Origin of the sequence: Paraburkholderia sp. (genome assembly GCF_047605525.1) — a bacterium.
Classification (GTDB): domain Bacteria; phylum Pseudomonadota; class Gammaproteobacteria; order Burkholderiales; family Burkholderiaceae; genus Paraburkholderia.
In genome coordinates, this window is sequence record NZ_JASGFN010000025.1 from 1 (window position 1) to 110878 (window position 110878).

Below are 110878 nucleotides of genomic sequence, written 5' to 3' on the forward strand. Positions count from 1 at the left end.
CCGCGAAGGTGGCCGTACGGTCGGCGCTGGTGTCGTCGCCAAGATCATCGAGTAAAATCGAAGATTGCTGTAGCAGTATGCAATGCCCGGGTCCGGGCACTCGCTCTCTGCGGGCGCCCGGACCTACGCTCTTTTTCTAATTGGCGGTGCAACATCGCCTCGCTCTTTTCAAGGAATTCGTCATGCAAAACCAGAAAATCCGCATTCGCCTGAAGGCTTTCGACTATCGCCTGATCGATCAATCGGCGGCTGAAATCGTCGACACGGCAAAGCGGACTGGCGCAATCGTTCGCGGTCCGGTGCCCCTGCCGACCCGTATTCAACGCTTCGACATCCTGCGTTCGCCGCACGTCAACAAGACCTCGCGCGATCAGCTCGAAATCCGGACCCATCTGCGCCTGATGGACATCGTCGACCCGACGGACAAGACTGTCGACGCGCTGATGAAGCTCGATCTGCCGGCTGGCGTCGACGTTGAAATCAAGCTGCAATAAGGCTTCCAGCGCTTGCCCAGTAAGCTGGGCGGTGCTAAGTCATTGATTGCTTGCGGAAAACGAAAAGCCTCGCTATAATGCTAGGCTTTTCGCGTATTTGCGTAAAAAAGTCGGCGTGCTGCAGCATGATTTCATGCCCGAAACGGCGCCGGCATTTTGTAAATTAGCCCCGACCAATCGCAGTCGGGAATGGAGAAAACGATGAGCCTTGGACTCGTAGGTCGCAAGGTTGGCATGACCCGTATCTTCACGGCTGAAGGGGATTCGATTCCCGTTACCGTGCTGGACGTGTCCGACAACCGTGTGACGCAGATCAAGACTGTTGAAACCGACGGCTACACGGCCGTGCAGGTTGCTTTCGGTACGCGCCGTGCATCGCGTGTGACGAAGCCGTTGGCAGGTCATCTCGCCAAAGCTGGCGTTCAAGCCGGTGAAATCCTCAAAGAATTCAAGATCGATGCCGCCAAGGCTGCCGAGCTGTCGAGCGGCACCGTGGTCGGTCCCGAGCTGTTCGAAGTGGGCCAGAAGGTCGATGTGCGAGGCGTGTCGATCGGTAAGGGCTACGCCGGTACCATCAAGCGTTACAACTTCTCGTCCGGCCGTGCGTCGCACGGTAACTCGCGCTCGCACAATGTGCCGGGCTCGATCGGTATGGCGCAGGATCCGGGCCGCGTGTTCCCGGGTAAGCGCATGACCGGTCACATGGGTGACGAGAATGTAACCGTGCAAAACCTCGAAATCGCTCGTATCGACGCCGACCGCAAGTTGCTGCTGGTCAAGGGCGCCGTTCCGGGTGCGAAGGGTGGCAAGGTATTCGTTACGCCGGCCGTGAAGACGCGTGCCGTGAAAGGAGCGAAATAATGGAACTTAAGCTCCTGAATGCCAATGGTCAGGAAGGTGCAGGCGTTAGCGCGTCGGACGTCGTGTTCGGCCGCGATTACAACGAAGCCCTGATTCACCAGGTTGTGGTTGCGTACCAGGCGAATGCCCGTAGCGGCAACCGCGCGCAGAAGGATCGTGAGCAGGTCAAGCACACGACCAAGAAGCCGTGGCGCCAGAAGGGTACGGGCCGCGCTCGTGCCGGTATGTCGTCGAGCCCGCTGTGGCGCGGCGGTGGCCGTATCTTCCCGAATTCGCCAGAAGAGAACTTTTCGCACAAGGTCAACAAGAAGATGCATCGCGCAGGTCTCTGCTCGATCTTCTCGCAGCTGGCTCGCGAAGGCCGCATCTCGGTGGTCGACGAGCTGACGCTCGAAGCACCGAAAACGAAGCTGCTGGCCGAAAAATTCAAGGCGATGGGTCTCGACTCCGTGCTGGTGATTACCGATACGGTTGACGAAAACCTGTACCTCGCGTCGCGCAACCTCGCCCACGTGGCGGTTGTCGAGCCGCGTTACGCCGACCCGCTGTCGCTGATCTACTTCAGGAAGGTCCTGATCACGAAGGCTGCGGTCGCCCAGATCGAGGAGTTGCTGTCATGAGCGAGATTCGCAAGAACGATCATCGTTTGATGCAGGTCCTGCTCGCGCCGGTGGTCTCCGAAAAGGCGACGTTGGTTGCCGACAAGAACGAGCAGGTTGTGTTCGAAGTCGCGCCGGATGCCACGAAGCAGGAAGTGAAGGCCGCAGTCGAGCTGCTGTTCAAGGTGGAAGTCGATTCCGTCAACGTGCTGGTCGCGAAGGGTAAAGCCAAGCGCTTTGGCCGCTTCATGGGCAAGCGCAAGGACGTGAAGAAGGCGTACGTCTGCCTGAAGCCCGGCCAGGAAATCAACTTTGAAGCGGAGGCCAAGTAATCATGGCAATCGTGAAAGTTAAGCCGACTTCGCCGGGCCGCCGCGCGATGGTCAAGGTGGTCAACAAGAATCTGCACAAGGGCAAGCCGTTCGCAGCGCTGCTCGACACGCAGTCGTCGACGGCTGGCCGTAACAATAACGGTCACATCACCACGCGTCATAAGGGTGGTGGTCATAAGCATCACTATCGTATCGTCGATTTCCGTCGCACGAAGGATGGCATTCCGGCAAAGGTTGAGCGTCTCGAGTACGACCCGAACCGTAGCGCGAATATCGCGTTGGTTCTGTACGCAGACGGCGAGCGCCGCTACATCATCGCTCCGAAGGGTGTCACCGTCGGTCAGCAACTGATGTCGGGTTCGGAAGCGCCGATCCGCGCAGGCAACGCGCTGCCGATCCGCAACATTCCGGTCGGTACGACGATTCACTGCATCGAAATGCTGCCGGGCAAGGGTGCGCAAATGGCGCGCTCGGCTGGTACGTCGGCGATGCTGCTGGCTCGTGAAGGCGTCTACGCGCAGGTTCGCCTGCGTTCGGGCGAAATCCGCCGCGTGCACGTTGAATGCCGCGCGACGATCGGTGAAGTGGGCAACGAAGAGCACAGCCTCCGTCAAATCGGTAAGGCTGGTGCGAACCGCTGGCGCGGCATTCGCCCGACGGTGCGTGGCGTTGCAATGAACCCGGTCGACCACCCGCACGGTGGTGGCGAAGGCAAGACTGCGGCTGGCCGCGATCCGGTGAGCCCGTGGGGCACGCCGACGAAGGGCTATCGCACCCGCAGCAACAAGCGCACGACGAGCATGATCGTCCAGCGCCGTCACAAGCGTTAAGGAGTAGGCAATGGCACGTTCTATTAAGAAAGGTCCGTTCTGCGACGCCCATTTGCTGAAGAAGGTTGAGGCGGCTGCAGCATCGCGTGACAAGAAACCGATCAAGACCTGGTCGCGTCGCTCGACGATCCTGCCGGACTTCATCGGTCTGACGATCGCCGTTCACAACGGCCGTCAACACGTTCCGGTGTATGTCACGGAAAATATGGTCGGCCACAAGCTTGGCGAGTTCGCACTGACCCGTACGTTCAAGGGTCACGCGGCCGACAAGAAGGCCAAGAAATAAGGGGCAATCAAGATGGAAGTGAAAGCAATTCATCGCGGTGCCCGCATCTCGGCGCAGAAAACGCGCCTTGTGGCTGACCAGATCCGCGGTTTGCCGGTCGACAAGGCGCTGAACGTTCTGACGTTCTCACCGAAGAAGGCTGCGGGAATCGTGAAAAAGGTCGTGCTGTCGGCGATCGCGAATGCGGAGCACAACGAAGGCGCCGATATCGACGAGCTCAAGATCACGAGTATCTACGTCGACAAGGCAGCATCGCTGAAGCGTTTTACCGCGCGCGCCAAGGGCCGCGGTAACCGCATCGAGAAGCAATCCTGTCACATCACTGTGACGGTCGGGAATTAAGGGGTCATACGATGGGACAGAAAATTCATCCGACTGGCTTCCGTTTGGCCGTCAGCCGTAATTGGGCTTCGCGTTGGTACGCGAACAACAACAATTTCGCGGCGATGTTGCAGGAAGACATCGGTGTTCGTGAATACCTGAAGAAGAAGCTGAAAAACGCGTCCGTCGGCCGCGTCGTGATCGAGCGTCCTGCAAAGAACGCACGTATCACGATTTTCAGCTCGCGTCCGGGTGTCGTGATCGGCAAGAAGGGTGAAGACATTGAACTGCTGAAGTCCGAGCTGCAAAAGCGCATGGGCGTTCCGGTTCACGTCAACATCGAAGAAATCCGCAAGCCGGAAACCGACGCGCAACTGATCGCTGATTCGATCACGCAACAGCTCGAGCGCCGGATCATGTTCCGCCGCGCGATGAAGCGTGCGATGCAGAACGCGATGCGTCTGGGTGCTCAAGGCATCAAGATTATGAGCGCCGGCCGTCTGAACGGTATCGAAATCGCCCGTACGGAATGGTATCGCGAAGGTCGCGTGCCGCTTCACACGCTGCGCGCTGATATCGACTACGCAACGTCGGAAGCAAAGACGACGTACGGCATCATCGGCGTGAAGGTGTGGGTCTACAAGGGCGACACGCTCGGTCGCAACGACGCACCGGTGGTCGAAGAAGTTGCCGAAGAAAAGCGTCCGCGCCGCAACGCACGTCCGGGTGGCGATCGCCGTCCGCGTCGTGATGGTGAAGGTGGTGGCCCGGCAGGTGCACGCCGTGGCGCTCCTCGTCGTGCTGGCGGGGCCGGCGGCGACGGGAAGACTGGAGAATAACGATGCTGCAACCGAAACGCAGAAAGTATCGCAAAGAGCAGAAAGGTCGTAACACCGGCATTGCTACCCGCGGCAACGCGGTGTCGTTCGGTGAGTTCGGCCTGAAGGCTGTCGGTCGTGGCCGTCTGACCGCGCGCCAGATTGAGGCGGCGCGTCGTGCAATGACGCGTCACATCAAGCGCGGTGGCCGCATCTGGATCCGGATCTTCCCGGACAAGCCGATCTCGACCAAGCCGGCTGAAGTGCGTATGGGTAACGGTAAGGGTAACCCGGAGTACTACGTCGCTGAGATTCAACCGGGCAAGATGCTGTACGAAATGGACGGCGTAACCGAAGAACTGGCGCGCGAAGCGTTCCGTCTGGCTGCAGCGAAGCTGCCGCTGAAGACGACGTTTATCGTGCGTCAGCTCGGCGCCTAAGGAGTAAATGATGAAGGCTTCCGAACTTCACCAGAAAGATCAGGCCGCGCTCAACAAGGAGCTGTCGGACCTGTTGAAGGCGCAATTCGGCCTGCGCATGCAACTCGCGACCCAGCAGCTCACTAACACGAGCCAGCTGAAGAAGGTTCGTCGCGACATCGCACGTGTGCGGACCGTCCTGACTGAGAAGGCGAACCAGAAATGAACGATAGCGTAAAAACCTCGCTCAAGCGGACGCTGGTCGGCAAGGTCGTCAGCAACAAGATGGACAAGACGGTTACCGTGCTGGTCGAGCACCGCGTGAAGCACCCGATTTACGGCAAGTACGTTGTGCGCTCGAAGAAGTATCACGCGCACGACGATGCGAACACGTACAACGAGGGTGACCTCGTTGAAATCCAAGAAACTCGTCCGATTTCGAAGACGAAAGCTTGGGTCGTGGCTCGCCTGGTCGAGGCTGCTCGCGTCATCTAATGACGCAAAGTTGTTGAAGTTGCAGTAGATTTTGCTTGCAAGACCGGGGTTATTTGATATAATCTCGGTCTTCCCTCTTTATGGGAGCCCCGTCGCGGGCGAAGTTGGTGGGGGAAGCGGTGCAGGCGCCAGCCTGTTCCGAAGGATTCACCGGATTGCGATGGCGGGTTTCGTTTGCCGTCGCTGCTGTTCTAACCCAAGCAGCCGATCGGCTGACGGGACCAAGACTGACCGGGAAGCGCCATGGTGGTGTGACCGGATTAAGTTGGGAAAGATAAACCATGATCCAGACCGAAACTCGGCTTGAAGTGGCCGACAACACGGGTGCGCGTGAAGTCATGTGCATCAAGGTGCTCGGCGGCTCGAAGCGTCGTTATGCCAGCATTGGCGACATCATCAAGGTGACTGTCAAAGAGGCAACGCCGCGCGGGCGCGTGAAGAAAGGCGAAATCTACAACGCCGTGGTGGTTCGTACCGCCAAGGGCGTGCGCCGTCAGGACGGCTCGCTGATCAAGTTCGACGGCAACGCAGCAGTGTTGCTCAATACCAAGCTCGAACCGATCGGTACCCGTATTTTCGGGCCTGTCACGCGCGAGTTGCGTAGCGAACGATTCATGAAGATCGTTTCGCTGGCGCCTGAAGTGCTGTAAGGAGTCGCGATGAACAAGATTCGCAAGGGTGACGAAGTCATCGTCATCACCGGCAAAGATAAGGGCAAGCGTGGCGTAGTGCTGGCCGTTCACGGCGAGACCGTGACTGTCGAGGGCATCAACCTCGTCAAGAAGCACGTCAAGCCGAACCCGATGAAGGGTACGACGGGCGGCGTGGAAGCCAAGACGATGCCGCTGCAAATTTCGAACGTCGCATTGGTCGACGCGAATGGCAAGCCATCGCGTGTAGGTATCAAGGTCGAAGGGGACAAGAAGGTCCGTTTCCTGAAGACGACTGGTGCCGTGCTGAGCGCCTGACGCTGCGGAGTAAAAAATGGCTCGTTTGCAAGAGTTTTACAAAGAGAAAGTTGTACCCGGCCTCATCGAGAAGTTCGGTTACAAGTCCGTGATGGAAGTGCCGCGCATCACCAAGATCACCCTGAATATGGGGCTTGGCGAAGCCGTCGCCGACAAGAAGATCATCGAAAACGCCGTTGGCGATCTGACGAAGATCGCGGGTCAGAAACCGGTGATTACGAAGGCGCGCAAAGCAATCGCTGGCTTCAAGATCCGTCAGGGCTATCCGATCGGTGCAATGGTCACGTTGCGTGGCCAGGCCATGTACGAATTCCTCGACCGTTTCGTGACGGTTGCGCTCCCCCGTGTGCGCGACTTCCGTGGCGTGTCGGGTAAGGCATTCGACGGTCGCGGCAACTACAACATCGGTGTGAAAGAGCAGATCATTTTCCCCGAAATCGACTACGACAAGATCGACGCACTGCGTGGGCTGAACATCAGCATCACGACGACTGCGAAGACCGACGACGAAGCAAAGGCACTGCTCGCCAGCTTCAAGTTCCCGTTCAGAAACTGAGGTTACCGTGGCTAAACTGGCACTGATCGAACGTGAAAAGAAGCGTGCTCGCCTCGCCGCCAAGTACGCTCCCAAGCGTGCTGCACTGAAGGCAATCATTAGCGATACGAGCAAGTCGGAAGAAGAGCATTACGCAGCGCGTCTGGAATTGCAGCAACTTCCGCGCAACGCTAACCCGACCCGCAAGCGCAACCGTTGTGCAATTACCGGTCGTCCGCGCGGTACATTCCGTAAATTCGGGCTGGCGCGTAACAAGATTCGTGAAATCGCGTTCCGCGGCGAGATCCCTGGCCTGACCAAGGCGAGCTGGTAATAGGAGAAACGTAAATGAGCATGAGTGATCCTATCGCCGATATGCTGACTCGCATCCGCAATGCGCAGATGGTTGAGAAGGTTTCGGTGACTATGCCCTCGTCGAAAGTCAAGGTTGCGATCGCGCAGGTCCTGAAGGACGAAGGTTATATCGACGATTTCGCAGTGAAGTCCGAAGGTGCGAAGTCGGAATTGAATATCGTGTTGAAGTATTACGCTGGCCGTCCGGTTATCGAGCGCATCGAACGCGTCTCGAAGCCAGGTCTGCGTGTGTACCGCGGCCGTAACGACATCCCGGTGGTCATGAATGGCCTCGGCGTGGCAATCGTGTCGACGCCGAAGGGCGTGATGACCGACCGCAAGGCACGTGCAACGGGCGTTGGCGGCGAAGTCATCTGCTACGTCGCTTAAGGCCGAAAGGAGAGAAACATGTCTCGAGTAGGTAAGAGCCCGATCGCGTTGCAAGGCGCGGAAGTGGCCCTGAGCGGCAACAGCATTACGGTCAAGGGTCCGCTGGGCACGATTTCGCAGGCTGCCAACAGCCTCGTGAAGGTGGTTAACGACAACGGCACGCTGAAATTCGAGCCTGTCGACGAAAGCCGTGAAGCGAATGCTATGTCGGGCACGATGCGCGCACTGGTTGCGAACATGGTGCACGGCGTGACGAAAGGTTTCGAGCGCAAGCTGACGCTGGTTGGCGTTGGTTACCGCGCGCAGGCGCAAGGCGACAAGCTGAACCTGTCGCTGGGTTTCTCGCACCCTGTGGTGCACCAGATGCCGGCAGGCGTCAAGGCTGAAACCCCATCGCAAACCGAAATCGTGATCAAGGGGATCAACAAGCAACAAGTCGGTCAAGTCGCTGCAGAAGTGCGCGGCTACCGTCCGCCGGAGCCCTACAAGGGCAAGGGCGTGCGTTATGCCGACGAGGTTGTGATCCTCAAAGAAACGAAGAAGAAGTAAGGGTGCGCAATCATGGATAAGACTCAATCTCGCCTGCGCCGCGCTCGTCAGACGCGTATCAAGATCGCTGAGCTGCAGGTCGCGCGTCTCGCCGTGCATCGCACGAACACGCACATCTATGCGCAAGTGTTCTCGCCGTGCGGCACCAAGGTGCTCGCTAGCGCGTCGACGCTCGAAGCCGAAGTGCGTGCGCAATTGGCCGATCAGTCGGGCAAGGGCGGCAACGTTGCTGCTGCGACCCTGATCGGCAAGCGCATTGCAGAAAAGGCTAAGGCCGCCGGCATCGAATCCGTCGCCTTCGACCGTTCGGGTTTCCGTTACCACGGCCGCGTGAAAGCGTTGGCTGATGCGGCGCGCGAAGCCGGACTCAAGTTCTAAGGGAAGAATTCGTCATGGCAAAGATGCAAGCTAAAGTTCAGGCCGACGAACGCGACGACGGCCTTCGTGAAAAGATGATCGCGGTCAACCGCGTGACCAAGGTTGTGAAGGGTGGTCGTATTCTCGGCTTCGCTGCACTGACCGTGGTCGGCGACGGTGATGGCCGCGTCGGTATGGGCAAGGGCAAGGCGAAGGAAGTGCCGGTCGCTGTCCAGAAGGCAATGGAACAGGCTCGTCGCAACATGTTCAAGGTGTCGCTCAAGAACGGTACTCTGCAACACGAAGTGCACGGCAAGCACGGCGCGTCGACGGTTCTCCTCGCTCCTGCGAAGGACGGTACCGGCGTGATCGCTGGCGGCCCGATGCGTGCTGTGTTCGACGTGATGGGCGTGCAGAACGTCGTGGCCAAGAGCCACGGTTCGACGAACCCGTATAACCTCGTTCGTGCAACGCTCGACGGCCTGCGCAAGCAGTCCACGCCGGCCGACATCGCTGCGAAGCGTGGCAAGTCCGTCGAAGAAATTCTGGGCTAAAGGTGGACACCATGTCTGATAAAACTGTCAAGGTCCAGCTCGTCAAGAGCCTGATCGGCACCCGTGAATCGCACCGTGCAACGGTGCGTGGTCTGGGCCTGCGCCGACTCAACTCGGTTAGCGAGTTGCAGGACACGCCGGCTGTGCGCGGCATGATCAACAAGGTTTCGTACCTCGTTAAGGTCATCAGCTAAGCGGCTGACCAGGACTCAAGGAGTTGATAATGGAATTGAATAACCTGAAGCCGGCTGAAGGCGCGAAGCACGCAAAGCGTCGCGTCGGTCGCGGCATCGGCTCCGGCCTCGGCAAGACCGCTGGCCGTGGTCACAAGGGGCAGAAGTCGCGTTCGGGCGGCTTTCACAAGGTTGGCTTCGAAGGCGGTCAGATGCCGCTGCAACGCCGCCTGCCGAAGCGTGGCTTCACCTCGCTGACGAAGGAATTCGTCGGTGAAGTGCGTCTCTCGGATCTCGAGAAGCTGCCGGTCGACGAAATCGATCTGCTGGCTCTCAAGCAAGCCGGCCTGGTTGGCGAGCTGATCCGTAGCGCCAAGATCATCGCGACGGGCGAGCTCAAGCGCAAGGTCGTTGTGAAGGGTCTGGGTGCGACGAAGAGCGCGCGTGCTGCTATCGAAGCAGCCGGTGGCTCTTTTGCCGAGTAACGCGCAAGTTAATTTGCCGTCACTAGCATTTGCATCGGAGAAGGTACTTGGCTAACAGCCCGAGTCTCGCAAAACCCGGTCGCAGCGCGGCGAAATTTGGCGATCTGCGTCGGCGGGCAGTGTTCCTGCTGCTGGCGCTGGTCGTCTACCGTATCGGCGCGCATATTCCGGTGCCGGGTATCGACCCGGACCAACTGGCGAAGTTGTTCCAAAGCCAGTCGGGCGGCATCCTTGGTATGTTCAACATGTTCTCGGGTGGCGCACTTTCGCGGTTCACGATTTTCGCGCTGGGGATCATGCCGTACATTTCGGCGTCGATCATCATGCAGTTGCTGGCGATTGTCTCGCCGCAACTCGAAGCGTTGAAAAAGGAAGGGCAGGCAGGTCAGCGGAAGATTACGCAGTACACGCGGATTTTCACGGTTGTGCTGGCGACGTTCCAGGCGTTCGGTATCGCCGTCGCACTGGAAAATCAGCCGGGCCTCGTGATCGATCCGGGAATGGTGTTCCGGTTGACAACGGTCGTGACGCTGGTGACCGGCACGATGTTCCTGATGTGGCTGGGTGAGCAGATCACGGAGCGCGGGCTTGGTAACGGTATTTCGATCATCATTTTTGGCGGTATTGCGGCGGGTTTCCCCAACGCGATCGGTGGGCTCTTTGAACTGGTGCGAACTGGCTCGATGAGCATCATTTCGGCGATTATCGTCGTCGCGCTGATTGCTGCTGTGACCTATCTGGTGGTGTTCATCGAACGCGGCCAGCGCAAAATTCTCGTGAACTACGCGAAGCGGCAGGTTGGCAACAAGATTTACGGCGGCCAGTCTTCGCATTTGCCGCTGAAGCTGAACATGTCGGGCGTGATTCCGCCGATCTTCGCATCGTCGATCATTCTCTTCCCGGCAACCATCCTGAACTGGTTCAGTTCAGGTTCGCGTACCAGCTGGTTCGCAGACACGTTGCACAACGTGGCCGAAGCCCTGAAGCCCGGTCAGCCCGTGTACGTGTTGCTGTACGCGTTGGCGATCGTTTTCTTCTGCTTTTTTTACACTGCACTGGTGTTCAACAGCAGGGAAACGGCCGACAACCTGAAAAAGAGTGGCGCTTTCGTCCCTGGTATCCGCCCGGGCGATCAGACGGCTCGATATATCGACCGCATCCTCACGCGTCTGACGCTGGCCGGTGCGATCTACATCGTGTTCGTTTGCCTGCTGCCCGAATTTCTGGTGCTGCGCTGGAACGTGCCGTTTTATTTTGGTGGAACGTCGCTGCTGATCATTGTCGTCGTCACAATGGATTTCATGGCGCAGGTGCAGTCGTACGTTATGTCGCAACAGTATGAATCGCTGCTGAAGAAAGCTAATTTCAAAGGCGGCGGCGTCCCGATGCGTTGAAAGGACTTATGGCCAAAGACGATGTTATCCAGATGCAGGGCGAAGTAATCGAGAACCTGCCTAACGCTACCTTCAGGGTGAAGCTGGAAAACGGCCATGTCGTATTGGGACACATATCCGGCAAGATGCGGATGCACTACATCCGGATTCTGCCGGGCGACAAGGTGACGGTTGAATTGACGCCTTACGATCTGTCGCGTGCGCGGATCGTGTTCCGGGCGAAGTGATTTGAAAAAAGGGTAATATCATGAAAGTGATGGCATCGGTTAAGCGCATTTGCCGCAATTGCAAGATCATCAAGCGCAAAGGCGTTGTGCGCGTGATTTGCAGCTCTGATCCGCGCCACAAACAGCGTCAAGGCTGAACGCCGCGCTTTTGCTTGCGCTTTTTGTTTGAGGAAAAACAATGGCTCGTATCGCAGGGGTTAACATCCCGAATCACCAGCATACTGAAATTGGCCTGACGGCTATTTACGGTATCGGTCGCACGCGCTCGCGCGACATTTGCGTCGCCGCTGGTGTGGCATTTTCGAAGAAGGTCAAAGACCTGACTGACGCAGACCTCGAAAAGCTGCGTGAAGAAGTCGGCAAGTTCATCGTTGAAGGCGATCTGCGCCGTGAGACGACGATGAACATCAAGCGCCTGATGGATCTCGGCTGCTATCGTGGCGTGCGGCATCGTAAGGGTCTCCCCCTGCGCGGCCAGCGTACGCGTACGAATGCCCGTACGCGCAAGGGTCCGCGTCGTGCAGCGCAGTCGCTGAAGAAGTAAGCGGAACTGACAGTTACAGGAAAACGTAATGGCTAAGGCTTCGAACAACTCCGCGGCGCAACGCGTTCGCAAGAAGGTCAAGAAGAACGTCGCCGAGGGCGTGGTTCACGTTCATGCGTCGTTCAACAACACCATCATCACGATCACCGATCGTCAAGGCAACGCGCTTGCCTGGGCAACGTCGGGTGGTCAGGGCTTCAAGGGTTCGCGTAAGTCGACCCCGTTTGCAGCGCAGGTTGCAGCTGAATCGGCTGGCCGCGTGGCGATGGAATACGGCGTGAAGAACCTCGAAGTGCGGATCAAGGGCCCCGGTCCTGGCCGTGAATCGGCAGTGCGCGCGCTGCATGGTCTTGGCATCAAGATCACCGCGATCTCCGACGTGACGCCGGTCCCGCACAACGGTTGCCGTCCGCCTAAGCGTCGTCGTATCTAAGACGACGGTTTGCGAGTGCCTGTTGCCGCTTTGCGCGGCAGCAGGTTGCGTGCGTTATTGAATTGACTAAGTCCACCGTTCGACCCAAAGGGTTCGGACTAGCGCGAATAGCAGTATTCGCGTGATCAATCACAGAAGGAATTAACGTGGCACGTTATATCGGCCCTAAGGCCAAACTGTCGCGCCGTGAAGGCACCGACCTCTTCCTGAAGAGTGCACGTCGTTCGCTCGCTGACAAGTGCAAGCTTGACAGCAAACCCGGCCAGCATGGCCGTACCTCGGGTGCTCGTACGTCCGACTACGGCACGCAGCTGCGTGAAAAGCAAAAAGTGAAGCGTATCTACGGCGTGCTTGAGCGTCAGTTCCGCCGCTACTTCGCTGAAGCAGACCGTCTGAAGGGCAACACGGGTGAAAACCTGCTGCAACTGCTCGAGTCGCGTCTGGACAACGTTGTGTATCGCATGGGCTTCGGCTCGACGCGCGCCGAGGCACGTCAGCTCGTGAGCCACAAGGCGATTACGGTGAACGGCGTCGTGTCGAACATCCCGTCGATGCAAGTGAAAGCCGGCGACGTTGTTGCCGTGCGCGAGCAAAAGCGCAAGCAGGCTCGTATCGTCGAAGCGCTGTCGCTCGCCGAGCAAGGCGGCCTGCCGAGCTGGGTTGCTGTCGATGCGAAGAAGTTTGAAGGCACCTTCAAGCAGAAGCCGGAACGCAGCGACATCGCTGGCGACATCAATGAAAGCCTGATCGTCGAATTGTATTCGCGGTAATCGGATTAACGGCCGGGGCACCCCGATTGCGTTGTGCAAGGGGACGCCTCGGCTGTTTATTTTCAGGTTGTTACCGGTCAGCCTTATCGGTGTAACGAGCCGAGGGTATTGAAAAGGAAAACCTATGCAAACCAGTTTGTTGAAGCCCAAGATCATCGCAGTTGAATCGCTTGGTGAGAGCCACGCGAAAGTGGTCATGGAACCGTTCGAACGCGGTTATGGCCACACCTTGGGTAACGCGCTTCGGCGCGTGCTGCTGTCGTCGATGGTTGGTTATGCGCCGACCGAAGTGACGATCGCAGGCGTCGTGCATGAGTATTCGACGCTCGACGGTGTGCAAGAGGATGTGGTCAACCTGTTGTTGAACCTGAAGGGTGTCGTCTTCAAGTTGCATAACCGTGACGAAGTGACGGTTACGCTGCGCAAGGACGGCGAAGGTGTAGTTACCGCTGGCGATATCGAACTCGCACACGATTGCGAAGTCATCAATCCGGATCACGTGATTGCGCATCTGTCGAAGGGCGGCAAGCTCGACGTGCAGATCAAGATCGAAAAGGGTCGCGGCTATGTTCCGGGCAACGTGCGTCGTTACGGCGAAGAGTCGGCCAAGATCATCGGCCGTATCGTGCTGGACGCATCGTTTTCGCCGGTTCGTCGCGTGAGTTACGCGGTCGAAAGCGCTCGTGTTGAGCAGCGTACCGACCTCGACAAGCTCGTGATGAACATCGAAACCAACGGTGTGATTTCGCCGGAAGAAGCGATCCGTCAATCGGCGCGTATTCTGGTCGATCAGTTGTCGGTGTTCGCGGCGCTGGAAGGTACGGAAGCAGCGGCGGAAGCACCGTCGCGCGCACCGCAGATCGATCCGATCCTGCTGCGTCCGGTCGACGATCTCGAGCTGACGGTTCGTTCCGCGAACTGCCTGAAGGCCGAGAACATCTACTACATCGGCGATCTGATCCAGCGCACCGAAAACGAATTGCTGAAGACGCCGAATCTGGGCCGCAAGTCGCTGAACGAAATCAAGGAAGTTCTGGCATCGCGTGGTCTGACGCTCGGCATGAAGCTCGAAAACTGGCCGCCGGCTGGTCTCGACAAGTAATTTTCGGGTGTAAGCCGCCATCGTACAGGCGTGTTATGTACTGGCAAAGACGCGGATTTTCCTTTAAAATCCGCGTCTTGTCTTTTTTCACTACCGGCCCGTGCGTTCACTGTCTGCTGTCAAGCGAGCGCGATAGAAGAGCTGGACCAAAACTTTGAACTGAAGGAATTAACATGCGTCACCGTCATGGTCTGCGGAAACTGAACCGCACGAGCAGCCACCGTCTGGCAATGCTCCGTAACATGTCCAATTCGCTGATCGAGCACGAAGTCATCAAGACCACGCTGCCGAAGGCGAAAGAACTCCGTAAAGTCGTCGAGCCGCTGATCACGCTTGGCAAGAAGCCATCGCTGGCAAACCGTCGTCTGGCGTTCAACCGCCTGCGCGATCGTGACTCGGTCACGAAGCTGTTCGACGTGCTCGGCCCGCGCTACGCGAACCGTCCGGGCGGCTACCTGCGCGTGCTGAAGTTCGGCTTCCGCGTCGGCGACAACGCACCGATGGCATTGGTCGAACTGCTCGACCGTCCGGAAGTTGAAGAAACAGAAGTGCAAGAAGCTGAGTAAGCTTTCTTAGCTTCGAGAAAAAGCCAGGCACATTGCCTGGCTTTTTTGTTTCCGGAGCGGTTTCTTCAACAAGGACAGACGCGTGCGCATAGAGGCCAAATACCGCGGTCGCGCCGTACGCCTGTCTGCGGTCTGACAGGACCAGGTGATACGATATCGGCATCGGAATCGTGCGTCGCGGAGCTTTTTGTGACTGTGAATGTGACCTTGATGCTGACGACGGTGCCGGATGCAGCCGTCGCTCAGAAGCTCGCCGCAGATGCGCTGGCCGCACGGCTCTGTGCGTGTGTTACGCAGTTGGGCAGCGTGCAGTCGAGTTATCACTGGCAAGGCGGGATCGAAACCGCGCAGGAAATCCAGTTGCTGTTCAAGACCAGCAACGCTCGCGCGCTCGAACTTGAGCAATACATTCAGGCTCATCATCCCTACGACACGCCGGAAATCCTCTGCTGGCAAGCAACGGCGTCCGCCGCATATGGCCGGTGGATCACCGCTGAAACCCAACGTTCTCTCCATGTTTAACGGTCTCGACCGGCGTGCGCGCGCTGCGCTACGCACCGTATTCTTTCTGCTCGGCTGCGTGATGCTCGCGCAATTCGGCACGCTTGCGCGAGCCGCGGACGACTTCCTCGACCCCGCCGTTGCCTTTAAATTCAGCGCGACCGAAAGGCCGGGCGAAGTCGACGTCACGTACAAGATCGCGGACGGCTACTACATGTATCGCGAGCGCTTCGCGTTCGCGACGCGTAACGGCACGGCCACGATCGGTGAGCCGCAACTACCGGCCGGTCACGTGAAGTTCGATCAGACATTCAACAAGAATGTCGAGACGTATCGCAACGAGCTGACGATTCGCATCCCGGTCAAGCAGGCAGCGGGTCCATTCGATCTCGCGGTGACGTCGCAGGGCTGCGCCGACGCCGGTATCTGCTATCCACCGATGGAACGCGTGTATCACGTGAGCGGCGCCGCGTTGCAACCTGCCGGCAGCATGGCACCTTCAGCAACAGCACAACAATCCGCCGCGGACGACGAACCCTGGTACGAGCGCGCAACCAGCGCCGACTACGCGCAGTCGCTGCTGCAGCGTGGCGGTTTCTTCGCAATCGTTGGCCTTTATTTCGTCGCCGGCGCGATTTTGAGCCTGCTGCCGTGTTCGTATCCGATGATCCCGATCCTGTCGGCGATCATCATCGGTGAAGGCGCGCGGGTCACACGGGGGCGCGGTTTCGCGCTGTCGCTCGCATACGTGATCGGCATGGCGCTCGTGTACACGGTGCTTGGCGTCGCTGCGGCGCTCGTCGGGCAGAGTCTCGGCGCATGGCTACAAAATCCGTGGGTGCTCGGTGCGTTCGGTGTACTGCTGACGATTTTCGCGCTGCTGCTGATCGCAGGTGTCGACATCGAATTGCCGGCGCGTTGGCGCGATCGCATGTCGCGTGCGTCATCGGGGCGTTCCGGCGGCAAGTTCACGGCGGTCGCGGTAATGGGCGCGCTGTCGGCGCTGGTGGTCGGCGCCTGCATGACCGCGCCGCTTTTTGCGGTGCTCGCGTTTATCGCGCATACCGGCAACGCCGTGCTCGGCGGCGCGGCGCTGTTCTCGATGGGTATGGGGCTCGGCGTGCCGCTGCTGATCATCGGGCTCGGCGCCGGCACCTTACTGCCCCGCGCGGGAGCGTGGATGGACAGCGTGAAGGTGTTTTTCGGCGTTGTGCTGCTCGCCGCGGCGCTGTGGATCGTCTGGCCGGTGCTCGGCGCCGCCGCGACGATGCTGCTGAGCGCGCTCTGGCTGCTGCTCGCCGCGGCGGCGCTCGGCCTGTTCTCGGCACCGATTGCCGGCGGATCGGTATGGCGCCGGCTTGGCCGTGCGGTTGGCGTGGTCATGACCGTTTGGGCCGCGGCGTTGCTGGTCGGCCTCGCGGCGGGGTCGTCGGATCCGCTACGGCCGCTCGCGGTGCTGGCCGCGCGGGGCGGCCAGGCGGCGGTTGCGAATGCCGCCCGTGCGGCTGGAACGGCGCCACAGAATGATCTGACGTTCGTAGCGGTACGTTCGTCGGAACAGCTCGACCAGGCCGTCAAAACGGCCGCACAGCCCGCCATGCTCGATTTTTACGCAGACTGGTGCGTGAGCTGCAAGGAGATGGAAAAATTCACCTTCAGCGATCCGCGCGTCCAGGCGAAACTGAAACAGATGAACCTGCTGCGCGCCGATGTCACCGCGAACAATGCCGACGATCAGGCGCTGCTCAAGCGTTTCAATCTGTTCGGGCCGCCGGGCATCATTTTCTTCGATCAGGGCGGCAAGGAAGTGCTGCGGGTCGTTGGGTACGAGTCTGCGGATAAATTCCTGCGTACGCTGGACCGGGCGAGCGCGCCTGGGGTGTAGTCGAACGCGGCGCGGCGGAAGACGACGCGCTTTGCAGCCTCATCGCAGGAAGGCCTGCATACAAAACGGAGGCGAGACCCTAAGGTTCGCCCCCGTTTTTTCATCCCAACAGCCGGGCGCTAAACCGCGCGCCGGCTCACTTCTGCGAACGCAGAATCCGCGCGGCATCGAGCGCGAAATACGTCAGCACGCCGTCCGCGCCAGCCCGCTTGAATGCGAGCAGCGATTCCATCATGACCTTGTCGTGATCGAGCCAGCCGTTCTGCGCCGCAGCCTTCAGCATCGCGTATTCGCCGCTTACCTGGTACACGTAGGTCGGGAACTGGAACTCGTCCTTCACGCGTCGCACGATGTCCAGATATGGCATGCCCGGCTTGACCATCACCATATCCGCGCCTTCATCGATGTCCGCCTGGACTTCACGCAGCGCCTCGTTCGAATTCGCCGGATCCATCTGATAGGTCATCTTGTTGCTCTTGCCGAGGTTCGTCGCGGAGCCGACGGCATCGCGGAACGGACCATAGAACGCCGAAGCGTACTTCGCCGCATACGCCATGATGCGCGTGTGGATGTGGTTCTCGCTCTCGAGCATTTCGCGGATTGCGCCGATGCGACCGTCCATCATGTCCGACGGCGCGACGATATCGACGCCGGCCTCGGCCTGCGCACGCGCCTGTTCGACGAGGATTTCGACGGTTTCGTCGTTGATCACATAACCGGCTTCGTCGAGCACGCCGTCCTGGCCGTGGCTCGTGTACGGATCGAGCGCGACGTCGGTGAGCACGCCGAGATCGGGAAAGTGCTTTTTCAGCTCGCGGACAGCGCGCGGGATCAGCCCGGCGGGGTTGGCCGCTTCGCGGCCATCGGGCGTTTTCAGCGAAGGCTCGATCGCGGGAAACAGTGACAGTACCGGCACGCCCAACTCGACGCATTGTTCGGCGACGCCCATCAGCAGATCGACCGACACGCGCTCGACACCCGGCATCGACGGCACGGCCTGCCGCACATGGGTGCCTTCGACGATGAATACGGGGTAGATGAGATCGTTGGTGGTGAGGATGTTTTCCCGCATCATGCGACGCGAGAAGTCGTCACGCCGCATGCGGCGCGGACGGTTGTGCGGATAGAAGCTCATATCGAATCGAAGATCGTGGATGGGTGGAGTGGACAAACAGCGCCTGCTCCGCTCCCGGAAACTTTTCGAGACAATGGTATATCATACCGATCGAGCAAGGCGCCTGGCGCTGACCTCCCCGCTTCTCCTCCCTGAGCGGGTGCCTGTCGTTTTTTCGATTAGGCTGTTTGACCCGCCGTTCAAGCGGCGGGTTTTTTTATGGGCGGCCGGAAAAGCCGCTCGGCGCTCACCCGGCGGCTTGCGTTCAATCCGTTTCGGCCGCCGCCTTGGGGACCAGCCAGCCCTCGATCAACTCGTGCGCTTCGTCGAGTCCGGTGCGCTTGAGCGCCGAGAACAACTGCGCGCTCAGCTCGCCGCGATAGCCAGCGGCGTTATATTCGGCCAGTCCCTTCTGCGTGGCGCGCAACGCATTCGTGCTTTCCTGGCGCGTCAATTTGTCGCATTTGGTGAGCAGCGTGTGGATCGGCTTGCCGGTCGGCGCGAACCACTCGATCATGCGCCGGTCCAGTTCGGTCAGCGGGCGGCGCGAGTCCATCATCAGGATCATGCCGCGCAACTGCGAGCGCGATTGCAGATACGTGGACAGCAAGGCTTCCCAGTGAGCCTTGGCCGCACCCGGCACTTCGGCATAACCGTAGCCGGGCAGATCGACGAGATACGCGGTCGGGTCGTCGGCCTTGCCCACCGAAAAATAGTTGATGTGCTGCGTGCGCCCCGGCGTCTTGCTCGCGAACGCGAGGCGCTTCTGATTGCAGAGCACATTGATCGCGGTCGACTTGCCCGCGTTTGAACGTCCCGCGAAGGCGATTTCGGGTTGCGCGGTGGCCGGCAGGTCGCGCAGGTGATTGACAGTGGTGAAGAAACGGGATTCGTGGAGCAGGAAGGGCATAGTTGAGGCCAGATTGGGGACGCCGGAGAGCCCGGAGCGGGAACGGGGTCAAGCCCGACTGGCGTCTTAGCGATTAGCGAGTTATTGTACAATACGATGGTTTACTGAAAACCTGAGGGGCCGGCCCGGCGTGCCTTGGCGGCTCCTGGCGGTCAGTCGGTCGCCGTCGTCGTATTTTGCAAAACCTCTAAAATCCCACAAAGACGAGACAGGGTGTGCGAATGAATCGACTGTGCAAGACTCTGATGGTGCTTCATGTAACGGCAGGTCTTTCAGGTTTGGCAATTCAGGCACGAGCAGCAGAACCGGCAAAGCCGGACATCAATCGGGGGCAGGCAATCGCGGTGCAGGTATGCGCGTCATGTCACGGGGCGGACGGCAATAGTGCCGGCGGCGCGTATCCGAAGCTGGCGGGCCAGCATCCTGAATATCTCGTCAAGCAGCTCAGAGATTTCAAGACACAGCCCGGCGCCAAACAACCCGCGCGCAACAATGCGATCATGGCTGGCATGGCCGCCGCGCTTTCCGATCAGGACATGATCAACGTCGCGGCCTATTTCTCGACGCAGACGCCGAAGCCAGGCTATGCGCATAACAAGAACACCGTCGCGCTCGGTCAGCAGATCTATCGCGGCGGGGTTGCCGACCGGGGCGTGCCGGCCTGCGCAGGCTGCCACGGACCGACGGGGCAGGGCATCCCCGCGCAGTTCCCGCGGCTGTCGGGCCAGTGGGCGGAGTACTCGGTGGCGCAGTTGACCGCGTTTACACAAGGTCCGGGCGCTCGTAATAACAACGACGCGATGCATACGATAGCATCGCGTTTGTCGGACAACGAAATCAAGGCAGTTGCCGATTACATCGCGGGGCTGCGTTAAGCGGCCTGCATACGGAATGCAACCGGCCCGGCGAGGTCGGTGAAAAACAAGAAAAGGGTGAGGGCGTCGTGCCTACGACAGCTCTTCACCCTTTTTTGCTGTTCAGTCGGAGTTTGAATGAGCGTCACCACGTCGGGTCTGCAGTCGAAATCGGGTAATCGCGTCACGCGCAGCACCATCGAACTCTTGAGTTCGATGCGTTTCGCCATTGCGCTGCTGGTGATTCTGTCGATCGCCAGCATCATCGGCACCGTCCTCACGCAGGACGATCCGTATCCCAATTACGTCAATCAGTTCGGTCCGTTCTGGGCGGACATCTTCCGCGCGCTGAGCCTCTATACGGTGTACAGCTCGTGGTGGTTCATGCTGATTCTCGGTTTCCTGATGGTGTCGGTGTCGCTATGCGTGATCCGCAACGCGCCGAAGATGCTGGCCGACGTGAAGAGCTGGAAAGACAAGGTCCGCGAAGGCAGCCTGCGCGCGTTTCATCACAAGGGTGAATTCGCGGTGCACGGCACGCGCGCGCAGACCACGGCGGTGCTTGCGAAACTGTCGGCGAAGCTCGGCTACAAGTTCGTCACGCGCGAGTCCGAAGGCGCGACGCTGATCGCCGCGAAGCGCGGTGCGCTGACGAAGCTCGGCTACATCTCCGCGCACCTCGCGATCGTCGTGATCTGCCTGGGCGGTCTGCTCGACAGCAACCTGCCGATCAAGCTGCAGATGTGGCTGTTCGACAAGTCGCCGATCAACGCGAACACGGTGATCAACGACATTCCCCCCGAGCACCGTCTGTCGCAATCGAACCCGACGTTCCGCGGCTACGCGTGGGTGCCCGAAGGACAGCAGGTGTCGACCGCGATCCTGAATCAGCCCAACGGCTCGCTGATCCAGGACCTGCCGTTTTCGATCGAACTGAACAAGTTCATCGTCGATTACTATTCGACCGGCATGCCGAGGCTGTTCGCGAGCGACATCGTCGTGATCGACCACAAGACGGGCGCCCGCGTGCCGGGGCGCGTCGAGGTCAACAAGCCGTTCGAATACGACGGCGTGTCGATCTATCAGTCGAGCTTCCAGGACGGCGGCTCGCAGATGCAGATGACCGCGTACCCGATGTCCGGCCCCAGCGCGAAGCCCGCGCCGTTCGGCGGCACGATCGGCGGCAACGCGCCGTTGAGTTCGGCTACGCCGCTCGCCGACGGGAAAACTGTCGAATTTACCGATTTCCGCGCAATCAACGTCGAAAACATCTCGAACGGCAACGGCCAGAACGATGCGCGTGGCGTTGCCGCGCACCAGTCGCTGAAGGAGGTGTTCGACGAGCGCCTCGGCTCCGGCGCGAAGACCTCGAAACCGCTCGACCTGCACAACGTCGGCCCGTCGGTGCAGTACAAGATTCGCGGCAAGGACGGCCAGGCGCGCGAGTACAACAACTACATGCTGCCGGTCGATGTAAACGGCGAGAAGATGTTCCTTGCCGGCATGCGCCTGAATCCCGACGATCCGTTCCGCTATCTGCGTATCCCCGCCGACAGCGGCGGCACGGTCAAGGAGTGGATGCACCTGCGCGCGACGCTCGAAGACCCGGCAATGCGTGCCACGGCAGCTCGTCAGTTCGCGCAGCGCTCGGTGCCGGGCTCGAATCCCGAGTTGCAGCAACATCTCGAGGAAAGCGCGTCGCGGGTGCTGACCCTTTTTGCGGGCGCAGACAGCAGCATGAAGATGCCGAATGGCGAAACGCCCGGCGGCTTCCAGGCGGTCGCCGGTTTTATCGACCGCTCGGTGCCGAAGGACGAGCAGGAAAAGGCCGCCGGCCTGCTGCTGCGCATGCTGGAAGGCGTGACCTGGGATCTGTGGCAACTGTCGCGCCAGCAGCTTGGCGAGCCTACCGCGCCGGCCAATGCGGACACCAGCCGCTTCATCCAGAGTTCGCTCAATGCGATTTCCGACAGCTTTCTGTATGGATCGCCGGTCTATTTGCAGCTTGACTCCTTCAGGCAGGTGCAAGCTTCGGTATTTCAGTTGACGCGCGCGCCGGGCAAAAAAGTCGTGTATCTTGGCAGCCTGCTTCTCGTTTTAGGCATCTTCTCGATGTTCTACGTTCGTGAACGGCGTCTGTGGTTCTGGCTCAAGGATACCGACCACGGCACGCACATCGTGATGGCGATGTCGAGCGCGCGCAAGACGCTCGACTTCGAAAAGGAGTTCGTCCAGACGCGCGACGCCGTGAGCGCCGCGCTCGGCGCGAAACTCATCGAAGCAGCCGACGCCGCGTCCATCCGGGCCGGCGCGCCGTCCGCAAGCTCACAGGATTCGACCCGGTAAGATCATGGACTTGACTCAGGTTTCTTCTTCCTCTTCGTCCGCTCCGCGCGCCGACAAGGCATTCGCGGGCGGCATGCCCGAACTCTCGCAATACGACGAGCGGCCATTCCTGAAACGGCTCGGCATCGTCGACTGGCTATTCGCTCTCGCGCTCGTCGGGGGCGCCGGGTTTGCGCTGTCGCGCTATCACCCGTTCATGAACTATTACGACAAGCTCGTGCTGGTGTGCGCGGTACCGGCTTTCGTCGTGCTCGGCTGGCGCTGGAAGCCGGTGCGGCCGCTGATGTTGGGCATCGCCGCGCTGTCGCTGCTGGCCATCCAGATCTATCACGGCGATCTGAGTCGCGCCGACAACGCGTTTTTCCTCAAATATTTCCTGTCGAGCCAGTCCGCGATCCTGTGGATGAGCGCGCTGTTCGTGTTCGCGACGGTGTTCTACTGGATCGCGCTGTTGTCGCGCTCGCCGACCGGCGCCGCGATCGGCTCGAAAATGACGTGGGCCGCGGTACTGATGGGCTTCGTCGGCATGATGGTGCGCTGGTACGAGTCGTACCTGATCGGCGCGGACGTCGGCCATATTCCGATTTCGAATCTGTATGAAGTGTTCGTGCTGTTCAGCCTGATCACCGCGCTGTTCTATCTGTACTACGAGCAGCACTACAACACCCGCGCGCTCGGCGCGTTCGTGCTGCTGGTGATCAGCGCGGCCGTCGGCTTCCTGATGTGGTACTCGGTCGCGCGCGACGCGCAGCAGATCCAGCCGCTCGTGCCGGCGCTGCAAAGCTGGTGGATGAAGATCCACGTGCCGGCGAACTTCATCGGCTATGGCAGCTTCGCGCTGTCGGCGATGGTCGGTGTCGCGTATCTGGCGAAAGAGCGCGGCGTGCTGGCGGACCGTCTGCCCGCGCTCGAAGTGCTCGACGACCTGATGTACAAGTCGATCGCGGTCGGTTTCGCGTTCTTCACGATCGCGACGATTCTCGGCGCGCTGTGGGCCGCGGAAGCGTGGGGTGGCTACTGGAGCTGGGACCCGAAGGAAACGTGGGCGCTGATCGTATGGCTCAACTACGCGGCCTGGCTGCACATGCGTCTGATGAAGGGCCTGCGTGGCGCGGTGGCGGCGTGGTGGGCGCTGACCGGCCTGCTGGTCACGACCTTCGCGTTCCTCGGCGTGAACATGTTCCTGTCGGGCTTGCATAGCTACGGCAAGCTGTAAGATCCGCTGCGCTGAACCGACCAACAACCGCCGGGTGCCCTGCACCGGCGGTTTTTTTATGGCTGACGGAATATTCGTCGCATCCATGGTGTTCGTTAGCTGTGTACCCGTGGATGACTGGCGCCCCGGAACGAGCGATCATCAAGATGGGCCCGCGCGACACCCAGACCGGCGGCCCGGCAAGGAGCAGCACGATGTGGATCAAGCGAAGCGACAGAATTCAACTGACCGGCGATGACATCGCACGCGGCGAAATCACGCCGCAGCGGGTCTTCGAGAACCGGCGGCGCATCCTGCAGGCGGCCGGCGCGATGGCGCTCGGCAGCCTCCTCGGCGTGAACGGCGAGGCGCTTGCCGCGTACACGTCGCCGGACCCGAAGGCGCGGAAGCTCGCGGCGAAAACCAACGCGAAGTTCGTCGCGCTGGACAAGATCACGCCGTACAAGGACATCACGACCTACAACAACTTCTACGAGTTCGGCACCGACAAATCCGACCCCGCGCAGAACGCGGGCACGTTGCGGCCGCGTCCGTGGAAAGTGAGCGTCGAGGGCGAGATCAAGAATCCGAAGGTGTACGACATCGACGAACTGCTGAAGCTCGCGCCGCTCGAGGAACGCGTATACCGGCTGCGCTGCGTCGAAGGATGGTCGATGGTGATTCCGTGGATCGGTGTATCGCTTTCCGAGCTGATCCGGCGCGCGGAGCCGACCGGCAACGCAAAGTACGTGCAGTTCATCACGCTCGCCGATCCGTCGCAGATGCCCGGACTGTCGACGCCCGTGCTCGACTGGCCGTATTCCGAAGGCCTGCGGATGGACGAAGCGATGCATCCGCTGACACTGCTGACGATGGGCCTCTATGGCCAGGTGCTGCCGAACCAGAACGGCGCGCCGGTGCGCGTCGTGGTGCCGTGGAAGTACGGTTTCAAGAGCGCGAAGTCGCTCGTGAAAATCCGCTTCGTCGAGAAGCAGCCGCCGACCAGTTGGAACACCTACGCGGCGAACGAATACGGCTTCTATTCGAACGTGAATCCGAACGTCGATCATCCGCGCTGGAGCCAGGCGACCGAGCGGCGCATCGGCGAGGACGGCTTTTTCACGCCGAAGCGCAAGACGCTGATGTTCAACGGCTACGGCGATCAGGTCGCGTCGCTCTATCAGGGCATGGACCTGAAAAAGAACTTTTGAGGCGTGACGATGGCTTCCGATACGCAATCCGCGACCCCACGCGCGCGCCCGCTCGCGCGTGCATCGTCGGCGACGGCGCAGCGGCCCGCGGGCGGCGCGCGCTGGCTCGTGCCGGCGAAAGTCGCGGTATTCGTCGCGGCGCTCTATCCGCTCGCGCGCATCGTGCTGTTCGGCGTGACCGACCGGCTCGGCGCGAATCCGATCGAGTTCATCACGCGCTCGACGGGCCTGTGGACGCTCGTGTTCCTGTGCATCACGCTCGCCGTGACGCCGCTGCGCCGCCTCACCGGCATCGCCGCATTCGTGCGTTTCCGGCGCATGCTCGGGCTCTACACGTTCTTTTACGCGGCACTGCATTTCACCACTTACCTGTGGTTCGACAAATGGTTCGATCTCGCGGCGATTCTGAAGGACATCGGCAAGCGGCCGTTCATTACCGTGGGCTTCGCGGCGTTCGTGCTGCTGATCGCGCTCGCCGTCACGTCGCCGCGCGCGATAGTGCGCAAGCTCGGACGCCGCTGGCAGACGCTGCATCGAACGATCTATGCGATCGGCGCGCTCGCGATCCTGCACTTCTGGTGGATGAATGCGGGCAAGCACGATCTGCTGCTGCCGAAGATTTACGGCGCGATCATGATCGCGCTGCTGGGGTGGCGGGTGATCGCGTGGTTGCGTGAACGGGGCGCGAAGGCGCGTCGACGATGATGGCGAACGCCGCCCGGTTCACGGTGCTTCAATAGCAAAAAGGCGATGCCGCATGGCATCGCCTTTTTTGTGCCGCAGCGTCAGAGGGTGTGACGGTGGGCGTTTGACGTTTACGCCGGCAGAACCGTTTCACCCGCAAACAGTTGTTGCACCTCTTCACGCGCGCGAACCACATACGCTTGTGTACCATCCACCATCACCTCGGCCGCGCGCGGCCGGGTGTTGTAGTTCGAGCTCATCACGAAGCCATACGCGCCGGCCGAGCGGATCGCGAGCAGATCGCCGGGTTCGACCGCGAGCAGCCGTTCGCGGCCGAGCCAGTCGCCGCTTTCGCAGACTGGGCCGACCACGTCGTACACGTGCGCGGGCACGTCGCGCTTCACGACCGGCTCGATCGCGTGATACGCCTCGTACATTGCGGGGCGCGCGAGATCGGTCATCGCCGCGTCGACGATCGCGAAGTTCTTTTCCGCGCCCGGCTTCAGGAACTCGAGACGCGTGAGCAACACGCCCGCGTTGCCGACCAGCGAACGGCCCGGCTCGAAATACACTTCGCGATGGCCGTGCCCGCGTGCTTCGATGCGGTCGAGCACGGTGCGCACGAACTCGCCGATTTCCGGCGGCGTTTCGTCGTCGTAGGTGATGCCGAGACCGCCGCCGACATCGACGTGGCGAATCGTCATGCCGTCCTGCTCGATCTGCTCGACCAGCTCCAGCACCTTGTCGATCGCATCGAGATAGGGGGCGACTTCGGTGATCTGCGAGCCGATATGGCAGTCGATGCCGACCACTTCGAGATTCTCCATCGCCGCGGCCGCCTGATACGTCGCGCGCGCGTCTTCGAAAGCGACGCCGAACTTGTTCGACTTGAGCCCGGTGGAAATGTACGGATGCGTCTTTGCGTCGACGTCGGGGTTCACGCGCAGCGACACCGGTGCCTTCTTGCCCATTTCGCCCGCCACCGCATTGAGGCGATCGAGTTCGGGAATCGATTCGACGTTGAAGCATTTGACGCCGGCCGCGAGCGCGTCGCGCATTTCGTTCACATGCTTGCCGACGCCCGAAAACACGGTGTTTTCCGCTTTGCCGCCCGCCGCGAGCACGCGCGCGAGTTCGCCGCCCGACACGATGTCGAAGCCCGCGCCCAGACGTGCGAACACGTTCAGCACCGCGAGATTGCTGTTGGCCTTCACGGCCACGTGCACGCTCGCGCGACGGCCGGCGCAGGCGCCCGCGTAGGCATTCCAGGCCGCGGTGAGCGCGGCGCGCGAATAGACGTACAGCGGCGTGCCGAACTGCTCGGCGAGGGAAACGGCGGACACGCCTTCGACGTGCAATACGCCGTCGACGTAGTCAAATGCGGATCGAGTCATGCGAAAGTCTTATTGAACGGAAGGGACAGCAGAGGCGGGCAGCGGCACGGCGGGAGCGGAAGCCGCCGAAGCGGGCGGCGTGGCGAGCTGCTCTTCGGGCGCGAGCGTGAGCGGCGTGCCCGAGGTGTCCGGAATCGTGCTCGTGTCGGTAGCCGGTTGCGTTTGATCCGGCGGCGTTTGCGTACGATGGGCCGGCGGGGCAGGCAGCGGTGGCACAGTAGGCAGATAGAGCGAGCCGCGTTGACCGCAACCGGCGAGCGCGCAACCTGCGAAAATGGCTAAAACCGCTACAATCGCGCGGCCGGGCGCCGCCGCGCGCATCCGAGTTACGACTCGCATGACTGTCCCTGAATGAATAATCGATGGAGTTTAGCATGTCCGATAGTGATTACCTGACCCGTGCGGAAGCCGTACTGGCCGCCATCGAGAGCGCGCTCGACGACACCGGCGCCGACATCGAGCTCGAGCGCAGCGGCAACGTTCTGACGCTCGAATTCGAGAACCGCACGAAGATCATCGTCAACCTTCAGCCGCCGATGAGCGAGATCTGGATCGCGGCGAAGGCGGGCGGTTTTCACTTCCGTTTCGTCGATGGCGAATGGCGCGATACGCGCAGCGGCGCGGAGTTTTTTGCGGCGCTGTCGCAATATGCGAGCGAGCAGGCTGGCGAGCCGGTGCGGATTACCGCGCAGTAAGCGACAGCGCGGCAAGCGCGCAAACCGCAGTCTCAAAAACAGAACCGCCGCGTATCGAACGCGGCGGTTTTGCATTTCTGGCGAGACCTCGACGCGGACTCAGTGTCCGCGGAACAGATTCATGATGTCCTGCTTCTCCTGCTCGCCGACCTGTTCCGGCGCGGCCGAAGCGGCGCTCGCCGCGGCCGCGGCGTCGAGCGTCGCCTGACTCACGCCGACCGTCGCGACGAAGCCGTGCCCCGGCGTGAAGTCCTCGAGATACAGCTCCGAGCCCAGCTCGACCACGCCGTCGGGCATCGGCATCCTGTATTCGGGCACGCCCTTCAGCGCGCGTCCCATGTACTCGATCCACACCGGTAGCGCGAGGCCGCCGCCGGTTTCCTTGTCGCCGAGACTGCGCGGGTTGTCGTAGCCGATCCATGCGATCGCGGTGAGCGTGTGCTGATAGCCGGCGAACCACGCGTCGCGCGAGTCGTTGGTCGTGCCGGTCTTGCCGGCGAGATCGGTGCGCTTGAGCGAGTTGGACTTCGCGCCCGTGCCGCGTTGCGCGACGCTTTGCAGCAGGCTGTTCATGATGTACGCGTTGCGCGGTTCGATCGCGTACGGCGCGCTTTGCCCGGCCACGAGCGGCTGCGCATGCGTGACGACGACGCCGCGCTGATCGGTGACTTCGGCGATCAGATACGGGTTGATCCGGTAGCCGCCGTTTGCGAACACCGAGAACGCGCCGGCCATCTGCAGCGGCGTGACGAGACCGGCACCGAGCGCCATCGGCAGATAGGCGGGGTGTCGCTCCGCGTCGAAGCCGAAGCGCGTGATGTACTGCTGCGCGTACTTCGGGCCGATCTGGTTCAGGATACGGATCGACACGAGGTTCTTCGACTTCTGCAGCGCGGTGCGCATCGTCATCGGACCGTCGAAGCCGCCGCCGTAGTTCTTCGGCTCCCACGCCTGGCCGCCGGTTTCGGCGGCGCTGAAAAAGAGCGGCGCGTCGTTGATGATCGTGGCTGGCCCCAGCCCCTTTTCGAGCGACGCCGAATAGATGAACGGCTTGAAGCTCGAGCCCGGCTGGCGCCACGCCTGGGTCACGTGGTTGAACTTGTTCTTGTTGAAATCGAAGCCGCCGACCAGCGCGCGGATTGCGCCGTCCTGTGGGACCACCGAGATAAACGCGCCTTCCACCTGCGGCAGTTGCGTGATCGACCAGTCGCCGTCGCCGTTCTTCACGAGGCGGACGATCGCGCCCGGCCGGATGCGCTGATTCGGCTGCGCGCGCGCGCTCAGCGCGGACTGCGCATAGCGCAGGCCATCGCCCTGAATGGTCGCGACGTTGCCGTCGATGAACGTCGCCTGCACCTGCTTCGGGCTGGCCGCCGTCACGACGGCCGCGATGATCTCGCCGTTGTCCGGATGCTCGAGCAGCGCGTCGTCGATTGCCTGTTCGCGCTCCTGCGCGTCGGACGGCAGATCGATGAACGCCTCCGGCCCGCGGTAGCCGTGCCGGCGCTCGTAGTCCATCAGCCCCTTGCGCAGCGCGTGATAGGCGACGTCCTGATCGGCCGAATCGATCGTGGTCACGACGTTCAGGCCGAGCGTGTAAGCCTCTTCGCGATACTGCGCGTACATCATCTGCCGCACCATTTCGGCGACGTATTCCGCGTGCACGCTGTACTCCTTGCCGAGGCCCTTGACGACGAGCGGCTGACTGCGCGCGTCGTCGTACTGTTCCTGGGTGATGTAGTGCAGCTCGTACATGCGCTGCAGGATGTACTCCTGCCGCACTTTCGCGCGCTTCGGATTGACGACCGGGTTATACGCGGACGGCGCCTTCGGCAGACCGGCGAGCATCGCCGATTCGGCGAGCGTCAGATCCTTCAGGTCCTTGCCGAAATACACGCGCGCCGCGCTCGCGAAACCGTACGCGCGCTGACCGAGATAGATCTGATTCATGTACACCTCGAGAATCTGATCCTTCGTCAGCTTTGACTCGATCTTGTACGCGAGCAGCATCTCGTAAATCTTGCGCGTGTAGGTCTTCTCGCTCGACAGGAAGAAGTTGCGCGCGACCTGCATCGTGATCGTGCTCGCGCCTTGCGTGGCGTGGCCGTTGGTCAGCGCGACGAAGCCGGCGCGCGCGATGCCGGTGAGGTCGACGCCGCCGTGGTCGTAGAAGCGCGCGTCCTCGATCGCGAGGATTGCTTTCTTCAGGCTGTCGGGCACGTCCTGGATGTGCACGATGTCGCGCCGTTCCTCGCCGAATTCGCCGATCAGCACGTGGTCGGCCGTGTAGATGCGCAGCGGCACCTTGGGGCGATAGTCGGTCAGCGCATCGAGCGAGGGCAGGTTCGGCGTCGCGACCACGAGCGCATAGCCGACGAGCAGCGCCACGCACACGACGCCCGCCACGATCAATCCAGCAAAGCCGAGGATGAGTTTCTGCCACAACGGGCGTTTGCGCTTTTTCGGCGCGGGCGGCGGGGACGTAGGAGACGTGGATTGCATAGGGATACCGGAAAAGCAGTCCCGCGATTATAGCCGCCTCGCCTCCCGGCTTTCGACCTGCTTACGGCCGGCGCATGCGCGACGCGAGGCGGACACGCGCGCGGGAATCGCATCCCGCGGCAATGACCTCACTGTAGTCCGTTTGATGTCGCGCGGGGCGCTTTAGCGTCGACGTTGGCCATTTGGCTGAGTGTCGCGCGGCGCCGTGTCTCTCCACAATGATCCCTCGTTACTCGCGTTCGAATGGTTCGTCGCGTGAGGCAGAGGGAGGGCGTATGGCATTGGGAAATTCGTGGCTTCAGGCAGTGCAATCGGGCGGACAGCGTTTCGCCGCCGGGATCGACATCGGTTCGCAAAACGTGAGGCTGGTCGTGCTGAGTCAGCGTTCGCGCGCATGCGGTGCGCTGCATCTCGAATACATGAGCACGGTGCCGCTTGCCGCCGGCGCCATGGCGGGCACCGACATCGCTGACCGGCAGGTGGTCGCGCGTGCATTGCGCGATGCGTTCTCCGGTCTGCCGCGCGTGTGTACCGCGCATGCGCTGCAATGCGCGATGGCGGTGCCCGCGTCGGCCACGCTGACGACGACGGTGCCGCTCGCGCGGCTCGCCGCGCAGAGCCATTGCGAGCAGGAGGATGGCGGCCCCGCGCTCGCCGGACTCGCGCCGGCTGTGATGGGCGAAGCGGAGCGGATTGCCGGGCTCGAACGCCATGCGCTCGCGGTCGACTGGTTCGTCGACGAGCGCTCCGCGCCGGTACCCGCGGTGACGATCGCCACGACCGCCCGTCGGCACCTCGAAGCGCGCATCGAATGCGCGGCGAGCGCGGGTATTTCGTTGACCGCGATCGACGGCGAGCCGCATGCGGCGCTGCGCGCGATGCGCTACGCGGCGAGCCATGAATTCGATCCGAACGAGCCGTACGCGGCGGTGTGGATCGGCACGGACGGCGTGTACGGCTGGCGCATCGCCGACGGCGTGATCGACGGCGACATGCACTATCCGGCGCCCGAGCATGCCGATCTCGCGGACGCACTGCGCGATCTGGTCCACGGCCCGGAGTTCGACTGCGCGCTGGTCGGCGGCGAAATCGATCTGCTCGACGGCGTGGGTTTTTCGCTCGCGGATATCGGCGACGTGCTGGGCTGCTCGGTGCTGCCGTTCGAGTGCGCGCTGCTCGGCAAACGCGTGCGGCCGTTCGACGACGAACTGCTGCACGAGCCGGCCGGCGCGGTTGCGTTCGGCCTCGCGCTGCGCGGGGTGATCGAATGATGCGCGGCCTTTCGTTTTCATTGGGGCGGGCGGCGGGCTCGCCGGTGAGTGACAAGCGCGTTGCCATGCCGTGGCTCGGCGGCTTCAATCTGCTGCCTTACCGGCAACGCAATGCGCGGCTCGCGCGGCGGCGCTGTCTGCGCGACTGGGCCGTGGCGGCGTGCGTGGGCGCTGCCGCCGTGCTCGCGCTCGCCGGCTGGCAGGCATTCGAAAAGACGCGGCTCGATGCGCGGCGCGCGTCGGCCGAACAGGCATTCACGCAACTCGGCGCGCCGCTCGCGGAGCACACGAAGCTGCTGCGCGCGCGGGATGAAGCGCGGGCAAACGCGGCGCGCGCAACGAGCCTGTCGGAGCCGCTTGCGCATCTGCTCGATCTGCTCGAAGCGCTGAGCTTCGAACCGGGCGATGGCGTCGTGTTGCGGCAATTGCGCCAGCGCGAATACGAGACCGAGTTGCTCGCCACGTCGCGCAGCCATATCGCTTCGGCCGAGTGGCTCAAGCGGCTCAGCGCGGTTCACGGCGTGACGGGCGCGGAAGTGCGCGATCTGCATCGGCCGGCGATGCGCGGCGGCCACGCGGATAAAGCGGTGAGCGCTCCCGTCGAGTTCAACGCGCGCCTGCGCTGGGGTGATCCGCCGCCCAAACCCGTTCGCCTCACCGGGCCCACGACAGCGCGCATGGCGAAGCCCGAACCATCGGAGGGTACGAAATGAATACGACCTTTTTTGAGGCGGGCGGCGCGATGCCTGTATCCGCCGGTCTTTCGCAGTGGATAAAGCGCGCGCGTCTGCCGCTCGATGCATGGAGCCGGCGTCGTCGCCGGCTGGTTGCGGCGCTGATTGCCACACTGGTGTTTGGCCTTGGCGCGCATGGCTGGATCGCCGCCGATCTGTGCGGGCTGGAAGCGAGCCGCGCGGCGTTGACGGCCAGCGCACAGCGTATCGAGGAAGCGCGGCGGACGCTCACGCAATTGCCGTCATTGCGCCGCACAGCCGCCGCGATGCCGGCCGTGCATTCGGCTGTCGCGTCGTGGAGTTCCGCCGACGACGTGCGCGGCGTCTCCGAACTGGCCGCTCAGAACGGCGTCGCATTGCTCGCGGTCGAGCCCGGTCCGACGAGCGGCGAGGGCAGCGAGCGCATGCGTTCCTTGCAGCTCACCGCGCACACGGATTTCGTTCACCTGATGGCATTCTTTCACGGGCTTTCGCAATTGCCGGTGCTGATGGTTCCCGTCGATGTGACCGTCAAGCAGGACGGCGCGGCGCTGTCGATGAGCGCGACGCTGCGCGTGTTCGATGCGCTGCGCCCGGCGTCTCGGGCCGAGACCGCGCATGCGTATGACGACGCAAGCCTCGATGAGGACGACGAGGAGATCGTGTTCTTCGATCCGTTTTCGCAGCCGAGGATGTCCGCGGACGGCGAGCCAGCCGACGCAGCGGAACTGCGGCTGGTCGGCTTGCTGCGCGATCGTACGCGCGGGCTCGCGTTGCTCGACACGCCGGAAGGCGCAACCACGGTCGCGGCCGGAGAGCAACTGGGCGCCGAGCGGGTCACCCAACTCGACGAGCTCGGCATCACGCTCGCGAACGGCGGCACGACGCGCACGCTGACGTTGACGGAGGCCTCATGATGAGCTGGATGAAGCGATGGAGCGTGGCGGCATCACGTGTGACGCGCTATGCCGGTTCTGCTGTCGGCCTGTGTTTCGGCTTCTGTGTCAGCGTTACGCTCGGCGTCGGCATCGCGCAGGCTTCGATGCCGCCGCTGCGGCCGCCGTTGCCGGCCTACATGCCGGCGGAGGATCGGATCGCGCTTGCCGATGCCGCGTACGAAACGGCACCGCTGCCGCGCGAGGGCCTCGGCGGCGTGCCGAACCCGTTTCGCTACGAATCGGCACGAGACGCGCCACAAGACCTCGCGCAAAACGAAATGCAGGACGCGGATGCTGCCCAAACGGCTTCGTCGTCAGACACTGCGCCCGACACCGCCACGGACGATGCCGCCGCCGGCGTCACACCACCGCCGCAACAACTCGCTGCGCCGCCCCGAGACGACACCGCCAGTGCGAACACGCTCGAAGGACCGCCTGTCCCGCTGCCACCACCTGTACGCCTGAGCGGCGCGCGGCCAGGCGCCGACGTCGCCGATGCCGGCTCCGCGGCCGACGACAAGCCGATCTCATTGAACTTCCAGCATGCCGAACTGAGCGCGGTGCTCAGGTCGTTCGCCGAGTTCACCGGGCTCAACATCGTCGCGAGCGACAAGGTGCGCGGCGCCGTGTCACTGCGGCTCGACAAGGTGCCCTGGCGCACCGCGTTCGACACGCTGCTCGACGTCAACAACCTGTCGATGGAGCGCCACGGCAACGTGATCTGGGTCGCCCCGGCCGCGGAACTGGCCGCGCGCGAGCGGCAGCGCTTCGCCGCGCACGCGCGCGCCGCGGACCTCGAACCGCTCGCGAGCCGCACGATCCAGCTTCACTATGCGCACGCCGAGGACGTGCGGCGCCTGCTCACCGGTTCCGGCACCCAGCGCGTGCTGTCCAAACGCGGTGCGGCAACCGCCGATCCGCGCACCAACCTGCTGTTCGTGACCGATCTCGCGGGGCGTCTCGAGCAGATCGCGGCGCTGATCGCCGCCGTCGACCGGCCGACCCGCCAGGTGCTGATCGAGGCGCGCATCGTCGAAGGCGAGTATGGTTTTTCGCGCAATCTCGGCGTGCGGCTCTCGCTTGCGGGCACGAGCCCCGACGGCACGGGCAGGGGGCTCAACGGCGGCACGGACGGCACCGTCTACGATCTGTCGGCCCGTCCGATCTCGGGTTTCGAGGCCGCGACCGCCGGCCTCACGCTGTTCGCGGCCCACGCGACGCGGCTCCTGAATATCGAGCTTTCCGCGCTCGAGGCCGAGGGGCATGGGAAAATCGTCTCGAGTCCGCGGGTCGTCACCGCGGACCGGATGAAGGCGGTCGTCGAGCAGGGCAGCGAGCTGCCGTATCAGGCCAAGGTGGGGCAGGGCGTATCCGGCGTGCAGTTTCGCCGCGCGACGCTCAAACTGGAGGTCGAACCGCAGATCATGCCGGACGGCCGCGTGGTGCTGGATCTCGACGTTGCGAAAGACAGCGTCGGCGAGCAGACCGACGCCGGCCCCGCGATCAACACCAAGCACGTGCAAACGCGCGTCGAGGTCGAGGATGGTGGTACGGTGTCGATCGGCGGAATTTACGCGGCCGACGACCGGGACGACGTGGAGCGGGTGCCATTCCTCGGCAAAATACCGGTGCTGGGCGCGCTGTTCCGCAACCGGGCCCATCGCGACCAGCGCAGCGAACTGGCGATTTTCATCACGCCGCGCGTCGTGCAGGAAATCGCGCGGGAAAATTAGGGCACGCTGCCGGCGCCGTCCGCCGGCGGCGGCGCGCAGGCTCGACAAGGCAGCCGCTTTGCCAGTAAGCTGCGGCACGAACTACACCGGATTAGCCAGAGGACACCGTTGCAAGCGCGGGACGCACACGCCAATGTATTTTTCGTAGGGCTCATGGGGGCAGGGAAAACCACTGTGGGCCGGGCGGTTGCGCGCCGTCTCGAGCGCCCGTTCTTCGATTCCGACCATGAAATCGAGGCACGCACGGGCGCGCGTATTCCGGTGATCTTCGAGCTCGAAGGCGAGGCGGGCTTTCGCGACCGCGAGGCCAACATGATCGCCGAGCTGACCGGCCGCGACAGTATCGTGCTCGCGACCGGCGGTGGCGCGGTGCTGCGGGCGGAAAACCGCGAAGCGCTGAAAAGCCGCGGCCTCGTCATCTATCTGCGCGCCAATCCGCACGACCTGTGGCTGCGCACCCGGCGCGACAAGAATCGCCCGCTCCTGCAGACGGAAGACCCCAGGGCGCGTCTCGAAGCGCTCTATGAAGTGCGCGACCCGCTCTATCGGGAATGCGCGCATTTCGTGATTGAAACCGGCCGACCTTCGGTCAACGGACTCGTCAACATGGTTCTGATGCAGCTCGAGATGGCCGGCGTCGCCAAACATCCTGCGTCATAATGGACCGTATGATTACCGTCAACGTTGAACTGGGCGAGCGTGCCTATCCCATCCATATCGGTGCCGGCCTGATCGGCCGGACCGAGCTGTTCGCGCCGCACATCGCCGGCAACTCGGTCACCATCGTCACCAATACCACTGTCGATCCGCTGTACGGCGACACGCTGCGCGCGGCGCTCGCGCCGCTGAACCGGCAGGTGTCCACGGTCGTCCTGCCGGACGGCGAGGCGTACAAGAATCTCGAAACACTGAACCTGATCTTCGACGCGCTGCTCGGTTCGCGCGCGGATCGCAAGACCACGCTGATCGCGCTTGGCGGCGGCGTGATCGGCGATATGACCGGTTTTGCCGCAGCCTGCTACATGCGTGGCGTGCCGTTCATCCAGGTGCCGACCACGCTGCTGTCGCAGGTGGATTCGTCGGTCGGCGGCAAGACCGGCATCAATCACCCGCTCGGCAAGAACATGATCGGCGCGTTTTATCAGCCGCAGGCGGTGATTGCCGACATCGGCGCGCTGCGCACGCTGCCCGGGCGCGAACTGGCGGCGGGCGTCGCCGAGGTCATCAAGACCGGCGCGATCGCCGACGCCGGTTTTTTCAACTGGATCGAAGCCAATGTCGAAGCGCTGAATCGCTGCGATCCGGCGGCGCTTGCCGAGGCGGTCAAGCGTTCGTGCGAGATCAAGGCGTCGGTGGTCGCGCAGGACGAGCGCGAAGGCGGACTGCGCGCGATCCTCAACTTTGGCCACACGTTCGGTCACGCGATCGAAGCCGGGCTCGGCTATGGCGAGTGGCTGCACGGCGAGGCGGTCGGCTGCGGGATGGTGATGGCGGCGGATCTGTCCGTGCGCCTCGGCCATCTCGACGAAGCGTCGCGCAAGCGTCTCGTCGACGTGATCGTCGCCGCGCATCTGCCGACCCGCGCGCCCGCGCTCGGCGCTGACCGTTACGTCGAACTGATGCAGGTCGACAAGAAAGCAGAAGCCGGCGCGATCAAATTCATTCTGCTGAAGCGTTTCGGTGAGACGCTGATCACCCGGGCGCCCGACGCCGAGGTGCATGCGACGCTGGCCGCCGCCGTCTAGATATGTCCCGGCGTTGCAGCCACGCGTCGCGCATCCGCGTCGGGAGCGCCACCCATGTTTCGGAGAACCCGGTGACTGACAGGCGCAGCGACGACCTCGAGCATGACCCGGCGGCGCGCAAAGCCGCCGCGACCAGCGACGTGAGCGCCACCACCACTCGCGCGGAAGCCGGCGACACCCTGGCCGTCGCGGCGCCGACCCAGCAGGCGCTCGAAGCGCATCTCGCGCCGTACGCCGCGCATTCGAGCCACTCGCGCGGGCGCCGTTACCCGGAAGCCGCGCCGAGCGCGCGCACCGAGTTTCAGCGCGACCGCGACCGTATCGTCCACTCCACCGCATTCCGCCGGCTCGAGTACAAGACCCAGGTGTTCGTGAATCACGAGGGCGACCTGTTTCGCACGCGCCTCACTCACAGCCTCGAAGTCGCGCAGATCGCGCGTTCGGTCGCGCGCAATCTGCGCGTCAACGAAGACCTCGTCGAAGCGATTTCGCTGGCCCACGATCTCGGTCATACGCCATTTGGCCACGCCGGTCAGGATGCGCTGAACGAATGCATGCGCGAGCATGGCGGCTTCGAGCACAATCTGCAGAGCCTCGCGGTCGTCGACGAACTGGAAGAGCACTACGGCGCGTTCAATGGCCTGAATCTCTGCTTCGAAACGCGCGAGGGCATCCTCAAACATTGTTCGCGCGAAAACGCCCGGCGGCTCGGCGCGCTCGGCGAACGCTTTCTCGAAGGGCGGCAGCCGTCGCTCGAAGCGCAGATCGCGAACGTCGCCGACGAAATCGCGTACAACAATCACGACGTCGACGACGGCTTGCGCTCCGGGCTGCTGACGATCGAACAGCTTGCCGAAGTCGAACTCTGGCAGACGCACTACGAGGCGGCGCGTGGAGATTTCCCGCGGATCGAAGGGCGCAGGCTGATTCACGAGACGGTGCGGCGCATCATCAATACGCTGATCGTCGATCTGATCGAGACGACGCGGCTCAATCTGGTCCGCCATGCGCCGGCGTCGCTCGACGACGTGCGCGCGGCGCCGCCGCTCGTCGCGCACAGCGACACGGTCGCCGCGCAGGCCGCGGCGCTCAAGCGCTTTCTGTTCAGGAACCTGTACCGCCACTATCGGGTGATGCGCATGGCCAACAAGGCGCGGCGCGTCGTGGTCGGCCTTTTCGACGCGTTCACCGACGACCCGCGACTTCTTCCGCCAGGCTACCAGTCGGCCGATGCGGCGCAGCAGCCGCGCCTGATCGCGCATTACATCGCGGGCATGACGGATCGCTATGCGGTGAAGGAATACCAGCGGCTGTTCGTGATCGACGATAACTAGAGGGCCGGTTTACATAGGGCGCGCGCGTGCGTTACCAAACCCCCCGGACCCGCTTCAGTCCATCCGCGCTCACGGCAACGCCCTTCCTCGCTTCAGCGCAACCCGCCGGTGCAACTCAGCGCGAGCGCGACGCAAACAACGCACCCGCGATCAGCGCGAGTCCGCCGACGATCGCAATCGTCTGCCACGGGTTTTCATGCACGTAGTGATCGGCATCCGAGATCGCGACGCCGGCGCGTTCGCGCATCGCGTCGCGCGTGTCGTTCAGGCGCGAGCGCGCCGAGTCCAGCTGTTTGCGCAGTCTGCCGCGCAATTCGACGGCGTCGGCATGGGTGCCGTCCGCCAGCGTCGATTCGAGTTCCGACAGCAGCGTGCGCAGTTCAACCGCGATATCTTCGGCGGCATGGCGGCTGTGGCGAGCGATGCGCCGCGCGCGGCGGCTCGCGCTGGTCCAGGATTCGCCGAGGGCGTCTCTCGTATTCGGAAGTGCTGTCATGGTCGCTCCGTCGATGAGTTTGAAAGAGCCCGCGCAAGGTCGCGATCGCGGTATCACGTCGCGGCGCGGGAAACGCCATCAGAACGCAACTTCAGTGCCAAACCGGCGCATCTCACGGCGCACGGGCTGTACGCGCGGCGGCGCGAGGAGGATCCACCTATCGTCAGCAGATATTGCACGCGGCGGACCTGAATCTGCGTCAAATTTACAAACACCCGCGCGCGCCGTGCCGCAGCCCGCGCAAATGAAAACGCCGTCATCCGATCGATAACGGCGTTTGCCCAGGCCGCCAAAATTCGACTAACCTAACTCAACAGCCCCTAATAAATCGCGAAGCGTTAGAAGCGGTAACCGATGCTGACGTAGGTGACGATCGGGTTCAGCCTGATCTTGGTTTGCGACTGCACGGTCAGCGTGCCGACCGGCGTGGTCGCGGCAGAGGTCAGTTTGGCGGTGGTGCTGAGCGGCAGATACGAAATCGACGCGCCGGCGAACCAGTGCTGGTTGAACGCGTACGTGAAGCCCGCATTAAACACGGGTTCCCACGAACTATCCGTCGATACGCTGGTCGGACCATGCAATACGTTTGCTTCGAATCCGGTGTTGGTGATCTCTTCGCCCGTGAACCAGATGCGGCTCACGCCGAGACCGAGATACGGCCGGAACGAAGACGTCGGAGCATTGAAGTAGTACTTGAACAGCAGAGTCGGGCTCCACTGTTTAGCCTGGCCCAGCTTGCCGAACTGTTCGAGGCTGCCCGAACCGTACAGGTCGAAAGAAGGCGGCACGCCAATAACGAATTCGGTGGCGATGTGATCGGTAATGAAGTAGCCGGCGGTGAACCCGATTGTGTCGGCCGAACTCAGCGAGGCGCCGGTGTTGGGCTCGGTGATGTTGGTCGGGCTGCCCCCAATGCTGGTCACGGTCAACGGGTCGCTGCTCGATTGAGGCGCCAGATGGAACCAGCCCGTCGTGACGTAGAAACTGCCGGCCGATTGCGCATGTGCTGCCGTGCTCATGCAGGCTAGCACCGCCATCCCCGTTATGGCCTGTTTTAATTTCATATGTGCTCCTCCAAAAAAGGCCCGCTCATTATGACGACAACGTTTGAAACAAACCATACGCGGCGGTTAGAGTTTTCTCCCTAAGCGCCGCGCGGTTTCTGGCTTTGCCGCGTCGCGCCGAACCTCGCGCGCATGCGGCTCTTCGGACCTTCGGGTATATACCAACGCGACTATTGGATACTCCAGCATGGCACGGCTTGCACGTCTTTATGTCCCCGACCAGCCGCAGCACGTCATCCTCCGCGGGCTCGATCAGCAGCCCGCCTTCGTCGACGACCAGGACTACGAGCTTTTCATCGACTGTCTGAAGGCGGCTTCGCGGGACCATCACCTTTCGATTCACGCATACGCACTGATGCCGGGCGCCGTGCAACTGCTCGTCACGCCTACCGAGGAGTCGAGTCTGCCCAAGGCGATGCAGGCCGTCGGCCGGCGTTACGTCGCGCATTTCAACCGGCGCTATGCGCGCCGCGGCACCTTGTGGGAAGGCCGCTACCGGGCCACGGTGATCGAGGGCGAGCGTTACTTCCTGCTCGCGAGCCGCGTCGTCGAGATGTGCCCGGTGCGCGCGCAGCTTGTCAACGCGCCGGAGGATTACCGGTGGTCGAGCTACCGGCATCACATCGGTCTCACCCTCGACAGCCTGATTACCGACCATCCGCTCTACTGGTCGCTCGGCAATACGCCGTTCGAGCGGCAGCGCGCGTACCGCGAACTGTGCGAGCAGCCACTCGACGAGCGCGAGGCAAGCCAGCTCCAGCAGGCCACGCTGAAGGGCTGGGTGCTCGGCAGCGACACCTACCGCGAGTGGGCGGCACGGGCCGCGAACCGGCGCGTTTCGCCGTTGCCCCGTGGCCGGCCGCGCAAGGTGCGCGAGACGCCGCATACCCAATAGAGCAGTGCTCAAGCGGCAATAAAGCGTTTGGCATCAAGGGGCTGCATGAAAACGGCATTTCATATGCCGTTTTCTTTTGCCCCATTTTGATGTGGAACCATTAAAAACAAGTCGCAATGCACCAACATGATAATCGGGGATCGATCATCATGTTTTATTTGCTATTCCATTGATTCGTCGCGTATATTCCGATTTCCGACGCGTCCTGGCGCGCGCAGTCCTGCTGCAGGAAGAGCGTCGTCGTGGTTGCCATGCGCACTGCGGCAAAAGAAAAAACGGTTTAACGGCCTGTCCGGCCCCTCACAGACGGTGTCCCCATGAACGACCACCAGCAACCGATTCACCCGGTTCCCGCCGCCCAAGGTCTGTACGACCCGCTCAACGAGCATGACGCCTGCGGCGTCGGCTTCGTCGCCCACATCAAGGGCCAGAAGAGCCACGAGATCATCGAGCAGGGCCTGAAGATTCTCGAAAATCTCGATCACCGGGGCGCCGTCGGCGCCGATCCGCTGATGGGCGACGGCGCGGGCATCCTGATCCAGATTCCGGACGGCTTCTATCGCGAGGAAATGGCCAAGCAGGGCGTGACGCTGCCGCCGGCCGGCGAATACGGTGTCGGCATGATCTTCCTGCCGAAGGAGCACGCGTCGCGCATCGCCTGCGAGCAGGAGCTCGAACGCACGGTGAAGGCCGAAGGCCAGGTCGTGCTCGGCTGGCGCGACGTGCCGGTCGACCACACGATGCCGATTTCGCCCACGGTGAAGGCGAGCGAGCCGCTGATCCGCCAGATCTTCATCGGCCGCGGCAAGGACATCATGGTGACCGACGCGCTCGAACGGAAGCTGTACATCATCCGCAAGACCGCGAGCCACCGCATCCAGGCGCTCAAGCTCAAGCACGGCAAGGAATACTTCGTGCCCTCGTGCTCGGCGCGCACGGTGGTCTACAAGGGTCTGCTGCTGGCGGGCCAGGTCGGCGTGTACTACCGCGACCTGCAGGACGAGCGCGTCGTCTCGGCGCTCGCGCTCGTGCACCAGCGCTTCTCGACCAACACCTTCCCGGCGTGGGAACTGGCTCACCCGTACCGGATGATCGCCCACAACGGCGAAATCAACACGGTGAAGGGCAACGTCAACTGGCTGAACGCGCGTACCGGCGCAATCGCGTCGCACGTGCTCGGCGACGATCTGCCGAAGCTGTGGCCGCTCATCTATCCGGGCCAATCGGATACGGCATCGTTCGACAACTGTCTCGAACTGCTGGTGATGGCCGGCTATCCGCTCGTCCACGCGATGATGATGATGATCCCGGAAGCGTGGGAACAGCACACGCTGATGGACGAGAACCGCCGCGCGTTCTACGAATACCACGCCGCGATGATGGAGCCGTGGGACGGTCCCGCCGCAATCGCATTCACCGACGGCCGCCAGATCGGCGCGACGCTCGACCGTAACGGTCTGCGTCCGGCGCGCTACATCGTCACCGACGACGACCTGGTCATCATGGCGTCGGAAGCGGGCACGCTGCCTATTCCCGAATCGAAGATCGTCAAGAAGTGGCGTCTGCAGCCGGGCAAGATGTTCCTGATCGACATGGAGCACGGCCGCATCATCGACGACAAGGAACTGAAGGACAACCTCGCGAACGCGAAGCCGTACAAGAGCTGGATCGACGCCGTGCGCATCAAGCTCGACGAAATCGAGCCGAAGGCCGAAGACATCGCGACGGAGCGCCGCGAAGCCGCCGCATTGCTGGATCGCCAGCAGGCATTCGGCTACACCCAGGAAGACCTCAAGTTCCTGATGGCACCGATGGCGCAAGCCGGCGAGGAAGCGGTCGGCTCGATGGGCAACGACTCGCCGCTCGCGGTCATGTCCAACAAGAACAAGACGCTCTACCACTACTTCAAGCAGTTGTTCGCGCAGGTCACGAACCCGCCGATCGACCCGATCCGCGAAAACATGGTGATGTCGCTCGTGTCGTTCATCGGCCCGAAGCCGAACCTGCTCGACACCAACAACATCAACCCGCCGATGCGTCTCGAAGTGTCGCAGCCGGTGCTCGACTTCAAGGACATCGCGAAGATCCGCGCGATCGATCAGTACACCGGCGGCAAGTTCAGCTCGTACGAGCTGAACATCTGCTATCCGGTCGCCTGGGGCAAGGAAGGCATCGAAGCGCGTCTCGCGTCGCTGTGCGCGGAAGCCGTCGACGCGGTCAAGTCCGGCTACAACATGCTGATCGTGTCGGACCGCAAGACCGACCGCGACAACGTCGCGATTCCGGCGCTGCTCGCCACCGCCGCGATCCATACGCACCTCGTGCAGCAGGGGCTGCGCACGAGCACGGGCCTCGTCGTCGAAACCGGTTCGGCGCGTGAAACGCACCACTTCGCGCTGCTCGCGGGCTATGGCGCGGAAGCCGTGCACCCGTACCTCGCGATGGAAACGCTCGCGCAGCTCGCGGCCGGCCTGAAGGGCGACCTGTCGCCGGAGAAGGCGGTCTACAACTTCACGAAGGCAGTCGGCAAGGGCCTGCAGAAGGTCATGTCGAAGATGGGCATTTCGACCTACATGTCGTACACCGGCGCGCAGATTTTCGAAGCGGTCGGTCTCGCCGAAGACCTCGTGTCGAAGTACTTCCACGGCACGTCGTCGAAGGTGGGCGGCATTGGTCTGTTCGACGTCGCGGAAGAAGCGATCCGTCTGCACCGCGACGCGTTCGGCGACAACCCGATTCTCGCGAACATGCTCGACGCGGGCGGCGAGTACGCATTCCGCGTGCGCGGCGAAGAGCACATGTGGACGCCGGATGCGATCGCCAAGCTGCAGCACTCGGCGCGCAGCAACTCGTACCAGACGTACAAGGAATACGCGCATCTGATCAACGATCAGACCAAGCGCCACATGACCTTCCGCGGCCTGTTCGAATTCAAGTTCGATCCGACCAAGGCGATCCCGCTCGACGAAGTCGAGCCGGCGAAGGACATCGTCAAGCGTTTCGCGACCGGCGCGATGTCGATGGGCTCGATCAGCACCGAAGCGCACGCCACGCTCGCCGTCGCGATGAACCGCATCGGCGGCAAGTCGAACACCGGTGAAGGCGGCGAAGACGCGAACCGCTACCGCAACGAGTTGCGCGGCATTCCGATCAGGAACGGCGACACGATGAAGTCCGTGATCGGCGACGAAGTGGTCGTCGACATTCCGCTGAAGGAAGGCGATTCGCTGCGCTCGCGCATCAAGCAGGTCGCGTCGGGCCGCTTCGGCGTGACGGCGGAATACCTCGCGTCGGCCGACCAGATCCAGATCAAGATGGCGCAGGGCGCGAAGCCGGGCGAAGGCGGCCAGTTGCCGGGCCACAAGGTGTCGGACTACATCGGCAAGCTGCGTTACTCGGTGCCGGGCGTCGGTCTGATTTCGCCGCCGCCGCACCACGACATCTACTCGATCGAAGACCTGGCGCAACTGATTCACGACCTGAAGAACGTGAATGCGTCGTCGAGCATCTCGGTGAAGCTGGTGTCGGAGTCGGGCGTCGGCACGGTCGCCGCGGGTGTCGCGAAGGCGAAGGCCGATCACGTCGTGATCGCCGGTCATGACGGCGGCACGGGCGCTTCGCCGCTGTCGTCGATCAAGCATGCGGGTACGCCGTGGGAACTGGGCCTCGCCGAAACGCAGCAGACGCTGGTGTTGAACCAGTTGCGCGGCCGCATCCGCGTGCAGGCCGACGGCCAGATGAAGACCGGCCGCGACGTCGTGATCGGCGCGCTGCTCGGCGCGGACGAATTCGGCTTCGCGACGGCGCCGCTCGTCGTCGAAGGCTGCATCATGATGCGCAAGTGTCATCTGAACACCTGCCCGGTCGGCGTCGCGACGCAAGACCCGGTGCTGCGCGCGAAGTTCAAGGGCCAGCCGGAACACGTCGTGAACTTCTTCTTCTTCATCGCTGAAGAAGCACGCGAAATCATGGCGCAACTCGGTATCCGCAAGTTCGACGACCTGATCGGCCACGCGGAACTGCTCGACATGAAGAAGGGCATCGAGCACTGGAAGGCGAAGGGTCTCGACTTCTCGCGCGTGTTCTATCAGCCGCAAGTGCCGGCCGAAGTCGCGCGCAAGCACGTCGACGTGCAGGATCACGGCCTCGACCGCGCACTCGACCACACGCTGATCGAGAAAGCGAAGGCCGCGATCGAGAAGGGCGAGCACGTGTCGTTCATCCAGCCGGTGCGCAACGTGAACCGCACGGTCGGCGCGATGCTGTCGGGCACGATCGCGAAGAAGTACGGCCACGACGGCCTCGCCGACGACTCGATCCATATCCAGCTGAAGGGCACAGCGGGTCAGAGCTTCGGCGCGTTCCTCGCGAAGGGCATCACGCTCGATCTGGTCGGCGACGGCAACGACTACGTCGGCAAGGGCCTGTCGGGCGGCCGCATCATCATCCGTCCGACCAACGATTTCCGTGGCAAGTCCGAAGAGAACATCATCTGCGGCAACACGGTGATGTACGGCGCGATCGAAGGCGAAGCGTTCTTCCGCGGCGTCGCGGGCGAGCGTTTCTGCGTGCGTAACTCGGGCGCGACGGCGGTTGTCGAAGGCACGGGCGACCACGGCTGCGAATACATGACGGGCGGCACGGTGGTCGTGCTCGGCGAGACGGGCCGCAATTTCGCGGCCGGCATGTCGGGCGGCGTCGCATACGTGTTCGATCCGGACGGCACCTTCGCGAGCAAGTGCAACAAGTCGATGGTCGCGCTCGACCCGGTCCTGCAACAGGCCGAACAGGAGCGCACGGTCGACCAGGGACTGTGGCACTACGCGACGACCGACGAGGCGCTGCTCAAGGGGCTCATCGAGCGTCACTTCCAGTTCACCGGTTCGCCGCGCGCCAAGGCGCTGCTCGAAAACTGGGACGCGTCGCGCCGTCAGTTCGTGAAGGTGTTCCCGACCGAATACAAGCGTGCGCTCGGCGAACTCGCCGCGAAGAAGGCGAACAAGGAAGTGCTCGCCGCCTGACGGATCACCAGAGTCATATTTAGCCGCACCCGCTGCCGCCCGACTGTTGAAGTCCGGCTGGCGGCGGGGCCAGATTACCCCTAGATACAGATAGAGAAGAGAACCACATGGGCAAGGCAACCGGTTTTCTCGAGTTCGAGCGCCGCCACGAGGCGTATGAAGCTCCGCTCACGCGTGTGAAGCACTACAAGGAATTCGTCGCCGCGCTGAGCGACGACGAAGCGAAGATCCAGGGCGCACGTTGCATGGACTGCGGCATTCCGTTCTGCAACAACGGCTGCCCGGTGAACAACATCATTCCGGACTTCAACGACCTGGTGTTCCATCAGGACTGGAAGAACGCGATCGAGGTTCTGCATTCGACCAACAACTTCCCCGAGTTCACGGGCCGCATCTGCCCGGCGCCGTGCGAAGCGGCCTGCACGCTCGGCATCAACAACGACCCGGTCGGCATCAAGTCGATCGAGCACGCGATCATCGACAAGGCCTGGACCGAAGGCTGGGTCGAGCCGCAGACGCCGAAGCACAAGACCGGCAAGAAGGTCGCCGTGGTCGGCTCCGGCCCCGCGGGTCTCGCCGCCGCGCAGCAGCTCGCGCGCGCCGGTCATGACGTGACCGTGTTCGAGAAGAACGACCGCATCGGCGGCCTGCTGCGTTACGGCATCCCCGACTTCAAGCTCGAAAAGTGGCAGATCGACCGCCGCATGCGCCAGATGGAAGCCGAAGGCGTGACGTTCCGCACCAACGTGTTCGTCGGCAAGGCGGACTCGCTGCCGGCGCACATCGGCAGCACCGCGAAGGAAACCATCACGCCGGCCGAGCTGAACGAACAGTTCGACGCGGTCGTGATCGCCGGCGGTTCGGAAACGCCGCGCGATCTGCCGGTACCGGGCCGCGAGTTCGAAGGCGTGTACTACGCGATGGAATTCCTGCCGCAGCAGAACAGGGTCAACGCCGGCGACAAGGTGCCGAACCAACTGACCGCGAAGGGCAAGCACGTCGTCGTGATCGGCGGTGGCGATACCGGTTCGGACTGCGTGGGCACGTCGAACCGTCACGGCGCGAAGAGCGTCACGCAGTTCGAGCTGCTGCCGCAGCCGCCGGAGGAAGAGAACAAGCCGCTCGTGTGGCCGTACTGGCCGATCAAGCTGCGCACGTCGTCGTCGCACGAGGAAGGCTGCGAGCGCGATTGGGCGGTCGCGACCAAGCGCCTCGAAGGCAGGAACGGCAAGGTCGAGAAGCTGGTCGCCGCACGCGTCGAATGGAAGGACGGCAAGATGGTCGAAGTGCCGGACTCGGAATTCGAAATGAAGGCCGATCTCGTGCTGCTCGCGATGGGCTTCACGCAGCCGGTCTCGCCGGTGCTCGAAGCGTTCGGCGTCGACAAGGACGCGCGCGGCAACGTGCGCGCGTCGACCGAGGGCGACAAGGCGTACTACACGTCGGTGGACAAGGTGTTCACGGCGGGCGACATGCGCCGCGGCCAGTCGCTCGTGGTGTGGGCGATCCGCGAAGGCCGGCAGTGCGCGCGTTCGGTCGATGCGTTCCTGATGGGGCATTCGGAACTGCCGCGTTAAGCGTCTCCGGCCGGCTCGCGCCGGCCACAGGGTTTGCGGGAAAAGGTGGAGACGACAAGGTGCCCGATGCAGGCACCTGTAGCGGTAAAGCGAAGCAGTAGAAAAAGAAAACCGGGCTCGCCTGAAAAGGGGAGTCCGGTTTTTTTATGCACGCCACGTTCGTGGGGCGTTATTTTCGGTAGCGCGCAAGCGTCAATCCATCGAGATCGATCTCCGGCTTGCGCTGCGTGATCAGATCCGCGACCACGCGCCCCGAGCCCATCGACATCGCCCAGCCCGTCGAGCCATGCCCGAGGTTCAGCCATAGGTTGTCGACGTTGCACGGACCGAGCAGCGGCGCGCCGTCGGGTGTCATCGGCCGGCGGCCCACCCAGAAATGCGCGGAGGCCGGATTGGCCGCGTGCGGAAACCAGTCGCGCAGCACCGTGAGCAAGGTTTGCAACGCCTGCTCGCGCAGGGTCGTTTGCCGATTGCCGAGTTCGGCCGTGCCCGCGATACGCAGGTTGTTGCCGAAGCGCGTGATGGCCGTCTTCAGTGATTCGTCCATCAGCGCGGCGCGCGGCGCCTTTTCTTCGTCGATCACAGGCAACGTCGCCGAATAACCCTTGACCGGATAGAGCGGCACCTTTACGCCTAGCGGCGCGAGCAGCGCCGCGCTATCGACGCCGAGCGCGACCACCACCGCATCGGCGCGCAACGTCTGCGTGCCGCGTTCGCTTTGAATATGCGCGCCGCGCACCGTCGCACCCTCTATATCGAGCGACGTAACGCGGGTGTCGAAGCGAAAATGCACGCCGTTGCGCTCGCAGATCGCCCGCAGCTCGCGAGTGAAGCGCGCGCAATCGCCCGCTTCGTCGTCGGGCAGATAGAGGCCGGAAAACGGCGCCTGCCGCGCCCAGCGCAGACCCGGCTCGATCTCCGTGCACTGCGTCGCGCTGATTTCCCGATGCGCGATGCCGGCATCGCGCAGCACCGCGAGCGCCGGCTGCGCGAGCTCGACGTCGTACTCGCTGCGAAACAGTTGCAGATACCCCTGGCTGCGCCCGTAATCGAACGGATGACGGCCGCGGAATTCGTGCAGGCACGCGCGGCTGTAGTACGCGATGCGCTGCATCCGCTGCTTGTTGACGCGAAAGCGCTCGAGCTCGCATTCGCGCAGCCAGCGCGCGATCCAGCGCCATTGAGCCGGATCGAGCGTCGGCCGGAAGATCAGCGGCGAGGCGGGCTTGAACAGGTATTTGAGAATCTTCGCCGGCATGCCGGGCGCGGCCCACGGCGTCACGTAACCCGGCGCGATCACGCCGGCATTGCCGAAACTCGTCGAGAGCGCGACGTCGGGTTCGCGCTCGATCACCGTCACTTCGCAGCCTTGCTGACACAGATAAAAAGCAGTGGCGACGCCGATCACGCCGCCGCCGAGAACGATCGTTTTCATGGGTATGTACTGCGGTTTCAGGCGATGTCGGGCGATTTCAGGCGGCGGGGCTCGTCGCCCCGAGCACCTTGCCCTTCGTCTCCGGCAGGCACAGCGCGGCGACGATCACGAGCAGATAGCCCGAGCCCGCGACGATGCCCATGGCCTTCACGAGCGTCATCGTCTGCGCGAGCGTGCCGACCATAATCGGAAAGAACGAGCCGACGCCGCGCCCGAGGTTGTAGCAGAAGCCTTGCCCCGAGCCGCGGATCTCGTTCGGATACAGCTCCGACAGATACGCGCCGACGCCGGCGAAAATGCCCTGCACGACGATGCCGAGCGGAAAGCCGAGCGCGAGCATCATCGTGTCGGTGATCGGCAGCATCGTGTAGACCATGCCGAGCACGAACGAGCCGATCGCGAACAGCACGAACGACGCGCGCCGGCCGATCCTGTCGCACAGGATCGCGCCGACGATATAGCCGGTGAACGAGCCGACGATCAGCACGATCAGATAGCCGCTGGTGTCGAACACCGACAGATGGCGCACGGTTTTCAGATAGGTGGGCAGCCACGTCGTGATCGCGTAGTAGCCGCCGAGCATGCCGCTGCACAGCGCGCTGCCGAGCAGCGTGGTCTTCAGATGCGCGGCCGAGAAGATCTGCATGAAGTGCGACGTGTTGAAGCCGGTCTCGCGCGCGCGGCGCGTCGCGAGGAAGATTTCCGGATCGCTCACGTTGCGGCGGATGTAGATGATCCACGCGGCGGGCAGCAGCCCGAGCCAGAAGCACGCGCGCCACGCGTATTGCTCCGGCAGCAGCGCGAAGGCCGCCCAGTAGATGATCGCCGCGGCCGCCCAGCCGAACGACCAGCTACTCTGCACGGTGCCGACCGCCTTCGCGCGATGCTGCGGCGAGCGGATCGTCTCGGCCATCATGATCGTCACGACCGACCATTCACCGCCGAAGCCGATGCCTTGCAGCGTGCGCGTCGCGAGCAGTTGCCAGAACGACTGCGTGAAGCCCGACAGAAACGTGAAGATCGCGAACGTGGCGATCGTCCATTGCAGCACGCGGATACGTCCGTAGCGATCGGCGAGGATGCCGGCGAGCCAGCCGCCGATCGCCGACGAGATCAGCGAACTGGTGGCGATCATCCCCGCTTCGCTTTTGCTCATGCCCCACGCCGCGATCAGCGTCGGGATGAGGAACGAATAGATCATGAAGTCGAACGCGTCGATCGCGTAACCGCCGAAGCCGGCGTAAAGGGTGCGGCGCTCGCGCGGAGTCAGCTCGGTGAACCATTGGAGAGAAGCCATGTTTTGTTGTGGTCTCGAGGTCTTTTTCGCTTGTGGAGGGCTGGATGGTAGGGTTTTTGTATTCTACGGGCATGTGGCGCCGCGCGGTCGGTTGGAAGGCAAAATGGCGTCGATGCGGTAATAATCGCCAGGTCCGGCCGGCGTACTCGCGCCCGCATTTGCCGCGGCCTGAATGTCGATAACCGACCCTCTTTTCTCTTACCAACTACTACGATGTAACGCAAAAGTTATCGGCGAACCGTTAAACTGCGTCTGCAGCCCGGCTGCCCCGAATCCTTCCCAACCCTGTCATACCTGTCGTCCCTGCCGCCCCTGATGCCCGTCACCGCGAAAGACCGTTCGCCTTTCCGCCTTCCTGCGAGCACGACCGTGCAGGCAGGTCCCAGCGCGCCGGGTGAATCTTCTCCGTCGCGGCGGCGCTTCCTGAAGAGTTCCGCGGGCGCGATGCTGGCCGCCGGCTTCGGCAGCGCGTTGCTGTCCGCGTGCGGCGGCAGTCTCGACGCGGACGAGGCGGATACGCCGCGCCTCGCGTCGGTCAGCAATTTTCGCGATCTCGCGGGAACGGGCACCGGTTATCTGACCGTCGACGGCAAGCAGATGCGCCGCGGCGCGTTCTATCGCGCGAACGCGTTGACGCTGAGCAGCGCGGATAAGGCGTCGCTCGACAAGCTCGGCATCGCGGCGGTCTACGATCTGCGCACGCCCGGCGAAATCGCGCGCACCGCCGATGTGCTGCCGGCCGGCGCGTCGGCGCGCACGCTCAATGTGCTGGGCGCGGACGATTTCGTCATCCCCACGCTCGATACGGCCGCGGACGCCGTCGCCTTCATGGAGGCGCAGGCGCGCGCCTACGTGACGGGCGGTGCGCAACGGGATGCGTATGGCGCGTTGCTGGCCGCGCTCGCCAATGGCGAGGGCGCGCAGCTATTCCATTCGAACGCGGGGAAGGATCGCGCGGGCTGGGTTGCGGCGCTGCTGCTGAGCATCGCCAACGTGCCGCTCGACGTGATCATGCAGGACTATCTGCTGAGCAATACCTACCTCGCGCGATCGATCGCTGCGCAAACGGGCACGCTGCGCGCGCAGGACGGCGCCGCCGTCGCGACCGCCGAGGCGCCGTTGCTGAACGTCGATGAAAATTATCTGCAGGCGGGCTTCGATCAGGTGCAGGCGAGCTACGGCACGATGGCGAGCTATCTGACGCAGGGCCTCGGCCTTTCGCAGGCGACGGTCGATACGCTGCGCAATCGTCTCGTGCATTGAGATGCTTCGTTGCCGCCGCTGCGTTACGCGTGAAGCCGCGCAAAAAAAAGTCCGCCCCAGGGGTGCGGGCGGACGGAGAAGGGCGGCATCGAGGTTGCCGGAGACGACTATAAGGCCGGCGCCGGCGCAACAGTCCTTCCGGTAAGGGCGCGTAAGCGCGGCCCCTGGCTTGCACGCGTTGGCCCTCGTCTTCCCCTTCACCCGGGTCATTACGCCCCCACGGTCCCCAGCGGCAATTCGATCCGCACTTCGAGCCCGCCTTGCGCGTGATTGCGCACGTGACAGCGTCCGCCGCGATCGTGCGCAAGCCGTGCGACGATCGCGAGGCCGAGCCCGCAATGACCTTCACCGCCGCGCGCGGCGTCGAGCCGCACGAACGGCTTCATCGCGGCGGCAATGCGGTCGTCGGGAATGCCGGGGCCGTGGTCGCGCACGCTGATCGTCCAGTGACGGTCGTCGCGCTCGGTCGTGATTTCCACCGGCGGCATGCCGTGTTCGAGCGCGTTGTCGACGAGGTTCGTCACGAGCCGGTCGAGCAGCGTGCACGGCAGCGTGAACGACGGCCCGGCGCGCAGATCGAGCGCGAAGAGCGGCGCTTCGGCGGATTCGGCGTGATCGCCCGACGAAAACTGCTCGCGCAGGAAATCGTCGACTTCGACCGGCGGCCCGGCGTCGGCGGACTGGCCGGCGAATTCGAGGAACTGCTGGACGATGTTCGTCATCGAATCGACGTCGCGAATCAGGCCGGCGCGTTCGTTTTCGTCCACCAGCACGCTCGCGCGCAGCTTCAGCCGCGTGAGCGGCGCCTTCAGATCGTGCGCGACGCCGGCGAGCATCACCGCCTGGTCATCGCCGGCTTCGTTCAGGCGCCGCATCATGTCGTTGAACGAGCCGATCAGATCGCGCAGCTCGCGCGGGCCCTGCACCGGTACCGGCTCCGGCCGTCCGCCCGAGCCGAACGCGCGCGACGCGTCGGCGACGCGCGACAACGGCCGCTGCATTTGCCAGACCGCGAACAGCGACAGAATCAGCGCGGCGAGCAGCATCGACACCGCTTCGACGAGGAAGCGCGGCGGTGGCGGCACATCGACCGGCACGACGACCCAGTTCGACTTGCCCGGAAACAGCACCCAGAGTTGTGGCGGGCGCAGATCGTCGAAAGCGATCTGCGTGCCGCCCGGCAGGTTTTCCCGCAACTGCCGGCTCAGCTCGACGAGCAGATGCTCGGTGGGCGCATGCAGGTGCACGGTGGCCGGCATGTTCCAGGTGGGCACGAGATGCACGCGCATCGCCGGCGCGAGCGCAGCGCCCTTGATCGGCTCGCCGTTGATCGCCTGCAGCACGAGCAGAATGCCGCGCGCGAAGCCATCGATTTCATGGCGCGGCGGCTGCATCGTCACCAGCACGAACCAGCTTGCCTGAATCGCGAACAGCACCGCCGCCGACAGCAACGCCATTCTGCCGAACAGCGTGTTCAGCGGATTTTTCATGCGGCGGGGGGGGCCTCTTCGTCGAAGGGCTCGCCGTTGGCATCGGGCACGAACACGTAGCCCTTGCCGCGCACCGTTTGCACGTAGCACGGATTGGACGGGTCGTCCTCGATCACGCGGCGCAGGCGCCAGATCGGCACGTCGAGGCTGCGATCGCGGAACGCGAGGTTGTCGCGATGCACGAGGTCGTGAATCAGCACGCGCGACAGCACTTTGTACGGGTTGTTGACGAAGATCTTCAGCAGCGCGAATTCGCTGTCGCGCAGCGGCAGCTTGGCGTCGTCGCGGGTCAGCGAGCGGGTCGCGAAGTCGAGCTCGAACGGGCCGAAGCGGTAGCGCTTGCGTGCTTCGGGCGCGCTCGTGGTGGACGGGCCGCGCCGGCGCAGCACGGTCTGGATGCGCGCGAGCAGCTCGCGCGGATCGAACGGCTTGGTCAGGTAGTCGTCCGCGCCGAGCGATAGTCCGACGATGCGGTCGGCCACCGTGCCGCGCGCGGTGACGAAGATCACCGGAATGTCGTCGCCGGCGGCGCGCAGCGCGGTGAGCGCGCGCAGGCCGTCGGTGTTCGGCATCATGATGTCGAGCACGACGACCGACGGCCGCTCGCGTTCGAGGCGGCGCTGCAGATGCGTGCCGTCGTGCAATACGGATGCATCGAAGCCGTTCGACTGCAGAAACTTGCAGAGCAGATCGCGTACGACCGGATCGTCGTCGACGATAAGGACCTGTGGATTCATGGCGAAATTCTAGATTGGCGTACTGAGCGCGCGACCGGGCGTTTCCTTACCAACGCTTACGGTACGGCGCGCTTGCTGGCTGGCGCGCGACGCATGTCAGCGCAGGGTTAGCGCTTACTTTAGCACCGCTCTATCCGGCTGCCGCGGGCAGTCGCGCCGCAGCCGGGATCAGGGCGGCGGGAGTCCGCGTTCGAGCGAGCCGATCTCGCCGTCCGGCACGAATACATAGCCGCGTCCCCACACCGTCTGCACGTAGCGCGGCTCCGACGGATCCACCTCGATCAGCCGGCGCAAGCGCCAGATCGATACGTCGAGGCTGCGATTGCGATGCGCTTCGCTGTTGCCGTGCAGTTTTTCCAGCAACTGCGCGCGCGTGAGCACGGTCATCGCGTGCGTGACGAACACCTTCAGCATCGCGAATTCGCTCGACCGCAGCGCGATGCGCGTGCCGTCGCGATGCAGCTCGCGGGCGGGGAAATTCACTTCGAAGTGGCCGAAACGATAGGGCGCGCGCTGCTCCGGCGCCGCTGGCGCGGTTGTGCCGCGACGGCGCAGCACGGTGCGAATTCGCGCGACCAGTTCGCTCGGCTCGAATGGCTTGCCGAGATAATCGTCGGCGCCGAGTTCGAGACCGATCACGCGGTCGATCGGTTCGGCGCGTGCGGTCAGCAGGATCACCGGAATGTCGTCGCCCGCGACGCGCAACGCGCGCAGCGCGCTGATGCCGTCGAGCTCCGGCATCATGATGTCGAGCACGACGAGCGCGGGACGCTCCTCCTGCAATCGGCGCTGCAGCGCCACGCCGTTTTCGAGCGCGGCGACCTTGAAGCCGCGTTCGCGCAGATAGGCACTGACGAGTTCACGTACGACGGGATCGTCGTCGACGATCAGGATGGTCTGGTTCATCCGGGCCATCTTAATGACGCGTGCGCGACGCGCAAAGCGTGCACCGCTTTCGAATCCTTTCCGCTGTAAGACAACGCAAGTTACTCGCGGGCCCGGTTTGCCCGCGTCGCCGGTGCTGGCGAACGCTTCCCGTGCGGGTCCGGATGTGTGCGCCGGCTTAACCGAGCGTCAAGCCGCCATCGACGTGAATCACCTGGCCGGTGATGTGACGCGCTTCGTCGGAGAGCAGAAACGCGATGAGCGCGGCGACGTCCGCGGGTTCGGCGACGTGACCGAGCGGCGTCGCTTCGGCGGCGTGCGTCCAGACCGCCGCGTTGTCGGCATGGGGGCCGCGATCCTTGCGCGTATAACCGGGCGCCACGCAATTGACGGTCACGCCGAGCGGCGCGAGTTCCGCGGCCGCCGTTCTGGCGAGCGACTCGAGCGCCGCTTTCGCGGCCGCCGTCGCCGCAAACGGCGTATCCGCGCGATAGCGGTGCGCGACGAACGAACTCAATGCGATCACGCGACCGCGCTTCGACGTTTCGAGCGCGGGCATCGCCCGTCGCACGAGCGCGGCGAACGCGGCCGGCATCGCGGCGAAGGCCGTGCTGAGCGTGTCGGAGTCGAGTGCGGTGAGCGTTTGACGCTGCGCGTGTCCCGCGTTGGCGACCAGTTGATCGAGTGCGCCGAAGCTCGCAAGCGTGTGATGGATCAGATGCTCGGCCGCGCCGCGCTCGGCGAGGTCGCCGAATACCGTGGCGCAGCGTGCGCCGCTCGCCGTGCAGTCGGCGGCAACCTGTACGAGCCGCTGGCGGGAAGCGTCGTCGGCGCCGCGCGCGTGCAGCATCAAGGTGGTGTGCGGCGCGGCGATGCGCCGGGCGAGCGCGGCGCCGATGCCGGAGCCGGCGCCGGTGATCAGCACGACGCGTGCGGTGGCGGCGGGGTGCGGGCCGCCGTTCGCGTCGTTTGCCGGGCTCGCGTCGCCGGTGCTCATCGTGTCACTCATGCCGCCACCGCTTCACGCGAGCGCTCGACGTCGAGCGTTTCGTCATGGAACGCCGCGAGCGAATCGCGATGCGCGACGCTGACGATCGCGGCCTTCGGCAGCCGCTCCGTGAGCAGGCGATAGAGCCGCGCCTCGTTTTCCATGTCGAGCGCGCTGGTCGCTTCGTCGAGGAACAGATAATCCGGTTTGTGCAGCAGCACGCGCGCGGCGGCGAAGCGCTGCTGTTCGCCCGGCGACAGCACGCGGGTCCAGTGCCCCGATTCGTGCAGACGGTCGGCGTATTCCGACAGATGACAGGTGACGAGCGCGTCCGCGCATTCTTCGTCGGTGTAGGTGTCGGCCGCCGACGGATACGCGAGCGCCGCCTTCAGCGTGCCGATCGGCATGTAGCTGACCTGCGGGATGAACATCATGCGCGCGTTGACCGGCGCGTCGATCGAGCCGTCGCCGAACGGCCACAGGCCCGCCAGCGCGCGCATCAGCGTGCTCTTGCCGGCGCCGGACGGACCGCGCACGAGCCACCGCGAGCCCGGCCGGATCGCGATATCGCGGATGCGCGACAGCGGATTGCCGTTCGGCAGCGCGAGCTTGAGGCTGTCGGTGGAGAGCTGGTTCGCGTCGACGAAATGCAGGTTGATGCCGCCGTGCTCGGTCGCCGGCGACACCGATTCCTTCAGGCGCGGCGCGTGCATGATGCGTTTGAATTCGCGCAACCGGTTCACGGTCGCGCGCCACTCGACGAGGCTCGTATAACTGTTGATGAACCACGAGAACGAATCGCTGACGGTGCCGAACGCGCTCGAGATCTGCATCAGCACGCCGAACGTGAAGGCGCCGGCGAAGTAGCGGGGCGCGGCGACCACGATCGGGAAGATGATCGCGATCTGGCCGTAGAAGCTCAGCACGAAGGTGAGGCGCTTCGTGTACTTCATCACCTGCCACCAGTTGTCGCGGATGCGGCCGAACAGCGTGCGCGCGTTCGTCTTCTCGGTCTCCATGCCGTTGTAGAAAGCGATCTGCTCGGCGTTCTCACGCAGACGGATCAGGCCGAAACGGAAATCCGCCTCGACTTTCTGCGCCTGATAGTTGATCGACACGAGCGGATGGCCGACCTTCTGCGTGATCAGCGAGCCGACCACCGCATAGAGCGCCGCGGCCCACACCATATAGCCGGGGATGTGCAGCGGCATGCCGCCGAGCGAGAGGGTCAGCGCGCCCGCGAGCGACCACAGGATCGTGATGAACGACACCAGCGTGACGACGGTGGACAGCAGATCGAGCGTCAGCGACAGCGTGGTGGTCGCGAACGATTGCAGGTCGTCGCTGATCCGCTGGTCGGGGTTGTCGGCGAGGCGGTCGCGCTCGATGCGGTAGAACGCGCCGTCCTTGAGCCATTCGTTCAGGTAGCGGGTGGTCAGCCACTGGCGCCAGCGGAAGCCGAGCATCTGGCGCAGGTAGCGCCCATACACGGCAAGGATGATGAAGCCGAACGCGAGCCCGGAGAAGATCATCAGCAGATGCGGGAAGTCGCGGACGTTCTTGGCCTGCAATGCGTTGTAGAAGTCGGCGCTCCAGCGGTTCAGGCGCACGTTGATCCAGACGACGAGCAGGTTCATCACGATGATCGCGATGAGCAGCCCCCATGCGACGAAGCGTTCCTCGGAAACCCAGTAAGGCTTGATCAGGCTCCAGGCGGAGACTTTTTCGTCGGGCGGCAGCCCGGGGCTGGCGGATGTATGTGGTGTCATGAGCGTCCTGATGAAGTGCTGGCCCGAAGGGCTGAGCCGGCGAGCCGGTCCGTTCGGGTCGACCTGCGTCGGGCTGTGGTGTCGGGCGCCGCCGCTGTCGCGAAGCCGCGCGGCGGCGGATGCGGTATCCGCCTGGCCGTCGTGCCCGCCGGACGGGCATTCGGGGATCCAGGCGCGCGCCGATTCTGGCGTGATGCCCTTAAGCGAGAATTAATTTTCACCGCCCGCGCCAGGCCCTGATGTTGCATCGACGTTGCCTCGATAGTGTTGCGGTGTTTGCCGCGGTACCGCCGTCGCGCAGGGTGGCCGCGCGCCGTTCCCATTGCGCCGCATCGTCCTTTTGCGCCACCCGGTCACGGCATTGTGCCAGAGCGGCGCGCGCGCCCGCGTCGGGATCGCGAAAGAAGGCGCGGATCAGAGGCGTGCCTGCCTATGTACTGCGCGGGGGCGCTGGTTTGCGGCCGCCGCGCCTTTTATGGTCTAATGACCTTTCGACGAAACAGGGGTGCTTCGCACACTGCCGGCGTGATTTCGATCCGCGGCGGCGAGGCTGAGAGAGACCCTTCGCACCCGATCCGGGTAATACCGGCGCGGGAAGTTTCCGGAAGCAGACCGTCTTCCATCCCCCGCCGGGCGGCGAGCGCACATGAGGTGCGCGCGCATGGCCCGGCCGGCTTCACCCGCCGGTTTCGTCCTGGGTACGTGCGTTTTTGGGCCGTACGGAAAGGACTCGATGACCGCCTATTCTTCATATATGTATTTTTCTCGTCGCCACGCCGCCTCTGGCGCGTCGTGCCGCTTTGGCTTTGCCTGCCGCCCTGCAACGGAGCGCGCGCGATGAGCCATTCTTCCCGACCCGATTTCGCCGTGCTCGGCGGCGGCCTGTGCGGCCGGCTGGTCGCGTGGCGGCTTGCTGGCGACGGACATCGCGTGGCGCTCTACGAGCGCGGCGATGCCGCCGGTTCGCAGGCCGCCGCGTGGGTCGCCGCGGCGATGCTCGCGCCGCTCGCCGAAGCCGCGAGCGCTGAGCTGCTGATCACGCGGCTCGGCGCGAGTTCGCTCGAAAGCTGGCCGCGTGTGCTTGCCGAATTGCCGGAGGCGGTGTTTTTCCAGCGCAACGGCACGCTCGTCGTCTGGCATCACGCCGACCGCACTGAAGCGCCGCTGTTCGAGCGTCGTGTGCGCTCGAACGCGCCAGCCGAACTGCTCGACGGCGGCTTCGTCGCGCTTGCGGGCGCGCAGGTGGGTGACGCCGAGCCCGCGCTCGCCGGCCGCTTCAACCAGGGCTGGCTGCTGCCGCGCGAAGGCCAGCTCGACAATCGCCAGGTATTGAGCGCGCTCGCCGCGGGTCTCGCCGAACGCGGCGTCGACACGCACTGGAACACCCCCATCGACGATGCGTCGCTGCCCGAAGCCGGCATCACGATCGATTGCCGCGGGCTCGGCGCGAAGCCGGTGCTGCCGACGCTGCGCGGCATCCGCGGCGAGGTCGCGCGCGTGCATGCGCCGGGGCTGCATCTGAGCCGCCCGGTGCGGCTGCTGCATCCGCGCTATCCGCTCTATATCGCGCCGAAGCAGAACGGCCTCTACGTGATCGGCGCGACCGAGGTGGAAGGCGAGGATATGTCGCCGGTCAGCGTGCGCTCGGCGCTCGAGTTGCTGAGCGCGGCGTTCTCGGTGCATCCGGGCTTCGGCGAGGCACGCATCCTCGAGCTGAATTCGCAGTGCCGCCCGACCTTGCCCGATCACCGTCCCGCGCTGCTGTGGGACGGCGCGCGCACGCTGCGGGTGAACGGCCTGTATCGGCACGGCTATATGATCGCGCCGGAAGTCGCCGACGAAGCCGTGCGCTTCGCGGGCGCGCTGCTCGACGGCCGCGTTGGCGACGCCGATGCATTCGCCTGCTGGCGGCGCGACGCACGCTGGAGCGAGCTTTTCCAGCAGGATTTCGCGCGGGAGCCGGCCTGAGCGTCGCGCGTCGTCGTCTAGCGCGCCACGCTGCTTCCGCCATCGATTGAACCGTATTCGAGCACCATGAACATTCATATCAATCAGAAGCCGTTGTCGCTGCCCGAAGGCGCGACTGTCGCCGATGCGCTCGCCGCCTATGGCGCGCGTCCGCCTTTCGCGGTCGCGCTGAACGGCGACTTCGTCGCCCGCGCCCAGCATGCGGCGCGCGCGCTGCAGCCGGGCGACCGCCTCGACGTCGTGCAACCCGTGGCGGGCGGCTGAGCGCGCGCGCCGGCTTGTCGCCCACCCGTCGCCGAAAACCATTGCCGCGGCTCCATTGCGGCAAACCAGGATGATGCAAATGACTTCTCAACAGACCGCCGACGCGCTCACGCTGTACGGTCAAACCTTCGCGAGCCGCGTGCTGCTCGGCACGTCGCGCTACCCGTCGCTGCAGTCGCTGTCCGATTCGATCGACGCGGCGCGGCCCGGCATGGTGACCGTCGCGCTGCGCCGCCAGATGAACGACGGCAACGCCGAAGCCGGCTTCTTCGATCTGCTCAAGCGCCACGGCGTGCCGCTGCTGCCGAACACGGCCGGTTGCCTGAGCGTCAGCGAAGTGGTAACGACCGCGCACATGGCGCGCGAGATCTTCGAGACCGACTGGGTCAAGCTCGAACTGATCGGCGACGACTACACGCTGCAACCCGACCCGGTCGGCCTGATCGAGGCTGCCGCGCGGCTCGTCAAGGACGGCTTCAAGGTGCTGCCGTATTGCACCGAAGATCTGGTGATCGGCCGCCGCCTGCTCGACGTCGGCTGCGAGGCGCTGATGCCGTGGGGCGCGCCGATCGGCACCGGCAAGGGCGTGATCAATCCGTACGGGCTGCGTGTGCTGCGCGAGCGGCTGCCGGACGTGCCGCTGATCGTCGACGCCGGGCTCGGCGTGCCGTCGCATGCGGCGCAGGTGATGGAGTGGGGCTTCGACGGCGTGCTGCTGAACACGGCGGTGTCCCAGGCGACGCACCCCGACGCGATGGCGCGCGCATTTGCGCTCGGCGTCGAGGCCGGTCGCGAGGCCTATCTCGCGGGACCGATGGCGGAGCGCGAAAGCGCGCACGCGAGCACGCCGGTGGTCGGCATGCCGTTCTGGCACCAGGATGGGAGCGTCGCATGACACAGTATCTGACGTTGAAGGATCGCGACCTGTTCTGGCCGCCGGCCGACGAACTCACCGAGGCCGCGGAACGCATTCGCGCGCGCCTCGGCGACTGGCCGCCGACCCACGCGCCATGGCGCATCTGCCTGACCGCGCCGGATGAACCGAACGGCGGCGACCTGATCGTGGTCGCCGACGCACAGCGGCACGGCGAGCAGATGGCGCGCTGGCTGACGCACGGCGCGGGCGTGATCGAAGCCGCGCAGAATCGCGCGACGCTGCATCTGGGCGGCGAGAAATACCCGCTGGAAGGCCATCTCGCGGAAGACTGGATTGCCGCGCTGGCCGCGTTCCTCGACTGCGGCTTCGATCCGCACGACGCGCTCGTGCTCGCGCTCGCGTGGCGCGACGGCGACGAAACCCGCGCCGCCGACGCGTTCCCCTCCGACCTCGCGCGCTTCCCTCGTCCCGTCGGCCTGCCGGCCGCGCCGGCGCGGGCATTCCCGCGCTGCCCGGCGCGCCTCGGCCTGTATCCGGTGCTGCCGAGCGCGGACTGGGTCGAGCGGGTGGTAGGCTTCGGCGTGAAGACGGTGCAGTTGCGCCGCAAGTCGGCCGAACCCGCCGACGGGTTGAAGCGCGAAATCGCCCGCTGCGTGGAGGCCGGCCGCGCGCACAATGCGCAGGTGTTCATCAACGACCACTGGCGGGCGGCGATCGAAGCAGGCGCCTACGGCGTGCACCTCGGCCAGGAGGACGTGCATACGGCGGACCTCGCGGCGCTGGCTGACGCGGGCATCCGGCTCGGTCTGTCGACGCACGGTTTCTATGAAATGCTGAAGGCGCTGCATTTCCGGCCGAGTTACGTTGCACTGGGCGCGGTGTTTCCGACCACGACCAAGGTGATGCCGACCGCGCCGCAGGGCCTGAAGCGTCTCGCGCGCTACGTGCGGCTGCTCGACGGCGTCGTGCCGCTCGTCGCGATCGGCGGGATCGATCTGCAGGTGCTGCCCGACGTGCTCGCGACGGGCGTCGGCGGCGCGGCCGTGGTGCGGGCGGTGACCGAAGCGGCCGATCCGGCTGCCGCGGTTTCTGCATTGCAACAAGCGTTTACGCAATAATCGTCAGGCTTCTTCAAGGAACAGGGCACCTCACGGCAGCTTTTGCATGATGGCCCTATAATTCGGCCTTCCGTGTAAAAGGATTGTCAGTTTGGTGCCTTCCTCCACCGAGACCTTACTTGAGCTGCGCGACGTCGACTTCGGTTACGGCGACCGGCTCGTTCTGTCGAATCTGAATCTGCGCTTCCGTCGCGGTCAGGTCGTCGCGGTCATGGGCGGCTCGGGTTGCGGCAAGACCACGGTGCTGCGCCTGATCGGCGGCCTCGTGCGCGCGCAGCGCGGCCAGGTTCTGTTCCATGGGCAGGACATCGGCGTGCAGGCGCGCGAAAGTCTCTACGCGCTGCGCCGCAAGATGGGCATGCTGTTCCAGTTCGGCGCGCTCTTCACCGATATGTCGGTGTTCGAAAACGTCGCCTTCTCGCTGCGCGAGCACACCGATCTCCCCGAAGAACTGCTGCGCGACCTCGTGCTGATGAAGCTCAACGCGGTCGGTCTGCGCGGCGCGCGCGATCTGCTGCCGTCGGAGATTTCGGGCGGCATGGCGCGGCGCGTGGCGCTCGCGCGCGCGATCGCGCTCGACCCGGAACTGATGATGTACGACGAGCCGTTCGCCGGTCTCGATCCGATTTCTCTCGGCATCACCGCCAATCTGATCCGCACGCTGAACCAGGCGCTCGGCGCGACGTCGATTCTCGTCACGCACGACGTGCCGGAGTCGTTCGCCATCGCGGACTACGTCTACTTCCTCGCCAACGGCGGAGTGCTCGCCGAGGGCACGCCGGACGAGCTGCGCGCGTCGACCGATCCGACCGTGCGGCAGTTCATCGACGGCGCGCCGGACGGCCCGTTCAGATTCCATTACCCGACCCAAACGCCGCTCGCCGCGGACTTCGGCATCGGTGGAGGCCAGTCATGATCAGCGCGATCGGTCGTTCGGTGATCAGCGGGCTCGGCATGGCCGGCTATGCCACGCGTTTTTTTCTCCGGCTGGTGCTCGAGTTTTTCCCGCTGCTGCGCCGTCCGCGTCTTGTCACGAAGCAGATCCACTTCGTCGGTAATTATTCGCTCGTGATCATCGCGGTGTCGGGGCTGTTCGTCGGTTTCGTGCTCGGTCTGCAAGGCTATTACACGCTGAATCGCTACGGCTCCGAGCAGGCACTCGGGCTGCTGGTCGCGCTGTCGCTGGTGCGCGAGCTCGGCCCGGTGGTCACGGCGCTGCTGTTCGCGGGCCGCGCGGGCACGTCGCTCACCGCCGAGATTGGCCTCATGAAGGCGGGCGAGCAACTCACCGCAATGGAAATGATGGCGGTCGATCCGGTCAAAGTCGTGGTCGCGCCGCGCCTGTGGGCGGGCATTATCTCGATGCCGATTCTCGCCGCGATTTTCAGCGCGGTCGGTGTTCTGGGCGGTTACGTGGTGGGCGTGCTGCTGATCGGCGTCGACGCCGGCGCGTTCTGGTCGCAAATGCAGGGCGGCGTCGACGTGTGGCGCGATATCGGCGCCGGGGTCATCAAGAGCGTGGTGTTCGGCCTCGCGGTGACCTTCGTCGCGCTGTTTCAGGGCTACGAGGCGAAGCCGACGCCGGAAGGCGTGTCGCGCGCGACGACCCGCACGGTCGTGTACGCGTCGCTCGCGGTGCTCGGCCTCGATTTCCTGCTGACCGCACTGATGTTCAGCTAAGACCGCGCGGCGTGCCGGCTGCCGGCGGCGCACGATGCGCCGCGCGCGGCGGGAAGTGACGGCGGCGCGGCGGATTCACTTTGGGATGACGATGAAAAAGAATGCTCTCGACTTCTGGGTCGGCCTGTTCGTGGTGCTGGGTTTCGTGGCGCTGCTGTTTCTTGCGCTGAAGGCCGGCAACATGAGCTCGCTGTCGTTTCAGGCGACTTATCCGGTCAAGCTCAAGTTCGACAACATCGGCGGGCTGAAGCCGCGCGCGCCGGTGAAGAGCGCGGGCGTGACGGTCGGCCGGGTCGCCTCGATCGGCTTCGACAGCAACGCGTACCAGGCGCTCGTGACGATCGATATCGACAAGCAGTACCAGTTTCCGAAAGATACGTCGGCGAAGATCCTGACCTCGGGCCTGCTCGGCGAGCAATACATCGGGCTCGAACCGGGCGGTGACACGGAAATGCTGAAGGCGGGCGATACGATCACGATGACGCAATCGGCAATCGTGCTGGAAAACCTGATCGGTCAGTTCCTGTATAGCAAGGCCGCGGATTCCGGCGCGGCGAAGCCCGCGGCGTCGACACCGGCGCCGGCACCCGCGCCGGCGCCGGGTGCGCCCGCCGCCGGTGCCGCGAGCCAATAAGGAGAACAAGAATGCAGACCACACTGCGGACCTCGCGCATCGGCGCGCGCGTCTTCCGGTTCGGCAAGGTCGCGATGGCGGCGGCGCTGCTCGCCGGTTGCGCGACGGTGAAAACGCCGACCAAAGGCGATCCGTTCGAAGGCTTCAACCGCACGATCTTCACCGTCAACGACAAGATCGACCAGTATGCGCTGAAGCCGGTCGCGAAGGGCTACGTCTGGGTCACGCCGCAGCCGGTACGCGACAGCGTGACGAACTTCTTCTCGAACATCGGCGACGTCTACATCGCCGCGAACAACCTGCTGCAACTGCGCATCGCCGACGGCGTATCGGACATCATGCGGATCGTGATGAATACGGTATTCGGCGTCGGCGGCCTGTTCGACGTCGCGACGCTCGCCAGGCTGCCCAAGCACGAGAACGATCTCGGCCTGACGCTCGGCCACTACGGCGTGCCGCCGGGACCGTATCTCGTGCTGCCGCTGTTCGGGCCGAGCACGGTGCGCGACGCGGTCGGCTCGATCGGCAACTACTACGTGAACCCGATCAGCTACATCGATCCGCCGGGCTTGAGCTGGGCGCTGTATGGGCTGAACATCGTCAACACGCGCGCGAACCTGCTGGGCGCAAGCGACGTGCTGGAAGGCGCTGCGCTCGACAAGTACTCGTTCGTGCGCAACGCGTATCTGCAGCGACGTCAGTATCTGCTGTCGGATAACCGGCGCCGGCCGCAGGAATTGCCGAGCTACGACGAGGAAGCGCCGCTGCCGAAGTACGACGAAGACACCGGCGCAGGCGCGGCCGCGGCGCCGGCCGGCGCCGTGACCGGCGCGGCGGGCACGCAGGGTGCTGCGACGAAGGCGGCGCCGGCTTCCGGCGCGGCCGTCGCCAGTCCGCCGCAAGGCACCCAGGCCACCGCGCCCGAAGCCGCGTCCGGCAGCGCCGAAACGCCGCCCATCGACCTGAACGGCGGTCCTGAAACGACGCAGATTCCGGCCGGCCAACTGATACCGCCCACGCATTTCAACTTTCCATCCTTCAAATTGCGTTGAACGTGCAGCCGTAACAGATCGATACGACTCTCGCAGTTTGCGCATGGATTGCCGTCGAACTCGCGTGGTAATGTCGGTCAAACCGTTGCACTATTTTTGAGGCAAGGCTCAATATGAAAAAATTCTTCCTGATTCCACTGTTTGCCGCGTTGTTCTCGTTCGTCAGTGTGGGCGCGTCGGCACAAAGCGTCGACACCAGCTCGCCGGACGCGATGATCAAGACCGTCACCCAGCAGGTGATCGACGCGATACGCAGCGACAAGTCGATCCAGCAGGGCGACATCTCGCACATCACGCGTCTCGTCAACGAAAAGATCCTGCCGTACACCGATTTCCGCCGCACCACGCAACTTGCGATGGGCCGCAACTGGCGTAGTGCCACGCCCGAGCAGCAGAACGAAGTGGTCGAGCAGTTCAAGATGCTGCTGATCCGTACGTATTCGGGCGCGCTCGCGCAGGTTCGCGACCAGCAGATCCAGTACAAGCCGTTCCGCATGAGCCCGGACGACACCGACACGGTGGTGCGCTCGGTCGTGATGAACAACGGCCAGCCGATCGAACTCGATTACCGTCTGTACAAGACGCCGCAGGGCTGGCGCGTGTATGACATCAACGTGCTCGGCGCATGGCTGATCCAGGCGTATCAGCAACAGTTCAACGAACAGATCCAGCAGAAGGGCGTGGACGGGCTGATCCAGTTCCTCACGCAGCGTAACCAGCAGCTCGCCGCGGGCAAGCAGTCGTGAGCGAAGTGCTGAACCCGGTCGCGAGCCGTTTCGAAAGCGGCGCGACGCTGACCCACGCGAGCGCGAAAGCCGCGCTCGCGGCAGGTCTGCAACGCATCGCGGCGGGCGCGGGCGGCGTCGATTGCGCGCCGCTCACGCAGTTCGATTCGTCCGCGCTCGCGGTGCTGCTCGCGTGGGTGCGGGCCGCCGCCGCGCGCGGCGTCACGTTTGAAATCGTCAATCTGCCGGCTGGTCTCGCCAGCCTCGCGCAAGCCTACGGCGTCGATACCCTTCTGCCCACGCGTGGAGTTGCGTCGGCGCGACATTGACGCTCCCCAGGCGTCGTCTCCCATCCTTCCGGCCAGGCCGGGGGTGCCAGTTTTTGCCCTATAATCAAACGTTTTTTGGGGCTCTGAATTGGCCCCTAATCGGCCTCAAATCCGTTTCTTCCAGCATTTGCTCGCCCCCACAAAGCTCTATTGGGGCTACTTCAGGTGCCGCGACGCGCGCGGCCCATAGTCATGTCAGCCATAGAAATTCGTAACGTCAAGAAGCGCTACAAGGACTTGCAGGCGCTCAAGGGCGTCAGCCTCACGGTCGAAGAAGGCGAGTTCTTCGGACTGCTCGGTCCGAACGGTGCGGGCAAAACGACGCTCATCAGCATTCTGGCCGGCCTCACGCGCGCCGACGAAGGCAGCATCGCGGTGCGCGGTCACGACGTCGTCGGCGATTTTCGCAACGCGCGCCGCGCGCTTGGCGTGGTGCCGCAGGAACTCGTGTTCGATCCGTTTTTCACCGTGCGCGAAACCTTGCGCATCCAGTCGGGCTACTACGGTCTGCGCAACAACGACGCGTGGATCGACGAGATCATGGCCAATCTCGATCTCACCGACAAAGCCGACGCCAACATGCGCGCGCTGTCGGGCGGCATGAAGCGCCGCGTGCTGGTCGCGCAGGCGCTGGTGCACCGGCCGCCCGTGATCGTGCTCGACGAGCCGACCGCCGGGGTCGACGTCGAGCTGCGCCAAACGCTGTGGAAATTCATCTCCCGCCTCAATCGCGAAGGTCACACGATCGTGCTGACCACCCACTATCTCGAAGAAGCCGAATCGCTGTGCGACCGCATCGCGATGCTGCGCCGTGGCGAGGTGGTCGCGCTCGATCGCACCAGCACGCTGCTGCAGCGCTTTGCCGGCATGCAGCTGTTCGTGCGCTTCGCGCAGGGCGTGTTGCCCGCCGAGCTGCGTCCGCTCGAGGCGGAAAGCGGCGCGGGCAACGGTAACGGCCGCCAGCATCTGCTGCGTCTGACGAGCTACGACGACGTCGAGCGCATCCTCGCGCAATGCCGCGCGGCCGGTTGCACATTCGAAGAAATCGAGGTCCGCAAGGCCGACCTCGAAGACGTATTCGTTCAGGTGATGAACGGTCCGGAAGTGATCGAGGGGCTCGCATGAGCGGTTACAGTGGATTTAACACGCTGTTTTACAAAGAACTGCTGCGTTTCTGGAAGGTAGCGTTCCAGACCGTGCTCGCGCCGGTCATTACCGCACTGCTGTATCTGACGATCTTCGGCCATGCGTTGCGTGGCCACGTGCAGGTCTATCCGGGTGTCGAGTACACGAGCTTCCTGATCCCGGGTCTCGTGATGATGAGCGTGTTGCAGAACGCGTTCGCGAACAGTTCGTCCTCGCTGATCCAGTCGAAGATCACCGGCAACCTCGTGTTCGTGCTGCTGCCGCCGCTGTCGCACTACGAGATGTTCGCCGCCTATGTGCTCGCGGCGCTCGCGCGCGGTCTATGTGTCGGCTTCGGCGTGTTCATCGTGACGATCTGGTTCGTGCCGCTCAGCTTCAGCGCGCCGTTCTACATCATCCTGTTCGCGCTTTTCGGCGCGGCGATTCTCGGCACGCTCGGTCTGATCGCCGGTATCTGGGCCGAGAAGTTCGACCAGCTCGCCGCGTTCCAGAACTTCCTGATCATGCCGCTCACGTTCCTCTCGGGCGTGTTCTATTCGACGCATACACTGCCGCCGGGGTGGCGCGAAGTGTCGCGGCTCAATCCGTTTTTCTACATGATCGACGGCTTTCGCTATGGCTTTTTCGGCGTGTCGGACATCGACCCGCTCGTGAGCCTCGCGATCGTCGCCGGTTTCTTCGTGGTGCTGGCGGCGGTGGCGATGCGCATGCTCGCTACTGGCTACAAGCTGCGCCACTGACGAGGAGCTTCTCTCATGCTACCGACTCCCGAACAGGTCAGGCAGTACATCGCGGCTGGGCTCGCGTGCGAGCATCTCGAAGTCGAAGGCGACGGTCAGCATTTCTTTGCGACGATCGTCTCGCCGAACTTCGAGGGCAAGCGCCTGATCCAGCGACATCAACTCGTGTACGCGGCGCTCGGCGACCGCATGCGCGAAGAAATCCACGCGCTCAGCATGAAGACGCTGACGCCCGCCGAATGGCAGAACGCGTAACTCTGGAAATTTAGTGCGAATTACTCAGGAAGGGCGCGACGCCGCGAGCGGCGCGCCGAACACAGACAAAGCAGGTCCGGGCGCGACCCCGGCCGATCAGGAACCGACAGGCATGGATAAACTCATCATTGAAGGTGGCTACCCGCTCTCCGGTGAAGTGGTCGTCTCGGGTGCGAAGAACGCGGCATTGCCGATCCTGTGCGCGGGTCTCTTGAGCGCCGAGCCGGTGCATCTGGAGAACGTGCCCGATCTGCAGGACGTGCGCACGATGCTCAAGCTGCTCGGCCAGATGGGCGTGCGCATCGAGGCAGGCGAAGGGCGCGTGGCGCTCGACGCGTCGAAGGTCGACAACCTCGTCGCGCCGTACGAGATGGTGAAGACCATGCGCGCGTCGATCCTCGTGCTCGGCCCGCTCGTCGCGCGCTTCGGTCATGCGCGCGTGTCGCTGCCGGGCGGCTGCGCGATCGGCGCGCGACCGGTCGATCAGCACATCAAGGGCCTGCAGGCGATGGGCGCCGAAATCACGATCGAGCACGGCTTCATCGAAGCGCGCGCGAAGCGTCTGAAGGGCGCGCGCATCGTCACCGACATGATTACCGTGACCGGCACCGAGAACCTGCTGATGGCCGCGGTGCTGGCCGACGGCGAGACGGTCATCGAGAACGCCGCGCGCGAGCCGGAAGTCGTCGACCTCGCGCATCTGCTCGTCGCGATGGGCGCGCAAATCGACGGCATCGGCACCGACCGCCTCCTGATCCAGGGCGTCGACAGGCTGCACGGCGCGAAGCACGCGGTGATCCCGGACCGCATCGAAGCGGGCACGTTCCTGTGCGCGGTCGCGGCCGCCGGCGGCGACGTCACGCTGCGCAAGATGCGTCCGTTGCTGCTCGAAGCCGTGACCGAAAAGCTGCGCGAAGCGGGCGTGACGGTCGAGGAGGGTGACGACTGGATGCGCGTGCGCATGGACAGGCGTCCGAGCGCGGTGACGTTCCGCACCTCCGAATACCCGGCGTTTCCGACCGACATGCAGGCGCAGTTCATGGCGCTGAACGCGATCGCGGAGGGTACGTCGCAGGTCGTCGAGACAATCTTCGAAAACCGCTTCATGCACGTGCAGGAGCTGAACCGTCTCGGCGCGAGCATCACGATCGACGGCAATACCGCGCTCGTGAACGGCGTCGGCAAGCTGTCCGGCGCGATGGTCATGGCCACCGATCTGCGCGCGTCCGCGAGTCTCGTGATCGCCGCGCTGCGCGCCGAGGGCGAGACGCTGATCGACCGCATCTATCACCTCGACCGCGGCTACGACCGCATGGAAGCGAAGCTCAACGCGATCGGCGCGAAAGTGCGCCGTGTCGCCGGGAGCGACGCATGAGCTCGATGCCGCAAACGTCGTCGGCGCCGGCGGTGAGCGCGCCGCTCACGCTCGCGTTGTCGAAAGGGCGTATCTTCGAGGAAACGCTGCCGCTGCTCGCGGCGGCCGGCATCGAAGTCGCGGAAGACCCGGAAACGTCGCGCAAGCTGATCCTGCCGACCACGGATCCGAACCTGCGCGTGATCATCGTGCGCGCGACCGACGTGCCGACCTACGTCGAGTACGGCGCGGCCGATTTCGGCGTGGCCGGCAAGGACGTGCTGCTCGAGCATGGCGGCAGCGGCCTGTATCAGCCGGTCGATCTGGAGATTGCGCGCTGCCGCATGTCGGTCGCGGTGGCAGCGGGTTTCGATTATGCGAACGCGGTGCGCCAGGGCGCCCGCCTGCGCGTCGCGACCAAGTATGTTGAGACCGCGCGCGAGCATTTTGCCGCCAAGGGCGTGCACGTCGATCTGATCAAGCTGTACGGTTCGATGGAACTGGCGCCGCTGGTCGGCCTCGCCGACGCGATCGTCGATCTGGTGAGCTCGGGCAATACCTTGCGCGCCAACAATCTCGTCGAGGTGGAGGAGATCATGCAGATTTCGTCGCGCCTCGTTGTGAACCAGGCGGCGCTGAAACTGAAGCGCGCCGCATTGCGGCCGATTCTCGACGCGTTTGCCAATGCGTCGTCGAAAGCCGGCGCTCCGGCGGCCTGACTGACGATGGCACTCCGATCACGCCGCGACTGAGCGCCTTACCGAAACGGATACCTGTATGTCTATCAAGATTCGCAAACTCGATTCCACCGCTTCCGACTTCCACAAGTCGCTGCACGCGGTGCTCGCGTTCGAGGCGAGCGAAGACGAAGCCATCGAGCGCTCGGTCGCGCAGATTCTGAACGACGTGAAGGCGCGCGGCGACGAGGCGGTGCTCGAGTACACGAACCGCTTCGATCGCCTCGATGCCCGGCGCGTCGCCGAGCTCGAGCTGCCGATGTCGGAGCTCGAGGCGGCGCTCGAAAGTCTCGAGCCGAAGCGGCGCGCGTCGCTCGAAGCGGCGGCGGCGCGGGTGCGCGGCTATCACGAGAAGCAGAAGATCGAGTGCGGCAGCCATAGCTGGCAGTACACCGAGGCCGACGGCACGGTGCTCGGCCAGAAGGTCACGCCGCTCGATCGCGCGGGTATCTACGTGCCGGGCGGCAAGGCGGCGTATCCGTCGTCGGTGCTGATGAACGCGATTCCGGCGCGGGTGGCCGGCGTGCGCGAGATCGTCATGGTCGTGCCGACGCCGGACGGCGTGAAGAATCCGCTCGTGCTGGCCGCGGCGCTGCTCGGCGGGGTGGACCGCGTGTTCACGATCGGCGGCGCGCAGGCAGTGGGCGCGCTCGCGTACGGCACGCAGAGCGTGCCCGCGGTCGACAAGATCTGCGGCCCCGGCAACGCGTACGTCGCGTCGGCCAAGCGCCGCGTGTTCGGCACGGTCGGCATCGACATGATTGCCGGACCGTCGGAAATCCTCGTGCTGTGCGACGGCACGACCGATCCGCGCTGGGTCGCGATGGACCTGTTCTCGCAGGCCGAGCACGATGAGCTCGCGCAGTCGATCCTGCTGTGCCCGGACGACGCGTTCATCGCGCGCGTGCGGGAAGCGATCGACGAACTGCTGCCGGCGATGCCGCGCCACGACGTGATCCGCACGTCGCTCGAGAATCGCGGCGCGCTCATCAAGGTGCGCGACATGGCCGAAGCCTGCGCGATCGTCAACGACATCGCGCCGGAGCACCTCGAAATCTCGGCGCTCGAACCGCATCAGTGGGCGCAGCTGATCCGCCATGCCGGCGCGATCTTCCTTGGCCGCTACACGAGCGAGAGCCTCGGCGACTATTGCGCGGGCCCGAACCACGTGCTGCCTACGTCGCGTACCGCGCGGTTTTCGTCGCCGCTCGGCGTCTATGATTTCTTCAAGCGCTCGAGCCTGATCGAAGTCAGCGCGGAAGGCGCGCAGACGCTCGGCGAGATCGCCGCCGAACTCGCGTATGGCGAAGGCCTGCAAGCGCATGCGCGCAGCGCCGAATACCGGATGCGGCAGAACAACAACGAACGCGGCTGAGGCGTACCACTGACAGCGGCGGCGAAGCCGGGCCGGAAGGTGGCGGATGCAGCAGGGCAGGCGGGCGTCGGCCCGGCTCTGGCGATTCCCGTACGTTTCCGATGAACCGGCCGTTTCCCCCGCTTTTCCCACTTTCGCCCGTTCGAGCGACAGATCGCGCCCAGCCGCCCGTTTAATAACGACAACAGAGACCAACCAGCGCGGCCACACGCCGCCGACACCAGGCCAGCGTTTCGCCGCGGGCCGGCCCACGAACCTATGACGACACCTCAAGACATCATTCGCCGCGACGTGCTCGCAATGACGAGCTATCCGGTTCCGGACGCCACGGGCTTCATCAAGCTCGACGCGATGGAAAACCCGTTTCCGCTGCCGCCGGAACTCGCCGCGCATCTCGGCGAGCGTCTGGCCGGCGTCGCGCTGAACCGCTATCCGGCGCCCCGTCCGGAGGCGCTGATCGAGCGGATCCGGCACGTGATGGGCGTGCCGGCCGGCTGCGACGTGCTGCTCGGCAACGGCTCGGATGAAATCATCAGCATCATGTCGGTCGCCTGCGCGAAGCCGGGTGCGAAGGTGCTCGCGCCGGTGCCGGGTTTCGTCATGTATCAGATGTCCGCGAAGCTCGCGAATCTCGAATTCGTCGGCGTGCCGCTCGCGGCCGACTTCACGCTCGACACCGAGGCGATGCTCGCGGCGATCGCCGAACACGAGCCGGCGATCGTCTATCTCGCGTATCCGAACAATCCGACCGGCACGCTGTTCGACGATGCCGACATCGAGCGCATCATCGCCGCGGCGGACAGGAGCCTCGTCGTGATCGACGAGGCGTATCAGCCGTTCGCGCAGAAGAGCTGGCTGCCGCGCGCCGACCAGTTCGACAACGTCGTCGTGATGCGCACGGTGTCGAAGCTGGGCCTTGCCGGCATCCGCCTCGGTTATCTGGTCGGCAAACCCGCGTGGCTCACCGAGTTCGACAAGGTGCGCCCGCCGTACAACACCAACGTGCTCACGCAGGCCGCCGCCGATTTCCTGCTCGACCACGTCGGCGTGCTCGACGCACAGGCCGCGCAATTGCGCGACGAGCGCGCGAAACTCGCGCAGGCGGTGGCCGTGCTGCCGGGCGCCGAAGTGTTCCCGAGCGCCGGCAACTTCCTGCTGGTGCGGGTGCCCGATGCGTCCGTACTGTTCGAAACCCTGCTGACCGCGCGGGTTCTGATCAAAAACGTGAGTAAAATGCATCCATTGCTGGCCAATTGCGTGCGTTTGACCGTCGGTTCCCCGGAAGAAAACGCCCAGTTGCTCGCCGGGCTGAAACTGGTGCTGCGCTGATTCGCAGCACCGATCCGGAACACCCGGCGGCCCGCCGTTTCTCCCCCCACTTACCAGCGCTTTCTAGCGAGATTCGAGGAATTACCATGCGCCTTGCGGAAGTCGTTCGCAACACCAGCGAAACGCAGATCCGTGTGAAGATCAACCTGGACGGCACCGGTCAGCAGAAGCTGGCCACCGGCGTGCCGTTCCTGGACCACATGCTCGACCAGATCGCCCGCCACGGGCTGTTCGACCTCGAGATCGAAGCGCATGGCGACCTGCATATCGACGACCACCATACGGTGGAAGATACCGGCATCACGCTCGGCCAGGCCGTCGCGAAGGCGATCGGCGATCGCAAGGGCATCCGCCGCTACGGTCATTCCTACGTGCCGCTCGACGAAGCGCTGTCGCGCGTCGTGATCGATTTTTCCGGCCGTCCGGGCCTCGAATTCCATGTGCCGTTCACGCGCGCGCGCATCGGCACGTTCGACGTCGACCTGTCGATCGAATTCTTCCGCGGCTTCGTGAACCATGCCGGCGTGACGCTGCATATCGACAATCTGCGCGGTATCAACGCCCATCATCAGCTCGAAACGGTGTTCAAGGCGTTCGGGCGCGCGCTGCGCATGGCCGTCGAACTCGACGAGCGCGCGGCCGGACAGATTCCGTCGACCAAGGGTAGCCTTTAACAGGCTTTTAACCAGCCTCTAATCGTCTTTCATCGCCTCTAGCGTCTTCACGCCATTCACCTTCGGCAACTCATCGGGCAGCACCGCGCGGGCCGGCAACCGTCGTTCGACGCCGCGCGCCGGCATCGATGGATCGGAGGCATGGCGGCCAAACCTGAAATGAAAACTTCGATAGCGATTGTGGATTACGGAATGGGCAACCTGCGTTCGGTCGCCCAGGCTTTGCGCAAGGCCGCGCCGGAAGCGGACGTGGCGATCGTCGACCGGCCGGAAGCGATCCGCGCGGCCGATCGCGTCGTGCTGCCCGGCCAGGGCGCGATGCCCGACTGCATGCGCAGTCTTGGTGCATCCGGCTTGCAGGAAGCGGTCGTCGAGGCGTCGCGCGGCAAGCCGCTGATGGGCGTGTGCGTCGGCGAGCAGATGCTGTTCGACTGGAGCGCCGAGGGTGGCACGCCGGGTCTGGGTCTGTTGCCCGGCAAGGTGGTGCGCTTCGAGCTCGAAGGCCAGGTGCAGGACGACGGCTCGCGCTTCAAGGTCCCGCAGATGGGCTGGAACCGCGTGCGTCAGGTAGAGCCGCATCCGCTGTGGGACGGCGTCGCCGACAATGCGTTCTTCTACTTCGTGCACAGCTATTACGTGGTGCCGGACAACCCCGCGCATACGTCGGGCGAAACGGTCTACGGCGTGACCTTTACCTCGGCGGTAGCGCGGGATAACATCTTCGCCACCCAATTCCACCCTGAAAAGAGCGCCGAGGCGGGTTTGCGCGTGTATCGCAACTTCGTGCACTGGAACCCGTGAACGCTTTTCTTCATTCCGTTGCCGCGCGCCACGAGCGCGGCGCCAAGGTTTCGCGTCGGACCGGCATCCCGCTGGAGCGCCGAAAGAGTTGTACTAAACTAGCGAAACGGCGTTGCGGCGGGCTGGCTGACCAGCCGCCGCCGCCGACCTTCAACCCACCCCCAGACACCACCCGATTGCTATGCTGCTGATTCCCGCCATCGACCTGAAAGATGGTCAGTGTGTACGCCTCAAACAGGGCGATATGGACCAGGCGACGATTTTCTCCGAGGAACCGGCGGCAATGGCCCGACATTGGGTCGACCGCGGCGCGCGGCGCTTGCATCTCGTCGATCTGAATGGCGCGTTCGCCGGCAAGCCGAAGAATGGCGATGCAATCCGGGCGATCATCGATGAAGTGGGCGGCGAGATTCCCGTGCAACTGGGCGGCGGCATCCGCGACCTGAACACGATCGAGCGCTATCTCGACGACGGCCTGTCCTACGTGATCATCGGCACGGCCGCGGTAAAGAATCCCGGCTTTCTGCAGGACGCCTGCACCGCGTTCGGCGGCCACATCATCGTCGGCCTCGACGCGAAAGACGGCAAGGTCGCGACCGACGGCTGGAGCAAGCTGACCGGTCACGAAGTGGCCGACCTCGCGCGCAAGTTCGAGGACTACGGCTGCGAATCGATCATCTACACCGACATCGGCCGCGACGGCATGCTGCAAGGCATCAACATCGAAGCGACGGTGCGCCTCGCGCGCGCGGTGAAGATTCCGGTGATCGCGAGCGGCGGTCTGTCGAATCTCGCGGACATCGAGTCGTTGTGCGAAGTCGAAGACGAGGGGATCGAAGGCGTGATCTGCGGCCGCGCAATCTATTCGGGCGACCTCGACTTCGCGGCGGCGCAAACGCTCGCGGACCGGCTGCGCGAATCGGACGACGCCTGACCGGCGTTATCCGCGCAACGGTTCATGTGCCGCGCGCGTCGCATACGAAATTTCCGGGATCTTGCCGGCGCCCGGCCGGAACTCCTTTCGCGGCGCGACGCGGCTGACACGCCTTGTCGCGCCGGCACCGTGCCGCAAGCCCCCGGGCGAGCGGCCTCATCAGCGGTATTGGCAGAATTGCAAGATCATGGCTCTAGCTAAACGCATCATTCCCTGTCTCGACGTCACCGCCGGCCGCGTGGTCAAGGGCGTCAACTTCGTCGAGTTGCGCGACGCGGGCGACCCGGTCGAAATCGCGCGCCGGTACGACGATCAGGGCGCCGACGAACTCACCTTCCTCGACATCACCGCGACTTCGGATCAGCGCGACCTGATCCTGCCGATCATCGAAGCGGTCGCCTCGCAGGTGTTCATTCCGCTGACGGTCGGCGGCGGCGTGCGCGCGGTCGAAGACGTGCGGCGCCTGCTCAATGCGGGCGCGGACAAGATCAGCATGAACTCGTCGGCGGTCGCGAACCCGCAGCTCGTGAAGGACGCTACCGGCAAATACGGTTCGCAGTGCATCGTCGTCGCGATCGACGCGAAGCGCGTGTCGGCGGACGGTGAAACGCCGCGTTGGGAAGTGTTCACGCATGGCGGCCGCAAGGCGACCGGGCTCGATGCGGTCGAATGGGCGCGCAGGATGGCCGAACTCGGCGCGGGCGAAATTTTGCTGACCAGCATGGACCGCGACGGCACCAAAAGCGGTTTCGATATCGCATTGACGCGCGCGGTCTCGGACGCGGTGCCGGTGCCGGTGATCGCGTCGGGCGGCGTCGGTAGCCTGCAGCATCTGGCCGACGGCATCAAAAGCGGCCACGCGGACGCGGTGCTTGCCGCGAGCATTTTCCACTACGGCGAACACACGGTCGGCGAGGCCAAGCGCTTCATGGCCGATCAGGGCATTTCGGTGAGGTTGTGACGTGACGAATCCCTCGGCAGTGAACTGGCTCGACAAGGTCAAATGGGACGCGAACGGCCTCGTGCCGGTGATCGCGCAGGAAGCGTCGACGAACGACGTGCTGATGTTCGCGTGGATGAACCGCGAAGCGTTGGCGAAGACCGTCGAAACCGGCCGCGCGGTGTACTTCTCGCGCTCGCGCCAGCGCCTGTGGTTCAAGGGCGAGGAGTCCGGCCACGTGCAGCACGTGCATGAAGTGCGGCTCGACTGCGACGAAGACGTCGTGCTGCTGAAGGTGGAGCAGGTGTCGGGCATCGCATGCCACACCGGCCGCCACTCGTGCTTTTTCCAGAAATTCGAAGGCTCGGTGGACGACGGCGACTGGCAGGCCGTCGATCCCGTGCTGAAAGACCCCGAACACATCTACAAATGACGCAATCCACGCAAAACGAAGCTTCGTCCGCCTCTACGTCCGACACGCTGCTGCGTCTCGCGGCGATCATCGACAGCCGCAAGGGCGGCGATCCGGACATCTCGTACGTGTCGCGCCTGTTCCACAAGGGCGACGACGCGGTGCTGAAAAAGATCGGCGAGGAAGCCACCGAAGTCGTGCTGGCCGCGAAGGACGCGCGCCACGGCGGCGCGCCGAAGGCGCTGGTCGGCGAGGTCGCGGACCTGTGGTTTCACTGCCTCGTGATGCTGTCGCATTTCGATCTGAGCCCGGCCGACGTGATCGCCGAACTCGAGCGCCGGGAAGGCCTGTCGGGCATCGAGGAAAAGGCGCTGCGCAAGAGCCGCGAGCGCGAGCAGAACGGCGACTGAGCGTCACCTGGGCGATAACTGAGCGCGGCAAACGGGCGGTTGCGCTTGAAGTCGTGAACGCCGGCGCCCATATTGCGGTAAATGCACCCTCGGGAGGACGCAAGCATGGAACAGTCGCAAGGAAGCTATCCGCCGCCGGTCTACCGCAACGCGATGGAGCCTGAACGCGAGCGCAGCCTGCGCACGCTCACGCACGTGCTGTACGGGCTCTATGCGGTCCACTGGCTGACGGGCGGGCTGACCATTCTGATCGCGATCATCATCAACTACGTGAAGCGGGCGGACGTGGCCGGCACACCGTACGAAGCGCATTTCGAATGGCAGATCCGCACGTTCTGGATGGGGCTCGTCGGCTACGCGATCGGCGCCCTGCTGCTGCTCGTGCTGATCGGCATTCCGGTGTTGTGGGCCGTCAGCATCTGGATGTTGTACCGTATTATCAAAGGCTGGCTCTATCTGTACGATAACAAGCCGTTCGCGAATCCGCGCGGCTGGGTCTGAGCGCCGTCCGGCCCGTTTTATCGGGCCGGTTTTCAGGTAAGACCTCGTCGCTTCGCGCTTCAGTCCTACCGCGTCAGGAATACGATGAGTCACGATCCGAGCTGTCTTTTCTGCAAGATCGCCGCAGGCGAAATCCCGTCGACCAAAGTCCACGAAGACGACGAGTTCGTCGCCTTTCGCGACATCCGTCCGGCGGCCGAAACCCATGTGCTGGTGATCCCGCGCAAGCACATCGCAACACTGTCGAACTGCACCGAAAGCGACGCGCCTCTGCTTGGTAGAATGCTCGTCTTGACCGCGCGTCTGGCCGACCAGCTCGGGGTTGCGTACACCGGCGGCGAAACGGGTTTTCGCACGGTCATTAATACCGGTCCGGGCGGAGGGCAGGAGGTGTATCACCTGCACGCGCACATTCTCGCGGGGCCGCGTCCCTGGCAACGCATGGGCTGAGCGGCGAGGTCGAGGACAATGGCGCAGCCGTTGTTTTTGCCGCATCTGTAATAACGTCGACGCGGTCGTGAGGCCACAATGAATGCCATCGATTGGCGGTGGGGCATCGGAAGCAAGGCAGGCCGGCGTGCGGTAACGTAGGGATGTAGGGAGACAAAGCGGGGAATGAAGCAGGAGATCAGGCGCCCGCGCTTCAGGTTATGCCGCAAGGCGCACGAAATTTTCCGCATCGCGATACGGTGTCGGAGTTAAGGAGAGTAGTCATGGGTTCGTTGAGCATTTGGCATTGGTTGATCGTGTTGTTGATCGTGGCGCTCGTGTTCGGCACGAAGAAACTGCGCAACATCGGCACCGATCTGGGCGGCGCGGTGAAGGGTTTCAAGGAAGGCATGAAGGAAGCGGAATCGCCGGCGGCGGATACGCAGCAGCAGCGCGAACTGCCGCGCAACGGCGCGGTGGACGTCGAGGCGAAGGAAAAGACGCCGCACTCGAGCGATTACCGCTAAGCCGCGGCGTTCACGCCGCTTCCGCATTACTGACGGACATTCCACTTCATGCTGGACCTCGGTCTAACCAAGATGGCGCTGATCGGCGTCGTCGCACTGGTCGTCCTCGGGCCTGAGCGCCTGCCGCGTGTCGCTCGCACGGCCGGCGCGCTGTTCGGCCGCGCGCAGCGGTACATCAACGACGTGAAGGCCGAGGTCACGCGCGAAATCGAGCTCGACGAACTGCGGCGCATGAAGACCGAGTTCGAGAAGGCCGCGAGCAATGTCGAAAGCGCGGTTCAGGACAATCTGCGCAAGCATGAGAACGAGCTGAACGAAGCGTGGAACAGCGGTACGTCGGTGTCGCCGAGCATCGCCGGCGGCGCGCTCGAAGACGCTGGCGGCGGCACCACGGGCGCCACGTCGTGGCCGGTGAGTACGCCGGCGGCCGCGCCCAAACGCAAGAACTGGCGCGTCAGGCAGAGCGCCACGCCCACCTGGTACAAGCGTGCAAGCATGCGCCGCACGCGCGTGCAGTCGGGCGCCGCGCGCGTCGCGCGGCATACGCCCGCCAGCCTGCGTCGTCCGACGCGGTTCTTCTGATGATCAGAACGACAATCTCTAACCGAGGGCCGGTGTGAGCGACCCCCAGCAATCCCAGAACGAAGGCGCCGAAGAGACCTTCATTTCCCACCTCGTCGAATTGCGTGACCGCATCATCCGGGCGGGCCTCGCGGTTATCGTCGTGTTCATCGGGCTCGTGTACTGGGCGCCGGACATCTTCCGACTGCTCGCGCGTCCGCTGATGATGAATCTGCCGAAGGACGGCAAGATGATCGTCACCGACGTCACCGGCTCGTTCTTCGTGCCGATGAAGGTGACGATGCTGGTCGCGTTCGTGATCGCGCTGCCGGTCGTGCTGTATCAGATCTGGGCGTTCGTCGCGCCCGGGCTGTACCAGCACGAGAAGAAACTGATCGCGCCGCTGGTGGCGAGCAGCTACACGCTGTTCCTGTGCGGGATGGCGTTCGCGTACTTCGTCGTGTTCCCGACCATCTTCCGCGTGATGGCGCACTACAACGCGCCGCTCGGCGCGGAAATGACGACAGATATCGACAATTACCTGAGCTTCGTGCTGACGATGTTCATCGCATTCGGCGTGACGTTCGAGGTGCCGATCGTCGTCGTTCTGCTGGTCCGCATGAACATCCTTACGCTGAAGAAGCTCAAGGAGATCCGTCCGTATGTGATCGTCGGCGCGTTCGTGGTGTCGGCCGTCGTGACGCCGCCGGACGTGTTTTCGCAACTGATCCTCGCGGTTCCGCTGATTGTGCTGTACGAAGCCGGCATCATCGCGGCGCGGGTGTTCGTCGGCAAGCAGGCGGCGGTAGCCGAGGATGCGAGTCCGCCGTCGAGTTGAGTTCGTGTGAGCTGAAATGACAAGGGCAGTTCGTTCGGAACTGCCTTTTTTTATTCGCGGACGGTCTCTTTAAGCCTTCAGCCGCCTTCATCGTCCGGCTGATCGCTGCCGCCGTTGTCGTCGTCCGGCTGCTTCGGCGGCGGCGGGCGCTTACCGATCATCACGTCGAGATCAATCTGACGGCCCTTGCGTACCAGATGCACCTTCGCCGACGTACCCGGCTTGATCTGCGCGATTACATTCAGAAGACGCGTGGTGTCGGTGATCTCCTGGCCGTTGACGCTGACCAGGATGTCGCCGGGCTTGATGCCCGCGCGGTCGGCCGGGCCGCTCTTCAGCACCCCGGCGACGATTGCGCCCGATTTCTGATCGAGCCCGAACGACTCGGCTATTTCCGGCGTCACATCCTGCGGCTCGACGCCGATCCAGCCGCGCGTGACCGAGCCGGTCGTGATGATGCTCTCGAGCACGCTGCGCGCGGTCGACACGGGAATCGCGAAGCCGATGCCGAGCGAGCCGCCCGAGCGCGAGTAGATCGCGGTGTTGATGCCGAGCAGGTTGCCGTTCACGTCGACCAGCGCACCGCCGGAGTTGCCGGGATTGATTGCCGCGTCGGTCTGGATGAAGTTTTCGAACGTGTTGATGCCGAGGTGATTGCGCCCGAGCGCGCTGACGATGCCCATCGTCACCGTCTGGCCGACGCCGAACGGATTGCCGATTGCGAGCACGACGTCGCCCACATGCGTCTGCTCCATGCGGCCGAGCGTGATGGTGGGCAGATTGGGCAGATTGATCTTGAGTACGGCCAGATCGGTTTCGGGGTCGATGCCGATCACCTTTGCACTGGTGGTGCGGCCGTCGGCGAGCGCGACTTCGATCTGGTCGGCACCGTCCACGACGTGCTGGTTCGTTAGAATGTAACCTTCCGAACTCACTATCACGCCTGAACCCAGGTTCGAGGCGGGCTGCTCCTGCTGCTTGCGATTGTTCCTGTCGCCGAAGAAGTAGCGGAACAACGGGTCTTTCGCACGCGGGTCGGGAGGCAGTGAGCCATCCTTGCTGGAGAATACGTTGACGACCGCGGGCATGGCCTTTTGCGCCGCATCCGCATAGGACGCCTCGGCATGGCCATTGCCGATGCCCGGCGCCACTTCCCGCAGCGCCACGATCGGTTCGGCGAGCTGCCTGCCGAACTGCCCTTGACGCTGGAGCCACTGCGGTTTGAGAGTCGCGATGATGAACATCAGCGCCAACAGCACGGTCACCGCTTGGGCAAATAACAGCCAAAAGCGTCTAAGCATCTGAAGACTAGAGGTATATATGGATCGGATTGAACTTGAATTGTACTTGAACAACCTTCTTGAAATCGCCCGGTTCAAGGACTACTGCCCCAATGGATTGCAGGTGGAAGGGCGCCGCCGGATCAACAAGCTCGCGACCGGCGTGACCGCGTCGGTGGCCTTTCTGGAGGCCGCGCTCGACTGGGGCGCGGACGCGGTGCTGGTCCACCACGGCTACTTCTGGCGCAACGAGGCGCCGCAGATCACCGGCCGCAAACACGCGCGCCTGAAGCTGCTGCTCGCGAACGACCTGAACCTGTTCGCCTACCATCTGCCGCTCGACGATCATCCCGAGTTCGGCAACAACGCGCAGATCGGCGAGAAGATGGGCTGGATCAGCGACGCGCGTTTCGGCGACAACGATCTCGGCTGGCTCGCCACGTTGCCGATGCCGATCACGCTGTCGCACCTCACCGCGGAAATCGAGCAGACGCTCGGGCGCGCGCCGCTCGTGTTCGGCGATCCGGATCGCGAACTGCGCCGCATCGGCTGGTGCACGGGTGCCGCGCAAGGCATGTTCGACGCGGCGATCAACGCGAGTGTCGACGTCTACGTGACCGGCGAAGTGTCGGAGTCGGTGATGCACACGGCGGCCGAGAGCGGGGTCGCGTTTCTCGCGGCGGGCCACCACGCGACCGAGCGCTTCGGCGTACAGGCGGTGGGTAAGCACCTGTCCGAATCGTTCGATATCGAGCATCTCTTTATCGATATCCCCAATCCTGTTTAAGTGCGAATTGCATTAACGAAGAAAAAGGCACGAATAGCGCAGAAGGCGCTTAAAAGGAGGTGCGAAAAAGTTTGCGATCGGTACGGAGAAACCCTGAGTTATCAAGGGGTTCGCACGGTTTTTGGCAATCGGCCCTTGTAAATGGCGACTCCATTCGCGCAAACTAGCGGCGGTAGAACCGACGTGAAGGAAAAATCCAACTCAGAAGTGGGGCGTGTGATGCGAGACAAGGAAGATGAACGCGTCGATGGCAGCCGCCGTAACTGGCTGGTAGCGACGACCGTAGCAGGCGGCGTAGGAGGTGTTGCCGTCGTCGTACCCTTTGTTAGTTCGTTTGCACCATCCGAGAAGGCCAAGGCTGCGGGTGCCCCGGTCGAAGTCGATATCAGTAGTCTCAAGCCCGGCGACATGATGACCGTCGCCTGGCGCGGCAAGCCGGTGTGGGTCATCAACCGCACGGACCGGATGCTCGCCGATGTCCAGAAAGCGGACAACATGGTGGCGGATCCCCACACGAAGAATCCGTTCTCGATGCCGTTGCCCGATTACTGCAACAACGAATTCCGTTCACGCGCCGAGAACAAGCATCTTCTGGTCGCGGTCGCCGTTTGCACGCATCTGGGCTGCACGCCGACGCCGCGCTTTCAGGAAGGTCCGCAAGCCAATCTTCCCGACGACTGGCCCGGCGGCTTTCTGTGTCCTTGCCACGGCTCGACCTACGACATGGCCGGCCGCGTCTTCAAGAACAAACCCGCCCCGCAAAACCTCGACATCCCACGCTTCATGTTCACGTCGCCGACGGCCCTCGTGATCGGGAAGGACGAGAAAGGAGAAGCGTAATGGCGAGCGAACACGAAGTAGAGACGACCGGGCTGGCTGGCTGGATCGATCAGCGCTTCCCGATGACTTCCACCTGGAAGAAGCACGTTTCCGAGTACTACGCGCCGAAGAACTTCAACTTCTGGTACTTCTTCGGTTCGCTTGCCCTGCTGGTGCTGGTCAACCAGATCGTCACCGGCATCTTCCTCACGATGAACTACAAGCCCGACGCGACGCTCGCGTTCTCGTCGGTCGAGTACATCATGCGCGAGGTGCCGTGGGGCTGGCTGATCCGCTACATGCACTCCACGGGCGCGTCGATGTTCTTCGTCGTCGTGTATCTGCACATGTTCCGCGGGCTCATGTACGGCTCGTACCGCAAGCCGCGCGAACTGGTGTGGATCTTCGGCTGCCTGATCTTCCTGTGCCTGATGGCCGAGGCGTTCTTCGGCTACCTGCTACCGTGGGGCCAGATGTCGTTCTGGGGCGCGCAGGTGATCGTGAACCTGTTCTCGGCGATTCCGTTCATCGGACCGGACCTGTCGCTGTGGATTCGCGGCGACTATGTCGTGTCGGACGTCACGCTGAACCGCTTCTTCGCGTTTCACGTGATCGCGATTCCGCTGGTGCTGGTCGGCCTCGTGATCGCGCACCTGGTGGCGCTGCACGAAGTAGGGTCGAACAACCCGGACGGCATCGAGATCAAGGCGAAGAAGGGACCGGACGGCGTGCCGCTCGACGGCATTCCGTTCCACCCGTATTACTCGGTGCACGACTTCATGGGCGTGACGATCTTCCTGCTGATCTTCGCGGCGATCATCTTTTTCGCGCCGGAAATGGGCGGGTACTTCCTTGAAGCGAACAACTTCATTCCCGCGAATCCGCTGCAAACGCCGCCGGAAATTGCGCCGGTGTGGTACTTCACCGCGTTTTATGCGATGCTGCGCGCAACCACCGATCCGTTCAAGATCGTACTGATGATCGTGATCGCGCTGCTCGGGGTGCTCGCGCTGATACGCGCGCGCGGCAAGTGGCGGCTCGGTCTGCCGTTGCTCGCGGTGCTCGTGATCGTCGCGATGGCCTTCACCGAATCGAAGTTCTGGGGCGTCGTGGTGATGGGCAGCGCGGTGATTTCGCTGTTCTTCCTGCCGTGGCTCGACCGCTCGCCGGTCAGGTCGATTCGCTACCGGCCGTTGTTCCACAAGGTGTTCTACGGCATCTTCGTGCTCGCGTTCCTGACGCTCGGCTTCCTCGGCACGAAACCGCCGTCGCCGGCCTCGACGCTGATCGCGCAGGTCTGCGCGCTGATCTACTTCGCGTTTTTCCTCGGCATGCCGTTCTGGACGCGGCTTGGCAAGTTCAAGCAGCCGCCGGAACGGGTGCGGTTCAAGCCTCACTAATCGCGAGCCAGGAGAACACGAAGATGAAAAAACTGCTTTCGACGTGCGCGCTGGTCGGCGCGACGGTGCTCGCGCTGCTGGCCGCGCCGGTCCATGCGGACGAGAATTTCCCGCTCGACCGCGCGCCCGATAACACGAACAATTTCGCTTCCTTGCAGCGCGGCGCGCAATTGTTTGTAAACTACTGCCTGAATTGCCACAGCGCGAACCTGATGCGCTACAACCGGTTGACCGACCTCGGCATTACGCCGAACGAAATCCAGGCCAACCTGCTGTTCACCACCGACAAGGTCGGCAACACGATGACCGTGGCGATGCGCCCGGACGACGCGAAAGCATGGTTCGGCGCGACGCCGCCGGATCTGTCGGTGGAGGCGCGGGCGCGGGGCAAGGACTGGCTGTACACGTATCTGCGCACGTTCTATCGCGACGATACACGGCCGACCGGCTGGAACAATCTGGTGTACGAGAACGTGAGCATGCCTCACGTGCTGTGGCAGCTTCAGGGGCAGCGCGCGGCTAAATTCGGCGACGAAACCGACGAAAAAACCGGCGAAACGGTACACAAATTCCTCGGCTTCCAGCAGCTCACGCCGGGGACGATGTCGCCGGTAGATTATGATTCTGCTGTGGCCGACCTCGTGTCGTACCTGTCATGGATGTCCGAACCGACGCAGCAGACCCGCAAGCAGCTCGGCGTGTGGGTGCTGTTGTTCCTCGGCATCCTGAGCTTTTTCGCCTGGCGACTGAACGCCGCGTACTGGAAAGATATCAAATAATCACGCCGCTACACGGCGTGGGGCCGGCGCCAGGAAAGACCTGTTGAACGGTTTTTCCGCGCGCTGGCCCTTCAGCTTTTTGAGGAAACGTAAATATGATGGTTCTGTATTCCGGCACAACTTGCCCGTTCTCCCAGCGTTGCCGGCTGGTGTTGTTCGAAAAGGGCATGGACTTCGAGATCCGCGACGTCGACCTGTTCAACAAGCCGGAAGACATCGCCGTGATGAATCCGTACGGTCAGGTGCCGATCCTCGTCGAACGGGACCTGATCCTGTACGAATCGAACATCATCAACGAGTACATCGACGAGCGTTTCCCGCACCCGCAACTGATGCCGGCCGACCCGGTGCAGCGCGCGCGTGCCCGTCTTTTCCTGCTCAACTTCGAGAAGGAACTGTTTGTCCACGTCGGCACGCTCGAGAACGAAAAAGGCAAGGCGGCCGAGAAGAATCACGAGAAGGCGCGCCTCGCGATCCGCGATCGCCTGACGCAGCTCGCGCCGATCTTCCTGAAAAACAAGTACATGCTGGGCGAAGAGTTCTCGATGCTCGACGTCGCGATCGCGCCGCTCCTGTGGCGTCTCGATCACTATGGCATCGAGCTGTCGAAGAATGCCGCGCCGCTGATGAAGTACGCCGAGCGCATTTTCAGCCGCCCGGCTTATATCGAAGCGCTGACGCCGTCGGAAAAGGTGATGCGTCGTTGAGTTTGGCTCAGGAGCGCGGGTGCGGCATCGGTCTGATGCGCGCCCGCGCCCGCAAGAGGACTGTTGATGCAAGAGATTTCCACGAAGCCTTATCTGCTGCGCGCGCTCTACGAGTGGTGCACGGATAACGGCTACACCCCGCACATCGCGGTTCGCGTCGACAATCAGACGCGCGTGCCGCGTCAGTTCGTGCGCGACAACGAGATCGTGCTGAACATCAGCTTCGAGGCGACCAGCCAGTTGCAGATGGGCAACGAGTGGGTCGAGTTCAACGCGCGCTTCTCCGGCAAGTCGCACAAGATCGAGGTGCCCGTCGCCAATATTCTCGCGATTTATGCGCGCGAGAACGGCCAAGGCATGGCATTCCCGGTCGAATCGGCGGGCGGTGAAGCGCAGGATTCGGGTGCGGACGCAGCGGACGAAGCCGAAACGCCGGCGGCTCCGCGCGCGGTCGAAACGTCGCAGGCCGATCCGGCCGAGACCACCGACACCGCGGACAAACCGCAGCCCGACGACGATGGGTCGAAAGGCGGCGGAAGGGCTCGCCTTAAGATCGTGAAATGAAGTAGAATCACGGCCTCATGCCGGCTTAGCTCATCAGGTAGAGCGCTTGACTTGTAATCATGAGGTGGCGGGTTCGAGTCCTGCAGCCGGCACCAGTTTGCGTTACCCGTCGTAGTACCCGGCATTGCCCAGAAAACCCCGCGAGATTGAGTCCGCGGGGTTTTTCTTTTTTTGGCCCTGCTACTAAAAAGCCCGCTGGGGCGTCCCAAAAAAGCGACCGTTCGAGCCGGGATTTCGCGAGGCCCCGGTTTGCTCCTTCTTATCTCTGATCAGACAACTTAGGCATGAGACAGACAACCACGAAACGTGGTGATCGCGGGTACCACGTACAACTCGGTTGCTGACTGGCTGATGTGGCAGGGCGTCGACGGGGCGCGTACCCGCCGGCGCTTTTTCATTTCTGGCGTTGACATGGGCGGAGGCGGCCAGATACGGGACATCCCGCTTTTTCGACGGTTTCACACGCGTGAGGTGAGCCTCGGAATGGCCCAAAAATCACAATATCTCTTTCACCTTGTCGATAATGGACTTTTTTGTCTAAATTCGGCGCGCCTGAACTCACCTTATCCGCGCAGTCGGTGAATGCCGCGTCGCGAAGTCTCGCGGCACCGGTACGGTACTATTCGGGCGTCGCCCGGTATGGCTATGTGGCCAGCGGAGCTTCAGGCTCGCCGCGGCGCCCCACGTCCCCGGCGACGCAACATCGATCTCATCTCACCATGACCAGCCCCGCAACTCTCACCTGGCCCGAAGCCGACGGCCCGCGCACCGCGCGTTGGCGTTCCGAGGCGGCCGTGCCGCCGCCGAAGCGCGTCGTCGTCGCCGATGATCGCACTACCGCCGATTCGGCCTACCGTCTCGCCTGCGAAGGCACCGCGCTGCTGTGGCACGGCGACTTCCAGAACGCGCGCCAGTTGCTGCAGGCGGTCACGCGCCGGCTCGAACGCAAGCCGCGCAAGCAGGGCGCGACGCCGCTCGATGCATTCAACCTGCATCGGCAGGCGCAATCGCAGCGCGCGCGTACGCTCGGCATGATCCTGATCCCGCTCGACGCCGACTACGGCATTGCTCTGCGCCGCGCGCCCGACGTGCGGCAGGCCTGTACCGAAGCCTATGGGCCGGTCACCGGTGAGGCGTCGGTCGTGTCGCTGCGCGAACTGCTGGGGTTGATCGGCGCGCACGAATGGCGCAAGAAGGGCGTCGAGATTCCGGCACTCGGCGAACGCATCCATCCGCATTACGGCGTGTTTTCGCCGGTGCGCGGTGAGTACGTGGATCTCGTCGCGCGCACGCCGCTGCCTTCGCTCGATATGGCATTCGATATCGGCACCGGCACCGGTGTGTTGGCCGCGTTGCTTGCCAAACGCGGCGTGAAGCGGATCGTCGCGACCGATCAGGATTCGCGTGCACTCGCATGCGCGCGGGACAACCTCGCGCGCCTCGGGTACGCGCAGCAGGTCGAGGTCGTGCAGGCCGATCTGTTTCCCGAGGGGCGGGCGCCGCTTGTGATCTGTAATCCGCCGTGGGTACCGGCGCGGCCCGCGTCGCCGCTCGAATACGCGGTCTACGATCCGGACAGCCGGATGCTGCTCGGTTTCCTGAACGGCCTTGCCGATCATCTGACGCCGGGCGGCGAGGGCTGGCTGATCATTTCGGATTTTGCCGAGCACCTGGGTTTGCGCACGCGCGAGTGGCTGCTTGCCGCGATCGATAATGCAGGGCTGACGGTGGCGGGGCGCGAGGATATTCGTCCGCGGCACCCGAAGGCGAGTGATAAAACCGATCCGCTATATGCGGCGCGAGCGGCCGAGGTCACGTCGTTGTGGCGGTTGAAGGCGCAGGCGGGGTGATCGTTCGTTACGTCGCGGCTTCGAGGCGCATAAGTCATGCCCCGGCGTCACGCCCAAGCGCCGCGCGCCTCCAGATACGCACAAACCCCCCGACCCGCAACCACTCCGCTGGCAAAACACGCGGTCAACAGATAACCGCCGGTCGGCGCTTCCCAGTCGAGCATCTCTCCCGCGCAGAACGCGCCGGGCATCCGCTCGATCATCAGATTGCTGTCCAGCGCTTCGAACGGAATGCCGCCGGCGGTGCTGATCGCTTCCTCGATCGGGCGCGTCCGCACGAGCCGCACCGGCAGCGCCTTGATCGCGTGCGCGAGACCGGACGCATCGGTGAACGCTTCCTTCGGCAGAATCTCGTGCAGCAGCGCCAGCTTGACCCCGCCAATACCGATTCGGCCATGTAGATGACTCGACATCGACCGTGAGCCGCGCGGCCGCGTCACTTCCTCGACGACCCGCTCGAGCGGCAAGCCTGGCGCGAGATCCAGCATGATCGTGAGCTCGCCGTCGGCGAGAATCCGCTCGCGGATCGGTGCCGACAACGCATAAATCAGGCTCCCTTCGAGGCCGGTTTCGGTCAGAAGTATTTCACCTTGTCGATTGTGGACTTTTTCGTCTACATCGGTGAGCGTGATCGCGACCGGCTTGATCGGCTGACCCGCGAAACGCTCGCGCAGATACGGGCTCCAGTCCGCATCGAAGCCGCAGTTCGAGGGCCGCAGCGGCATCACCGGTACGTCGCGCGTGGCCATCAGCGGGACCCACGCGGCATCGGAACCGAGGCGCGGCCAACTGGCGCCACCGAGCGCGAACACCACTGCGTCGCAGCCTGCGGTCTGCTCGCCGGCGGGTGTGTCGAAACGGAGCTGATGCGTGGCGGTATCGCCGGAAGCCGACGCCCAGCCGCTCCACTTGTGGCGCATATGGAAATGCACACCCGCTTCGCGCAGCCGGTGCAGCCACGCGCGCAGCATCGGCGCGGCTTTCATGTCGGACGGGAAGACGCGCCCGGAACTGCCGACGAAGGTCTCGATACCCAGCTCACCTAGCCACGCGCGTAACGCGTCGGGGCCGAACGCGTCGAGAAGCGGCGCGATCCATGCGCGGCGCGCGCCGTAGCGGTCGAGAAATGGCTCGAGCGATTCCGAATGCGTGATGTTCATGCCGCCTTTGCCCGCCATCAGGAATTTGCGGCCGACGGACGGCATTGCGTCATACACGTGGACTTGCACGCCGCGCCGGGCAAGCCGGGCAATCGTTTCGGCGGCCATCAGGCCGGCGGGGCCGCCGCCGATCACGGCGACGCGGACGGAATCGAGCGAGGATGGCATGCGGTTCTGCGGGTGAGCGGGAGGAACAGGCGGCGCGAAGGGCGCTATTGTCACACCGCGCGCGATGCGGGGCAAACGCGTGCAGACGCTGGACAAATGCCGCGTAAATAGCGGCGCCAAGGGTTGCAAGGGGTTGCCCGCGCCCCGGCATCACGGACAGGCCGGAAAATACTGGATTCAGTCGTCCGGGGCGTTGCCGCGCGCGCGTTCTCCGCTTGGCTCCCGAGCCACGCGAACTATACTTTTCAAACCCCTTCCATCGGACGCTGTTCGCGTCGCTCCCCGCGTTTAAATCACCATCCTTGCCGCCCGACGCGCGCCTTGCGGCGCGCGTTGCCGTCGTGCCGCGCGCGTGCCGAACCGATGGAAAGTCCGATCGTCCCGATCAAGGAGGTTGCCATGAGCCGTAAATACATCGACTGTCGCGAGTTTCCGAGCGAAATGAACTGCACTGTGGCGCTGTCCGCCGACAGCGAGAACGAATTGCTCGAAGCCGCCGTCCAGCATGCGGTCGCCGTTCACCGGCATGCGGATTCGCCGGAACTGCGCGCGCAACTGAAGACGCTATTTCATGAAGGCACGCCGCCGGTCGAAACACCGCGTGCGTGACGGATCGTCGTGGCGAAAGGGAGGGCAGCGAGGTTTTGCATGGCGAGCGGCGCAAAGCCGCTCGCGGTTCGCAACGATGTGGTGGCAAGGCCAGGGGGATCGGGGGATGCTAGCCCGGATAGGCTTCATCCACTTTCAGCCCGGCGAGCTTGAAGATGACCCGCAGCGTCTGCGGTTTGATATCGCGTCGCGACGCGAGCGTCGTCATCACGAAGTCGAGCACCTTCGCGTACTTGAGCATCGTCAGGCTGGTTTCGAGGTCGACGGTGCCGTCGCGCATCACCTCGGCGAGTCGCAGCATTTCCGTGGAAATGTCGCGCGCCATCTCCAGTTCGAGCTGCTGCTTTTCCGTCCAGGCTGGCGTAGCGGTGAGCTTCGCCAGCATTTCCTGAAACTTCTGTTCGACGTTTCCATTGGGTACCGTATCCATTGCCGCCTCTTCTATCATCCGAGCCCGCGCGCCGCTTGCGATCCTGGCGCGCCGCTGGTTACGTAACGTTCGGCCCGTGTTCCGGGACCGTCCTCCCCACATGCATCCGGTTCACTTGTCCGGCCTCCCGGCCGGGCAGTGCCCTGTTTTTTCGGCAACACGGCTTGCGCCCAAGGGCTCAGCCGGCGCACAAGCGGTTTTCAGCCACTCCCGACACACCCTCACGCTGCTTTCCAAGCAGGAAGCGTTCCGGATTGGCTGCCTGTGTCGCATGATCCGCGCGGCCTGCTCGCTGGGAGCCCCGCACTTTGGGTAAACTGGCAGCAACTTTTCTCTTTTTCCGTCATCTGTCGCACGTTCGCGTTGCAATTGATGGCGATTAGCACGATGTCCGGCAAAATTCACGAAATCCGTCCCAACCAGTCCGTCGAACTTCTGAAGGAACTCCATATCCTCACGCGCGACGGCAAGATGAACCAGGACAGTCGTCGCAAGCTGAAGCAGGTCTATCACCTGTTCCAGTTCATCGAGCCGCTGCTCGAGGACCTGAAGGACGCGCAGGGAACCCTGACGCTCGTCGATCACGGCGCCGGCAAGTCATACCTCGGTTTTATTCTGTACGACCTGTTTTTCAAGGAATTTCAGGACGCCGCTGGTGGGGCTTCGCACATTTACGGCATTGAAACGCGCGAAGAGCTGGTGACGAAGTCCGAGGAGCTGGCCGCGCGGCTCGGCTTCAAGGGGATGTCGTTTCTGAATCTGTCGGTCGCGGAGTCGATCACGTCGACGCGTTTGCCCGCGCGGGTCGACATCGTTACCGCGCTGCACGCGTGCAATACCGCCACCGACGACGCGATCCGCTTCGCGCTCGAAAAGCACGCGAAGTACATCGTCGTCGTGCCGTGCTGTCAGGCCGAGGTCGCGGGCGTGTTACGGCAGAACAAGGGCCGGGCGCTGAAGAGCGCGCTGACGGAAATCTGGCGGCATCCGCTGCATACGCGCGAATTCGGCAGCCAGATCACGAACGTGCTGCGCTGCCTGCAACTCGAGGCGCATGGGTATCAGGTCAGCGTGACCGAGCTGGTCGGCTGGGAGCACTCGATGAAAAACGAACTCATCATCGCGCAGTACAAGGATCTGCCGCGGCGCCGGCCGGCCGAGCGGCTTGGCGAGGTGCTGGATACGCTCGGGCTCGAGGCATTGAAAGAGCGTTTCTTCGTGCCGGCTTGAGGCGCGCTTTTCTGCTTTCCTGGTTTCCGCTGGGCGCTGCTCCGCGTCACCGCTTCATCAATTCATTCCAGCCTGCGAGGCCGATGCGCCGCAGCGTCTCCTGATTACGCCCGTAAATCTCTTCGGCGTCGGGAAAGGCCTGCACGGCCCGCTCGATGCTGTCCTCGCGCAGCAGATGCAGGATCGGATAGGGTGCGCGGTTCGTGTAGTTTTCGATGTCGTCGGGCCCGCTGTCTTCGAACTGGTAATGCGGATGAAAGCTTGCGATCTGAATGACCCCTTCGAGCCGTAGCTGCTTGATGAGCCGATCGGCGAAATACAGGCAATCGTTGAAATCGAGAAAGTCGCCGAGCGCGCGCGGCAGGATCAGCAATGTGGTGTCGACGGCGGCCGGATCGGTCGCGACGAGCGACTGAAGCTCGGCTTCGAGGTCGGTCAGCACGGCTTCGAGATTGTCGGCGTCGCTGACCGCGTAGCGAATCTGTCCTTTCACGTGCACGGCCTTCGCGAACGGGCACAGGTTGAGTCCGATCACGGCTTCCGTCAGCCAGTGGCGGGTCGCGGCGATAACGGCATCGTGGGATTCAGCTGGCAACGGCATGGTGGGCGGGCGCGGCGGGGTAAAGCGTCATTTTAATGGCGCGGACGGACGGAGATTGGCCGGGTGGTGGTGATGTGGCGTGGCAAGCCCGCAGCCCGAGCCCGAAGCCGGCTCAGAACCCGCACTCCACCGGCTCAACGGTCCCGCGCCGTCCCGCACGCCGCGGCAATCAGTTGCGCGGCCACTTTCGGCGCGGCCATAATCGGCCTGCAACCCGGCCCGTAAGTCTGGCTCGCCGCGTACACACCCTCGATCAGCAGACCAAGCGCATTGGCGAGCGCATCCGGATCGTCGGCGCCGGCCGCCGTCGACAACTCCAGCAGACGCGCCATCAAACGCTGCTTGTTGCGAAACACGAACTGCCGCGCCGGATGCCCGGTATCCGCGAACTCCACCGATACGTTCACGAAAGGGCAGCCACGGTAATCATCGACCGATGCGCGCACCGCGAGGTCGTCGAAATACTGCTGAAGCTGCTTCGCGGGCTCACCCGGGTGCTTCGCGAAACTCTTTTCCACGTAGCCGAAGAACTGCTCGTCCTTCTGCTCGAGATAAGCCATCACGAGCTCGTCTTTCGACGAAAACTGCCGGTACAGGCTCATCTTGTTCACGCCTGCGCGCTCGACCACCGCATCGACGCCGACGGTGCGCACGCCCTCGCGATAGAACAGCTCGCTGGCCGCACGCAGCAGATGCTGCTGCGCCTGCGGGCCGGCCGTCTGGGCGGCGCGCGCGCGGCGGCTGCGAGCGGGTTTGAGGATTTCGCTGCCGGACATGGAAGTCACCCGAATGAAAATTAACGCCTTGACATGTTACCGACCAGTCACTAAGATCGCAACACCATTGTGACCGGTCTGTCACAAACTCCTTTACCGAAGTCGTAATAATACGAACGGCGCCGCCACCAGCGTGCCGCGTCGATTGGAGAACCGATGAACTGGGCAGCGAGACTGATTGGCGGGCGTTTCCACTATGGGTGGTTGACCGTCGGCGTGGTGTTTCTGGTGTTGCTCGCGGCGGCCGGCACGCGCGCGACGCCGAGCGTGATGATGGTGCCGCTCGAGCATCAATTCGGCTGGAGCCGCGCGACGATTTCGCTCGCGATCTCGGTGAATATCGCGCTGTATGGGCTGATGGGGCCGTTCGCGGCGGCCGCGATGCAGCGCTTCGGCGTGCGTCCGACGCTGCTGAGCGCGCTCGGCACGATGGCCGCGGGCGTCGCGCTGTCCTCGCTGATGACGCATCCGTGGCAGATGGTGCTGATCTGGGGCGTGATGGTCGGGGGATCGACGGGGGTGGCGGCGCTGTCGCTGTCGGCGACCGTCGTCACGCGCTGGTTCACGACGCGGCGCGGTCTCGTGATGGGTATCCTCACCGCCAGCTCGGCCACCGGCCAGCTCGTGTTCCTGCCGATGCTCGCGGCCATCGCCGAGCATTACGGCTGGCGCCAGGTCGTGTGGGTCGTCGCGCTGGCGGCGGGCGTCGTGATACCGCTCGTCGCATTCCTGTTGCCCGAGCATCCGGCCGACATGAAGCTGCGCCCGTATGGCGAGCCGCACGACGCACCGCTCACCGCGACCGTCACGAAGCAGAACCCGCTCGCGATCGCGTTCGGCACGCTCGCGATGGCGAGCAAAACCCGCGACTTCTGGCTGTTGTTCTTCAGTTTCTTTATCTGCGGCGCGAGCACCAACGGTTACGTCGGCACCCATCTGATCGCGATGTGCGGCGGCTACGGGATGACCGAAGTGCAGGGCGCATCGCTGCTCGCGGCGATGGGCGTGTTCGATCTGTTCGGCACGACGTTGTCGGGCTGGCTGTCGGACCGCTTCAATAGCCGCGTGCTGCTGTTCTGGTACTACGGGCTGCGTGGGCTGTCGCTGATGTATCTGCCGCACGCGTTCGGCATCGACTTCTTCGGGCTGCCGCTGTTCGCGGTGTTCTACGGCCTCGACTGGATCGCCACCGTGCCGCCGACCGTGCGTCTCGCGACCGATGTCTACGGCAAGGAGTCGGCGCCCGTGGTGTTCGGCTGGGTGGTCGCCGGTCACCAGCTCGGCGCGGCGTTCGCGGCGCTCGGCGCGGGCATGCTGCGAGCCAGTCTCGGCACCTACACGGTGGCGTCGATGATTTCCGGCGGTCTGTGCCTCGTCGCCGCGGTGATCGTGCTGCGCATCAACCGCCCTGCCAAGGTGCCGGCGCCGCAGGCGATCTAGCATCCCGGCGCGCATGGCGCCGCTTCCAGGTTTGGAGCATGCGCCGAAGCCCGTTATGCTATGTGGCCCCGGGCAGCCGCCCGGCGCTCATGAATTTCCACCGAGAGAAGCGCATGACCAACAAACCCGCCTCTACCGAAGTTGCCATTCACGAATTGATCGCAGGCCGCTGGAGCCCGCGCGCGTATTCGAGCGCGCCGGTGAGCCGCGAGCAACTGCGCGCCGTGCTCGAAGCGGCGCGCTGGGCGCCATCTTCATATAACGCGCAGCCCTGGCGTTTCATGGTGTTCGATCGCAGCGCCGACGAAGTTGCGTTCAAGAAGGCTTTCGCCACGCTGGTGCCGTTCAACCAGGGCTGGAATGCGTCGGCGCCGGTGCTGATCGCGGTGACCGCGCATACGCTGACTAGCAAAGGCGAGGTGAATCGCTGCGCGCAATACGATGCGGGCGCCGCGGCGATGTCGCTGGTGCTGCAGGCGCACGCGCTCGGGCTGGCCGCGCACCAGATGAGCGGCTTCGACGTGAACGCGTTCCGCGCGGCCTTCGAGTTGCCGGCCGACGTCGAGCCGCTCGCGTTCATCTCGCTCGGCCATTACGGCGACGTCGACAAGCTGGACCCGGTGTTGCGCGAACGCGAGAAGGCGCCGCGTCAACGCCAGCCGCTCGCGGACATCGTCTACGGCGGTGGCTGGAAGAAAGCTTTTTAAGCGAGGCAGCCGGTGCGCGGCATTTGCCGCGTGACTTCGCAAAACGCAAAAACCGGGAAAACGCGCGGCTGGGTCCGCGCGTTTTTCATTCCGCGCCGTCCGCGCTGTCGGCCACGCTCGACAGCGGCGCCGCCACGTGCTCGAGCGACTTGCGCTCCGCGTCGACACCCCAGATCGCCGCGACGACGGCAGCCGCGAGCATCAGCCCCGAGCCGACGAGATAGCCCGAAAACACTTCGCTGCGCTGATGCGTATCGATCAGCCGGCCAAAAAACGCCGGTCCGATGATGCCGCCGAGCGCGGTGCCGAACGCATAGAAAACGGCGATCGCGAGCGCGCGGATTTCGAGCGGGAACGATTCGCTTACCGTCAGATAGGCGGAACTGGCCGCCGCCGACGCGAAGAAGAAAATCACCATCCACGCGACCGTCTGCGTGACGACGGTGAGCAATTGCTGCTCGAACAGATAGCCCGACAAGGTCAGCAGAAGCGCCGATATCGCGTACGTCGCTCCGATCATCTTGCGGCGCCCGATCACGTCGAACAGCCGCCCGAGCACGAGTGGGCCGAGGAAATTGCCGAGCGCGAACGGCAGCAGATACCAGCCGATCTCGCCGCCCGGCACGTGATAGAAATCGGTGAGCACCAGCGCGTAGGTGAAAAAGATCGCGTTGTAGAAGAACGCCTGCGCGGTCATCAGCGTGAGGCCGACCAGCGCGCGGCGCCGGTGCACGTTGAACAGCACGTGGAACACTTCGCGCAGCGGCGTATGGTGGCGCGCGCGCAGCCGCAGCCGGATCAGATGGTCGTCGGCGAGCGTGTGGCCGTCGTGGCGAAAACGCGTTTCGATGCCCTCGACGATCTCGCGCGCGTCGCGCTCGTCGCCGTGCGTGAGCAGCCAGCGCGGACTTTCGGGCACCCAGATGCGCATCGGCAGGATCGCGAGCGCGAGCACCGCGCCGATGAAGAAGCAGGCGCGCCAGCCCCAGTCGGCGGGCAGCAGATGCGGATCGAGCAGCACCAGCGAGCCGGCCGCGCCGAGCCCCGCGCCGACCCAGAACGTGCCGTTGATGCCGAGATCGGTCCAGCCGCGCACGCGCGCCGGCGTGAATTCCTGGATCGTCGAATTGATCGCCGTGTATTCGCCGCCGATGCCCGCGCCGGTCAGGAAGCGGAACAGCATGAAGCTCGCGAGATTCCACGACAGCGCGGTCGCCGCGGTTGCGGCCAGATACAGCGTGAGCGTGATGAAAAACAGCTTGCGGCGGCCGAGCCGGTCGGTCAGCCAGCCGAACCCGAGCGCGCCGAGCACCGCGCCGGCGATGTACGCGCTGCCCGCGAGGCCGACGTCGGCATTCGTGAATTGCAGGGTTGGGCTGGTTTTCAGCGCGCTCGCGACCGCGCCGGCCAGCGTTACTTCGAGCCCGTCGAGCAGCCAGGTCACGCCGAGCGCGATCACGATCAGCGTGTGGAAGCGGCCCCACGGCAGGCGGTCGAGCCGAGACGGCAGATCCGTTTCGATGAGCGCGGTGTTGTGCTTGTCGCGGACGGCGTCGGTGGGCGGCGCGCTCATTGTTCGCAGTCTCCTTGATTTTGAAATCGGGTGGCGTAATCGTCCGAGGGAGCAATATCCGTTCCGTCGCACGAATCTGAACGGCGTCGCGGGCCGTCCCGGCCTGCATCAGTTGATACAGGCTGAGTTTTCGTGTTACAAAGCCGCTCCCCTTTCTGTTCGCGCCAGCCGTGAGCGGCGATTCCTGCCATGAACTATTGCGCGATTGACTTCGGTACTTCCAACTCGGCCGTCGCGATTCCGGACGGCGCGCAGCTCAGGCTGACGCCGGTCGAGGGCGCATACACGACGCTGCCCACCGCGGTCTTTTTCAATACCGACGAAGACACCCGCGAATTCGGGCGCGCGGCGCTCGCGGCGTACATCGACGGCTTCGACGGCCGTCTGATGCGCTCGATGAAAAGCATTCTCGGCTCGCCGCTCGCCGAGAACACGACCGATCTCGGCGACGGCACCGCGATCAAATATACGGACGTGATCGCGACGTTCCTCGATCATCTGAAACGCTCGGCCGAGGCGAGCGCCGGCGGCGTGATCGATCGCGCGGTGCTGGGCCGCCCGGTGTTTTTCGTCGACGACGATCCGCGTGCGGACCAGATGGCGCAGCAGCAGCTCGAAGCCGCCGCGCGCGCAGTCGGCTTGCGCGATATCCATTTTCAGTATGAACCGATCGCCGCCGCGTTCGACTACGAATCGCATCTGACGCAAGAGGGGCTCGTGCTGGTGGCGGACATCGGCGGCGGTACGTCGGACTTTTCACTGGTACGCGTGGGGCCGGATCGGATGAAGCGTGTCGAGCGCAAGGAGGACGTGCTCGCGCATCACGGTGTGCACGTCGCGGGCACGGACTTCGACCGCCGCGTCGAACTCGCGACGATCCTGCGCGAACTCGGCTATCAGTCGCTCGATCCGCAGGGCCGCGAAATCCCGAACCGGATCTATTTCGATCTCGCGACCTGGCACCTGATCAACACGGTCTACACGCCGAAGCGCGTCAGCGAACTCGCGCTGATGCGGCACCTTTTCACGGAGACGAAGTACCACGACCGGCTGATGCGCGTGGTCGAGCAGCGTTTCGGGCATGCGCTCGCCGCGCATGCGGAAGAAGCGAAGATCGGTGTCGCGGCGGGCGGCGAGACCGTGATCGATCTCGACGAAGTGGAAGAGGATCTGCGCCTCGCGTTCGACGAAGCGCAACTTGTTCTGGCCGGCGAGGATGAAACGCGACGCATCGTGCAGGCGGCGCGCGACACGGTGCAGGCGGCGGGTATCGGGCCGCGCGACGTCGACGCGATCTACTTTACCGGCGGCTCGACCGGCCTCGCGTTCCTGTCCGGCGCGCTAGCCGCGGCGTTTCCCGACGCGCAGGCAGTGTTCGGCGACCGTCTCGCGAGTGTGGCGACCGGACTCGGTATTCATGCCCGACGCGTGTTCGGTTAATGATAAATAAGCGGAAAATAAATCGCCGCGCATTGCGAAGTTAATCGGGCGTATTCAATTGACGGTGGATAATAAAAAACCCCGCCGAGGCGGGGTTTTTGTGCGTCCCGAAAGAGGCGCGAAGCTTAGGCCGGCTTGATGTTAGCGGCTTGCTTGCCCTTCGGGCCCGTCTTTACTTCGAACGTGACCTTCTGGTTTTCTTGCAGCGTCTTGAAGCCTTCAACGCGGATTTCCGAGAAATGCGCGAACAGATCTTCGCCGCCGCCGTCCGGAGTGATAAAGCCAAAGCCCTTTGCGTCATTGAACCACTTGACGGTACCGGTTTCCATATTACTTGTTCCTAACAATGGTGAATAAGGCCGAAGCCCGGGAGGTGCATGAAAATCAAGGAAGGGGGTAATAGACCAACCGGAGTACCGTTGATGGGCGAACTACGAAAGACCAATTCACTCGCCACTTGAAATCCTGCCCGAACGTTATACGGCGAATTCGGACGAAGGTCAACAGTCTGTTCGTATCAGGATGAAATTTTGGCAGATGCGTACCACATTTCCTTACAAAGCTTGCGCGCCTGCCAATTTTTTGCCAGGGAGAACCCTTGGTTGCACCGCAGTTTCACTGCATCCGCACGGTGCAACCGTTAAACTACGCGCCGCGCGCCGGTTGCACCTGTTTTGCATCAATGCGGTGCGCATGCATGCGCGTCACCGTCTCCATCGCCACAAGCGATGTCACGCGGTGCCGACATGGTTCTGATTTAGGAGAAGACGTGAAAAGTTCTATACAAAGGAACATCGGGCCATTCGCGCTGATGCTGACCGGTCTGGGCTCGATCATCGGATCGGGCTGGCTGTTCGGTGCGTGGAAGGCCGCCAAGATCGCCGGTCCGGCCGCTATCTGCGCGTGGATCATCGGGGCGATCGTGATTCTGGCGATTGCGCTGACCTATGCGGAGCTCGGCGCGATGTTTCCGGAATCCGGCGGGATGGTGCGCTATGCGCGCTACTCGCACGGCGCGCTGGTCGGTTTCATCAGCGCGTGGGCCAACTGGATCGCGATCGTATCGGTGATCCCAATCGAGGCCGAAGCATCCATTCAATATATGAGTACATGGCCGTACGGCTGGGCGCATGCGCTCTTCGTCGACGGATCATTGACCACGAACGGCCTGTTGCTGTCCGCCGGCCTCGTGATCATCTACTTCCTGCTCAACTACTGGGGCGTCAAGCTGTTCGCGCGCGCCAACTCGGCGATCACGATCTTCAAGTTCCTGATCCCCGGCGCGACGATCCTCGGCCTGATGCTGACCGGTGTCCATACCGAAAACTTCGGCCAGACGACCTCCTTTGCGCCGTACGGCTGGTCGTCGGTGCTGACCGCGGTCGCGACGAGCGGCATCGTGTTCGCGTTCAACGGTTTCCAGAGCCCGATCAACCTCGCCGGTGAAGCGCGCAACCCGGCCAGAAGCGTGCCGTTCGCGGTGATCGGCTCGATCCTGCTGGCGCTCGTGATCTACGTGCTGCTGCAGATCGCGTACATCGGCGCGGTGAATCCGAGCGACGTCGCGAAAGGCTGGAGCCACTTCAGCTTCGCTTCGCCGTTCGCGGAATTGGCGATCGCGCTGAATCTGAACTGGCTGGCGATCCTGCTCTACGTCGACGCGTTCGTGAGCCCGAGCGGCACCGGTACGACCTACATGGCGACCACCACGCGGATGATCTACGCAATGGAGCGCAACAACACGATGCCGAAGATCTTCGGCCAGGTGCATCCGTTCTACGGCGTGCCGCGTCCGGCGATGTGGTTCAACCTGTTCGTGTCGTTCATCTTCCTGTTCTTCTTCCGCGGCTGGAGCTCGCTCGCGGCAGTGATTTCGGTCGCGACCGTGATCTCGTACCTGACCGGCCCGATCAGCCTGATGGCGCTGCGCCGCGCGGCGACGGATCTCGAGCGGCCGCTGCATATCGTCGGCATGAAGGTGATCGCGCCGTTCGCGTTCGTCTGCGCGTCGCTGATCCTGTACTGGGCGAAGTGGCCGCTGACCGGCGAAATCATCCTGCTGATGGTCGTCGCGCTGCCGGTGTACTTCTACTTTCAGGCGAAGTCGGGCTTCGAAGGCTGGGGCCGCGATCTGAAGGCCGCATGGTGGCTGGTCGCGTATCTGCCGATCATGGCGCTGCTGTCGCTGATCGGCAGCAAGGAGTTCGGTGGCTTCGGCATCCTGCCGTACGGCTGGGACATGCTGGTGGTGATCGTCTTCGCGCTGGTGTTCTATTACTGGGGCGTCAATAGCGGCTATCGCTCGGAGTATCTGGAAGAGCGCGAAGTGCATGACGAAGTGCTCGAAGGCATGGGCGCGCATTGAGCGCCATGTCGCGTCCGACGGATTCGCGGTAAGCGGGTCCGGATGAGTAAAAAGCCCGCCTGGGTTGCTCAGGCGGGCTTTTTGTTGGGTGCTTGAACAGGCGCGCGCTGTGTGCGGCCGCTTCAGTCGGTGTCCGTCGGCTCGTTTTCGCTGCCGGATCAGGCGGCGCCGAACACGTAGTTCGTCATCGCAAGCGAGCGCTGATAGGTGCCGAGCGACTGGATCGCGAGCGAATAATCGTCGTCCGCGGCACCGAGCGCGGCGAAAACGGGCAGCAGATGCTCGTCGGTCGGGTGCATCAGCACCGCGTGCGGTGCCTGGCTGCGATAGTCGAGCAGTGCATCGATGTCGCGCGTGGCGAGCTTGTCCTCGAACCAGCCGGTGAACTCGGTTACGCGCGGATCGGCGTCTTCGGGACGCGCGGAGAAATCGGCGGCGCGCAGGTTGTGCGTGATCTGGCCGGAGCCGATCACCATCACGCCTTCTTCCTTCAACGCGCGCAGCGCGCGGCCGACGCGGAAGTGATGTGCCGCGCCCTTGTGCGGCTGGATCGACAACTGCGCGATCGGCACGTCCGCGTGCGGGAACATCAGCAGCATCGGCACCCAGGCGCCGTGGTCGAGCCCGTGCGGCTGCACGTCCGCGACGACGCCATTCGCGCCGAGCAGCGCGGCGGCGCGGCGCGCGACGTCGGGCGCGCCGGGGGCCGGGTACTGGATTTCATAGAGCTGGCGCGGAAAACCATGGAAATCGTGGATGGTTTCCGGCGCTGTCGCGATGCTCGCGAGCGGCTGAGCGGTGCCCCAGTGGGCCGACAGCATCAGGATGGCTTCGGGGCGCGGCAGTTGCGCGGCGAGCGAGCCGAATTCGGCGGATGGCATCGACGGATCGATCGGCAGCGTGGGGGCGCCGTGGGACAGGAAGAGCGAAGGCAAGCGGTTCATGGCAGCAACGTGGCCGCAGGGGCGCGGCGTGGAAATTGGGTTGCTAGCAATATAGGTCCGCGCTGCCGTTTCATAAACGGGCGCTGGTGGAATTGATTGTGTCGCCGGTGTTGTTAATCCGCTCGCGGGTTTGGCCTGTATGACAGCTTATGTGCGCTACCGGCCAGCGCCGCGCGCGGCGAACGCGTGCGCCGTCAATCCTGCGCGCCGCGCAACCCTTCCCAGGCGGGCGACAGCGCCGGCCCGAGCGCGAACAGATCGAGTACGCGCGCAACCGTGTGATCGACCATTTCATCGATCGACGCGGGCTGGTTATAGAACGCGGGCAGCGGCGGGAAGATCACCCCGCCCATTTCGGTGACGGCCGTCATATTGCGCAGATGCGCGAGGTTGAACGGCGTTTCGCGCACCAGCAGCACGAGGCGGCGACGTTCCTTGAGCGTGACGTCGGCGGCGCGGGTGATCAGGTTGTCGGAGAGACCGTGCGCGACGCTCGCGAGCGTCTTCATCGAGCACGGTGCGACGATCATGCCGTCGGTCGCGAACGATCCGGACGCGATGCTCGCGCCGACGTCGCGCACCGAATGGACGACATCCGCGAGCGGATGCACGTCTTCCTTGCTCAACTGGAGTTCGTGCTGGATGTTGAGCCAGCCTGCGCCCGAAATCAGCAGATGGCTCTCGACGCCGCCAAGCTTGCGCAGCGTCTCGATCAGCCGGAGACCGTAGATGGCGCCGGTGGCGCCGGTGATCGCGACGATCAGCCGGCGGGGCGCCGCAACGCGGTTTTGCAGCATGGCTTGCGGCGCCTTATGAAGCGAACATGGCCTGGCGAAATGCTCAGGCCGCGGCGAACAACTGTTGCAGTTCGCCCGATTCGTACATCTCCATCATGATGTCCGAGCCGCCGATAAATTCGCCCTTCACGTAAAGCTGCGGAATGGTCGGCCAGTTCGAGAACACCTTGATGCCCTGGCGGATTTCGTCGTCTTCGAGGACGTTGACGGTCTTGATTTCACCGACGCCGCATGCCTTCAGGATCTGGATGGCGCGGCCGGAAAAACCGCACATCGGGAACTGGGCCGTGCCCTTCATGAAGAGAACGACGTTGTTGCCGTCGACGATTTGCTTGATGCGTTGTTGCGTATCCATGACTGACCTTGCGGTTCCGTTATGTGTAGGGAATAGGCTGAAATGATAGCGGATTTCGCTGTGGGCAGCCGGGCGCGGCCGCGTCGCGCCAAGGGTTTTAGTGGTGGCGACGGCGCTCACGCAGCGTCGCCGCGCAGCACGCCTCCGCTGATCCGCTCGATGCCGGCGAGATCCCGCTCCGAGCGAACCTGCGCAAAACCTTGCGCGGCCAGCAACGCGCGCACGGCCTCGGCCTGGTCGTAGCCATGCTCGACCCACAGCGCGCCGCCGGCGACGAGACGGCCGGGCGCACCGGCGACGATCGCGCGGATCGCGCTGAGGCCGTCCGCTTCGTCGGTGAGCGCGCCGCGCGGCTCGAAACGCAGATCGCCTTCGAGCAGATGCGGGTCGCCGCTCGCGATATACGGCGGATTGCTGACGATCACGTCGAAGCGCAGCGCCGTGTCGAGCGAGCCGTACCAGTCGCTGTGCAGGAACGTGACGGCGCCGCCCGGACGTTTGGCGTCGACGAGGCGCGCGCCGTTGCGCGTAGCGACCGCGAGCGCCGCGGCCGAACGGTCGAGTGCCCAGACCCGCGCGTCGGGCCGCATCGAGGCGATTGCCACCGCAATCGCCCCCGTCCCGGTGCCGAGATCGAGCACGCGCGGGCGCGGCTGAGGTTCGATCGCCGCCAGAGCGGTCTCGACCAGCAGTTCGGTCTCGGGGCGCGGAATCAATACATGCGGCGTCACTTCGAACTCGAGTCCGAAAAATTCCCGGCCGCCGACCAGTTGCGCGACCGGCTCACCGGCCACGCGCCGTGCTTCGAGCGCGCGATAACGCTCGACGCTCGCGCCGTCCAGCGGCTCCTCCCCGCGCGTGATCAATTGCGTACGCCGCCAGCCGAGCACGTGCGTGAGCAGAATGCGCGCTTCGAGCGGCGGCAGCGGCGACACGCGCAGCAGCGCGTCGGCCGTAGCGGGCTGAGCGGAGGGATCGAGCGGGGCGGACGAAGCGTCGGTCATTGGGGAGCAGCGGTCAGTCCGCGTCGCCGAGCGAGGCCAGCAACTCTGCCTGGTGCTCGCTGACGAGCGCCGCGATCAGTTCGTCGAGATCGCCGTCCATGATCGCGTCGAGGCGATACAGCGTCAGGTTGATGCGATGATCGGTGAGGCGCCCCTGCGGGAAGTTATAGGTGCGGATGCGTTCCGAGCGGTCGCCCGAGCCGATCAGGTTCTTGCGCGTCGCCGCTTCCTTCGCCTGCTGCTCGTGCGCCTGCTTGTCCTTGATGCGCGCGGCGAGCACCTTCAGCGCGCGGTCCTTGTTCTTGTGCTGCGAGCGGTCGTCCTGACATTCGACGACGATCCCCGTCGGCAGGTGCGTGACGCGCACCGCGGAGTCGGTCTTGTTGATGTGCTGGCCGCCGGCGCCCGACGCGCGGAACGTGTCGATACGCAGATCGGCCGGATTGATTTCCACCTCGCCGATCTCGTCCGCTTCCGGCATCACGGCGACCGTGCACGCCGACGTATGGATGCGGCCCTGCGTTTCGGTGGCCGGTACGCGCTGCACGCGATGCCCGCCCGACTCGAACTTGAGCTTCGAATACGCGGCGTCGCCGGCGATCCGCACGATCACTTCGCGGTAGCCGCCGAGGTCCGATTCGCTCGCCGACATCATCTCGACCTGCCAGCGGTTGCGCTCGGCATAGCGCAGATACATGCGCAGGAGGTCGCCCGCGAACAGCGCGGACTCGTCGCCGCCGGTACCCGCGCGAATTTCGAGGAAGATGTTGCGGTCGTCGTTCGGGTCTTTCGGCAGCAGCATTTTCTGCAGCTCGACGCCGAGCGTCTCCATGCGCTCGCGCGCCGCGCGGATTTCCTCTTCGGCGAAATCGCGCATCGACGCGTCGGTCAGCAGCTCCTGCGCGGTGGCCGCGTCTTTCTGCGCCTGGCGCCAACGGCCGTAATGCTCGACGACCGGGCCGAGCTCCGCGTGTTCGCGCGTGAGCTTGCGGTACTGGTCGAGGTTGGAAGTGATGCCCTGGCGGCTCAACAGGTCGTTCAGTTCGGCCAGCCGGGTGGTGAGCTGGTCGAGCTTGCGTTGCATGCTCGTTTTCATCGGGCGGGTAGCGGAGCGGACTCCGAAAAGGAAAACTGCCAGGGAATGGGCGGAGGCCCGGGGCGGAAGCGCGTCGCGAGCCGCCTGGTACGGCGCGCACGGCGCGGCGATGACTGCGCCGCTAACGTTCCGGGGAGCCGGAGTGTTTGTAGAAACCGCTCATCAGCTCGATCAGCTTGTCGCGGTTGTCGCTGCTCGCGCGATTGAGCGCGTGCGTGGGACCGTGGATCAGCTTGTTGGTGAGCGCTTGCGACAGCGCTTCGAGCACCGCGGCCGGGTCGTCGCCGCGCGCGAGCATTTTCTGCGCGCGTTCGACTTCGGCGCGGCGCAGCGCGTCGGCCTGCGTGTGCATGTGGCGGATCACCGGCACGATGCTGCGCGCGTCGAGCCACTGCATGAAGTTCTGCACGCGCGTTTCGATGATCGCCTCGGCCTGCGCGACCGCGGCCTGCCGCGACGCATTGCCTTCGCGGACGATCACGCCGAGGTCGTCGACGGTGTACAGGAACACGTCTTCGAGCTGGCCGGCTTCGGGTTCGATGTCGCGCGGCACCGCGAGGTCGACCATGAAAATCGGCCGGTGACGGCGCGCTTTCACTGCGCGCTCGACCGCGCCGAGGCCGATGATCGGCAACGTGGACGCGGTGCAGGACACGATGATGTCGAATTCGTGCATCCGCGCCGGTAACTCCGACAACGGAATCGCGCGGCCATTGAAGCGCTCGGCGAGCCGCATGCCGCGCTCGGCGGTGCGATTCGCGACGACGAGCTCACGCGGATGCTGTGCCGCGAAGTGCGTCGCGCACAGCTCGATCATTTCGCCCGCGCCGATGAAGAGCACGCGCTGATTCGCGATCTTGTCGAAAATGCGCTGCGCGAGACGTACCGCGGCGGCCGCCATCGACACCGACTGCGCGCCGATTTCGGTCGTGCTGCGGACTTCCTTCGCGACGGCGAAGGTGCGCTGGAACAACTGGTTCAGGTAGGTGCCGAGCGCGCCGGCCTCGGACGCGGTGCGCACTGCGTCCTTCATCTGCCCGACGATCTGCGTTTCGCCGAGCACCATCGAGTCGAGCCCCGACGCCACCCGGAACGCATGGCGCACCGCTTCCGATTGCGGCAGCGCGTACACATGAGGCGCGAGTTCGTCGATGGGGAGGTTGTGGTACTTCGACAGCCACTGGATCGCCGCTTCGCGGGCGGCGAGGTCGTTGGTGGCGCAGTAGAGTTCGGTGCGGTTGCAGGTGGAGAGGATCGCCGCTTCCGGCGCGTTGGGGGCCGTGCGACCCAGCCAGACGCCCTTGAACGTATCCAGAGCAGGCTTGATCTGTTCGAGCGGAAACGCCACGCGTTCGCGCAAGGCGACAGGCGCAGTGTGATGGTTGATTCCGATCGTTAGAAGCTGCATTTTGGGGAGCTATCGTTCAGCCTTATATTATAGCGTTTCCACGATTCTTACATCCTGCACGCCATATACCGTGCATGCGTCAGCCCGCGTCAGCCATGCTTTCCAGCGGCACTGCGTCGAGCTGGTAGCCGTAACCATAGACCGGCGTCAGCGAATAGCCAAGCTCCGGGCGCAGTTGCAGCTTGCTGCGCACGCGCGACGCGTGGGTATCGATGGTGCGCGACTTTACGTCGCGGCGCCGCGACCAGACGGTTTCGAGGATATGCGCGCGCGACACCGGGCGCGCCAGATTGTTGAACAGCAGCAGCGCGAGGCGGAATTCCTTGGGGGTCAGGACGACGGTCAGATTGCGGAAGGTGACGGCGAAGCTCGCGGCGTCGAACGAGTAGCCGCCGATGATATCCCGCCGCCGGTTGGCCGGCCGCCGCAGGCCGGCGCGGCGCTGCAGCGCTTCGACCCGGGCCAGCATCTCGGGGCCCCGCACCGGTTTGCTCAGGCAGTCGTCGGCGCCGGCATGCAGCGCGGCGACGATCTGGCTCTCGCGCGGCGCGGACATCAGCATCATGACCGGCAGGCCCGGCAGAATGGAGCGCGCGCGCGGAATCACGTCCTCGGCGCAATGGTCGCCGGCCCAGCTTTCAGTGATCAGAAGATCGAAGAACTGGTCCGTGGCGTGCTGCAGGAATGCAGCGCTGGTGGTGAAATGCTGGCAGACATGGCCACCGGCAAAAATGAGCCGGTCGACCAGTTTGGCGTGTTGCACGTCCGGTTCGATAAGGGCGATGCGCATGGCACGGCGTCAGCCTGGCAACGAGCGGGAGCAGGCGTTTTCGTCAGACTTGCAGCTTGCCTAAGCACACCCCGACCCCTAAACTCAACCGCTATGCGGAAAGCGCCATGCTGAACTTCTATAGTTAAAGAGGCAAAAATGCTAGCGTTGCCGGCTCCTTTCGCCTATGAGACGAATCTGAAATTGTTGTCGCTGCCGCCGTCGTTGTCCCCACTTTTGCCGCTCTGTGTGCATCCCGTCGGAGCCCGTTTCTGATGGGCTGGCCAGGCATCCTCGTGCTCGGGGCGGCGATCGGCATCGCGGGCTGGTGGCTGCATCCGCTGCGCCGTGCGAATCGCGCCCGCTGGTGGATCGCGCTCGTGGCCGGGGTGCTCGGCGCGAGCATCGCGCGCATGGCCGGCAACGTGACCGGTCTCTTCCATGACGGCGACATTCTCGAATGGCCGGTGTGCACCGCCGTCGCGCTGATCGCCGTCGCCATGACGGTCGGCCTCCTCTCCCGTCGACCAGGCCGTCGATGAATCCTTGCAGGTAATTCCATGAACGCCCGACTTCCCGAAACCTCCTCCATACCCGAGCGTCTCGCGAGCCTGCGCGCCGCGATGGCGCGCGAAGGCATCGCCGCTTACCTCGTGCCGTCCGCTGACCCGCACCTGTCCGAGTATCTGCCTGGACGCTGGCAAGGCCGCCAGTGGCTGTCGGGCTTTACCGGTTCGGCCGGCACGCTGGTCGTCACCGCCGATTTCGCCGGCGTCTGGACCGACAGCCGCTACTGGGAGCAGGCCAACGCGCAACTCGCCGGCACCGGCGTAGAGCTGATGAAGATGACCGGCGGCCAGCAGACCACCCCGCATTTCGAATGGCTCGCGCAGAACGTCGCGAGCGGCGGCACGGTCGGCGTGGACGGCGCGGTGCTCGGCGTCGCGGCGGCGCGGGCGTTGAGTGCCGCCCTCGGCGCGCGCGGCGTGCAGTTGCGCACCGACGTCGATCTGTTCGACGCGATCTGGGCACAGCGTCCGCCGCTGCCGGCCGACGCGGTGTTCGAGCACGCCGCGCCGCAGGCGGGCGTCGCGCGCTCGGAAAAGCTCGCGCAGGTGCGCCGCGCAATGGCGGACAAGGGCGCGCAATGGCACTTCATCTCGACACTCGACGATCTCGCGTGGCTGCTGAACCTGCGCGGCGCCGACGTCAGCTACAACCCGGTGTTCGTCGCGCATGCGCTCGTCGGTGCGGATCGCGTGGCGCTTTTTATCGCCGACGGCAAGGTGCCGCCGGAACTCGCCGGTGTGCTCGCGCGCGACGGCATCAGCGTCGAGCCATACGCAAAGGCCGCCGACGCGCTCGCCGCGCTGCCGGCCGGCAGCACGCTGCTGATCGATCCGCGCCGTATCACGTACGGCTTGCTGCAGGCGGTGCCGTCGTCGGTCAAGGTGATCGAGGCGGTCAATCCGTCGACATTCCTGAAGTCGTGCAAGACCGCCGCCGACGCCGCCCACGTGCGCGCGACGATGGAGCAGGACGGCGCCGCGCTCGCCGAATTCTTCGCATGGTTCGAAAGCGCGCTGGGCCGCGAGCGCATCACGGAGCTCACCATTGACGAACGCCTCACCGCGGCCCGCGCGCGCCGTCCCGGCTTCGTGTCGCTGAGCTTCGCGACGATCGCGGGCTTCAACGCGAATGGCGCGATGCCGCATTACCGCGCGACTGGGCAATCGCACGCGGTGATCGAGGGCGACGGTCTGCTGCTGATCGACTCCGGCGGCCAGTACCTGAGCGGCACGACCGACATCACGCGGGTCGTGCCGGTCGGCACCCCGAGCGATGCGCAGCGGCGCGATTTCACTGTCGTGCTGAAGGGCATGATCGCGTTGTCGCGCGCGCAATTCCCGCGTGGTATCCGCTCGCCGATGCTCGACGCGATCGCGCGCGCGCCGATCTGGCAGGCGGGCGCCGACTACGGCCACGGCACCGGCCACGGCGTCGGCTACTTCCTGAACGTGCACGAAGGCCCGCAGGTCATTTCGCACTATGCGTCGGCCGAGCCGTGGACCGCGATGGAAGAGGGCATGATCACGTCGAACGAGCCGGGTCTTTACCGGCCGGGCAAGTGGGGCGTGCGGATCGAAAACCTCGTGCTGAACGTGCCGGCCGAAAAAACCGAATTCGGCGACTTCCTGAAATTCGAAACGCTGACGCTGTGTCCGATCGACACGCGCTGCATCGAGCTGTCGCTGCTGCGCGACGACGAGCGTGCGTGGCTCAACGCGTATCACGAGACGGTCCGCGCGCGCCTGTCGCCACATGTGACGGGCGACGCGAAGGCGTGGCTCGAGTTGCGCACGCAACCGGTCTGAGCGTAGCGGCAATAACCAGACAGAACCTCTGTGAACGGAGCGCGCATGGCGATCAAGGCGGTGGTGTTCGATTTCGGCGGCGTGCTGATCGACTGGAGTCCGGAGTATCTGTATCGCGAGCTGATTCCCGACGAAGCCGGGCGCCGCTGGTTTCTGACGCACGTCTGCTCGATGGACTGGGTGATCCGCCAGGACGGCGGTCAGCCGATCGTCGAAGCGACGGATGAGCTGATCGCGAAGTTTCCCGACCATGCGCCGCTGATCCGCGCGTTCTACGAGCGCTGGCACGAGATGGTGGCGGGCGTGCTCGAAGACGGCGTCGCGCTGATGGAAAAGCTCGAGGCGGCGCACGTGCCGCTTTTCGGGCTCACCAACTGGTCGGCCGAGACCTTTCCGTATGCGTGGGAGCACTACCCGGTGCTGCGGCGCTTTCGCGACGTCGTCGTGTCGGGGCGGGTGAAGCTCGTGAAGCCCGATCCGGCGATCTTTGCGGAAATGCGCCGGCGTATCGAGTTGCAGATGCCGGGCGTCGAGCCGTCCGAACTCGTTTTTATCGACGATAACGTGAAGAATGCCGAAGCCGCGACGGCGCTCGGCTGGCACGGCGTGCATCACACGAGCGCGGCGCGAACGGAGGCGAAGTTGCGCGAGCTGGGCTTGCCGGTTTGAGCGCCTGAGCCGCGCCGAATGACGAAACGGGCGTCCGCGTTAGCGCGACGCCGCTACTGCCCCAACAGATTCTTCAATGCATTGCCGAGGCCCTTGACGGTCTCGCCGGCCCCCTTCGCGACCCCTTCGACGCTGACTCCGAGCGCCTGTGCGAATCCCGCGCCGATGCGCGCGAGAATCCCTTCGCGCACCGAGAATTTCGGATCGCGCAAATCCCCATCGAGAACGAAATGCAGCGTGATATCGCCGTTGTGCGCCCGCAGCGCGGCGACGGCGGCGTGCGTCGGGATCGACATGAACGTGTCGAGCGGGTTGTCGCTTTCGGCGAGTTGCAGGTTGTGGACCGTCACGCTGCCCGGCGCGTGCATGTGATAGTCGCGCACCGTCGACGCGATCGTCAGATCGACCGTGCCGCCCGTCACCTGCGCGCGCGCCCCCGCTTTCTTCAGCAGATACGGATCGAGCATCGCGATATCGACGCCGCGCAGCGTGCTGGTGGTCTGCGAATCGCGGCTCGCGATCCTGATCCAGCCGTCGAACGTGACCGTGCCCGTGTGCGCCGGACCCTTGAGCGAGCCACGCACGCTCACGCTGGTCGGCTCGCTGAGCGACGGCAGATGCAGATTGTCGACGGTTGCATTCGCGTCGCTGACGGTCACCTTGAACGGCGGCGGCCCGACGGTCATGTCGTAGAAGTGGAAGTTGCCCTGCTCGAAGCGGATATGGTCGACCTGCTTTTCGCGCGGAATCGACGGCGCCGCGGCGTTGCCGGGCTGATCGGAGCGGTTCAGCGATTCGCGCAGATTCGGCAGCAGATTCAGCGAGCCGTCCTGCTTGCGCAGCACGGCCAGATCGAAGCCGCGCACCACGATTTCACGGATGTGCACGCGGCGCGCGAGCAGATCGCGGATGTCGGGCGTGATGATGATTTCGTCCGCGCGCAGCGGCTCGCCCGCCGGCCAGCCGGGCGGCGCTTTGAGCAGAACGTGGGAGAGATGAACCGAGGTGAGGCCGACGTCGATGCTTTCGGCGCTGCCGAGCGGGCCGAGCGCCGCGCTCACGCGGTCCTTGACTTCCTGTTGCGCGAACTTCAGCACGCCGATGGCGACGAGAATCAACGCGAGCAGCGTGCCGCCCACGCCGACGATCCAGCGCCTGCCCTTCGACATCGCCATGCTTGTCTCCTCGTCGCCGCGTGGCACGGCGTGCTGATGACCGGCTCCCGGGTACGCGGGCCCGGCATACGCTCCGGATTGCGCCGGCTTGCCGCGTGACCGCGGGTATCACGCGGCAGGCAAGCAACGCGCGTGCCCCGCCGGCCGCCGGTCTGGTGTACCGCAAGGCTAAGCGCGGGGCCGCGCGCCGCGC

121 protein-coding genes, 1 tRNA gene and 1 riboswitch are annotated in these 110878 nt (G+C 64.0%); of the genes, 93 read left to right on the top strand and 29 right to left on the bottom strand.

Features of this window, described 5'->3' with window-relative positions; translation table 11 throughout:
* Positions 1-182 precede the first annotated feature (182 nt).
* The 31 genes from rpsJ to dsbD all read left to right on the top strand — a co-directional run bounded on the left by rpsJ (position 183) and on the right by dsbD (position 17242).
* The gene (rpsJ, locus tag QM685_RS28815) at positions 183-494 is read left to right on the top strand and encodes a 30S ribosomal protein S10 (protein ID WP_017777154.1); all 312 of its coding nucleotides are present in this window, start codon (positions 183-185) and stop codon (positions 492-494) included.
* A 201-nt stretch (positions 495-695) separates the two neighbouring features.
* Positions 696-1355, top strand: a complete 660-nt coding sequence (gene rplC / locus QM685_RS28820; protein ID WP_415121867.1) for a 50S ribosomal protein L3 — start codon at positions 696-698, stop codon at positions 1353-1355.
* Positions 1355-1975 carry a 50S ribosomal protein L4 gene (gene rplD / locus QM685_RS28825; RefSeq protein ID WP_415121869.1) on the top strand — a complete coding sequence of 207 codons (621 nt, stop codon included), beginning with the start codon at positions 1355-1357 and terminating at the stop codon, positions 1973-1975. Before rplC ends, rplD begins: the two co-directional genes overlap by 1 nt.
* Positions 1972-2286 (top strand): 50S ribosomal protein L23, encoded by a 315-nt coding sequence (rplW, locus tag QM685_RS28830; RefSeq protein ID WP_008923345.1) that lies wholly within the window; start codon positions 1972-1974, stop codon positions 2284-2286. The genes rplD and rplW overlap by 4 nt, the downstream gene beginning before the upstream one ends.
* A 2-nt stretch (positions 2287-2288) precedes the next feature.
* Complete coding sequence (gene rplB / locus QM685_RS28835; protein ID WP_415121871.1) at positions 2289-3116, top strand: 50S ribosomal protein L2; 828 nt, start codon at positions 2289-2291, stop codon at positions 3114-3116.
* A 10-nt stretch (positions 3117-3126) separates the two neighbouring features.
* Positions 3127-3402, top strand: coding sequence for a 30S ribosomal protein S19 (rpsS, locus tag QM685_RS28840; RefSeq protein ID WP_006998484.1), 276 nt, complete (start codon positions 3127-3129; stop codon positions 3400-3402).
* Between the two features lie 12 nt (positions 3403-3414).
* Positions 3415-3744, top strand: a complete 330-nt coding sequence (gene rplV / locus QM685_RS28845; protein ID WP_007730533.1) for a 50S ribosomal protein L22 — start codon at positions 3415-3417, stop codon at positions 3742-3744.
* 11 nt (positions 3745-3755) lie between these two features.
* The gene (rpsC, locus tag QM685_RS28850) at positions 3756-4562 is read left to right on the top strand and encodes a 30S ribosomal protein S3 (RefSeq protein ID WP_012434570.1); all 807 of its coding nucleotides are present in this window, start codon (positions 3756-3758) and stop codon (positions 4560-4562) included.
* A gap of 2 nt (positions 4563-4564) precedes the next feature.
* The gene (gene rplP, locus QM685_RS28855; protein ID WP_415121875.1) at positions 4565-4981 is read left to right on the top strand and encodes a 50S ribosomal protein L16; all 417 of its coding nucleotides are present in this window, start codon (positions 4565-4567) and stop codon (positions 4979-4981) included.
* A gap of 10 nt (positions 4982-4991) precedes the next feature.
* The gene (rpmC, locus tag QM685_RS28860; RefSeq protein WP_007180130.1) at positions 4992-5186 is read left to right on the top strand and encodes a 50S ribosomal protein L29; all 195 of its coding nucleotides are present in this window, start codon (positions 4992-4994) and stop codon (positions 5184-5186) included.
* Positions 5183-5455: a 30S ribosomal protein S17 gene (rpsQ, locus tag QM685_RS28865; protein ID WP_007180129.1), complete on the top strand. Its 273-nt coding sequence runs from the start codon at positions 5183-5185 to the stop codon at positions 5453-5455. Before rpmC ends, rpsQ begins: the two co-directional genes overlap by 4 nt.
* A 281-nt stretch (positions 5456-5736) precedes the next feature.
* Positions 5737-6105, top strand: coding sequence for a 50S ribosomal protein L14 (rplN, locus tag QM685_RS28870; protein ID WP_006998478.1), 369 nt, complete (start codon positions 5737-5739; stop codon positions 6103-6105).
* Positions 6106-6114: 9 nt separating this feature from the next.
* Positions 6115-6423, top strand: coding sequence for a 50S ribosomal protein L24 (gene rplX, locus QM685_RS28875; protein WP_008923340.1), 309 nt, complete (start codon positions 6115-6117; stop codon positions 6421-6423).
* Positions 6424-6439: 16 nt separating this feature from the next.
* The gene (gene rplE / locus QM685_RS28880) at positions 6440-6979 is read left to right on the top strand and encodes a 50S ribosomal protein L5 (protein WP_008923339.1); all 540 of its coding nucleotides are present in this window, start codon (positions 6440-6442) and stop codon (positions 6977-6979) included.
* A gap of 7 nt (positions 6980-6986) precedes the next feature.
* Positions 6987-7292 (top strand): 30S ribosomal protein S14, encoded by a 306-nt coding sequence (rpsN, locus tag QM685_RS28885; protein WP_415121879.1) that lies wholly within the window; start codon positions 6987-6989, stop codon positions 7290-7292.
* A gap of 14 nt (positions 7293-7306) precedes the next feature.
* Positions 7307-7702, top strand: coding sequence for a 30S ribosomal protein S8 (rpsH, locus tag QM685_RS28890; RefSeq protein ID WP_006052216.1), 396 nt, complete (start codon positions 7307-7309; stop codon positions 7700-7702).
* An 18-nt stretch (positions 7703-7720) separates the two neighbouring features.
* Positions 7721-8251 carry a 50S ribosomal protein L6 gene (rplF, locus tag QM685_RS28895; RefSeq protein ID WP_415121881.1) on the top strand — a complete coding sequence of 177 codons (531 nt, stop codon included), beginning with the start codon at positions 7721-7723 and terminating at the stop codon, positions 8249-8251.
* A 12-nt stretch (positions 8252-8263) separates the two neighbouring features.
* Positions 8264-8629, top strand: coding sequence for a 50S ribosomal protein L18 (gene rplR, locus QM685_RS28900; protein ID WP_008923336.1), 366 nt, complete (start codon positions 8264-8266; stop codon positions 8627-8629).
* A gap of 14 nt (positions 8630-8643) precedes the next feature.
* A complete protein-coding gene (gene rpsE, locus QM685_RS28905) occupies positions 8644-9162 on the top strand; it encodes a 30S ribosomal protein S5 (RefSeq protein WP_415121884.1) in 519 nt (172 codons plus the stop codon).
* Positions 9163-9173: 11 nt separating this feature from the next.
* On the top strand, positions 9174-9356 hold the full coding sequence (gene rpmD, locus QM685_RS28910; protein WP_008923335.1) for a 50S ribosomal protein L30: 183 nt from the start codon (positions 9174-9176) through the stop codon (positions 9354-9356).
* A 29-nt stretch (positions 9357-9385) separates the two neighbouring features.
* Complete coding sequence (gene rplO, locus QM685_RS28915) at positions 9386-9820, top strand: 50S ribosomal protein L15 (protein WP_018420156.1); 435 nt, start codon at positions 9386-9388, stop codon at positions 9818-9820.
* A 47-nt stretch (positions 9821-9867) separates the two neighbouring features.
* Positions 9868-11214: a preprotein translocase subunit SecY gene (gene secY, locus QM685_RS28920; protein WP_013090753.1), complete on the top strand. Its 1347-nt coding sequence runs from the start codon at positions 9868-9870 to the stop codon at positions 11212-11214.
* An 8-nt stretch (positions 11215-11222) separates the two neighbouring features.
* Positions 11223-11441, top strand: a complete 219-nt coding sequence (gene infA, locus QM685_RS28925; RefSeq protein WP_004521905.1) for a translation initiation factor IF-1 — start codon at positions 11223-11225, stop codon at positions 11439-11441.
* Between the two features lie 20 nt (positions 11442-11461).
* On the top strand, positions 11462-11578 hold the full coding sequence (gene rpmJ / locus QM685_RS28930; protein WP_004199844.1) for a 50S ribosomal protein L36: 117 nt from the start codon (positions 11462-11464) through the stop codon (positions 11576-11578).
* A gap of 41 nt (positions 11579-11619) precedes the next feature.
* Positions 11620-11985 (top strand): 30S ribosomal protein S13, encoded by a 366-nt coding sequence (gene rpsM, locus QM685_RS28935; RefSeq protein ID WP_008923332.1) that lies wholly within the window; start codon positions 11620-11622, stop codon positions 11983-11985.
* 28 nt (positions 11986-12013) lie between these two features.
* Positions 12014-12418: a 30S ribosomal protein S11 gene (gene rpsK, locus QM685_RS28940; RefSeq protein WP_006052224.1), complete on the top strand. Its 405-nt coding sequence runs from the start codon at positions 12014-12016 to the stop codon at positions 12416-12418.
* 146 nt (positions 12419-12564) lie between these two features.
* The gene (gene rpsD / locus QM685_RS28945; protein WP_415121893.1) at positions 12565-13188 is read left to right on the top strand and encodes a 30S ribosomal protein S4; all 624 of its coding nucleotides are present in this window, start codon (positions 12565-12567) and stop codon (positions 13186-13188) included.
* A 124-nt stretch (positions 13189-13312) separates the two neighbouring features.
* A complete protein-coding gene (locus QM685_RS28950; protein ID WP_415121895.1) occupies positions 13313-14290 on the top strand; it encodes a DNA-directed RNA polymerase subunit alpha in 978 nt (325 codons plus the stop codon).
* A 173-nt stretch (positions 14291-14463) separates the two neighbouring features.
* A complete protein-coding gene (gene rplQ / locus QM685_RS28955) occupies positions 14464-14856 on the top strand; it encodes a 50S ribosomal protein L17 (RefSeq protein ID WP_013090750.1) in 393 nt (130 codons plus the stop codon).
* A gap of 210 nt (positions 14857-15066) precedes the next feature.
* Complete coding sequence (gene cutA / locus QM685_RS28960) at positions 15067-15378, top strand: divalent-cation tolerance protein CutA (protein ID WP_415122069.1); 312 nt, start codon at positions 15067-15069, stop codon at positions 15376-15378.
* Positions 15371-17242, top strand: a complete 1872-nt coding sequence (dsbD, locus tag QM685_RS28965) for a protein-disulfide reductase DsbD (protein WP_415121898.1) — start codon at positions 15371-15373, stop codon at positions 17240-17242. Before cutA ends, dsbD begins: the two co-directional genes overlap by 8 nt.
* A 136-nt stretch (positions 17243-17378) precedes the next feature.
* On the opposite strand, the gene hemB is transcribed toward dsbD, so the two are convergent.
* Both hemB and yihA read right to left on the bottom strand, forming a co-directional pair.
* Positions 17379-18377 carry a porphobilinogen synthase gene (hemB, locus tag QM685_RS28970; protein WP_415122071.1) on the bottom strand — a complete coding sequence of 333 codons (999 nt, stop codon included), beginning with the start codon at positions 18375-18377 and terminating at the stop codon, positions 17379-17381.
* A 244-nt stretch (positions 18378-18621) separates the two neighbouring features.
* Positions 18622-19266: a ribosome biogenesis GTP-binding protein YihA/YsxC gene (gene yihA / locus QM685_RS28975; RefSeq protein WP_415121900.1), complete on the bottom strand. Its 645-nt coding sequence runs from the start codon at positions 19264-19266 to the stop codon at positions 18622-18624.
* A gap of 221 nt (positions 19267-19487) precedes the next feature.
* On the opposite strand from yihA, the gene QM685_RS28980 reads away from it, so the two are divergent.
* From QM685_RS28980 to msrQ, 5 genes are all read left to right on the top strand, one after another.
* A complete protein-coding gene (locus tag QM685_RS28980; protein WP_415121902.1) occupies positions 19488-20141 on the top strand; it encodes a c-type cytochrome in 654 nt (217 codons plus the stop codon).
* A gap of 117 nt (positions 20142-20258) precedes the next feature.
* Positions 20259-22466 (top strand): cytochrome c biogenesis protein ResB, encoded by a 2208-nt coding sequence (locus tag QM685_RS28985; protein ID WP_415121904.1) that lies wholly within the window; start codon positions 20259-20261, stop codon positions 22464-22466.
* A gap of 4 nt (positions 22467-22470) precedes the next feature.
* Complete coding sequence (gene ccsB, locus QM685_RS28990) at positions 22471-23682, top strand: c-type cytochrome biogenesis protein CcsB (protein WP_415121906.1); 1212 nt, start codon at positions 22471-22473, stop codon at positions 23680-23682.
* Between the two features lie 194 nt (positions 23683-23876).
* Positions 23877-24872: a protein-methionine-sulfoxide reductase catalytic subunit MsrP gene (msrP, locus tag QM685_RS28995; RefSeq protein WP_415121908.1), complete on the top strand. Its 996-nt coding sequence runs from the start codon at positions 23877-23879 to the stop codon at positions 24870-24872.
* A 9-nt stretch (positions 24873-24881) separates the two neighbouring features.
* A complete protein-coding gene (gene msrQ / locus QM685_RS29000) occupies positions 24882-25577 on the top strand; it encodes a protein-methionine-sulfoxide reductase heme-binding subunit MsrQ (RefSeq protein ID WP_415121910.1) in 696 nt (231 codons plus the stop codon).
* A 110-nt stretch (positions 25578-25687) separates the two neighbouring features.
* On the opposite strand, the gene lysA is transcribed toward msrQ, so the two are convergent.
* Positions 25688-26950, bottom strand: coding sequence for a diaminopimelate decarboxylase (gene lysA, locus QM685_RS29005; protein WP_415121912.1), 1263 nt, complete (start codon positions 26948-26950; stop codon positions 25688-25690).
* 9 nt (positions 26951-26959) lie between these two features.
* Positions 26960-27289 carry an LPS translocon maturation chaperone LptM gene (gene lptM, locus QM685_RS29010; RefSeq protein ID WP_415121914.1) on the bottom strand — a complete coding sequence of 110 codons (330 nt, stop codon included), beginning with the start codon at positions 27287-27289 and terminating at the stop codon, positions 26960-26962.
* Between the two features lie 35 nt (positions 27290-27324).
* Between lptM and cyaY the strand changes: the two genes are divergently transcribed.
* Positions 27325-27645 (top strand): iron donor protein CyaY, encoded by a 321-nt coding sequence (cyaY, locus tag QM685_RS29015; protein ID WP_415121916.1) that lies wholly within the window; start codon positions 27325-27327, stop codon positions 27643-27645.
* A 99-nt stretch (positions 27646-27744) separates the two neighbouring features.
* Here the strand turns inward: cyaY and QM685_RS29020 are convergent, their stop codons facing one another.
* Positions 27745-30147, bottom strand: coding sequence for a penicillin-binding protein 1A (locus tag QM685_RS29020; protein WP_415121918.1), 2403 nt, complete (start codon positions 30145-30147; stop codon positions 27745-27747).
* 275 nt (positions 30148-30422) lie between these two features.
* Between QM685_RS29020 and pilM the strand changes: the two genes are divergently transcribed.
* The 7 genes from pilM to QM685_RS29055 all read left to right on the top strand — a co-directional run bounded on the left by pilM (position 30423) and on the right by QM685_RS29055 (position 37881).
* A complete protein-coding gene (gene pilM, locus QM685_RS29025; RefSeq protein WP_415121920.1) occupies positions 30423-31418 on the top strand; it encodes a type IV pilus biogenesis protein PilM in 996 nt (331 codons plus the stop codon).
* Positions 31415-32131, top strand: coding sequence for a fimbrial assembly protein (locus tag QM685_RS29030; RefSeq protein ID WP_415121922.1), 717 nt, complete (start codon positions 31415-31417; stop codon positions 32129-32131). Before pilM ends, QM685_RS29030 begins: the two co-directional genes overlap by 4 nt.
* Positions 32128-33048 carry a hypothetical protein gene (locus QM685_RS29035; RefSeq protein WP_415121924.1) on the top strand — a complete coding sequence of 307 codons (921 nt, stop codon included), beginning with the start codon at positions 32128-32130 and terminating at the stop codon, positions 33046-33048. Before QM685_RS29030 ends, QM685_RS29035 begins: the two co-directional genes overlap by 4 nt.
* The gene (locus QM685_RS29040) at positions 33045-34802 is read left to right on the top strand and encodes a type IV pilus secretin PilQ (RefSeq protein ID WP_415121926.1); all 1758 of its coding nucleotides are present in this window, start codon (positions 33045-33047) and stop codon (positions 34800-34802) included. Before QM685_RS29035 ends, QM685_RS29040 begins: the two co-directional genes overlap by 4 nt.
* A 108-nt stretch (positions 34803-34910) precedes the next feature.
* Complete coding sequence (locus tag QM685_RS29045; protein WP_415121928.1) at positions 34911-35462, top strand: shikimate kinase; 552 nt, start codon at positions 34911-34913, stop codon at positions 35460-35462.
* Positions 35462-36547 (top strand): 3-dehydroquinate synthase, encoded by a 1086-nt coding sequence (gene aroB, locus QM685_RS29050; RefSeq protein ID WP_415121930.1) that lies wholly within the window; start codon positions 35462-35464, stop codon positions 36545-36547. The genes QM685_RS29045 and aroB overlap by 1 nt, the downstream gene beginning before the upstream one ends.
* A gap of 140 nt (positions 36548-36687) precedes the next feature.
* The gene (locus QM685_RS29055) at positions 36688-37881 is read left to right on the top strand and encodes a deoxyguanosinetriphosphate triphosphohydrolase (RefSeq protein ID WP_415122072.1); all 1194 of its coding nucleotides are present in this window, start codon (positions 36688-36690) and stop codon (positions 37879-37881) included.
* A gap of 115 nt (positions 37882-37996) precedes the next feature.
* Here QM685_RS29055 and QM685_RS29060 read toward each other — a convergent pair whose 3' ends face one another.
* The gene (locus QM685_RS29060; protein WP_415121932.1) at positions 37997-38377 is read right to left on the bottom strand and encodes a DUF883 family protein; all 381 of its coding nucleotides are present in this window, start codon (positions 38375-38377) and stop codon (positions 37997-37999) included.
* Between the two features lie 338 nt (positions 38378-38715).
* A complete protein-coding gene (locus QM685_RS29065; RefSeq protein ID WP_415121934.1) occupies positions 38716-39441 on the bottom strand; it encodes an OmpW/AlkL family protein in 726 nt (241 codons plus the stop codon).
* A gap of 187 nt (positions 39442-39628) precedes the next feature.
* On the opposite strand from QM685_RS29065, the gene QM685_RS29070 reads away from it, so the two are divergent.
* From QM685_RS29070 to QM685_RS29080, 3 genes are all read left to right on the top strand, one after another.
* Complete coding sequence (locus QM685_RS29070; protein ID WP_168663499.1) at positions 39629-40336, top strand: transposase; 708 nt, start codon at positions 39629-39631, stop codon at positions 40334-40336.
* A gap of 317 nt (positions 40337-40653) precedes the next feature.
* The gene (locus QM685_RS29075; RefSeq protein ID WP_415121936.1) at positions 40654-45357 is read left to right on the top strand and encodes a glutamate synthase-related protein; all 4704 of its coding nucleotides are present in this window, start codon (positions 40654-40656) and stop codon (positions 45355-45357) included.
* A gap of 107 nt (positions 45358-45464) precedes the next feature.
* On the top strand, positions 45465-46934 hold the full coding sequence (locus QM685_RS29080) for a glutamate synthase subunit beta (protein ID WP_415121938.1): 1470 nt from the start codon (positions 45465-45467) through the stop codon (positions 46932-46934).
* Positions 46935-47103: 169 nt separating this feature from the next.
* On the opposite strand, the gene QM685_RS29085 is transcribed toward QM685_RS29080, so the two are convergent.
* Positions 47104-48390 (bottom strand): D-amino acid dehydrogenase, encoded by a 1287-nt coding sequence (locus tag QM685_RS29085; protein ID WP_415122074.1) that lies wholly within the window; start codon positions 48388-48390, stop codon positions 47104-47106.
* A gap of 16 nt (positions 48391-48406) precedes the next feature.
* Entirely contained in the window at positions 48407-49666 is a 1260-nt protein-coding gene (locus tag QM685_RS29090; RefSeq protein ID WP_415121940.1) for an MFS transporter, read from the bottom strand.
* A gap of 315 nt (positions 49667-49981) precedes the next feature.
* On the opposite strand from QM685_RS29090, the gene QM685_RS29095 reads away from it, so the two are divergent.
* Positions 49982-50929 (top strand): tyrosine-protein phosphatase, encoded by a 948-nt coding sequence (locus QM685_RS29095; protein ID WP_415121942.1) that lies wholly within the window; start codon positions 49982-49984, stop codon positions 50927-50929.
* A 209-nt stretch (positions 50930-51138) separates the two neighbouring features.
* On the opposite strand, the gene QM685_RS29100 is transcribed toward QM685_RS29095, so the two are convergent.
* From QM685_RS29100 to QM685_RS29120, 5 genes are all read right to left on the bottom strand, one after another.
* On the bottom strand, positions 51139-52419 hold the full coding sequence (locus QM685_RS29100) for an ATP-binding protein (protein ID WP_415121944.1): 1281 nt from the start codon (positions 52417-52419) through the stop codon (positions 51139-51141).
* A complete protein-coding gene (locus QM685_RS29105; RefSeq protein ID WP_415121946.1) occupies positions 52416-53156 on the bottom strand; it encodes a response regulator in 741 nt (246 codons plus the stop codon). The genes QM685_RS29100 and QM685_RS29105 overlap by 4 nt, the downstream gene beginning before the upstream one ends.
* 168 nt (positions 53157-53324) lie before the next feature.
* Positions 53325-54062, bottom strand: coding sequence for a response regulator (locus QM685_RS29110; protein WP_415121948.1), 738 nt, complete (start codon positions 54060-54062; stop codon positions 53325-53327).
* Between the two features lie 157 nt (positions 54063-54219).
* Entirely contained in the window at positions 54220-55038 is an 819-nt protein-coding gene (locus QM685_RS29115; protein ID WP_415122076.1) for an SDR family NAD(P)-dependent oxidoreductase, read from the bottom strand.
* An 8-nt stretch (positions 55039-55046) separates the two neighbouring features.
* Positions 55047-56798, bottom strand: coding sequence for an ABC transporter ATP-binding protein/permease (locus tag QM685_RS29120; protein ID WP_415121950.1), 1752 nt, complete (start codon positions 56796-56798; stop codon positions 55047-55049).
* Positions 56799-57289: 491 nt separating this feature from the next.
* Positions 57290-57412, top strand: a riboswitch (TPP riboswitch).
* Positions 57413-57635: 223 nt separating this feature from the next.
* Between QM685_RS29120 and QM685_RS29125 the strand changes: the two genes are divergently transcribed.
* The 28 genes from QM685_RS29125 (at position 57636) to tatC (ending at position 79408) form a co-directional block, all read left to right on the top strand.
* Positions 57636-58766, top strand: coding sequence for an FAD-dependent oxidoreductase (locus tag QM685_RS29125; protein WP_415121952.1), 1131 nt, complete (start codon positions 57636-57638; stop codon positions 58764-58766).
* Positions 58767-58832: 66 nt separating this feature from the next.
* A complete protein-coding gene (gene thiS / locus QM685_RS29130) occupies positions 58833-59030 on the top strand; it encodes a sulfur carrier protein ThiS (protein WP_415121954.1) in 198 nt (65 codons plus the stop codon).
* Between the two features lie 79 nt (positions 59031-59109).
* Positions 59110-59925 carry a thiazole synthase gene (locus QM685_RS29135; protein ID WP_415121956.1) on the top strand — a complete coding sequence of 272 codons (816 nt, stop codon included), beginning with the start codon at positions 59110-59112 and terminating at the stop codon, positions 59923-59925.
* Entirely contained in the window at positions 59922-61025 is a 1104-nt protein-coding gene (gene thiE, locus QM685_RS29140; RefSeq protein WP_415121958.1) for a thiamine phosphate synthase, read from the top strand. Before QM685_RS29135 ends, thiE begins: the two co-directional genes overlap by 4 nt.
* Positions 61026-61119: 94 nt before the next feature.
* Positions 61120-61941: an ABC transporter ATP-binding protein gene (locus QM685_RS29145; RefSeq protein ID WP_415121960.1), complete on the top strand. Its 822-nt coding sequence runs from the start codon at positions 61120-61122 to the stop codon at positions 61939-61941.
* On the top strand, positions 61938-62705 hold the full coding sequence (gene mlaE / locus QM685_RS29150; RefSeq protein ID WP_415121962.1) for a lipid asymmetry maintenance ABC transporter permease subunit MlaE: 768 nt from the start codon (positions 61938-61940) through the stop codon (positions 62703-62705). The genes QM685_RS29145 and mlaE overlap by 4 nt, the downstream gene beginning before the upstream one ends.
* A gap of 91 nt (positions 62706-62796) precedes the next feature.
* A complete protein-coding gene (gene mlaD / locus QM685_RS29155) occupies positions 62797-63339 on the top strand; it encodes an outer membrane lipid asymmetry maintenance protein MlaD (RefSeq protein ID WP_415121964.1) in 543 nt (180 codons plus the stop codon).
* An 11-nt stretch (positions 63340-63350) separates the two neighbouring features.
* The gene (locus QM685_RS29160) at positions 63351-64391 is read left to right on the top strand and encodes a VacJ family lipoprotein (protein WP_415121966.1); all 1041 of its coding nucleotides are present in this window, start codon (positions 63351-63353) and stop codon (positions 64389-64391) included.
* A 113-nt stretch (positions 64392-64504) separates the two neighbouring features.
* Positions 64505-65137: an MlaC/ttg2D family ABC transporter substrate-binding protein gene (locus tag QM685_RS29165; RefSeq protein WP_415121968.1), complete on the top strand. Its 633-nt coding sequence runs from the start codon at positions 64505-64507 to the stop codon at positions 65135-65137.
* Positions 65134-65445: an STAS domain-containing protein gene (locus QM685_RS29170; protein WP_415121970.1), complete on the top strand. Its 312-nt coding sequence runs from the start codon at positions 65134-65136 to the stop codon at positions 65443-65445. Before QM685_RS29165 ends, QM685_RS29170 begins: the two co-directional genes overlap by 4 nt.
* Before the next feature lie 192 nt (positions 65446-65637).
* Entirely contained in the window at positions 65638-66570 is a 933-nt protein-coding gene (locus QM685_RS29175; RefSeq protein WP_415121972.1) for an ABC transporter ATP-binding protein, read from the top strand.
* Entirely contained in the window at positions 66567-67331 is a 765-nt protein-coding gene (locus QM685_RS29180; RefSeq protein WP_415121974.1) for an ABC transporter permease, read from the top strand. The genes QM685_RS29175 and QM685_RS29180 overlap by 4 nt, the downstream gene beginning before the upstream one ends.
* Positions 67332-67346: 15 nt before the next feature.
* The gene (locus QM685_RS29185; RefSeq protein WP_415121976.1) at positions 67347-67586 is read left to right on the top strand and encodes a BolA family protein; all 240 of its coding nucleotides are present in this window, start codon (positions 67347-67349) and stop codon (positions 67584-67586) included.
* A 112-nt stretch (positions 67587-67698) separates the two neighbouring features.
* Positions 67699-68961, top strand: coding sequence for a UDP-N-acetylglucosamine 1-carboxyvinyltransferase (murA, locus tag QM685_RS29190; RefSeq protein WP_415121978.1), 1263 nt, complete (start codon positions 67699-67701; stop codon positions 68959-68961).
* Positions 68958-69659, top strand: coding sequence for an ATP phosphoribosyltransferase (gene hisG, locus QM685_RS29195; protein WP_415121980.1), 702 nt, complete (start codon positions 68958-68960; stop codon positions 69657-69659). The genes murA and hisG overlap by 4 nt, the downstream gene beginning before the upstream one ends.
* A 58-nt stretch (positions 69660-69717) precedes the next feature.
* Positions 69718-71052: a histidinol dehydrogenase gene (gene hisD / locus QM685_RS29200; protein ID WP_415121982.1), complete on the top strand. Its 1335-nt coding sequence runs from the start codon at positions 69718-69720 to the stop codon at positions 71050-71052.
* A gap of 258 nt (positions 71053-71310) precedes the next feature.
* Positions 71311-72381: a histidinol-phosphate transaminase gene (hisC, locus tag QM685_RS29205; protein ID WP_415121984.1), complete on the top strand. Its 1071-nt coding sequence runs from the start codon at positions 71311-71313 to the stop codon at positions 72379-72381.
* Between the two features lie 86 nt (positions 72382-72467).
* Entirely contained in the window at positions 72468-73055 is a 588-nt protein-coding gene (gene hisB, locus QM685_RS29210; protein ID WP_013090696.1) for an imidazoleglycerol-phosphate dehydratase HisB, read from the top strand.
* A gap of 159 nt (positions 73056-73214) precedes the next feature.
* On the top strand, positions 73215-73856 hold the full coding sequence (hisH, locus tag QM685_RS29215; protein ID WP_415121986.1) for an imidazole glycerol phosphate synthase subunit HisH: 642 nt from the start codon (positions 73215-73217) through the stop codon (positions 73854-73856).
* Between the two features lie 181 nt (positions 73857-74037).
* Positions 74038-74790, top strand: coding sequence for a 1-(5-phosphoribosyl)-5-[(5-phosphoribosylamino)methylideneamino]imidazole-4-carboxamide isomerase (hisA, locus tag QM685_RS29220; protein WP_415121988.1), 753 nt, complete (start codon positions 74038-74040; stop codon positions 74788-74790).
* Between the two features lie 187 nt (positions 74791-74977).
* Entirely contained in the window at positions 74978-75751 is a 774-nt protein-coding gene (hisF, locus tag QM685_RS29225; RefSeq protein ID WP_415121990.1) for an imidazole glycerol phosphate synthase subunit HisF, read from the top strand.
* A gap of 1 nt (position 75752) precedes the next feature.
* A complete protein-coding gene (hisI, locus tag QM685_RS29230) occupies positions 75753-76163 on the top strand; it encodes a phosphoribosyl-AMP cyclohydrolase (RefSeq protein ID WP_090802086.1) in 411 nt (136 codons plus the stop codon).
* On the top strand, positions 76160-76552 hold the full coding sequence (locus tag QM685_RS29235; RefSeq protein WP_415121992.1) for a phosphoribosyl-ATP diphosphatase: 393 nt from the start codon (positions 76160-76162) through the stop codon (positions 76550-76552). Before hisI ends, QM685_RS29235 begins: the two co-directional genes overlap by 4 nt.
* A gap of 105 nt (positions 76553-76657) precedes the next feature.
* Complete coding sequence (locus QM685_RS29240) at positions 76658-77053, top strand: DUF4870 family protein (RefSeq protein ID WP_415121994.1); 396 nt, start codon at positions 76658-76660, stop codon at positions 77051-77053.
* 84 nt (positions 77054-77137) lie between these two features.
* A complete protein-coding gene (locus QM685_RS29245; protein WP_415121996.1) occupies positions 77138-77503 on the top strand; it encodes a histidine triad nucleotide-binding protein in 366 nt (121 codons plus the stop codon).
* Between the two features lie 263 nt (positions 77504-77766).
* Positions 77767-78009 carry a Sec-independent protein translocase subunit TatA gene (tatA, locus tag QM685_RS29250; protein WP_415121998.1) on the top strand — a complete coding sequence of 81 codons (243 nt, stop codon included), beginning with the start codon at positions 77767-77769 and terminating at the stop codon, positions 78007-78009.
* Positions 78010-78057: 48 nt separating this feature from the next.
* Positions 78058-78591: a Sec-independent protein translocase protein TatB gene (tatB, locus tag QM685_RS29255; protein ID WP_415122000.1), complete on the top strand. Its 534-nt coding sequence runs from the start codon at positions 78058-78060 to the stop codon at positions 78589-78591.
* Positions 78592-78625: 34 nt separating this feature from the next.
* Positions 78626-79408, top strand: coding sequence for a twin-arginine translocase subunit TatC (tatC, locus tag QM685_RS29260; protein ID WP_415122002.1), 783 nt, complete (start codon positions 78626-78628; stop codon positions 79406-79408).
* 77 nt (positions 79409-79485) lie between these two features.
* On the opposite strand, the gene QM685_RS29265 is transcribed toward tatC, so the two are convergent.
* Positions 79486-80709: a Do family serine endopeptidase gene (locus tag QM685_RS29265; protein WP_415122004.1), complete on the bottom strand. Its 1224-nt coding sequence runs from the start codon at positions 80707-80709 to the stop codon at positions 79486-79488.
* Between the two features lie 19 nt (positions 80710-80728).
* On the opposite strand from QM685_RS29265, the gene QM685_RS29270 reads away from it, so the two are divergent.
* The 8 genes from QM685_RS29270 (at position 80729) to QM685_RS29305 (ending at position 87594) form a co-directional block, all read left to right on the top strand.
* Positions 80729-81475 carry a Nif3-like dinuclear metal center hexameric protein gene (locus QM685_RS29270; RefSeq protein ID WP_415122006.1) on the top strand — a complete coding sequence of 249 codons (747 nt, stop codon included), beginning with the start codon at positions 80729-80731 and terminating at the stop codon, positions 81473-81475.
* 219 nt (positions 81476-81694) lie between these two features.
* The gene (gene petA / locus QM685_RS29275; protein WP_415122078.1) at positions 81695-82315 is read left to right on the top strand and encodes a ubiquinol-cytochrome c reductase iron-sulfur subunit; all 621 of its coding nucleotides are present in this window, start codon (positions 81695-81697) and stop codon (positions 82313-82315) included.
* On the top strand, positions 82315-83694 hold the full coding sequence (locus QM685_RS29280; RefSeq protein WP_415122008.1) for a cytochrome b: 1380 nt from the start codon (positions 82315-82317) through the stop codon (positions 83692-83694). The genes petA and QM685_RS29280 overlap by 1 nt, the downstream gene beginning before the upstream one ends.
* A 23-nt stretch (positions 83695-83717) precedes the next feature.
* Complete coding sequence (locus QM685_RS29285; protein WP_415122010.1) at positions 83718-84473, top strand: cytochrome c1; 756 nt, start codon at positions 83718-83720, stop codon at positions 84471-84473.
* A gap of 95 nt (positions 84474-84568) precedes the next feature.
* Positions 84569-85180 carry a glutathione S-transferase N-terminal domain-containing protein gene (locus QM685_RS29290; protein WP_006052302.1) on the top strand — a complete coding sequence of 204 codons (612 nt, stop codon included), beginning with the start codon at positions 84569-84571 and terminating at the stop codon, positions 85178-85180.
* Between the two features lie 66 nt (positions 85181-85246).
* Positions 85247-85744 (top strand): ClpXP protease specificity-enhancing factor, encoded by a 498-nt coding sequence (locus QM685_RS29295; RefSeq protein ID WP_415122014.1) that lies wholly within the window; start codon positions 85247-85249, stop codon positions 85742-85744.
* Between the two features lie 19 nt (positions 85745-85763).
* A tRNA-Thr gene (locus QM685_RS29300) sits at positions 85764-85839 on the top strand.
* Positions 85840-86463: 624 nt separating this feature from the next.
* Positions 86464-87594 (top strand): methyltransferase, encoded by a 1131-nt coding sequence (locus QM685_RS29305; RefSeq protein WP_415122016.1) that lies wholly within the window; start codon positions 86464-86466, stop codon positions 87592-87594.
* Positions 87595-87641: 47 nt separating this feature from the next.
* On the opposite strand, the gene QM685_RS29310 is transcribed toward QM685_RS29305, so the two are convergent.
* Positions 87642-88922: a TIGR03862 family flavoprotein gene (locus QM685_RS29310; RefSeq protein ID WP_415122018.1), complete on the bottom strand. Its 1281-nt coding sequence runs from the start codon at positions 88920-88922 to the stop codon at positions 87642-87644.
* A gap of 399 nt (positions 88923-89321) precedes the next feature.
* Here QM685_RS29310 and QM685_RS29315 point away from each other — a divergent pair, with 399 nt between their 5' ends.
* Positions 89322-89531 (top strand): DUF1059 domain-containing protein, encoded by a 210-nt coding sequence (locus tag QM685_RS29315; protein WP_415122020.1) that lies wholly within the window; start codon positions 89322-89324, stop codon positions 89529-89531.
* Positions 89532-89640: 109 nt separating this feature from the next.
* On the opposite strand, the gene QM685_RS29320 is transcribed toward QM685_RS29315, so the two are convergent.
* A complete protein-coding gene (locus QM685_RS29320; protein ID WP_415122022.1) occupies positions 89641-89961 on the bottom strand; it encodes a DNA-binding protein in 321 nt (106 codons plus the stop codon).
* Between the two features lie 387 nt (positions 89962-90348).
* Between QM685_RS29320 and QM685_RS29325 the strand changes: the two genes are divergently transcribed.
* On the top strand, positions 90349-91191 hold the full coding sequence (locus QM685_RS29325) for a class I SAM-dependent methyltransferase (RefSeq protein WP_415122023.1): 843 nt from the start codon (positions 90349-90351) through the stop codon (positions 91189-91191).
* A 46-nt stretch (positions 91192-91237) separates the two neighbouring features.
* Here the strand turns inward: QM685_RS29325 and QM685_RS29330 are convergent, their stop codons facing one another.
* Positions 91238-91792: a DUF1415 domain-containing protein gene (locus QM685_RS29330; protein ID WP_415122025.1), complete on the bottom strand. Its 555-nt coding sequence runs from the start codon at positions 91790-91792 to the stop codon at positions 91238-91240.
* Positions 91793-91926: 134 nt separating this feature from the next.
* A complete protein-coding gene (locus QM685_RS29335) occupies positions 91927-92568 on the bottom strand; it encodes a TetR/AcrR family transcriptional regulator (protein WP_415122027.1) in 642 nt (213 codons plus the stop codon).
* 156 nt (positions 92569-92724) lie between these two features.
* Here QM685_RS29335 and QM685_RS29340 point away from each other — a divergent pair, with 156 nt between their 5' ends.
* Together QM685_RS29340 and QM685_RS29345 are read left to right on the top strand one after the other, a co-directional pair.
* A complete protein-coding gene (locus QM685_RS29340) occupies positions 92725-94008 on the top strand; it encodes an MFS transporter (protein WP_415122029.1) in 1284 nt (427 codons plus the stop codon).
* Between the two features lie 113 nt (positions 94009-94121).
* Complete coding sequence (locus tag QM685_RS29345; RefSeq protein WP_415122031.1) at positions 94122-94715, top strand: nitroreductase family protein; 594 nt, start codon at positions 94122-94124, stop codon at positions 94713-94715.
* A gap of 85 nt (positions 94716-94800) precedes the next feature.
* On the opposite strand, the gene QM685_RS29350 is transcribed toward QM685_RS29345, so the two are convergent.
* Positions 94801-96288 (bottom strand): MFS transporter, encoded by a 1488-nt coding sequence (locus tag QM685_RS29350; protein WP_415122033.1) that lies wholly within the window; start codon positions 96286-96288, stop codon positions 94801-94803.
* Positions 96289-96477: 189 nt separating this feature from the next.
* Between QM685_RS29350 and QM685_RS29355 the strand changes: the two genes are divergently transcribed.
* Positions 96478-97728, top strand: coding sequence for an Hsp70 family protein (locus QM685_RS29355; protein ID WP_415122035.1), 1251 nt, complete (start codon positions 96478-96480; stop codon positions 97726-97728).
* A gap of 125 nt (positions 97729-97853) precedes the next feature.
* Here the strand turns inward: QM685_RS29355 and QM685_RS29360 are convergent, their stop codons facing one another.
* On the bottom strand, positions 97854-98057 hold the full coding sequence (locus QM685_RS29360) for a cold-shock protein (protein WP_035936159.1): 204 nt from the start codon (positions 98055-98057) through the stop codon (positions 97854-97856).
* Between the two features lie 440 nt (positions 98058-98497).
* On the opposite strand from QM685_RS29360, the gene QM685_RS29365 reads away from it, so the two are divergent.
* Entirely contained in the window at positions 98498-100093 is a 1596-nt protein-coding gene (locus QM685_RS29365; RefSeq protein WP_415122037.1) for an APC family permease, read from the top strand.
* 158 nt (positions 100094-100251) lie between these two features.
* Here QM685_RS29365 and QM685_RS29370 read toward each other — a convergent pair whose 3' ends face one another.
* The 7 genes from QM685_RS29370 to QM685_RS29400 form a co-directional block, all read right to left on the bottom strand.
* Positions 100252-101037 (bottom strand): DODA-type extradiol aromatic ring-opening family dioxygenase, encoded by a 786-nt coding sequence (locus tag QM685_RS29370; RefSeq protein WP_415122039.1) that lies wholly within the window; start codon positions 101035-101037, stop codon positions 100252-100254.
* Between the two features lie 194 nt (positions 101038-101231).
* Positions 101232-101834 (bottom strand): UbiX family flavin prenyltransferase, encoded by a 603-nt coding sequence (locus QM685_RS29375; RefSeq protein WP_415122041.1) that lies wholly within the window; start codon positions 101832-101834, stop codon positions 101232-101234.
* Between the two features lie 43 nt (positions 101835-101877).
* Positions 101878-102189, bottom strand: coding sequence for a Grx4 family monothiol glutaredoxin (grxD, locus tag QM685_RS29380; RefSeq protein ID WP_008918687.1), 312 nt, complete (start codon positions 102187-102189; stop codon positions 101878-101880).
* Between the two features lie 116 nt (positions 102190-102305).
* The gene (gene prmC, locus QM685_RS29385) at positions 102306-103193 is read right to left on the bottom strand and encodes a peptide chain release factor N(5)-glutamine methyltransferase (protein ID WP_415122043.1); all 888 of its coding nucleotides are present in this window, start codon (positions 103191-103193) and stop codon (positions 102306-102308) included.
* A gap of 13 nt (positions 103194-103206) precedes the next feature.
* On the bottom strand, positions 103207-104289 hold the full coding sequence (gene prfA, locus QM685_RS29390) for a peptide chain release factor 1 (RefSeq protein ID WP_415122045.1): 1083 nt from the start codon (positions 104287-104289) through the stop codon (positions 103207-103209).
* Positions 104290-104410: 121 nt separating this feature from the next.
* Complete coding sequence (gene hemA, locus QM685_RS29395) at positions 104411-105697, bottom strand: glutamyl-tRNA reductase (protein WP_415122047.1); 1287 nt, start codon at positions 105695-105697, stop codon at positions 104411-104413.
* Positions 105698-105776: 79 nt separating this feature from the next.
* The gene (locus QM685_RS29400) at positions 105777-106487 is read right to left on the bottom strand and encodes a response regulator transcription factor (protein WP_415122049.1); all 711 of its coding nucleotides are present in this window, start codon (positions 106485-106487) and stop codon (positions 105777-105779) included.
* A 254-nt stretch (positions 106488-106741) separates the two neighbouring features.
* Here QM685_RS29400 and QM685_RS29405 point away from each other — a divergent pair, with 254 nt between their 5' ends.
* Genes QM685_RS29405 through QM685_RS29415 form a run of 3 tightly spaced genes read left to right on the top strand, consistent with a single transcriptional unit; the run spans position 106742 to position 109510 of the window.
* The gene (locus tag QM685_RS29405) at positions 106742-107008 is read left to right on the top strand and encodes a hypothetical protein (RefSeq protein WP_415122051.1); all 267 of its coding nucleotides are present in this window, start codon (positions 106742-106744) and stop codon (positions 107006-107008) included.
* An 18-nt stretch (positions 107009-107026) separates the two neighbouring features.
* The gene (locus QM685_RS29410; RefSeq protein ID WP_415122053.1) at positions 107027-108841 is read left to right on the top strand and encodes an aminopeptidase P family protein; all 1815 of its coding nucleotides are present in this window, start codon (positions 107027-107029) and stop codon (positions 108839-108841) included.
* A gap of 45 nt (positions 108842-108886) precedes the next feature.
* The gene (locus QM685_RS29415; RefSeq protein ID WP_415122055.1) at positions 108887-109510 is read left to right on the top strand and encodes an HAD family hydrolase; all 624 of its coding nucleotides are present in this window, start codon (positions 108887-108889) and stop codon (positions 109508-109510) included.
* Between the two features lie 53 nt (positions 109511-109563).
* Here the strand turns inward: QM685_RS29415 and QM685_RS29420 are convergent, their stop codons facing one another.
* Positions 109564-110685, bottom strand: a complete 1122-nt coding sequence (locus QM685_RS29420) for a DUF748 domain-containing protein (RefSeq protein WP_415122057.1) — start codon at positions 110683-110685, stop codon at positions 109564-109566.
* Between the last annotated feature and the right edge of the window lie 193 nt (positions 110686-110878).

Coding starts and splice junctions, on each gene's coding strand:
- rpsJ (WP_017777154.1), top strand. CDS start 183: ATGCAAAACCAGAAAATCCGCATTCGCCTGAAGGCTTTCGACTATCGC.
- rplC (WP_415121867.1), top strand. CDS start 696: ATGAGCCTTGGACTCGTAGGTCGCAAGGTTGGCATGACCCGTATCTTC.
- rplD (WP_415121869.1), top strand. CDS start 1,355: ATGGAACTTAAGCTCCTGAATGCCAATGGTCAGGAAGGTGCAGGCGTT.
- rplW (WP_008923345.1), top strand. CDS start 1,972: ATGAGCGAGATTCGCAAGAACGATCATCGTTTGATGCAGGTCCTGCTC.
- rplB (WP_415121871.1), top strand. CDS start 2,289: ATGGCAATCGTGAAAGTTAAGCCGACTTCGCCGGGCCGCCGCGCGATG.
- rpsS (WP_006998484.1), top strand. CDS start 3,127: ATGGCACGTTCTATTAAGAAAGGTCCGTTCTGCGACGCCCATTTGCTG.
- rplV (WP_007730533.1), top strand. CDS start 3,415: ATGGAAGTGAAAGCAATTCATCGCGGTGCCCGCATCTCGGCGCAGAAA.
- rpsC (WP_012434570.1), top strand. CDS start 3,756: ATGGGACAGAAAATTCATCCGACTGGCTTCCGTTTGGCCGTCAGCCGT.
- rplP (WP_415121875.1), top strand. CDS start 4,565: ATGCTGCAACCGAAACGCAGAAAGTATCGCAAAGAGCAGAAAGGTCGT.
- rpmC (WP_007180130.1), top strand. CDS start 4,992: ATGAAGGCTTCCGAACTTCACCAGAAAGATCAGGCCGCGCTCAACAAG.
- rpsQ (WP_007180129.1), top strand. CDS start 5,183: ATGAACGATAGCGTAAAAACCTCGCTCAAGCGGACGCTGGTCGGCAAG.
- rplN (WP_006998478.1), top strand. CDS start 5,737: ATGATCCAGACCGAAACTCGGCTTGAAGTGGCCGACAACACGGGTGCG.
- rplX (WP_008923340.1), top strand. CDS start 6,115: ATGAACAAGATTCGCAAGGGTGACGAAGTCATCGTCATCACCGGCAAA.
- rplE (WP_008923339.1), top strand. CDS start 6,440: ATGGCTCGTTTGCAAGAGTTTTACAAAGAGAAAGTTGTACCCGGCCTC.
- rpsH (WP_006052216.1), top strand. CDS start 7,307: ATGAGCATGAGTGATCCTATCGCCGATATGCTGACTCGCATCCGCAAT.
- rplF (WP_415121881.1), top strand. CDS start 7,721: ATGTCTCGAGTAGGTAAGAGCCCGATCGCGTTGCAAGGCGCGGAAGTG.
- rplR (WP_008923336.1), top strand. CDS start 8,264: ATGGATAAGACTCAATCTCGCCTGCGCCGCGCTCGTCAGACGCGTATC.
- rpsE (WP_415121884.1), top strand. CDS start 8,644: ATGGCAAAGATGCAAGCTAAAGTTCAGGCCGACGAACGCGACGACGGC.
- rpmD (WP_008923335.1), top strand. CDS start 9,174: ATGTCTGATAAAACTGTCAAGGTCCAGCTCGTCAAGAGCCTGATCGGC.
- rplO (WP_018420156.1), top strand. CDS start 9,386: ATGGAATTGAATAACCTGAAGCCGGCTGAAGGCGCGAAGCACGCAAAG.
- infA (WP_004521905.1), top strand. CDS start 11,223: ATGGCCAAAGACGATGTTATCCAGATGCAGGGCGAAGTAATCGAGAAC.
- rpmJ (WP_004199844.1), top strand. CDS start 11,462: ATGAAAGTGATGGCATCGGTTAAGCGCATTTGCCGCAATTGCAAGATC.
- rpsM (WP_008923332.1), top strand. CDS start 11,620: ATGGCTCGTATCGCAGGGGTTAACATCCCGAATCACCAGCATACTGAA.
- rpsK (WP_006052224.1), top strand. CDS start 12,014: ATGGCTAAGGCTTCGAACAACTCCGCGGCGCAACGCGTTCGCAAGAAG.
- QM685_RS28950 (WP_415121895.1), top strand. CDS start 13,313: ATGCAAACCAGTTTGTTGAAGCCCAAGATCATCGCAGTTGAATCGCTT.
- rplQ (WP_013090750.1), top strand. CDS start 14,464: ATGCGTCACCGTCATGGTCTGCGGAAACTGAACCGCACGAGCAGCCAC.
- cutA (WP_415122069.1), top strand. CDS start 15,067: ATGCTGACGACGGTGCCGGATGCAGCCGTCGCTCAGAAGCTCGCCGCA.
- dsbD (WP_415121898.1), top strand. CDS start 15,371: ATGTTTAACGGTCTCGACCGGCGTGCGCGCGCTGCGCTACGCACCGTA.
- hemB (WP_415122071.1), bottom strand. CDS start 18,377: ATGAGCTTCTATCCGCACAACCGTCCGCGCCGCATGCGGCGTGACGAC.
- yihA (WP_415121900.1), bottom strand. CDS start 19,266: ATGCCCTTCCTGCTCCACGAATCCCGTTTCTTCACCACTGTCAATCAC.
- QM685_RS28980 (WP_415121902.1), top strand. CDS start 19,488: ATGAATCGACTGTGCAAGACTCTGATGGTGCTTCATGTAACGGCAGGT.
- QM685_RS28985 (WP_415121904.1), top strand. CDS start 20,259: ATGAGCGTCACCACGTCGGGTCTGCAGTCGAAATCGGGTAATCGCGTC.
- ccsB (WP_415121906.1), top strand. CDS start 22,471: ATGGACTTGACTCAGGTTTCTTCTTCCTCTTCGTCCGCTCCGCGCGCC.
- msrP (WP_415121908.1), top strand. CDS start 23,877: ATGTGGATCAAGCGAAGCGACAGAATTCAACTGACCGGCGATGACATC.
- msrQ (WP_415121910.1), top strand. CDS start 24,882: ATGGCTTCCGATACGCAATCCGCGACCCCACGCGCGCGCCCGCTCGCG.
- lysA (WP_415121912.1), bottom strand. CDS start 26,950: ATGACTCGATCCGCATTTGACTACGTCGACGGCGTATTGCACGTCGAA.
- lptM (WP_415121914.1), bottom strand. CDS start 27,289: ATGCGAGTCGTAACTCGGATGCGCGCGGCGGCGCCCGGCCGCGCGATT.
- cyaY (WP_415121916.1), top strand. CDS start 27,325: ATGTCCGATAGTGATTACCTGACCCGTGCGGAAGCCGTACTGGCCGCC.
- QM685_RS29020 (WP_415121918.1), bottom strand. CDS start 30,147: ATGCAATCCACGTCTCCTACGTCCCCGCCGCCCGCGCCGAAAAAGCGC.
- pilM (WP_415121920.1), top strand. CDS start 30,423: ATGGCATTGGGAAATTCGTGGCTTCAGGCAGTGCAATCGGGCGGACAG.
- QM685_RS29030 (WP_415121922.1), top strand. CDS start 31,415: ATGATGCGCGGCCTTTCGTTTTCATTGGGGCGGGCGGCGGGCTCGCCG.
- QM685_RS29035 (WP_415121924.1), top strand. CDS start 32,128: ATGAATACGACCTTTTTTGAGGCGGGCGGCGCGATGCCTGTATCCGCC.
- QM685_RS29040 (WP_415121926.1), top strand. CDS start 33,045: ATGATGAGCTGGATGAAGCGATGGAGCGTGGCGGCATCACGTGTGACG.
- aroB (WP_415121930.1), top strand. CDS start 35,462: ATGGACCGTATGATTACCGTCAACGTTGAACTGGGCGAGCGTGCCTAT.
- QM685_RS29060 (WP_415121932.1), bottom strand. CDS start 38,377: ATGACAGCACTTCCGAATACGAGAGACGCCCTCGGCGAATCCTGGACC.
- QM685_RS29065 (WP_415121934.1), bottom strand. CDS start 39,441: ATGAAATTAAAACAGGCCATAACGGGGATGGCGGTGCTAGCCTGCATG.
- QM685_RS29070 (WP_168663499.1), top strand. CDS start 39,629: ATGGCACGGCTTGCACGTCTTTATGTCCCCGACCAGCCGCAGCACGTC.
- QM685_RS29075 (WP_415121936.1), top strand. CDS start 40,654: ATGAACGACCACCAGCAACCGATTCACCCGGTTCCCGCCGCCCAAGGT.
- QM685_RS29080 (WP_415121938.1), top strand. CDS start 45,465: ATGGGCAAGGCAACCGGTTTTCTCGAGTTCGAGCGCCGCCACGAGGCG.
- QM685_RS29090 (WP_415121940.1), bottom strand. CDS start 49,666: ATGGCTTCTCTCCAATGGTTCACCGAGCTGACTCCGCGCGAGCGCCGC.
- QM685_RS29095 (WP_415121942.1), top strand. CDS start 49,982: ATGCCCGTCACCGCGAAAGACCGTTCGCCTTTCCGCCTTCCTGCGAGC.
- QM685_RS29100 (WP_415121944.1), bottom strand. CDS start 52,419: ATGAAAAATCCGCTGAACACGCTGTTCGGCAGAATGGCGTTGCTGTCG.
- QM685_RS29105 (WP_415121946.1), bottom strand. CDS start 53,156: ATGAATCCACAGGTCCTTATCGTCGACGACGATCCGGTCGTACGCGAT.
- QM685_RS29110 (WP_415121948.1), bottom strand. CDS start 54,062: ATGAACCAGACCATCCTGATCGTCGACGACGATCCCGTCGTACGTGAA.
- QM685_RS29115 (WP_415122076.1), bottom strand. CDS start 55,038: ATGAGCACCGGCGACGCGAGCCCGGCAAACGACGCGAACGGCGGCCCG.
- QM685_RS29120 (WP_415121950.1), bottom strand. CDS start 56,798: ATGACACCACATACATCCGCCAGCCCCGGGCTGCCGCCCGACGAAAAA.
- QM685_RS29125 (WP_415121952.1), top strand. CDS start 57,636: ATGAGCCATTCTTCCCGACCCGATTTCGCCGTGCTCGGCGGCGGCCTG.
- thiS (WP_415121954.1), top strand. CDS start 58,833: ATGAACATTCATATCAATCAGAAGCCGTTGTCGCTGCCCGAAGGCGCG.
- QM685_RS29135 (WP_415121956.1), top strand. CDS start 59,110: ATGACTTCTCAACAGACCGCCGACGCGCTCACGCTGTACGGTCAAACC.
- thiE (WP_415121958.1), top strand. CDS start 59,922: ATGACACAGTATCTGACGTTGAAGGATCGCGACCTGTTCTGGCCGCCG.
- mlaE (WP_415121962.1), top strand. CDS start 61,938: ATGATCAGCGCGATCGGTCGTTCGGTGATCAGCGGGCTCGGCATGGCC.
- mlaD (WP_415121964.1), top strand. CDS start 62,797: ATGAAAAAGAATGCTCTCGACTTCTGGGTCGGCCTGTTCGTGGTGCTG.
- QM685_RS29160 (WP_415121966.1), top strand. CDS start 63,351: ATGCAGACCACACTGCGGACCTCGCGCATCGGCGCGCGCGTCTTCCGG.
- QM685_RS29165 (WP_415121968.1), top strand. CDS start 64,505: ATGAAAAAATTCTTCCTGATTCCACTGTTTGCCGCGTTGTTCTCGTTC.
- QM685_RS29175 (WP_415121972.1), top strand. CDS start 65,638: ATGTCAGCCATAGAAATTCGTAACGTCAAGAAGCGCTACAAGGACTTG.
- QM685_RS29180 (WP_415121974.1), top strand. CDS start 66,567: ATGAGCGGTTACAGTGGATTTAACACGCTGTTTTACAAAGAACTGCTG.
- QM685_RS29185 (WP_415121976.1), top strand. CDS start 67,347: ATGCTACCGACTCCCGAACAGGTCAGGCAGTACATCGCGGCTGGGCTC.
- murA (WP_415121978.1), top strand. CDS start 67,699: ATGGATAAACTCATCATTGAAGGTGGCTACCCGCTCTCCGGTGAAGTG.
- hisG (WP_415121980.1), top strand. CDS start 68,958: ATGAGCTCGATGCCGCAAACGTCGTCGGCGCCGGCGGTGAGCGCGCCG.
- hisD (WP_415121982.1), top strand. CDS start 69,718: ATGTCTATCAAGATTCGCAAACTCGATTCCACCGCTTCCGACTTCCAC.
- hisC (WP_415121984.1), top strand. CDS start 71,311: ATGACGACACCTCAAGACATCATTCGCCGCGACGTGCTCGCAATGACG.
- hisB (WP_013090696.1), top strand. CDS start 72,468: ATGCGCCTTGCGGAAGTCGTTCGCAACACCAGCGAAACGCAGATCCGT.
- hisH (WP_415121986.1), top strand. CDS start 73,215: ATGAAAACTTCGATAGCGATTGTGGATTACGGAATGGGCAACCTGCGT.
- hisA (WP_415121988.1), top strand. CDS start 74,038: ATGCTGCTGATTCCCGCCATCGACCTGAAAGATGGTCAGTGTGTACGC.
- hisF (WP_415121990.1), top strand. CDS start 74,978: ATGGCTCTAGCTAAACGCATCATTCCCTGTCTCGACGTCACCGCCGGC.
- QM685_RS29235 (WP_415121992.1), top strand. CDS start 76,160: ATGACGCAATCCACGCAAAACGAAGCTTCGTCCGCCTCTACGTCCGAC.
- QM685_RS29240 (WP_415121994.1), top strand. CDS start 76,658: ATGGAACAGTCGCAAGGAAGCTATCCGCCGCCGGTCTACCGCAACGCG.
- QM685_RS29245 (WP_415121996.1), top strand. CDS start 77,138: ATGAGTCACGATCCGAGCTGTCTTTTCTGCAAGATCGCCGCAGGCGAA.
- tatA (WP_415121998.1), top strand. CDS start 77,767: ATGGGTTCGTTGAGCATTTGGCATTGGTTGATCGTGTTGTTGATCGTG.
- tatB (WP_415122000.1), top strand. CDS start 78,058: ATGCTGGACCTCGGTCTAACCAAGATGGCGCTGATCGGCGTCGTCGCA.
- QM685_RS29265 (WP_415122004.1), bottom strand. CDS start 80,709: ATGCTTAGACGCTTTTGGCTGTTATTTGCCCAAGCGGTGACCGTGCTG.
- QM685_RS29270 (WP_415122006.1), top strand. CDS start 80,729: ATGGATCGGATTGAACTTGAATTGTACTTGAACAACCTTCTTGAAATC.
- petA (WP_415122078.1), top strand. CDS start 81,695: ATGCGAGACAAGGAAGATGAACGCGTCGATGGCAGCCGCCGTAACTGG.
- QM685_RS29280 (WP_415122008.1), top strand. CDS start 82,315: ATGGCGAGCGAACACGAAGTAGAGACGACCGGGCTGGCTGGCTGGATC.
- QM685_RS29285 (WP_415122010.1), top strand. CDS start 83,718: ATGAAAAAACTGCTTTCGACGTGCGCGCTGGTCGGCGCGACGGTGCTC.
- QM685_RS29290 (WP_006052302.1), top strand. CDS start 84,569: ATGATGGTTCTGTATTCCGGCACAACTTGCCCGTTCTCCCAGCGTTGC.
- QM685_RS29295 (WP_415122014.1), top strand. CDS start 85,247: ATGCAAGAGATTTCCACGAAGCCTTATCTGCTGCGCGCGCTCTACGAG.
- QM685_RS29305 (WP_415122016.1), top strand. CDS start 86,464: ATGACCAGCCCCGCAACTCTCACCTGGCCCGAAGCCGACGGCCCGCGC.
- QM685_RS29310 (WP_415122018.1), bottom strand. CDS start 88,922: ATGCCATCCTCGCTCGATTCCGTCCGCGTCGCCGTGATCGGCGGCGGC.
- QM685_RS29315 (WP_415122020.1), top strand. CDS start 89,322: ATGAGCCGTAAATACATCGACTGTCGCGAGTTTCCGAGCGAAATGAAC.
- QM685_RS29320 (WP_415122022.1), bottom strand. CDS start 89,961: ATGGATACGGTACCCAATGGAAACGTCGAACAGAAGTTTCAGGAAATG.
- QM685_RS29325 (WP_415122023.1), top strand. CDS start 90,349: ATGTCCGGCAAAATTCACGAAATCCGTCCCAACCAGTCCGTCGAACTT.
- QM685_RS29330 (WP_415122025.1), bottom strand. CDS start 91,792: ATGCCGTTGCCAGCTGAATCCCACGATGCCGTTATCGCCGCGACCCGC.
- QM685_RS29335 (WP_415122027.1), bottom strand. CDS start 92,568: ATGTCCGGCAGCGAAATCCTCAAACCCGCTCGCAGCCGCCGCGCGCGC.
- QM685_RS29340 (WP_415122029.1), top strand. CDS start 92,725: ATGAACTGGGCAGCGAGACTGATTGGCGGGCGTTTCCACTATGGGTGG.
- QM685_RS29345 (WP_415122031.1), top strand. CDS start 94,122: ATGACCAACAAACCCGCCTCTACCGAAGTTGCCATTCACGAATTGATC.
- QM685_RS29350 (WP_415122033.1), bottom strand. CDS start 96,288: ATGAGCGCGCCGCCCACCGACGCCGTCCGCGACAAGCACAACACCGCG.
- QM685_RS29355 (WP_415122035.1), top strand. CDS start 96,478: ATGAACTATTGCGCGATTGACTTCGGTACTTCCAACTCGGCCGTCGCG.
- QM685_RS29360 (WP_035936159.1), bottom strand. CDS start 98,057: ATGGAAACCGGTACCGTCAAGTGGTTCAATGACGCAAAGGGCTTTGGC.
- QM685_RS29370 (WP_415122039.1), bottom strand. CDS start 101,037: ATGAACCGCTTGCCTTCGCTCTTCCTGTCCCACGGCGCCCCCACGCTG.
- QM685_RS29375 (WP_415122041.1), bottom strand. CDS start 101,834: ATGCTGCAAAACCGCGTTGCGGCGCCCCGCCGGCTGATCGTCGCGATC.
- grxD (WP_008918687.1), bottom strand. CDS start 102,189: ATGGATACGCAACAACGCATCAAGCAAATCGTCGACGGCAACAACGTC.
- prmC (WP_415122043.1), bottom strand. CDS start 103,193: ATGACCGACGCTTCGTCCGCCCCGCTCGATCCCTCCGCTCAGCCCGCT.
- prfA (WP_415122045.1), bottom strand. CDS start 104,289: ATGAAAACGAGCATGCAACGCAAGCTCGACCAGCTCACCACCCGGCTG.
- hemA (WP_415122047.1), bottom strand. CDS start 105,697: ATGCAGCTTCTAACGATCGGAATCAACCATCACACTGCGCCTGTCGCC.
- QM685_RS29400 (WP_415122049.1), bottom strand. CDS start 106,487: ATGCGCATCGCCCTTATCGAACCGGACGTGCAACACGCCAAACTGGTC.
- QM685_RS29405 (WP_415122051.1), top strand. CDS start 106,742: ATGGGCTGGCCAGGCATCCTCGTGCTCGGGGCGGCGATCGGCATCGCG.
- QM685_RS29410 (WP_415122053.1), top strand. CDS start 107,027: ATGAACGCCCGACTTCCCGAAACCTCCTCCATACCCGAGCGTCTCGCG.
- QM685_RS29415 (WP_415122055.1), top strand. CDS start 108,887: ATGGCGATCAAGGCGGTGGTGTTCGATTTCGGCGGCGTGCTGATCGAC.
- QM685_RS29420 (WP_415122057.1), bottom strand. CDS start 110,685: ATGGCGATGTCGAAGGGCAGGCGCTGGATCGTCGGCGTGGGCGGCACG.